The 115,343-nt window shown below is 65.8% G+C and carries 101 protein-coding genes and 2 tRNA genes (2 of these 103 only partly in view); 42 read left to right on the top strand and 61 right to left on the bottom strand.

What is annotated here, in order from left to right:
- Together A0W70_RS05640 and gabT are read left to right on the top strand one after the other, a co-directional pair.
- Positions 1-485, top strand: the 3' portion of a protein-coding gene (locus tag A0W70_RS05640) for a helix-turn-helix domain-containing protein (RefSeq protein ID WP_067561307.1). It extends 94 nt beyond the left edge of the window; only the last 485 of its 579 coding nucleotides appear in the window; its start codon lies off the left edge, out of view; the stop codon is at positions 483-485.
- 147 nt (positions 486-632) lie between these two features.
- A complete protein-coding gene (gabT, locus tag A0W70_RS05635; RefSeq protein ID WP_067561304.1) occupies positions 633-1,931 on the top strand; it encodes a 4-aminobutyrate--2-oxoglutarate transaminase in 1,299 nt (432 codons plus the stop codon).
- Positions 1,932-2,067: 136 nt separating this feature from the next.
- Here the strand turns inward: gabT and A0W70_RS05630 are convergent, their stop codons facing one another.
- The 3 genes from A0W70_RS05630 to A0W70_RS05620 form a co-directional block, all read right to left on the bottom strand.
- Positions 2,068-3,273, bottom strand: coding sequence for a cation:proton antiporter (locus A0W70_RS05630; RefSeq protein WP_067561302.1), 1,206 nt, complete (start codon positions 3,271-3,273; stop codon positions 2,068-2,070).
- 132 nt (positions 3,274-3,405) lie between these two features.
- The gene (locus A0W70_RS05625; RefSeq protein ID WP_067561300.1) at positions 3,406-3,882 is read right to left on the bottom strand and encodes a pyridoxamine 5'-phosphate oxidase family protein; all 477 of its coding nucleotides are present in this window, start codon (positions 3,880-3,882) and stop codon (positions 3,406-3,408) included.
- Positions 3,872-4,798 carry an aminotransferase class IV gene (locus tag A0W70_RS05620; protein ID WP_067561298.1) on the bottom strand — a complete coding sequence of 309 codons (927 nt, stop codon included), beginning with the start codon at positions 4,796-4,798 and terminating at the stop codon, positions 3,872-3,874. The genes A0W70_RS05625 and A0W70_RS05620 overlap by 11 nt, the downstream gene beginning before the upstream one ends.
- A gap of 216 nt (positions 4,799-5,014) precedes the next feature.
- Between A0W70_RS05620 and A0W70_RS05615 the strand changes: the two genes are divergently transcribed.
- Entirely contained in the window at positions 5,015-5,299 is a 285-nt protein-coding gene (locus A0W70_RS05615; RefSeq protein ID WP_067561297.1) for a hypothetical protein, read from the top strand.
- A 54-nt stretch (positions 5,300-5,353) separates the two neighbouring features.
- Here the strand turns inward: A0W70_RS05615 and A0W70_RS05610 are convergent, their stop codons facing one another.
- Positions 5,354-6,793 (bottom strand): asparagine synthase-related protein, encoded by a 1,440-nt coding sequence (locus A0W70_RS05610; protein WP_067561296.1) that lies wholly within the window; start codon positions 6,791-6,793, stop codon positions 5,354-5,356.
- 270 nt (positions 6,794-7,063) lie between these two features.
- On the opposite strand from A0W70_RS05610, the gene A0W70_RS05605 reads away from it, so the two are divergent.
- The 3 genes from A0W70_RS05605 (at position 7,064) to gloA (ending at position 9,008) form a co-directional block, all read left to right on the top strand.
- Entirely contained in the window at positions 7,064-7,492 is a 429-nt protein-coding gene (locus A0W70_RS05605) for a copper chaperone PCu(A)C (protein ID WP_067561295.1), read from the top strand.
- Positions 7,493-7,852: 360 nt separating this feature from the next.
- On the top strand, positions 7,853-8,410 hold the full coding sequence (locus A0W70_RS05600; RefSeq protein WP_067561291.1) for an acyloxyacyl hydrolase: 558 nt from the start codon (positions 7,853-7,855) through the stop codon (positions 8,408-8,410).
- A 52-nt stretch (positions 8,411-8,462) separates the two neighbouring features.
- Positions 8,463-9,008 carry a lactoylglutathione lyase gene (gene gloA / locus A0W70_RS05595; protein WP_067561289.1) on the top strand — a complete coding sequence of 182 codons (546 nt, stop codon included), beginning with the start codon at positions 8,463-8,465 and terminating at the stop codon, positions 9,006-9,008.
- 27 nt (positions 9,009-9,035) lie between these two features.
- Here the strand turns inward: gloA and A0W70_RS05590 are convergent, their stop codons facing one another.
- The 6 genes from A0W70_RS05590 to A0W70_RS05565 form a co-directional block, all read right to left on the bottom strand.
- The gene (locus A0W70_RS05590) at positions 9,036-10,004 is read right to left on the bottom strand and encodes a threonine/serine dehydratase family protein (RefSeq protein WP_067561287.1); all 969 of its coding nucleotides are present in this window, start codon (positions 10,002-10,004) and stop codon (positions 9,036-9,038) included.
- Between the two features lie 21 nt (positions 10,005-10,025).
- Positions 10,026-11,255 (bottom strand): aminotransferase class V-fold PLP-dependent enzyme, encoded by a 1,230-nt coding sequence (locus tag A0W70_RS05585; RefSeq protein ID WP_067561285.1) that lies wholly within the window; start codon positions 11,253-11,255, stop codon positions 10,026-10,028.
- A 33-nt stretch (positions 11,256-11,288) separates the two neighbouring features.
- Entirely contained in the window at positions 11,289-14,027 is a 2,739-nt protein-coding gene (locus A0W70_RS05580) for a cation-translocating P-type ATPase (protein ID WP_067561283.1), read from the bottom strand.
- A 67-nt stretch (positions 14,028-14,094) separates the two neighbouring features.
- On the bottom strand, positions 14,095-15,633 hold the full coding sequence (locus A0W70_RS05575; protein WP_067561281.1) for a BCCT family transporter: 1,539 nt from the start codon (positions 15,631-15,633) through the stop codon (positions 14,095-14,097).
- A gap of 36 nt (positions 15,634-15,669) precedes the next feature.
- Entirely contained in the window at positions 15,670-16,134 is a 465-nt protein-coding gene (locus A0W70_RS05570) for a YbhB/YbcL family Raf kinase inhibitor-like protein (protein ID WP_067561279.1), read from the bottom strand.
- Between the two features lie 152 nt (positions 16,135-16,286).
- Positions 16,287-17,663 carry a GGDEF domain-containing protein gene (locus tag A0W70_RS05565; protein ID WP_217495394.1) on the bottom strand — a complete coding sequence of 459 codons (1,377 nt, stop codon included), beginning with the start codon at positions 17,661-17,663 and terminating at the stop codon, positions 16,287-16,289.
- Between the two features lie 244 nt (positions 17,664-17,907).
- Between A0W70_RS05565 and A0W70_RS05560 the strand changes: the two genes are divergently transcribed.
- On the top strand, positions 17,908-18,189 hold the full coding sequence (locus A0W70_RS05560; RefSeq protein ID WP_067561274.1) for a hypothetical protein: 282 nt from the start codon (positions 17,908-17,910) through the stop codon (positions 18,187-18,189).
- 133 nt (positions 18,190-18,322) lie between these two features.
- Positions 18,323-19,321, top strand: coding sequence for a C-terminal binding protein (locus tag A0W70_RS05555; RefSeq protein ID WP_217495393.1), 999 nt, complete (start codon positions 18,323-18,325; stop codon positions 19,319-19,321).
- A gap of 91 nt (positions 19,322-19,412) precedes the next feature.
- Here the strand turns inward: A0W70_RS05555 and katG are convergent, their stop codons facing one another.
- The 3 genes from katG to A0W70_RS05540 all read right to left on the bottom strand — a co-directional run bounded on the left by katG (position 19,413) and on the right by A0W70_RS05540 (position 26,238).
- The gene (gene katG / locus A0W70_RS05550) at positions 19,413-21,599 is read right to left on the bottom strand and encodes a catalase/peroxidase HPI (RefSeq protein ID WP_067561272.1); all 2,187 of its coding nucleotides are present in this window, start codon (positions 21,597-21,599) and stop codon (positions 19,413-19,415) included.
- A 415-nt stretch (positions 21,600-22,014) separates the two neighbouring features.
- Positions 22,015-24,531 carry a CoA transferase gene (locus tag A0W70_RS05545; RefSeq protein WP_067561650.1) on the bottom strand — a complete coding sequence of 839 codons (2,517 nt, stop codon included), beginning with the start codon at positions 24,529-24,531 and terminating at the stop codon, positions 22,015-22,017.
- Between the two features lie 48 nt (positions 24,532-24,579).
- Positions 24,580-26,238, bottom strand: a complete 1,659-nt coding sequence (locus A0W70_RS05540; protein ID WP_067561270.1) for a GMC family oxidoreductase — start codon at positions 26,236-26,238, stop codon at positions 24,580-24,582.
- Positions 26,239-26,505: 267 nt separating this feature from the next.
- Between A0W70_RS05540 and A0W70_RS05535 the strand changes: the two genes are divergently transcribed.
- Complete coding sequence (locus A0W70_RS05535) at positions 26,506-27,444, top strand: LysR family transcriptional regulator (RefSeq protein WP_067561268.1); 939 nt, start codon at positions 26,506-26,508, stop codon at positions 27,442-27,444.
- A gap of 282 nt (positions 27,445-27,726) precedes the next feature.
- Here A0W70_RS05535 and A0W70_RS05530 read toward each other — a convergent pair whose 3' ends face one another.
- Positions 27,727-28,224, bottom strand: coding sequence for a hypothetical protein (locus A0W70_RS05530; protein WP_139150737.1), 498 nt, complete (start codon positions 28,222-28,224; stop codon positions 27,727-27,729).
- Between the two features lie 319 nt (positions 28,225-28,543).
- Between A0W70_RS05530 and A0W70_RS05525 the strand changes: the two genes are divergently transcribed.
- The 3 genes from A0W70_RS05525 (at position 28,544) to A0W70_RS05515 (ending at position 34,536) form a co-directional block, all read left to right on the top strand.
- Complete coding sequence (locus A0W70_RS05525; RefSeq protein ID WP_067561263.1) at positions 28,544-30,832, top strand: thiamine pyrophosphate-dependent enzyme; 2,289 nt, start codon at positions 28,544-28,546, stop codon at positions 30,830-30,832.
- A 427-nt stretch (positions 30,833-31,259) separates the two neighbouring features.
- On the top strand, positions 31,260-33,206 hold the full coding sequence (locus A0W70_RS05520; RefSeq protein WP_217495392.1) for a TonB-dependent siderophore receptor: 1,947 nt from the start codon (positions 31,260-31,262) through the stop codon (positions 33,204-33,206).
- A gap of 196 nt (positions 33,207-33,402) precedes the next feature.
- Positions 33,403-34,536, top strand: a complete 1,134-nt coding sequence (locus A0W70_RS05515) for a helix-turn-helix transcriptional regulator (protein ID WP_067561259.1) — start codon at positions 33,403-33,405, stop codon at positions 34,534-34,536.
- Between the two features lie 19 nt (positions 34,537-34,555).
- Here A0W70_RS05515 and A0W70_RS05510 read toward each other — a convergent pair whose 3' ends face one another.
- The 3 genes from A0W70_RS05510 to A0W70_RS05500 all read right to left on the bottom strand — a co-directional run bounded on the left by A0W70_RS05510 (position 34,556) and on the right by A0W70_RS05500 (position 36,200).
- Complete coding sequence (locus A0W70_RS05510; RefSeq protein ID WP_067561257.1) at positions 34,556-35,191, bottom strand: FMN-binding negative transcriptional regulator; 636 nt, start codon at positions 35,189-35,191, stop codon at positions 34,556-34,558.
- Between the two features lie 79 nt (positions 35,192-35,270).
- Positions 35,271-35,828 carry a tetratricopeptide repeat protein gene (locus A0W70_RS05505; RefSeq protein WP_175443068.1) on the bottom strand — a complete coding sequence of 186 codons (558 nt, stop codon included), beginning with the start codon at positions 35,826-35,828 and terminating at the stop codon, positions 35,271-35,273.
- Positions 35,829-35,891: 63 nt separating this feature from the next.
- The gene (locus tag A0W70_RS05500; protein WP_067561254.1) at positions 35,892-36,200 is read right to left on the bottom strand and encodes a hypothetical protein; all 309 of its coding nucleotides are present in this window, start codon (positions 36,198-36,200) and stop codon (positions 35,892-35,894) included.
- 343 nt (positions 36,201-36,543) lie between these two features.
- Here A0W70_RS05500 and A0W70_RS05495 point away from each other — a divergent pair, with 343 nt between their 5' ends.
- Positions 36,544-37,185, top strand: a complete 642-nt coding sequence (locus tag A0W70_RS05495) for a MarC family protein (RefSeq protein ID WP_067561252.1) — start codon at positions 36,544-36,546, stop codon at positions 37,183-37,185.
- A gap of 49 nt (positions 37,186-37,234) precedes the next feature.
- Here A0W70_RS05495 and A0W70_RS05490 read toward each other — a convergent pair whose 3' ends face one another.
- The 4 genes from A0W70_RS05490 to A0W70_RS05475 form a co-directional block, all read right to left on the bottom strand.
- Positions 37,235-38,173 carry a hypothetical protein gene (locus A0W70_RS05490; protein WP_217495391.1) on the bottom strand — a complete coding sequence of 313 codons (939 nt, stop codon included), beginning with the start codon at positions 38,171-38,173 and terminating at the stop codon, positions 37,235-37,237.
- A gap of 175 nt (positions 38,174-38,348) precedes the next feature.
- Positions 38,349-38,816 carry a PAS domain-containing protein gene (locus A0W70_RS05485; protein ID WP_067561248.1) on the bottom strand — a complete coding sequence of 156 codons (468 nt, stop codon included), beginning with the start codon at positions 38,814-38,816 and terminating at the stop codon, positions 38,349-38,351.
- Positions 38,817-38,838: 22 nt separating this feature from the next.
- Complete coding sequence (locus A0W70_RS05480; protein ID WP_245675814.1) at positions 38,839-39,309, bottom strand: SRPBCC family protein; 471 nt, start codon at positions 39,307-39,309, stop codon at positions 38,839-38,841.
- Positions 39,310-39,437: 128 nt separating this feature from the next.
- Positions 39,438-40,622 (bottom strand): helix-turn-helix transcriptional regulator, encoded by a 1,185-nt coding sequence (locus tag A0W70_RS05475; RefSeq protein WP_067561246.1) that lies wholly within the window; start codon positions 40,620-40,622, stop codon positions 39,438-39,440.
- Between the two features lie 325 nt (positions 40,623-40,947).
- Between A0W70_RS05475 and A0W70_RS05470 the strand changes: the two genes are divergently transcribed.
- Complete coding sequence (locus tag A0W70_RS05470) at positions 40,948-41,442, top strand: glutathione peroxidase (RefSeq protein ID WP_067561244.1); 495 nt, start codon at positions 40,948-40,950, stop codon at positions 41,440-41,442.
- Between the two features lie 54 nt (positions 41,443-41,496).
- Here A0W70_RS05470 and A0W70_RS05465 read toward each other — a convergent pair whose 3' ends face one another.
- The gene (locus A0W70_RS05465; RefSeq protein WP_067561242.1) at positions 41,497-42,039 is read right to left on the bottom strand and encodes a YIP1 family protein; all 543 of its coding nucleotides are present in this window, start codon (positions 42,037-42,039) and stop codon (positions 41,497-41,499) included.
- 249 nt (positions 42,040-42,288) lie between these two features.
- On the opposite strand from A0W70_RS05465, the gene A0W70_RS05460 reads away from it, so the two are divergent.
- Together A0W70_RS05460 and A0W70_RS05455 are read left to right on the top strand one after the other, a co-directional pair.
- Positions 42,289-43,122: an aldo/keto reductase gene (locus A0W70_RS05460; protein ID WP_067561240.1), complete on the top strand. Its 834-nt coding sequence runs from the start codon at positions 42,289-42,291 to the stop codon at positions 43,120-43,122.
- 159 nt (positions 43,123-43,281) lie between these two features.
- Positions 43,282-43,707 carry a TOBE domain-containing protein gene (locus A0W70_RS05455; RefSeq protein ID WP_067561238.1) on the top strand — a complete coding sequence of 142 codons (426 nt, stop codon included), beginning with the start codon at positions 43,282-43,284 and terminating at the stop codon, positions 43,705-43,707.
- Between the two features lie 66 nt (positions 43,708-43,773).
- Here A0W70_RS05455 and A0W70_RS05450 read toward each other — a convergent pair whose 3' ends face one another.
- The 8 genes from A0W70_RS05450 to A0W70_RS05410 form a co-directional block, all read right to left on the bottom strand.
- Positions 43,774-44,469, bottom strand: coding sequence for a hypothetical protein (locus A0W70_RS05450; protein WP_067561236.1), 696 nt, complete (start codon positions 44,467-44,469; stop codon positions 43,774-43,776).
- Between the two features lie 112 nt (positions 44,470-44,581).
- Positions 44,582-44,974 (bottom strand): hypothetical protein, encoded by a 393-nt coding sequence (locus tag A0W70_RS05445; protein WP_067561234.1) that lies wholly within the window; start codon positions 44,972-44,974, stop codon positions 44,582-44,584.
- 436 nt (positions 44,975-45,410) lie between these two features.
- Positions 45,411-47,666 (bottom strand): DUF748 domain-containing protein, encoded by a 2,256-nt coding sequence (locus A0W70_RS05440; RefSeq protein ID WP_070988411.1) that lies wholly within the window; start codon positions 47,664-47,666, stop codon positions 45,411-45,413.
- Between the two features lie 695 nt (positions 47,667-48,361).
- Entirely contained in the window at positions 48,362-48,880 is a 519-nt protein-coding gene (locus A0W70_RS05430; protein WP_217495390.1) for a hypothetical protein, read from the bottom strand.
- Positions 48,877-49,404: a DUF5343 domain-containing protein gene (locus A0W70_RS17310; protein ID WP_070988375.1), complete on the bottom strand. Its 528-nt coding sequence runs from the start codon at positions 49,402-49,404 to the stop codon at positions 48,877-48,879. Before A0W70_RS17310 ends, A0W70_RS05430 begins: the two co-directional genes overlap by 4 nt.
- Positions 49,405-49,611: 207 nt before the next feature.
- On the bottom strand, positions 49,612-50,154 hold the full coding sequence (locus A0W70_RS05420) for a hypothetical protein (RefSeq protein WP_070988374.1): 543 nt from the start codon (positions 50,152-50,154) through the stop codon (positions 49,612-49,614).
- A 312-nt stretch (positions 50,155-50,466) separates the two neighbouring features.
- Positions 50,467-53,973, bottom strand: coding sequence for a pyridine nucleotide-disulfide oxidoreductase (locus tag A0W70_RS05415; protein ID WP_425402594.1), 3,507 nt, complete (start codon positions 53,971-53,973; stop codon positions 50,467-50,469).
- Between the two features lie 1,022 nt (positions 53,974-54,995).
- Positions 54,996-55,889, bottom strand: a complete 894-nt coding sequence (locus tag A0W70_RS05410) for an NAD(P)-dependent oxidoreductase (protein ID WP_067561228.1) — start codon at positions 55,887-55,889, stop codon at positions 54,996-54,998.
- A 284-nt stretch (positions 55,890-56,173) separates the two neighbouring features.
- On the opposite strand from A0W70_RS05410, the gene A0W70_RS05405 reads away from it, so the two are divergent.
- The 3 genes from A0W70_RS05405 to A0W70_RS05395 all read left to right on the top strand — a co-directional run bounded on the left by A0W70_RS05405 (position 56,174) and on the right by A0W70_RS05395 (position 59,585).
- Positions 56,174-57,754 (top strand): IS1182 family transposase, encoded by a 1,581-nt coding sequence (locus tag A0W70_RS05405; protein ID WP_067561226.1) that lies wholly within the window; start codon positions 56,174-56,176, stop codon positions 57,752-57,754.
- Between the two features lie 154 nt (positions 57,755-57,908).
- A complete protein-coding gene (locus A0W70_RS05400; RefSeq protein WP_067561637.1) occupies positions 57,909-58,850 on the top strand; it encodes a hydrogen peroxide-inducible genes activator in 942 nt (313 codons plus the stop codon).
- Between the two features lie 105 nt (positions 58,851-58,955).
- On the top strand, positions 58,956-59,585 hold the full coding sequence (locus tag A0W70_RS05395; RefSeq protein ID WP_070988373.1) for an NUDIX hydrolase: 630 nt from the start codon (positions 58,956-58,958) through the stop codon (positions 59,583-59,585).
- Between the two features lie 208 nt (positions 59,586-59,793).
- On the opposite strand, the gene cobS is transcribed toward A0W70_RS05395, so the two are convergent.
- The 3 genes from cobS to A0W70_RS05380 are packed head-to-tail and all read right to left on the bottom strand — an operon-like array spanning position 59,794 to position 62,255.
- A complete protein-coding gene (gene cobS, locus A0W70_RS05390) occupies positions 59,794-60,555 on the bottom strand; it encodes an adenosylcobinamide-GDP ribazoletransferase (protein WP_067561224.1) in 762 nt (253 codons plus the stop codon).
- A complete protein-coding gene (gene sbcB, locus A0W70_RS05385) occupies positions 60,548-62,005 on the bottom strand; it encodes an exodeoxyribonuclease I (RefSeq protein ID WP_067561222.1) in 1,458 nt (485 codons plus the stop codon). The genes cobS and sbcB overlap by 8 nt, the downstream gene beginning before the upstream one ends.
- A 19-nt stretch (positions 62,006-62,024) precedes the next feature.
- Complete coding sequence (locus tag A0W70_RS05380) at positions 62,025-62,255, bottom strand: hypothetical protein (RefSeq protein WP_139150733.1); 231 nt, start codon at positions 62,253-62,255, stop codon at positions 62,025-62,027.
- Between the two features lie 206 nt (positions 62,256-62,461).
- Between A0W70_RS05380 and rnd the strand changes: the two genes are divergently transcribed.
- From rnd to A0W70_RS05350, 6 genes are all read left to right on the top strand, one after another.
- On the top strand, positions 62,462-63,613 hold the full coding sequence (gene rnd / locus A0W70_RS05375) for a ribonuclease D (protein WP_067561218.1): 1,152 nt from the start codon (positions 62,462-62,464) through the stop codon (positions 63,611-63,613).
- A 407-nt stretch (positions 63,614-64,020) separates the two neighbouring features.
- Positions 64,021-65,130 carry an S-(hydroxymethyl)glutathione dehydrogenase/class III alcohol dehydrogenase gene (locus tag A0W70_RS05370; protein WP_067561216.1) on the top strand — a complete coding sequence of 370 codons (1,110 nt, stop codon included), beginning with the start codon at positions 64,021-64,023 and terminating at the stop codon, positions 65,128-65,130.
- A gap of 10 nt (positions 65,131-65,140) precedes the next feature.
- Complete coding sequence (gene fghA / locus A0W70_RS05365) at positions 65,141-65,992, top strand: S-formylglutathione hydrolase (RefSeq protein WP_067561214.1); 852 nt, start codon at positions 65,141-65,143, stop codon at positions 65,990-65,992.
- Between the two features lie 563 nt (positions 65,993-66,555).
- Positions 66,556-66,894 (top strand): P-II family nitrogen regulator, encoded by a 339-nt coding sequence (locus A0W70_RS05360; RefSeq protein ID WP_067561212.1) that lies wholly within the window; start codon positions 66,556-66,558, stop codon positions 66,892-66,894.
- A gap of 12 nt (positions 66,895-66,906) precedes the next feature.
- A complete protein-coding gene (locus tag A0W70_RS05355) occupies positions 66,907-68,181 on the top strand; it encodes an ammonium transporter (protein ID WP_067561210.1) in 1,275 nt (424 codons plus the stop codon).
- A 74-nt stretch (positions 68,182-68,255) separates the two neighbouring features.
- Entirely contained in the window at positions 68,256-69,158 is a 903-nt protein-coding gene (locus A0W70_RS05350; RefSeq protein WP_245675813.1) for an SDR family oxidoreductase, read from the top strand.
- A 344-nt stretch (positions 69,159-69,502) separates the two neighbouring features.
- Here A0W70_RS05350 and A0W70_RS05345 read toward each other — a convergent pair whose 3' ends face one another.
- The 3 genes from A0W70_RS05345 to A0W70_RS05335 all read right to left on the bottom strand — a co-directional run bounded on the left by A0W70_RS05345 (position 69,503) and on the right by A0W70_RS05335 (position 75,029).
- Entirely contained in the window at positions 69,503-71,914 is a 2,412-nt protein-coding gene (locus A0W70_RS05345; RefSeq protein WP_067561206.1) for a mechanosensitive ion channel family protein, read from the bottom strand.
- A 54-nt stretch (positions 71,915-71,968) separates the two neighbouring features.
- Entirely contained in the window at positions 71,969-73,093 is a 1,125-nt protein-coding gene (locus tag A0W70_RS05340) for a MalY/PatB family protein (RefSeq protein WP_067561204.1), read from the bottom strand.
- A gap of 121 nt (positions 73,094-73,214) precedes the next feature.
- The gene (locus tag A0W70_RS05335; protein ID WP_067561202.1) at positions 73,215-75,029 is read right to left on the bottom strand and encodes a monovalent cation:proton antiporter-2 (CPA2) family protein; all 1,815 of its coding nucleotides are present in this window, start codon (positions 75,027-75,029) and stop codon (positions 73,215-73,217) included.
- Positions 75,030-75,574: 545 nt separating this feature from the next.
- Here A0W70_RS05335 and A0W70_RS05330 point away from each other — a divergent pair.
- From A0W70_RS05330 to A0W70_RS05320, 3 genes are all read left to right on the top strand, one after another.
- Positions 75,575-76,309: a response regulator gene (locus tag A0W70_RS05330; protein ID WP_067561200.1), complete on the top strand. Its 735-nt coding sequence runs from the start codon at positions 75,575-75,577 to the stop codon at positions 76,307-76,309.
- A gap of 193 nt (positions 76,310-76,502) precedes the next feature.
- A complete protein-coding gene (locus A0W70_RS05325) occupies positions 76,503-76,727 on the top strand; it encodes a hypothetical protein (protein WP_067561198.1) in 225 nt (74 codons plus the stop codon).
- Between the two features lie 272 nt (positions 76,728-76,999).
- Complete coding sequence (locus tag A0W70_RS05320; protein ID WP_139150730.1) at positions 77,000-77,524, top strand: hypothetical protein; 525 nt, start codon at positions 77,000-77,002, stop codon at positions 77,522-77,524.
- A gap of 15 nt (positions 77,525-77,539) precedes the next feature.
- On the opposite strand, the gene A0W70_RS05315 is transcribed toward A0W70_RS05320, so the two are convergent.
- Both A0W70_RS05315 and A0W70_RS05310 read right to left on the bottom strand, forming a co-directional pair.
- On the bottom strand, positions 77,540-77,893 hold the full coding sequence (locus tag A0W70_RS05315; protein WP_083330791.1) for a PGPGW domain-containing protein: 354 nt from the start codon (positions 77,891-77,893) through the stop codon (positions 77,540-77,542).
- 29 nt (positions 77,894-77,922) lie between these two features.
- Positions 77,923-79,143, bottom strand: a complete 1,221-nt coding sequence (locus A0W70_RS05310; protein WP_067561194.1) for an argininosuccinate synthase — start codon at positions 79,141-79,143, stop codon at positions 77,923-77,925.
- Positions 79,144-79,417: 274 nt separating this feature from the next.
- Here A0W70_RS05310 and aceE point away from each other — a divergent pair, with 274 nt between their 5' ends.
- The 5 genes from aceE to A0W70_RS05285 all read left to right on the top strand — a co-directional run bounded on the left by aceE (position 79,418) and on the right by A0W70_RS05285 (position 87,443).
- Positions 79,418-82,084, top strand: coding sequence for a pyruvate dehydrogenase (acetyl-transferring), homodimeric type (gene aceE / locus A0W70_RS05305; protein ID WP_067561192.1), 2,667 nt, complete (start codon positions 79,418-79,420; stop codon positions 82,082-82,084).
- Between the two features lie 230 nt (positions 82,085-82,314).
- Positions 82,315-83,709, top strand: a complete 1,395-nt coding sequence (locus A0W70_RS05300; RefSeq protein ID WP_067561190.1) for a dihydrolipoyllysine-residue acetyltransferase — start codon at positions 82,315-82,317, stop codon at positions 83,707-83,709.
- Between the two features lie 230 nt (positions 83,710-83,939).
- Positions 83,940-85,742, top strand: coding sequence for a dihydrolipoyl dehydrogenase (lpdA, locus tag A0W70_RS05295; RefSeq protein WP_067561188.1), 1,803 nt, complete (start codon positions 83,940-83,942; stop codon positions 85,740-85,742).
- A gap of 252 nt (positions 85,743-85,994) precedes the next feature.
- On the top strand, positions 85,995-86,306 hold the full coding sequence (gene hspQ / locus A0W70_RS05290; RefSeq protein ID WP_067561631.1) for a heat shock protein HspQ: 312 nt from the start codon (positions 85,995-85,997) through the stop codon (positions 86,304-86,306).
- A 252-nt stretch (positions 86,307-86,558) separates the two neighbouring features.
- Positions 86,559-87,443 (top strand): protein NO VEIN domain-containing protein, encoded by an 885-nt coding sequence (locus A0W70_RS05285; RefSeq protein WP_067561186.1) that lies wholly within the window; start codon positions 86,559-86,561, stop codon positions 87,441-87,443.
- 124 nt (positions 87,444-87,567) lie between these two features.
- On the opposite strand, the gene A0W70_RS05280 is transcribed toward A0W70_RS05285, so the two are convergent.
- The 9 genes from A0W70_RS05280 to A0W70_RS05240 form a co-directional block, all read right to left on the bottom strand.
- Positions 87,568-87,644 (bottom strand) — tRNA-Met (locus tag A0W70_RS05280).
- 232 nt (positions 87,645-87,876) lie between these two features.
- Positions 87,877-88,968 (bottom strand): redox-regulated ATPase YchF, encoded by a 1,092-nt coding sequence (gene ychF, locus A0W70_RS05275; protein ID WP_067561184.1) that lies wholly within the window; start codon positions 88,966-88,968, stop codon positions 87,877-87,879.
- Positions 88,969-88,990: 22 nt separating this feature from the next.
- The gene (pth, locus tag A0W70_RS05270; protein WP_067561183.1) at positions 88,991-89,584 is read right to left on the bottom strand and encodes an aminoacyl-tRNA hydrolase; all 594 of its coding nucleotides are present in this window, start codon (positions 89,582-89,584) and stop codon (positions 88,991-88,993) included.
- 36 nt (positions 89,585-89,620) lie between these two features.
- Positions 89,621-90,364 (bottom strand): 50S ribosomal protein L25/general stress protein Ctc, encoded by a 744-nt coding sequence (locus tag A0W70_RS05265; RefSeq protein ID WP_070988372.1) that lies wholly within the window; start codon positions 90,362-90,364, stop codon positions 89,621-89,623.
- Positions 90,365-90,554: 190 nt separating this feature from the next.
- Positions 90,555-91,493, bottom strand: coding sequence for a ribose-phosphate diphosphokinase (locus A0W70_RS05260; RefSeq protein ID WP_067561181.1), 939 nt, complete (start codon positions 91,491-91,493; stop codon positions 90,555-90,557).
- A 182-nt stretch (positions 91,494-91,675) separates the two neighbouring features.
- Positions 91,676-91,750: transfer RNA gene (locus A0W70_RS05255), tRNA-Gln, on the bottom strand.
- Between the two features lie 13 nt (positions 91,751-91,763).
- Positions 91,764-92,657 (bottom strand): 4-(cytidine 5'-diphospho)-2-C-methyl-D-erythritol kinase, encoded by an 894-nt coding sequence (ispE, locus tag A0W70_RS05250; protein WP_067561178.1) that lies wholly within the window; start codon positions 92,655-92,657, stop codon positions 91,764-91,766.
- Between the two features lie 3 nt (positions 92,658-92,660).
- The gene (gene lolB, locus A0W70_RS05245) at positions 92,661-93,323 is read right to left on the bottom strand and encodes a lipoprotein insertase outer membrane protein LolB (RefSeq protein ID WP_067561176.1); all 663 of its coding nucleotides are present in this window, start codon (positions 93,321-93,323) and stop codon (positions 92,661-92,663) included.
- Positions 93,320-95,128 (bottom strand): tetratricopeptide repeat protein, encoded by a 1,809-nt coding sequence (locus A0W70_RS05240; protein WP_067561174.1) that lies wholly within the window; start codon positions 95,126-95,128, stop codon positions 93,320-93,322. Before A0W70_RS05240 ends, lolB begins: the two co-directional genes overlap by 4 nt.
- A gap of 82 nt (positions 95,129-95,210) precedes the next feature.
- On the opposite strand from A0W70_RS05240, the gene hemA reads away from it, so the two are divergent.
- Genes hemA through prmC form a run of 3 tightly spaced genes read left to right on the top strand, consistent with a single transcriptional unit; the run spans position 95,211 to position 98,427 of the window.
- Positions 95,211-96,500, top strand: coding sequence for a glutamyl-tRNA reductase (gene hemA / locus A0W70_RS05235; RefSeq protein ID WP_342670073.1), 1,290 nt, complete (start codon positions 95,211-95,213; stop codon positions 96,498-96,500).
- On the top strand, positions 96,497-97,585 hold the full coding sequence (prfA, locus tag A0W70_RS05230) for a peptide chain release factor 1 (RefSeq protein WP_067561170.1): 1,089 nt from the start codon (positions 96,497-96,499) through the stop codon (positions 97,583-97,585). Before hemA ends, prfA begins: the two co-directional genes overlap by 4 nt.
- A complete protein-coding gene (prmC, locus tag A0W70_RS05225) occupies positions 97,582-98,427 on the top strand; it encodes a peptide chain release factor N(5)-glutamine methyltransferase (protein WP_067561168.1) in 846 nt (281 codons plus the stop codon). The genes prfA and prmC overlap by 4 nt, the downstream gene beginning before the upstream one ends.
- A gap of 664 nt (positions 98,428-99,091) precedes the next feature.
- On the opposite strand, the gene A0W70_RS05220 is transcribed toward prmC, so the two are convergent.
- From A0W70_RS05220 to A0W70_RS05175, 10 genes are all read right to left on the bottom strand, one after another.
- On the bottom strand, positions 99,092-99,541 hold the full coding sequence (locus A0W70_RS05220; RefSeq protein ID WP_067561166.1) for a hypothetical protein: 450 nt from the start codon (positions 99,539-99,541) through the stop codon (positions 99,092-99,094).
- Positions 99,542-99,867: 326 nt separating this feature from the next.
- The gene (gene gatB, locus A0W70_RS05215; protein ID WP_067561164.1) at positions 99,868-101,304 is read right to left on the bottom strand and encodes an Asp-tRNA(Asn)/Glu-tRNA(Gln) amidotransferase subunit GatB; all 1,437 of its coding nucleotides are present in this window, start codon (positions 101,302-101,304) and stop codon (positions 99,868-99,870) included.
- Between the two features lie 17 nt (positions 101,305-101,321).
- A complete protein-coding gene (gene gatA / locus A0W70_RS05210) occupies positions 101,322-102,782 on the bottom strand; it encodes an Asp-tRNA(Asn)/Glu-tRNA(Gln) amidotransferase subunit GatA (RefSeq protein ID WP_067561162.1) in 1,461 nt (486 codons plus the stop codon).
- 84 nt (positions 102,783-102,866) lie between these two features.
- Positions 102,867-103,154, bottom strand: a complete 288-nt coding sequence (gene gatC, locus A0W70_RS05205; RefSeq protein WP_067561625.1) for an Asp-tRNA(Asn)/Glu-tRNA(Gln) amidotransferase subunit GatC — start codon at positions 103,152-103,154, stop codon at positions 102,867-102,869.
- A 111-nt stretch (positions 103,155-103,265) separates the two neighbouring features.
- The gene (locus A0W70_RS05200; RefSeq protein ID WP_139150727.1) at positions 103,266-103,811 is read right to left on the bottom strand and encodes a hypothetical protein; all 546 of its coding nucleotides are present in this window, start codon (positions 103,809-103,811) and stop codon (positions 103,266-103,268) included.
- Positions 103,812-104,004: 193 nt separating this feature from the next.
- Positions 104,005-104,994 carry a DUF4382 domain-containing protein gene (locus A0W70_RS05195; protein ID WP_067561158.1) on the bottom strand — a complete coding sequence of 330 codons (990 nt, stop codon included), beginning with the start codon at positions 104,992-104,994 and terminating at the stop codon, positions 104,005-104,007.
- Positions 104,995-105,254: 260 nt separating this feature from the next.
- Positions 105,255-106,589 carry a tetratricopeptide repeat protein gene (locus tag A0W70_RS05190; RefSeq protein WP_067561156.1) on the bottom strand — a complete coding sequence of 445 codons (1,335 nt, stop codon included), beginning with the start codon at positions 106,587-106,589 and terminating at the stop codon, positions 105,255-105,257.
- A gap of 155 nt (positions 106,590-106,744) precedes the next feature.
- Positions 106,745-107,119: a hypothetical protein gene (locus A0W70_RS05185; protein WP_067561154.1), complete on the bottom strand. Its 375-nt coding sequence runs from the start codon at positions 107,117-107,119 to the stop codon at positions 106,745-106,747.
- 32 nt (positions 107,120-107,151) lie between these two features.
- Positions 107,152-107,775 (bottom strand): anti-sigma factor family protein, encoded by a 624-nt coding sequence (locus A0W70_RS05180; RefSeq protein WP_067561152.1) that lies wholly within the window; start codon positions 107,773-107,775, stop codon positions 107,152-107,154.
- Positions 107,776-107,854: 79 nt separating this feature from the next.
- Positions 107,855-108,376: an RNA polymerase sigma factor gene (locus A0W70_RS05175; protein WP_067561150.1), complete on the bottom strand. Its 522-nt coding sequence runs from the start codon at positions 108,374-108,376 to the stop codon at positions 107,855-107,857.
- Positions 108,377-108,724: 348 nt separating this feature from the next.
- Between A0W70_RS05175 and A0W70_RS05170 the strand changes: the two genes are divergently transcribed.
- From A0W70_RS05170 to A0W70_RS05150, 5 genes are read left to right on the top strand one after another with little or no spacing between them, the layout of a single operon-like run.
- Entirely contained in the window at positions 108,725-109,768 is a 1,044-nt protein-coding gene (locus A0W70_RS05170) for a rod shape-determining protein (RefSeq protein WP_067561148.1), read from the top strand.
- Positions 109,769-109,813: 45 nt separating this feature from the next.
- Positions 109,814-110,737, top strand: a complete 924-nt coding sequence (gene mreC, locus A0W70_RS05165) for a rod shape-determining protein MreC (protein WP_067561146.1) — start codon at positions 109,814-109,816, stop codon at positions 110,735-110,737.
- Positions 110,734-111,213: a rod shape-determining protein MreD gene (gene mreD / locus A0W70_RS05160; RefSeq protein WP_067561144.1), complete on the top strand. Its 480-nt coding sequence runs from the start codon at positions 110,734-110,736 to the stop codon at positions 111,211-111,213. The genes mreC and mreD overlap by 4 nt, the downstream gene beginning before the upstream one ends.
- Before the next feature lie 4 nt (positions 111,214-111,217).
- Entirely contained in the window at positions 111,218-112,186 is a 969-nt protein-coding gene (locus A0W70_RS05155) for a 2-hydroxyacid dehydrogenase (protein WP_067561142.1), read from the top strand.
- A complete protein-coding gene (locus A0W70_RS05150; RefSeq protein WP_067561140.1) occupies positions 112,183-112,362 on the top strand; it encodes a SlyX family protein in 180 nt (59 codons plus the stop codon). The genes A0W70_RS05155 and A0W70_RS05150 overlap by 4 nt, the downstream gene beginning before the upstream one ends.
- 114 nt (positions 112,363-112,476) lie before the next feature.
- On the opposite strand, the gene A0W70_RS05145 is transcribed toward A0W70_RS05150, so the two are convergent.
- Entirely contained in the window at positions 112,477-112,983 is a 507-nt protein-coding gene (locus tag A0W70_RS05145; protein WP_067561138.1) for a Rieske (2Fe-2S) protein, read from the bottom strand.
- Here A0W70_RS05145 and A0W70_RS05140 point away from each other — a divergent pair.
- Positions 112,982-113,794: a class I SAM-dependent methyltransferase gene (locus A0W70_RS05140; RefSeq protein ID WP_245675812.1), complete on the top strand. Its 813-nt coding sequence runs from the start codon at positions 112,982-112,984 to the stop codon at positions 113,792-113,794. The two genes, A0W70_RS05145 and A0W70_RS05140, sit on opposite strands and share 2 nt — an antisense overlap.
- A 19-nt stretch (positions 113,795-113,813) precedes the next feature.
- Here the strand turns inward: A0W70_RS05140 and A0W70_RS05135 are convergent, their stop codons facing one another.
- The 3 genes from A0W70_RS05135 to A0W70_RS05125 all read right to left on the bottom strand — a co-directional run.
- Entirely contained in the window at positions 113,814-114,296 is a 483-nt protein-coding gene (locus tag A0W70_RS05135) for a universal stress protein (protein WP_067561134.1), read from the bottom strand.
- 120 nt (positions 114,297-114,416) lie between these two features.
- Complete coding sequence (locus A0W70_RS05130; RefSeq protein WP_067561131.1) at positions 114,417-114,914, bottom strand: YchJ family protein; 498 nt, start codon at positions 114,912-114,914, stop codon at positions 114,417-114,419.
- Between the two features lie 233 nt (positions 114,915-115,147).
- On the bottom strand, positions 115,148-115,343 hold the 3' portion of the coding sequence (locus tag A0W70_RS05125; protein WP_067561129.1) for a DUF3301 domain-containing protein. The gene runs 140 nt beyond the window's last position; only the last 196 of its 336 coding nucleotides appear in the window; the start codon falls outside the window, past its right edge — the gene reads right to left on this strand; the stop codon is at positions 115,148-115,150.

Below are 115,343 nucleotides of genomic sequence, written 5' to 3'. Positions count from 1 at the left end.
TGGCCGCGGCCACGGGGCGCTCGGTCGGGTTCCTCAGTCAGGTGGAACGCGGGCTGTCGGAGATCTCGGTCGCCGATCTGCAGCAGGTCACCCGCGCGCTCGATGTCCCGCTGAGCTGGTTCTTCATCAATGACCCGGCCCCGCCGGAAGAGCGCGGGTACGTGGTCCGGAGCAACGCCCGGCGACAGGTCGGGGCCCGTGAGGGCGGCCTGGTGGAGGAACTGCTTTCACCGGACCTCGGCGGCAGTTTCGAGGTGTTTCGCAGCGTGTTCGAGCCCGGCGCCGAGATGGCCGTCGCCGAGCGCCGCAACACCGAGGAGGCCGGTTATCTCGTCAGCGGTCGGCTGCGGCTGTTCCTCGATGACCGGACTTTCGACCTCGAGACGGGCGACAGTTTCCGCTTCAGCGGTGAACGCTACCGATGGCAGAACCCGGGGGATGAGACCACGATCGTAATCTGGGTGATTTCGCCGCCGGTCTACTGAACGAAGCCGGCAGACCCGCCCGTGGGCGCATCCGTGGGGATTCCCGAAATGCCCCCGATAGGATCGACGGCCCACGAGGGTCTACAATGGCGCTGTAATGCACGAGCGTACGTGCCAGCAAGCGGTGGTCACCGCGGGAGCAGCGTAATGAACAATGCGGAACTGAATGAACTGAAGAAACGCTACGTCGCCGCCGGCGCCGCCAGCGGCGCGACGGCGTTCGCCGATCACGCGGAGAATGCCGAGGTCTGGGACGCGGACGGCAATCGCTTCATCGACTTCGGCGGCGGGATCGGCGTCCTGAACCTGGGGCATCGCCACCCGAAGGTGGTCGAGGCCGCCAAGGGCCAGCTCGACAAGGTCATGCACACCTGCCAGACGGTGATGCCTTACGCGCCCTACGTGGAGCTTTGCCAGCGCCTGTGCGAAGTCACCCCCGCGCGCGGCGAGCGCAAGGCCATGCTGGTCAATTCCGGCGCCGAGGCGCTGGAAAACGCCGTCAAGGTCGCGCGGGCCGCCACCGGCCGCAGCGGCATCATCGGCTTCGACGGCGGTTTCCACGGCCGCACCATGATGACCCTGGCGATGACCGGCAAGGTGCTGCCGTACAAGAACGATTTCGGGCCGATGCCCGGCGATGTCTTCCGGGCGCCGTTCCCGATGCCCTATTACGGCATCAGCGAAGAAGACTCGCTGCACGCGCTGAAGACCCTGTTCAAGACGGATATCGCACCGCATCGCACCGCGGCGATCGTGATCGAACCCGTGCAGGGCGAAGGCGGCTTCCACATTGCATCGAAGTCCTTCCTGGAGTCCCTGCGCGCCATCTGTGACGAACACGGCATCATGCTGATCGCCGACGAGGTCCAGTGCGGCTTTGCACGGACCGGCAAACTGTTCGCGATCGAGCACAGCGGGGTACAGCCCGATATCGTCACCATGGCGAAGAGCCTTGCCGATGGTATGCCGTTGTCGGCAGTCGTCGGCACCGCGGAGGTCATGGACGCGTCCGGGCCCAATTCGCTCGGTGGCACCTACGCCGGCAATCCGGTCTCATGCGCCGCAGCGCTGGCGGTTCTCGACGTCATCGAGGAGGAGAACATCCTCGAGCGCAGCCGCAAGCTGGGTGAGCAGTTGGTCAAGCGTTACGGCGAATGGCGTGAGCGCTTCGAGTGCGTAGAGCATGTACGCAATCTCGGTGGCATGACCGCATTCGACCTGGTCACCGACAAGAAGTCGAATACGCCCGATGCGCAACTCACGCAGGCGGTCGTGGCCAAAGCGCGCGAGCGCGGTCTGATCCTGCTGTCGTGCGGCTTCTACGGCAATACGATCCGCAATCTCGTGCCGGTCACGGTCGACGAGAATGTCCTCGAGGAAGGCCTCGGCATCATCGAACAGGCCATTGAGGAATTGACCAGCAGCAAGGCGCAGGCGACTGGTTGAAGGATACGCTCCGGGGAGCCGTCACCGCGGCGGCTTCCCGGGTTTCCGCTTGAGAACGCAAGCGGACTCTGGATCGCCGCGAGCGGGTGCCAGGGTCCACGGCAACATCATGCCCCCCATCCAGTGACGCTTCGGCTCAGGACCTGCTGTCACCGTCTGAACCGTCATACGCCTTTGCCGTCTCACCGCTGCGCTGCAACGCCATGCGCGTGGCCGCCGGCCCCAGCAGTTCGAATACAACGGTCGAGGCGATGACCAGAGGGAGCAGCGTTTCCCCCAGTTCGGGGAAACGCTGGTCGGCGAGCAGCGCCAGCCCGAGCGCGACGCCAGCCTGTGGCAGCAGCGCGAGCCCGGTCCAGTCGCGGATAGCGCGCTGCGCACCGGCCATCCTCGCCCCGACCCCGGCACCAACGACCTTGCCGATCACCCGCAGCGCGACATAGATGAGCCCGAGGGCACCGATCCCCACCAGTGCCTCTATGTGCAGCGATGCCCCCGCCAGCACGAAGAACAACAGCATGAACGGCCACTCGAGATGCTCGATCTCATGGAATGCGCTGTCGTGGTGGCGGGCGACATTGGTCATGACCGCCCCGAGCACGATCGCGGTCAGCACGAATGAGAGGTCGAACAGCGTGGCCAGACCGGCGGTCAGCAATACGATCGCCGCCGCCTCGAGCAAAGTGGGTTCACCGGGGGCGATACGCTGCGTCAGCAGTCCGGCGGCAAGACCAAGAATCACGCCGAGCAGGATACCGCCACCGATCTCGCGCACGGCCTCGACGATGAATACGCCACCGCCCCCCTCTCCCCCGAGCGTCGCCGCGGCAGCCGCCGCCAGACTGAAGATCACGAGGCACCAGGCGTCATCGACACCAACGACACCGAGCAGGGTTTCGGTAAACGGCCCTTCGGCCCCGCTTTCATGGACGACGTCATAGGTTGAAGCCGGCGCGGTCGCGGGCGCTATACCGCCGAGCAGCAGCGCGACCGGCAGCGACACGCCGAACATGAGCATCCCGAGCGTCACCAGCAGCGCCGTGCCCAGTGCCTCGATCACCGAGATCGTCAACACGGCCCGCCCGCGGACACGCAGGCGATCGATCGAGAAACGCTCCCCGACCAGGAAACCGACCATCACCAGCGCGAGCGTCGTGACCGGTTCGAACCAGCGTTCGGAGGCACCGGTTGGCAGCAGATCAAGGACCTCCGGCCCGATCAGCACACCAAACAGGATCAACAGCGTGACCCGGGGCAGTGGCAGATGGCGCCCGGCCCACTCGACCGCAAGGCCACCCAGCAGCAACGCGCCCAGGGTCGTGAATATGATCGGGGTCTCCATGGAACGATCCCAATGGTTTCGGGGCACCCGACATCAAAAGACCGCGCCCCGGGGAGGGTTCGGGCCCGCCAGCCCCTCCCGGTTCAACAACGCCGCGTGAACCCTCGCGGCTCTGGGGCCGCGGGGGTGCGATCAGGCGGTCGGCCTGCCCGCCCCGAGTGCTTCCGCGCTGCACCAGCCGATATCGTCGATACCGCCAGCGACCTGATACCACTCGACGACCAGCCGCATGAGCACGCAATCCGCGTCGTGAACAAACCCTTCGAGATCGGGATGCCTCGAGACAAGGGTTTCGCGTGCGGGCTCAATCTCCCGCTCGGGGATCGCATACGCACTGCCGATCGCGGTCAAGGCGAGGCGCCGGCCCGCTCGCAGCCACGCCGTTTCGCGATGATCGATCAGAAGCGCGACGCGCGGATTGACTTCAAGATTGCGGTGCTTGCGCGTGCTTCGATAGGTCGCGAACACCAGTTCCCGGCCACCGTCGATCACGCCAAAGGCCATGAGACTGGCATGGGGCTGTCCGCCGGATTCCGTCGCCAGCACGGCATAACGACTGTCTTCGAGCGTTGCCTGAACGATCTGCTCTGTCGATGCCTCAGTCGCCATGGCGGACTCCCGCAGCACGTTCATAGCTTACCGCCTGCGTGTACCATGGCTCCTCGTGCAGCCGCCAGTACGCATCGCGCAGGGCCCGGGTAACCGGCCCCGGTTTTCCGTCGCCGATCAACGCGCCATCGACGCGCGTGACCGGCATCACCCCGCCAGCGGTGCTCGTGATGAACACCTCGTCGGCACCACGCACCGTGTCGGCACGGACGGATTGCGCCTGCACGCCGCGGCCGTGCGCATCTCCAAGTTCGATCACGGTACGGCGCGTCACCCCCGGCAGGACACCGGTCGCCGGAGTCGCGAGATCACCGCCCTGCACTACGAAGAGGTTGAAACCGGGGCCTTCCACGACGTTGTCTTCCGCATCCACGGTAATGGCGGTCTCGGCGCCGCGATCATAGGCCTCGAACAGTGCCTGCACCATATCCAGCCAGTGGTAATTCTTGACCGTCGGATCCACCGAGGCCGGCGGAATGCGCTGCATGCGGCTGATCGTGAGATGCAGCCCGGTTTCCTGTTTCGCCGGGTCGGCGATCCATACGAACGGGACCGCGAATGCAAGAAAGCGGTTCGTGCAGGTGCGCGGATCCCGTGACCCCGCTCGCGGCTGGCCCCGGGTGCAGATCATCTCGACATAGGCATCGCGCAGACCCGAAGCCGCAACCAGGTCGTGCAAGCGGTTACTTACCGCCTCGCGGTCGTGCGGGATGTACATGCGCAGCGCGTCCATTCCCGCGAAAAAGCGGTCGAGGTGCTCTTCCAGGCGGAAGAAACGCCCCTGCCATACATGCGCGACATCATAAGTCGCATCGGAATGCAGAAAGCCCCAGTCGAGGATCGGCAGCCGTGCTTCCGCCACCGGCACGATTTCGTCTTCGATCAGCGCGACGCCCGCCCCCGGATCCGCATTCATAAGCGCTTACCCTGTAGAAATATTTCCGCGTGGTTTCTCAGACTGGAATGGAGCCGCAACTCGTGAGCCATGCGATCCCTTGCGTTTTCCGCACGCATAATCTACACGTTCGGAAAGCCCTTTTGGGGGATCGGTCTGTTTTCCCGTAGACGCAAAAACGGAAATCAACCCGGGGATTCCGGCGGATCAAGTGATGGGAACGCGGCCCAATCGACGATGTCCGTGATCGACAAGGACACGATTCTGCGGAAAAGCCCTCGCGGCCGTGAAGAAATCCAGACCCGTGAGCACGATCTGACTCCACTGGCTCGACGGTTGCTGATCATGGCGGATGGTCAGCATACGGTCAGCGATCTCGCACGCGAACTCGCATGCACGCCGGCGGATTCCGGGTTGCTGGAGACACTGCAGCAACTCGTCGATGGTCGCTATCTGCACATCAGCGACGAATACGATCGACGCCGGACGCCTCCCAAGGGCGGGAAACAGGCGAGCGCGTGAGGCCCATGCGCGGCCGGGACGCCCGACTGCCGCAACAATCGGGCCCCATGGGGTTCAGGCAGCGTGATCAATGGTGCGCCCACTGCGCCAATGGTCCGTCAAACCCATGACGGCATCGGTATGGATATCCGAGTCGCGCAGCAACTGCCGGTACAGGGCCTCTTCCACAGACTCATCCGGCCCCACCGATTCAATCTCACCGGCCTCGAACGCCCGATCGGCATGATCGGCGAGGTACTCGGAGAAGCCGCTGCCTTCGTCGAACTGGAGCTTTCCACGCCAGACGATCTCCGGCGGCAGGAGGTCTTCGCATGCCTTGCGCAGGATCCACTTCTCGCCGTCGCACCCCTGCTCCGGCCGCTGCTTGAGTGCGGCCGGCAGACTCATCGCGAGATCGATCATCTCCCGATCGAGAAACGGGACACGCGCTTCCAGTGAATGCCCCATGGTCATGCGATCGACGCGCTGCAGGTTGATGGAATGCATCGCCGTCAGCGAGCGATGCAGTTCCTCCTGCAGCGCTTCATCGTCCGTGTAATCGGCATGATAGGCATAGCCGGCGAACAGCTCGTCGGCCCCCTCTCCGGTCAACACCACCTTCATGTGCCGAGCCGCTTCACGGGCCACGAACCAGGTCGGCACGGCACTGCGAACGAGGTCGCGATCGTAACTCTCGAGATGGCGGATCACCCCTGGCAAGGCGGCGGTGATCTCCTCGGGACCGATGACATATTCATGGTGGATCGTGCCGAGGTGCTCAGCGACCCGACGCGCCGCCGCCAGGTCGCTTGAACCGAGCAGGCCGACCGCATACGTGTGCAGATTGCCCAGGTGGCGCTGCGCGATCGCGGCAATCACCGACGAGTCGAGTCCACCCGAGAGAAACGCACCCAAGGGGACGTCGGAACGCAGACGCCGGGCAATGGCGCGTTCCAGCCCGACACGTACGCTCGCCAGCGCGTCGCACTCACCGTAGCCGCCATCGCTTGGCTGTGGCACTGCGTAATACTGGCGCATTCCGTCGCGGCTGTCCCAGACGCAACCGGCCGGGAATATTTCGATATCGTCGGCGAGGCCATCGAGCGCCTTGATCTCCGAGGCGAACACGATCGCCGTGCCGATACGCCCCCAGAACAGGGGCTTCTTGCCGAGCGGATCGCGGGCGGCGACGCAGCGCCCGTCGCGATCAACCAGGACGAAGGCGAACATGCCGTCGATGTGGTCCACGACCGCCGTGCCCCAGGCCAGATACCCCTGCAGGATGCTCTCGCTGTCGGTCTCGGTGCTGAAACGGTCCGGCCCGATGCGCGCACGCAACAGCCGATCGTTGTAGATCATCCCGTTGCACACGAGCGCGGTGCCGTCGGCGGTGAGCGGTTGGCGGCCGCCGCCCGGATCGATCACGGAGAGTCGGGTATGACCGAGCGTGGCGCCGGCGCGGTGGTCATGGACGGCTCGATCGTCCGGGCCGCGGTGCTGGATGGTATCGAGCATACTATGGACAGTTGCTGGATCGGTCTCGCCCTGGAGGGCAACGATTCCACACATTGTGAGATTGGGGCTCCATTGCCTGAATGAGTTCACGGACATCATGCGGGAGTGCATGGGCACGAGACCGACTCGACTCGACGACTCTTATCGCATGTGCGACGTTTTCGCGTCGCTTTCAGGATACAGAACCATCTGCGGGTTTTGCGGCACCGTCCACGGGCGCGATCATCGGCATTGGAAAGCGAGGCCGTTGCGCAAGAGCCCGGAGAACCCATGCGTATACTGTTGCTGGTCGCACTGCTGGCCGTTCAGCCCGCCGTGGCGAGGACACCACCGGTGCAGGTCGAAGACGCAACCATCGCCTGGGTGCCGGGTCTTGTCATGCCGCACGCGGCGTTCGTGCGTCTCACGAACACGGGCGAACGCTCGTTGCGGCTCACGGGCGCGCGCAGTGACGATTTCGCACGCATCGAGTTCCAGCGGCCGAGCCAGAGCGCGTTTACCATGTGGGATCCGCTGTCCCTGCCCCGGCTGATCGAGCCGGACCGTACGCTCACGTTCGGTCCCGACGGCCCCCGGATGATGCTCTTCGTGCAGAGCGGTCGCCTGGAACCGGGCGACACGGCCGATATCCAGTTGGAGTTCCAGGGCTTCGATCCCCTCCCCGTTACCTTCACGGTGCGCAAGGTCTCGCCCTACTGATCCGTCGCGGCGGTACCGGTACCGATCTGCCCCGTGGCCGGCGACAGGATTCATCGATCCGCTCACGCCCCACGCTCCGGCGACATGACCGAACCGGCTCACCCGAATCGGGATAGGCAAGGGCACCGCTAAAACGACTGGTGCGGTTTGCGCTCGGCCGATTGGCGGTCAGAGGGGGCAACCGATCGCGGGCCACTTACCTGGCGAGGGAGAAAATTATTACAATCCCCCTCTGCCAGAGACCGGCCAGCTTGCCCGTCAGACGTCCAGCGGTACACGGCAAAGGCAATCACCACGATCATCTGCGTGCACCGCCGTAGGAATCACGGCGACCGCTACCAGCACCCTGAAGCAACCGCTATGCACACGGCAATCAAGTTCACGCTGGCGACGCTGCTCATGCTGCTCGTGTTTTCGTCGCTCACCCCCCGACCCGCTCATGCAGACGGCGCAGGTGGTGCCAACGAGCGTGAGATCGGGATCCGCACCGCCGCGGGCGACGGCGTGAACACCGCGGAATTCTATGCCCGCTGGGAAGCCCGGTTCATCCAGGAGCACGTGCTGGATCCCTGGCTCCCGGAAGGTGGCACCGCGCGCTGGGAAACCGCGTTGAGCTACTGGCAGGGCGGCGGCGACCATGCGATCGTATTCGCGGTCGGTCCCACGCTCGAGTATCCGCTGCGCGCGGACGGCTGGCGTCTCGCACTCGGTATCCAGCCGACGCTGTTCTCGGATTACGAAAGCGATAACCGCAATCTGGGAGGCCCGTTCGAGTTCACCAGTCACATCGGTCTGCGCTGGTACCCCAAAGTGGACTGGGTTGTCGGCGCCCGCGTGCAGCACACATCGAATGCCGGGATCTATGACGCCAACCCCGGGGTTGATCTGATTGCCGTGGAAATCGGCAGCCGGTTCTGAGAATCGCCGGTCATTCTGCCCGCAGATTACAGCGACTCGGAGGATAGAAAACATGCCCCGCCATTTCGATCATGCCCCCGGCCTCTGCGAGCGGCCGGACACGGAAACCGATCAGTACCGGCTCAATCACACCATGGTCCGGATCAAGGACCCCGAGCGCAGCCTGGATTTCTACACCCGTGGTCTCGGGATGCGCCTGATCCGGCGTCTCGATTTCGAGGACATGCAGTTCAGTCTGTATTTCCTTGGCTATCTCGGCGAGGCGGAGGCCGCCAGCGTTCCCGGCGACGACGCCAAACGCACGACGTTCAATTTCGGGCGTGAGGCACTACTGGAACTGACCCATAACTGGGGCGACGAAGAGAAACCTGACCTCCAGTTCCACAGCGGCAACGAGGAACCGAAGGGCTACGGTCACATCGGCATCACCGTACCCGACGTGTATTCGACTGCAGAACGGCTGGAAAGACTCGGCACGGAATTCGTGAAGCGCCCCGACGACGGCAACATGAAGGGGCTGGCGTTCGTGAAGGATCCGGACGGCTACTGGATCGAGATCCTGCAGGCCGACACGCTCGAGCGCCTGGGCAGGGCCTGAGGGTAGCGCGACAGCTGAAACGGCGGGTTACCCGACGATCGCCGCGTAATCCGCCGTCCCGATATTGCTGCCACAGACGATAAGCCCGACCCGCTGACCGGCAAGGCGTTCCCGGAGCGGGCCGATCAGCGCCGCCGTGGCGGCCGCGCCGGCGGGTTCGACGGCGAGCTTCATGCCGGTAAACAACCGCACCATCGCGTCACGCAGTTCGTTATCGCTCACGGTCACGATGTCGTCCACGAATCGGCGGCAGACACCGAAGCTGTAGGGCATTGCGTACGGCGCCCCGAGTGAATCGGCGATCGTGGTCACCGCGTCGATGCCGACCGGTTCACCGCGCGCGAAACTGCGGCTCATGGTATCGGCCCCTTCGGGCTCGACCCCGTAGACCCGGACATCGGGATCGAGCTGCTTCAATGCCGCCGACACCCCCGCACAGAGGCCGCCGCCACCGATCGGCACGATCACCGCATCCGGGCCCGCCTGGCGATGGAACTCGCGGCCGAGCGTCCCGGTCCCCAATGCCACGCCCTCGCCCTCGAACGGGTGCAGCAGGGTCCGGCCCTCATCGCGCTCGATCGACTTGACCATTTCGAAGGCGGTGTGGACATCATCCGCCAGCACCACCTCGGCCCCATACGCCTCGCATTTGGCGCGGCGGATCCGGCTGGCGCCCGAGAGCATCACCACCTTCGCGGATGCGCCAACCACCGAGGCCGCGTAGGCCGCCGCGATCGCGTGGTTGCCGGCGGACACCGCGGTGATGCCGCGGCGTCGCTGGTCCGCATCCAGGCGCAGCGCGTTGACGATCGCCCCGCGCGCCTTGAACGTGCCGGTGCGCTGAAACAGTTCCAGCTTCAGATGCACCTCGGTCCCGGCATCGAGGGCGTCGTTGATCTCCGACGTGTCCCAGCGGAACACGGGGGTCTCGACCACCGCGTGCCTGATCGCGTCGTCCGCGCGCCTGATGTCCGCGATCGCCGGATACTCGTTCATGCCTGCATCGCTCCGCTCCCGCTACCGCAGCACGGCATCCAGCGCCGCGATCACCCGATCGATCTCGTCCGGATGGGTATAGTGGACGAAACTCAGCCGCAGCACGCCATGATCCGGATCGATACCGAGCGCCTGGAGCAGACGCACGGCATAGAAATCGCCACCGCCAGCCATGATGCCGTGGCGGGCGAGATCCGCGGCCACCTCCACGCCGGGGCGGTCCAGATGCAATGCGACCGTCGGCACCCGCTCCGCCGGCCGATCCGGGCCGATCAAACGCAGATCATCCCGTTCGCGCAGGTAGTCCAGCAGAGGTTCCAGTAACCGCCGTTCGTGTTCGACCTGCAACCCGCGCACCGCGGCCGCCCGTCCGGCCGGTGTGGCCTCTTGCCCATGGTGATGCGCATACAGCGCGTCAACGTAATCCGCGATCCCTGCGCTCGCGGCGATCTGCGCATGATCGGGGCCGGCCGGAGAGAAGCGTTTGGTCGGACTGTCGCCGTTGAACCAATGGCCCTGATTCGGTAGCCATTGGTTCGTTTCCGGGGTCATCACCATGATGCCCTGATGCGGCCCGTACGTCTTGTAACTCGAGAAGAGATAAATATCGGTACCGAGCGCGCGCACGTCGGGAAAACCGTGCGGTACGAACGACACCGCATCGACACAGGTCAGCGCACCGACCGCGTGCGCCATGCGACACAACTCGGCGACCGGATTTTCCTGACCGACGATATTCGAACAGTGCGGGAAGCAGACCAGCGCGACATCGTCATCCAGCAACGCTTGCAGTCCCGCGGGATCGAGCCGCCCACTGTTCGGGTCGACCCGCCATTCACGGATTTCGACGCCCCGGCTGGCGAGTCGGCGCCACACGCCGGAATTGGCCTCGTGATCCTGGTCGGTTACGACCACCACGTCGCCCGCCTGCAGCCGTTCGCCGAACGCACAGGCAAGCACGTAGGTGTTCTGACTGGTTGACGGGCCGAAGTGCAGCTCGTCCGCATGCACGTTCAGCAATGCGGCCAGGCGCTCACGCGCCTCGTCCATCTCGGCGCCGGCCGCCGCGGAGGCCGCATAAGGGGCGTATGGCTGGACCTTGCGCGCCCGATAGTACCGGTCAAGGCGGTCGATGACCTGACCGCACGCGTAGGAACCGCCGGCGTTCTCGAAAAACGCCTGCCCCTGCAGTGAGGGCTCACTGAACGCGGGGAACTGGTTGCGGACGAAGTCGATATCGAGCGTACTCATGCGGTCTCCAGGCTCAACGGCAATCGATTCTGATCAGGCCTCTCCGGCTCGAGGGGCCCAGTGGCGTCGTACGGCCTTCTCCAGCTCCAGGATCGCGAACAGCACGATCCCGATCGCCAGAATCTCGACGCCATGCACGAACTCCACCGGTCGCGTATCGAAGAAATGCGACATGAACGGTGCGTACGTGAACATAAGCTGCAGCACGACGACCGCCGCGAGCGCGATCAGCACCGCCCGGGTACCAAGGATGCCGCGCAGCGTCAGCGAGCGACCGGCCAGATAACGCACATTGAACAGATAGAAGATCTCCATGACCACCAGCGTGTTGACCGCATAGGTTCGTGCCTGTTCAAGATCGGCACCCTGGCTTCGGGTCCACGCAAAGATCCCGAAAATACCGAGTGCGAACAATGCCGATACGAAGGCCACGCGCCAGACCACGAGCAGCGAAAGGATCGGCTCGTCCCGACGGCGCGGTGGGCGCCGCATGGCATCCGGTTCCGTGGGCTCGAAGGCGAGCGCCATCGCCAATGCGACCGAACTCACCATATTCACCCACAGGATCTGTAAAGGCGTAATCGGCAACGTCAGCCCCGCGAGCACCGCGAGCAGGATGCTGATCGCTTCGCCACCATTCACCGGCAACAGGAACAGAATCGCCTTTTTCAGATTGTCGTAGACCGTTCGCCCCTCGCGCACCGCTGCGGCGATCGACGCGAAATTGTCATCGGCCAGCACCATCTCGGCCGACTCCCGTGCCGCTTCCGTACCGCCGCGCCCCATTGCCACGCCGACGTCCGCGCGCTTGAGCGCCGGTGCATCGTTGACGCCGTCTCCGGTCATGGCGACCACATCGCCCCGATACTGCAGCGCTTCCACCAGACGCAGTTTGTGTGCCGGGCTGGTGCGGGCGAACACGTCCACCGCGGGCGCCCTCTCACGCAGCGCTGCATCGTCGAGTGCATCGAGATCCGGCCCGGTGACGACGTCATCCGGGTTTTCCAGCCCGAGCTGCCGCGCGATGGCGCCCGCGGTCGTCCCATGATCACCGGTGATCATCTTTACCCGGATCCCGGCGGCGCGGCAATCTTGCACCGCGGCGATCGCCTCATCACGCGGCGGATCGATCAGACCGAAAAGTCCCAGCAGTTCCAGCTCGCCTTCGACATCGCTGAAATGAAGTCGATCCGGCTCATCGGCGGGATGGAACGTCGCCGCTGCCAGCACCCGCTGGCCGCGCCCGGCGAGTTCCTGGATGCGCGCCCGCCAGGGCGCGATGTCCAGCGCCACGGTTTCGCCGTCACGCCGCTGAAACGTACACATCTCCAGCACCCGCTCCGGAGCCCCCTTCAAGAACACGGGCGCGCCCCCCGCGTGATCATGGTGCAGCGTCGCCATGAAACGGTGCTCCGAGTCGAACGGGATCACGTCTACCCGATGCAGGCGTTCACCCTCGGTCACCGGATCGAGCCCCGCTTTCATCGCGGCAACCAGTAATGCGCCTTCCATCGGGTCCCCGTTCACGGACCAGATATCTTCGCGATGCTGCAGGGCCGCGTCGTTGCAAAGGCAACCGGCACGGAGCAGTTCCATCAGCGCGGGCTCCGTATCGGGATCGACGGGCCGCTCATCGCGCCGGAAATCGCCGTGCGGGTCGTAGCCGTTCCCGGTCACCGAGAAGATGTCATCCGCGGTCGCCACGGAAGCGACCATCATCTCGTTGCGCGTCAGCGTGCCCGTCTTGTCGGAACAGATGATGGAGAGCGCGCCCAGCGTCTCGACCGCCGGGAGCCGGCGTATGATCGCGTTGCGCCCGGCCATGCGCTGCACGCCGATTGCAAGCGTTACGGTCAGGATCGTCGGGAGGCCTTCCGGGATCGTCGCCACGGCAAGGCCGACCACGATCATGAACATCTCGGCGCCGGGCTGTCCCTGCAGGCCCCATCCGTACAGGAATACGGCCGCTACGACGACACCGATCACCGCAGTCAGTCGTCGGGCGAACACCGACATCTGCTGCAGCAGCGGTGTCGTGAGCTCCTGCACACCGGCGAGCATGCCGCTGATGCGACCGATCTCGGTCGCGGGCCCGGTGGTCACGACAACGCCCTCGCCCTGTCCCGATACGACCAGCGTCCCCGAATGCGCGATCGAACCCCGGTCGCCGAGAGCCGCATCCTCAGGGACCACTTCAGCGGACTTCTCTACGGCGACCGATTCCCCCGTCAGTACGGCCTCATGCGTGTGCAACCCCCGGCCCTGCAGCACCCGCACATCCGCCGGCACCCGATCGCCGGGCTCGAGCAGGACGATATCGCCCGGCACGAGATCCTCCGCCGGGATCTGCACGCGCTTGCCATCGCGCTTCACGGACGCCTTTGGCGCGAGCATGCCCCGGATCGCGTTCAAGGCTTCCTCGGCTCGCCCTTCCTGAACGAATCCGATCACCGCATTGACCAGGACCACCCCCAGAATCACCACCGCGTCGACCCAGTGATCCATGAGCGCGGACAGCGTCGCCGCCACGAGGAGCACGACAATCAGGAGATTATTGAACTGACTCAGGAGCCGTTTGACCGGGCTGCGCCCACGGCTCTCCGGCAGACGATTGGGGCCCACTTCGGCCCGCCGCCGTGCAGCCTCCTCCGAGGAAAGCCCCGCCCGGGTCGACCGCAGCCGATCCAGGACGGTATCGGCTGTGAGGGCGTGCCAGGTCACCGAATCCGTGGATCCACCCGACGCCCCGCTTTCCTGGTCTCTTCGGCTCATGCCCTCTCCCGTCGCGCTGCGGATCGATGCCCGGTGGCGCCACTCGACGCTCCCGTGATCACCCCGTTCAATTCGAGGCTGGACCAACCCCTGCGACCTGATACTCCCGTCGCAATGCACGCGTAAGGTTGGCGCAGGCGAACACGAGGATCACGGCCACCGGCAGGCCGGCGGTCACTGAGGCGGTCTGGAGACTGTCAAGTGCCTGCTCGCCGCCAATGACGAGTAGTGTTGCGGCCACGCCACCCTCGGTGATGCCCCAGATCACGCGCTGGCGCTTGAGCGAGTGTTCGCTGCCGCGCGACATCAATGCATCGACGACGTGCGTGCCGGAATCCGAGGACGTAATGAAATACACGGCGATGAGCAGCGTCATTACCGTCGATGCGATCGTCGCCAGGGGTAGCTGCTCGAGCATGAGATACAGCGCTACGGTATTGTCCTCAGCGACGGCGGCGGCGATTCCCGCGTCCCCGAACAGTTCCAGCTCCAGGGCCGTGCCACCGAAGACGGCCAGCCAGGCGAATACGAACAGGCACGGCAACGCCAGCACGCCCAGGATAAACGTACGGATCGTCCGCCCGCGCGAGACGCGCGCGATAAACATGCCGACGAACGGCGACCAGGCGATCCACCATGCCCAGTAGAACATCGTCCAGTCCTTCTGCCATGCGGACCCGGAGATCGCATCGGCAGTAAGACTGAGCCCGATCAACTGCTGAAAGTAACTACCGGTGGAATCGATAAAAAAACGGATGATGAACAGAGTCGGTCCAGCGATCAGCACGAACACGAGCATGATCAGTGCGAGCACAAGGTTGAAGACGCTGAGCCATTTCAGGCCACGATCGAGGCCCGATATGACCGACAGCACCGCCACCGTGGTGATCGTCGCGATCACACCCACTTGCCACCCAGGCGAGACGGGCAGGCCGACCAGCCGGTTCAAGCCGGTATTGAGCTGCATCGCACCGAAGCCGAGCGAGGTCGCGAGCCCGAACAGGGTGCCGAACACAGCCAGTATATCGATCACATGCCCGATCGGGCCGTAGATCCGATCGCCTAGCAGCGGATAGAAGATTGAGCGGATCGTCAGGGGGAGGCCATGCCGGAAACTGAAATACGCAATTGACAGACCGAGCACGACATACACGGCCCACGCGTGCAGCCCCCAGTGGAAGAACGTATACACCATCGCCTGACGCGCCGCCTCCGCCGTTCCGCCTTCAGCATACGGCGGCCGCTGGTAGTGCAGCATCGGCTCCGCCACGCTCCAGAAGACGAGACCGATACCCATCCCGGCACTGAACAGCATCGCGAACCATGCGAAGAAGCCGAACTCGGGCCGGTCCCCGGGCTCACCGAGACGGATGCCTCCGTAACGGCTGAAGCCGAGCCAGACGAGGAACCCGACGAAGAAGGTGGCGACGATCAGGTACATCCAGCCGAGATATTCAGTAATCCAGGCATGGATGTCTGCGAACACGGCGCTCGCGGTCACGGGAAAACCGGTCCCGAAGCCGACGAACGTGACCACAATCAGCGCAGACGCGGTAAATACCGTCGGGTTCACCGTCGCGAAGAAGGCCCGGAACCGCCCCGTCATGAAGAACCCGCTCCGGTCATGCCACCAGGTGTCGCCTCACTCACCGGGCGTGTCTCCGGGCTCCGGCTGCTCGACGATCGCGGTCAACCTCGCGCGCTCAAGCACATGCCCCCGCAGCGCCGGGTCAAGTTGAACGCGCGAAGCCCCGGTCGGCAGATCGAGCGCGGTGTCCAGGGCGAGAATTTCCCACCGATAATGGCGGCGCCCGGTGGGCGGCGGAGGACCCATCTCTCCAGTCCCGCCATACGTATCGAGGCCAACCGTTGCACCATCGGGAAGGTCGGCGGGATCGAGGTAACGGGTTTCCGGCGGGATATTCCACACGAGCCAGTGTGTCACCGTCCCCAGGGGCGATTCGGGGTCCTCGAGGATCACGACCAGTGAGGCCGCGCATGGCGGAACACCCTCTATCTCGAGCCGTGGCAAGGTATCGCTAGCGGGCGCGCACCAGTGCGCGGGGATGATTTCACCGTCCTCAAAAGCCGGGCTGATCACGCGCATGAACCGGACTCGCGCTACGGATCGACAGGGAAACCGCCCGCAGCGGCGTTACGACCACCGAACAGTGCGATTACCCTACCATTCCACGGCACGTACAACTTGATCCGGGTCAAAGACACGCCCGTAAAATCCACCCCCGGAGCGCGTGGATACTACAGAGTCCAACCGGGCCCGGTTCCCGTCTGCGATCGTTTCGCCCTGTACATCGTGGTGTCGGCATGCCCGATCAGTTCATCGGCATTCAGTCCGTCTTCAGGATATACGGCGATTCCAATACTGCTCGATACCTGCACCGTACCGGCCGCGAGGCCAAAAGGTGCTGCAAAAGCCGCGGCGATCTTTTTCGCGATGGTTGCACCATCCGTGACCCGTTCGATGCCCTCCAGCAATACGACGAACTCATCACCACCGAGGCGGCCGACGGTGTCCGCACCACGAATACAATCGGTCAAGCGATGAGCGACTTCTTTCAGCAGTTGATCGCCCGCCGCATGGCCGAAAGTATCGTTTACGTGCTTGAACTCATCGAGATCGAGGTATAGCACCGCAAGATGCGCCTGCTTTCGGGCCGTCGCTGTTACGGCGGTCGCGAGACGATCGAGGAAAAGCGCCCGGTTCGGGAGTCCCGTCAATTGATCGTACCGCGCCATGCGCTCAAGACGGAGGTGCAACACCCGGCGTTCGATCGCCGCCGCGATCTGGACCGAGATAAGCTGGAGCCGGTTCCGATCCTCATCGCTGAAACGTACCGAGCCGAGATCAGCGCGGGCGACCAGCGAACCGACGACACCGTTTCCCGACTCGAGCGGGACCGCGATGTGATTAAGTGCATCGGGCGGGGTGTCGAACGGCTGTTTCGTCGCGTCGACGGAATCCGGCGTCAACAACAGGGCTTCGCCGTCCTCCGCCACGACAGACCCGAGCTGCCGCATCAGCTCGCGCTCCGGATCGCCGCCCGGGTCATCCGGTTCGATGGGCCAGGGGCATCCAGCCTCTCCCGTGTCGGCGTCGACAAGCGTGACGACCAGATCATCGATCGGGAGCAGATCGCGGAGCGTTGCGTCGATGCCCTGGAACAGCGTCAGCAGGCCCTCATCCCGATTGGCCGCCTCCGAGATGGCGTAAATGGCCCTCTGGAGGGATTCCGCCCGTTTGCGCTCGGTGATGTCGCGGGCGACGGCGATCCGGACCTGGTCGCGCGCCGACCAGCGCGCGGACCACATGATATGTGCCGTCTTGCCATCCTTGCGCAGGTAGCGATTCTCGAAGTGCGGTTTCTGCTCACCGTCGAGAATTTCGCGAATCGCGCTCCGGGTCCGTTCCCGGTCCTCGGGATGAACGAAGTCGAGCACCGGGCGCCCGATCATCTCGTCGGGCGGATATCCGAATATCCGCTCGCCGGCCGCACTGATAAACAGGAACCGGCTCTCGCGATCGACCACGCAGACCGCATCGAGCAGCAGGTCCATGAAATATTGCGGGGGCTCGTGGAGCGCATGGGACATCCGCCGAATATACGCAACTTCCATGGAGGATTGTCACCTCCGGTGGCACTCGGCAGGGCATCACGATCACCCGGAGTGCTGCGCGCGCCCGAACCACACGTACCCGGGTCAATGAGTCCAGTGCTCGCGGGTTTCGGGCACGCTACGGACGAAAAGTTGGCCCGGACATTGCTTTACGACTCATAACGTCAATTTTTACGCGCCATCACGCGCACAAACGGCCACCAAGTGTCCGTTTTCCGTCAACGGCGGATCAGGAGGGATACAGATGGACATCAACGCGATCCTGCTCAAAACCCCGCGCGGCCGCGAGGAAATCCGCACCCGCTCGCACCGGCTGTCGCCGATGGCGCGCCGTCTTCTCATCATTGCCGACGGTCAGCACACCGTCACCGAACTGGCGGCCGATCTCGCCTGCGGGAAACGCGACCGCGAGCTGCATGAGACGCTCGAGGGCCTCGTCGAGGGGCAGTTCCTGCACATCCGGGACGATTTCGACGGCCGCACGCGCGGGACGCCACAGGGCCCCGGGTGGCACGCGATCCGCTGAAGTCCGCCCCGAGTCCTCAGTAGCGACGCTCAAGAGAGTTGGGGATCCCCTCCGTGCCACGGGTGTGGCCTTGGCGACCACCGGGCCAGTAGTCTGTGCGCCGGTGTCCATCGACAACGCAGGGGAGATCACAGTGACCGAGCAGCAGCCGGACACGATCCGTATCGTCCATCTCGATCCCGACGGCTTCGGCGATGTGAGTATGGAGCGGGCGGTCTTCGAAGCGGCTTGCGGGAATATCGTCTTCGATGCCATCTGGCCCGCTGAACGCGGGAACCTCGCGGAGATCGGGCCCGCCCATGTACTGCTGACCCACTACACGGAGATCGACGATGCCGCCATGGCGGCCATCGGTCCCGAGGTGATCGTGCGCTACGCGACCGGCGTCGACGGAGTCGATCTGGAGGCGGCCACCCGGCGCGGGATCCGCGTCACGCGGATCCCCGAATACTGCGATGCGGAGGTCGGTGAGCACGTCTTCGCCATGGCGCTCGCCCTCTGGCGCCGGCTTCCGCAATACGATACCCACGTCGACACCGGTGGCTGGGATTTCCACCACGCCGCGCCCGGTGGATCGGTCACCGATGCCACGTTCGCTTTTCTGAGGTACGGCCGCAAGGCGCGTTCCGCCGCGAAACTGGCCCGGCCACTGGGCTGCCCCATCATCGCGCATGACCCGCATATTCCCGGCGACGCGATCGCCGCCGCCGGGGCCGAGCCGGTTGCCTTCGATGAACTGTTCGCCCGTGCCGACGTCCTCTCGCTCCACAGTCCGCTGACGTCGGAAACGGAGGGCATGGTGAACGAGCGCACGCTGGGGCTGATGCGGCCCGGCGCCGTTCTGGTGAACACCGCGCGCGGACGTATCATCGACGAGGGCGCCCTCGTGGCCGCACTCGACGCCGGCCAGCTGAGCGGCGCCGGGCTGGATGTCCTGTCCGCGGAACCGCCGCCGGCGGATCACCCGCTATTGGGGCGCGAAGACGTCATCGTCACGCCGCACGCGGCCTGGTACTCACGCGAGGCCGAACGGCGCTGCCGGGAACTGGGCTCACACTACGCCATCGAGGCGCTCGAAGGCCGGACGTCGGAAGGATTGGTCAATCCGGAGGTGCTGAAAGAAAAAGAATGATCGCACCGGCTGGCGCCGGTGCGATTCACATCTTCTGGGCCCCGGGCGCGACCGCGGGGACGCGGTCGCGCCCGGATTCTCCCGGCGGGGATCAGGCGAGGTCGAAGCGGTCCGCGTTCATGACCTTATTCCACGCCTTGACGAAGTCGTGCACGAACTTCTCCTGGTTGTCGTCCTGCGCATAGACCTCGGCGTAGGAACGCAGAATGGAGTTCGAGCCGAATACCAGGTCGACCCGCGTGGCGGTCCACTTCACTTCATCGGTCTTGCGGTCACGGATCTCGTAGAGATTGCTGTCCGTCGGGTGCCAGCTGTTGGCCATGTCCGTCAGGTTGACAAAGAAGTCGTTGGTCAACTGGCCCGCACGATCGGTGAACACGCCGTGGCTGGTGCCGCCATGGTTGGTACCGAGGACGCGCATACCGCCGACCAGCACCGTCATCTCGGGTGCGGTCAGACCCATGAGCTGGGTGCGGTCGAGCATCAGGTCTTCCGCCTGGACGCTGTAGTCCTTCTTCAGGAAGTTGCGATAGGCGTCCGAAAGCGGCTCGAGCCACTGGAAGGAGTCCACGTCGGTCATTTCCTCGGTGGCGTCGCCACGACCGGGCCGGAACGGTACGCCGATATCATGGCCCGCCGCTTTTGCGGCCTTCTCGATACCCACGTTACCGGCCAGGACGATCACGTCCGCCACGCTGGCGCCGTTCTTTTCGGCGATCGGCTCGAGCACCTTGAGCACACGCTGCAGACGCTCCGGCTCATTGGCGGCCCAGTCCTTCTGCGGCGCCAGACGGATGCGGGCGCCGTTGGCACCACCGCGCTTGTCGGACTGACGGAACGTGCGGGCACTGTCCCAGGCGGTGGACACCATGTCACTGATGCTGAGACCGCTCTCGGCGATCTGCTTCTTCACCGCCTCGACGTTGTAGTCCGAGCTTCCCTCCGGGACCGGATCCTGCCAGAGGAGGTCCTCGGTCGGCGCTTCCGGACCGATGTAGCGGTCTTTCGGGCCCAGATCGCGGTGGATCAGCTTGAACCAGGCGCGGGCGAAGGCATCATCCAGCTGGTCCGGGTTCTGGCGGAACTTCTCGGCGATCTTGCGGAAGTCCGGATCCACCTTCAGCGCCATATCGGCGTCGGTCATCATCGGCTTGCGGCGGATCGATGGATCCTCCACATCGACCGGCATGTCCTCTTCCTTGATGTCCACCGGCTCCCACTGGTTGGCGCCCGCGGGGCTCTGGGTGACCTGCCACTCGTGGTCGAGCAGCATCTCCAGATAGCCATGGTCCCACTGGGTCGGGTGAGTGGTCCAGGCACCTTCGAGGCCGCTGGTGACCGCATCGCGGCCGATGCCACGGCTGACGTGGTTGTTCCACCCAAGGCCCTGTTCCTCGACATCCGCTGCTTCGGGCTCGGGGCCATTGTTGGCGGCATCGCCATTGCCATGGCACTTGCCGACCGTATGACCACCGATGGTCAGGGCGACGGTTTCCTCGTCGTTCATGGCCATGCGCTGGAAGGTGACGCGGACGTCCGCCGCCGTCTGCATCGGATCCGGTTTGCCATCCGGGCCTTCCGGGTTCACATAGATCAGGCCCATCATCACCGCCGCCAGCGGGTTTTCGAGGGAGTTCGCGTTCCGATCCTCGTCGTAGCGGCTGTGCTCATTGTCACTGGTGGCGAGCCATTCTTTCTCGCTGCCCCAGTAGGTCTCCTTCTCGGGGTGCCAGATGTCCTCGCGGCCAAAGGAGAAGCCGAAGGTCTTGAAGCCCATGGATTCATAGGCAACGTTACCGGCCAGGGCGAGCAGGTCCGCCCAGCTCAGGCGGTTGCCGTACTTCTTCTTGATCGGCCAGAGCAGCCGCCGCGCCTTGTCGAGGTTGCCGTTGTCCGGCCAGCTGTTGATGGGCGCGAAGCGCTGGTTGCCGGTTCCGGCACCGCCACGACCATCGAATACGCGGTAGCTGCCCGCGGCATGCCAGGTCATACGGATCATCAGGCCGCCATAATGGCCCCAGTCGGCGGGCCACCAGGTCTGGCTGTCGGTCATGAGATCCATGACGTCCTGCTTGAGCGCATCGAAGTCGAGTTTGCGGACTTCTTCGCGATAATCGAATCCCTCCCCCATGGGATCGGTCTTGCGATCGTGCTGATGGAGGATGTCGAGATTCAGGCTGTTCGGCCACCACTCCATCACCGAGCTGCCGGCTTCGGTGTTGGCGCCGTGCACGACCGGGCATTTGCCCGCCTGAACGTCTTTTGGATTTGCCGCCATGTCTATCTCCGATTTGCGGTTGTCTGGATCGAAAGCGATCCCTAATCGTTCGCGGCAGCCGCGTCTCGGGGCGAGCCAAACTCATCGCCCGCGCGCCACTCGCGAGTTGATCTCGTGGGTCCCGCCAGCCCTGTCTGCCTGATAGGCGCGGCGCACCGCCCCGCTGATCGGCGCTTTCAGCCCAGCGCGGCAAAAAGTGCTGGCTACAAGCGAAACGGCGCCGTCCGATGCCGACGCACCGCTTCGCGGAACGTGAGGATAACGCTGACTGGTCGATCAATCCAATTGAATCTCCCGGGCCATACGATAGCCTTTACCTATGGATCTATCGGCACCCGGGATTCACCATATTCGCCGGCGATGCACACGCCGACGGGGCCTTGCCTGCGGGTTGCTCGCAGGGCGCAAGGATGCTTCAGGTCGGCAGGTAGTCGCGGCTCCAGCTCTCCGAAACGACGCCCGCGTCGATCAGTTCATCGATCTCCGCATCGTCGTATCCCATACCGCGCAGGACATTGCGTGTAGAGGCGCCGTATTTCTCGGCCGGCGTAAGTGGATGGATTCTGCTGCGGCTGGGGCGCACCGCGTACGGGTCGAGCTGGGTCACGGTGTGGCCACTGGGGTGATCCTCATAGACCGAAAACGAGTAGCTGCCGTTTTCGATACCGGTCCTGCCATCAGCCGGCCGGCTGTTGTACGCCCGGATGGTTTCGAGATTCTCGCACACGGCGGCCCCAATGCCAGCGGCCTGAAGGCGTTCTACCCAGTCGCTCGCCCGGGCCTTCAGAAACGCATGAGAGAAATACGCCGCCAGTTCATCACGCGGCGTCTCCGGCGCCTCTTCCAGTCCGGGCACGGTCGCGAATTTCGACAGATCCGTATCATAAGCGCTGAGCAGAAGAATCCCGTCCGCGGTGAAGTAGAAACGTGTCAGTTCGTCATAACCGTTGGCGTAACGCCCCGACGGTTCGTCGAACAGCCCGCGTCGTTCGTAGTCGTAGAAGAACGGCATCTGGGCGAGGCCACTCAGTGCCGTGAGCGAGGTTTTGACGCGGCCGATCTCCCCCGTGCGGTACTTTCGGTATAGCGCCGTGGCGATCCCCATGGATGCGGCGAACCCGCACATGACGTCGATCGTGCCGACATGTGCGTGCTCTTCCGGCGTATCCATACTGCCGCCGAAGCGCAGCATGATGCCGGTGGTGGCCTGAACCAGGTCATCGTAACCGAGGTAGTTGCTGCGCGGCCCGGTATTGACGCCGCTGAAACAGTCGAGCTGACAGAATATGACCTCGGGGTTGATCGCCCGCAACGCGTCTTCCGACAGGCCCATGGTCTCCACCTGGCGATCGGTGGCGTTCCACACGACCACGTCGACCGAGCGGATCAGCTCTTCCAGGATCTGTCTTCCCCGTGGCTGGGTAATGTCCGTCAACAACGAACGCTTCGAACGCATGTGGGACATACCGTAGATTACGGTGTTCCAGGCATCATAGAACGGCTGGGTCGGATCGAGCTTGATCACCTCCGCCCCGAAGCGGGCCAGGTACGTGGCCGAGTGCGGACCGGCGATCACATTGCACAGATCGAGGACACGCACGCCCTCCAGCCAGCCGGAACCGTCGTCGTTTGCCTCACCGACCGAAGCAGTACGGCTGTCGCCCACCGCCACCAGTGCCGCCATGGCGTCGTCGAACCCGACCTGCCGCCGCGCCCGCGGGGCCAGCATTTCCTCGGCGCTGTCCCGCAGCCAGAGGATGGGTCCGGGCTGCATCATCAGCCCGTATTCGGGATCTTCGACCTCGACCACCAGGTTGGTCGTTTCCGCGTGGTCGTCATGCATCCATTCCTGGAGCCAGCGCTGGGGCGAACCGGGGCAACGGGCGCGGCCGAAGCGCTTTTCCCATTCCTTTGCGGTTCGCGTGATGAATACCTCCTTCATGCGCTGCGCGATGTGATCGGCCCAGTGTTTCGGCAGGGGGTAGACCCCCATCGCGGCATCCGCTTTCCACTCGCTGCTCGGCTGGTAGGTATCCTCTTCCTCGGGCAGGCCCGCGGCCACGAGTTCGTCGTACAGGCCGAGGGTCTTCAGGCAGCGTTGCACATGGCCCTTGTGGCTGGGACAGACGACATAGAACATGCGCCCGTCCTTGCATTTGTAATTGCGGAAGAACGGATCGAGCAGCTCCTGCAGTTCGTCATAGCTGATGTTCATCGGCAGGCCCTCTTCCCGCCGACGCTCGATTTCCTTTTCGCGCTGGGTCTTGTAGCGCTCGGGTATGCCCTCGACCTCGATGGAGTTGTAACAGAGCCCTTCCATCAGCGAACAGGCCAGTGGGACCTCGATATGATCGCCGACGCCGCTGCGCTCACGCGCCTGCAGGGCAAGCACGGCCGCCGACCCGGCCAGCACCGTCCCGTAGGCCGATGCGAGGGGCAATGGCGAGAACGATGGATTGACCCCCATCAGCACACGGTTGAGGCCCATATCGGTGAACACGCCGGAACTGGCGGCAACCACGCTTTCAAACGCACGCCATTCACGCCGCAGCTCGTCATTGGACGCGAAACTCGGAATGGACAGCGTGATCAACTCGGGCCGCTGCGCGCGCAGCGCCTGGAAATCGATCCCGAGCCGCTGCATGACCCCATGGCGAAAACTCTCGATGACGATGTCGGCCTCGTCGATCAACGCCAGCGCCTGCTCCAGTCCGTCGCTGGATTTGAGATCCAGACGCAGGCAAAGCTTGTTTCGATTCAGTGTCGCGTTGGCGGGCGTATCCCACAGTGGCCCGCCGGGCGGATCGACATGGACGACCGTCGCGCCCAGATCGGCGAGGATCATCGCCACGGCGGGCCCGGCCATGTACTGACCGAAGTCGATGACCCGCACGCCGCGCAGCGGCAGCCGGGAATCCGTCGCTTCTGACATCGAAATGCTCTTCGGTGTTTCGTTGCCCGATTCCAAGGGGGACACGGCTCAATCCCGATTCCGGTCCGCGAGCATCCAGCCAGCGGCCCGCTCGGCCACCATCAATGTGGGGGAGTTCGTGTTGCCGCTGGTTATCGTCGGCATGATGCCGGCATCGGCCACGCGCAGACCGGCCACGCCGCGCACGCGCAGGCGGCTGTCGACCACTGCCATGGGATCGTCCGTGGAGCCCATGCGGGTCGTTCCCACCGGATGGAAAATCGTCGTGCCGATATCACCCGCCAGCTGCACGAGGTCCTCGTCACTCTGATACTCCATGCCCGGTTTGACCTCCTCCGGTGCATACCGTGCCAACGCCGGCTGGCTCGCGATCCGGCGCGTAACCCGCAGCGAATCGGCGGCCACTTTCCGATCGCGTTCGGTACTCAGATACCCCGTCCTGATCTTCGGGGCGTCACGCGGATCCGGACCATCGATACGGACCGAGCCCCGGCTGGTCGGATTCAGGTTGCAGACGCTGGCCGTGATCCCGGGGAAGTCATGCAGGGGCTGGCCGAAGGCCTCCAGACTCAGCGGCTGGACGTGATACTCGATATTCGGCGCGGGCTCGTCCGCCGAACTCCGGGTGAACGCCCCGACCTGCGAGGGCGCCATGCTCATCGGGCCCGAGCGCCGCAACAGGTACTCGAGTGCGATCCGCGCCTTGCCGGACACGGTCTTCATCATCGTATTCAGCGTCTTCGCTCCGGTCACCCGATACACCGAGCGGATCTGCAAATGATCCTGCAGATTCTCTCCGACCCCGGGAAGATCATGGTTCACGGCGACCCCTTTTGCATGCAGATGATCCGCCGGGCCGATGCCGGAGACCTGGAGCAACTGCGGCGAGCCGACCGAGCCGGCGGCGAGGACCACTTCCCTGCGGGCCCGGATACGGTGTTCGTCACCGCCGTCGGCGACCCGGACACCCGTGCAGGACAGCGCGCCCTCGTCGTTACGGGCCAGCTCGAGCCCCAGTACCTGCGTGGAATGGCGGAGAACCAGGTTATCCCGCCGCAGATGGTCGCGCAGGAACGCCTTCGACGTGTTCCACCGCCAACCGCGAGACTGATTCACCTCGAAATAGTCGACGCCCTCGTTACAGCCGCGGTTGAAGTCGCGCGTACGCGGAATGCCGGCCTGCTCCGCGGCCTTGATGAAATCATCGAGCACCGTCCATTTCAGCCGCTGGTGCTCGATCCGCCACTCGCCGCCATGGCCGTGAAACCGTCGATGGTCCGGGTCCGCATCGCCATCGTCATCGAGCCGGTAGTGGTTCTCATGGCGCATGAATTCGGGCAGGCAGCGTTCCCAGGACCACTCGGGATCGCCGGTAAGACGGGCCCAGGCGTCGTAGTCACGCGCCTGCCCGCGCATGTAGATCATGCCGTTGATACTGGAACAGCCGCCCAGCGTCTTGCCGCGGGGATAGATCAGTGACCGGCCATTGAGACCTTCGTCGGGTTCCGTGCGGTAGCGCCAGTCCGTGCGCGGGTTATCGATGCAATACAGATACCCGACCGGGATATGGATCCAGTGATAATTGTCGCGGCCACCGGCCTCGATCAGCAGGACACGGTTGGCCGGATCGGCACTCAGGCGATTCGCCAACAGGCAGCCGGCGGTGCCAGCGCCGACTACGATGTAGTCGAATTCATCATCCGCCATGACCGCGTCCACTTACGGGATATGAGCAGGTGTCGCAAGCCGGTGACATTTACCCATCGATATAACAATCAACCACCCCGGCGCCATCAGGCACCCCGCGGGGAATTGTCACTCTGATGGTCCATGCCTCCCTGGATGAAGCCCGGACCCCGATACAGCCGGGCGTTCTGCATCGGAAAGGTTACCGTAATGGTCGTGCGTATCAATTGAGAAATCCGGAACTGGGATATAACCTTAGCTTATATCAATGCCCGGAGTGCCCCAACCATGCAGGACATCCACATCCTCCGTGCGTTTGTCGCCGTCGCCCGCGAAGGGAGCGTCTCGCGTGCCGCGCAACGGCTTCATCTGACGCAGCCGGCGGTCAGCCTCAAGCTCAAGCAGCTGCAGCAGACGCTGGAACTCACGCTGTTCCGCCGTCACCCGCAGGGCCTGACGCTGACGCCGGACGGGCAGACCCTGCTGCCGGTAGCGGAGAAAGCGCTCGCGGCCATGTCCGCTTTCAACGAGAGCGCCCTCGCACTGCACAGCACGCTTCGGGGTCGCCTGCGGATCGGCACCATCGTCGACCCCGAATTTATCCGCCTCGGGGCGTTTCTCCAGCGGCTGGTCGAACGGGCCCCGCAGATCGAGACCGAGCTCAGTCACGGGATGAGCGGCAACGTGTTGACTCGGGTACGCAATGGCGAGCTCGACGTCGGCTTCTATCTGGCCGCGCCGGGGAGCGGCCCCCCGGCCGGCACGCCGGCGGTGAGCTACCGCGAACTGACTCACTTCCACTACCACGTGGTCGCACCGCCAGGCTGGGGCGATCGCCTGCAACGCGCCGGCTGGGAGGATCTCGCGGCGCTGCCTTGGATCGTCACGCCTTCGGACTCGGTCCATAGCCGTTTGCTGGGGGGGATACTCGACCCGCTAGGCCTCACGCCCAACGGCGTCGCCCAGGTCGATCAGGAGGCCTGCATGCTGGATCTCGTCCGCGCCGGCATCGGACTCAGCCTGGCGCGCGATGCCCTGGCGATGGCCGAGCGGCAGGAACGTGGACTCGTGATCGCGGAGGGCGTGCGAGTGCCCTGCGCGCTCAGTTTCATCTGGCCCGCGGACCGGGCCGCAGAGCCGGTAATCAGCGCCGCGCTCGACACGCTCGACAGCGTCTGGGACGCCATCGAGCTAGTGGGCCATGCGGGCCGTTCGGTTACTCTCTGAGCCGACATGGCGGTTCAGCACAAGGCGCGCCGATCTTGCGTAGCGCCTCTTACGTAAGTGAGGCGCAACGCCGTGGTGGGCCGCCATGTCCGCTCCCGAAGGGCGGTGCTGTGCGGCACCTGTCGCGGCGTTGCTCGGTCGCTTGTGTAGCGACGCTACACGCGCTCCTCGCGCCTTGCGACAGGCACGCACAGCGCCGCAGAGAATAACCGAACGGCCCGCATGGCCCACTAGCCGCATGAACGCGCGCGATGGGGCCGTCAACCGACCCCGAATCGGTACTTATCCATTCTGCTCCATACCGGCCAGCATCAGCGTACCGTCGATCGTGCGTGCGAGTTCATTCACCCAGGCGAGGTAATTCCGATGTACCGCCTCGACGGCCTCTTCGCTCTGCCGCACAGGGCTGAAATGCATTTCACCGGAGTCGCCCCTTGAGCCGGTCGGCGGGGCCGTCAACCAACCGTGATCGAGGTTATCGCTTTCCCGATACTCGAACGATATGGAGCGATCACCGATCCGGACGCGCACGCGCCCTACATGCGCGCGCACGGGCAGCTCGGCATCGATGTAGCCGGCATCCCGGTTGATCTCGGTCATGCGCCAGCCACGGATCACGAGGGCCTCGATCACGGCACGCGTCACCCGATCCCCGCCCAGTTCCGCAGGAAGAGTCACGGGCTCCGGGTTGAACGGCACAATGGCACTCCCGGCCAACGCGCTGAATGGCGAGGCAATGAGACAACATATCAGCAGGATCCGGCGTACATATCGCAACATCGTGGACTCCAGAGATTATTTTGCGTGTAGATACGCGCTCGCCCTTGGCGGCGAGTCGCGCTGCGGCGCCCGGGACGAATTCGGAGGATGCGCGGGAATGAGTCATGAAACGGAATCCGTTCCGATCGACAAGGCGCCGGCTTCCTGCCGCGAACGTTCGTGAGCGGGCGCCGACAATAGCGCAGTCACGGCACCGGGAGAAGTGGTGGCCGGACCCCCCCGCCCTTCACGCCTGAAAACCGCTGATACAATCGCCGCAGTCGCTTCGCCCGGGGAAATAATCTCCGCGGTCACATCGGCACTGGAGGCCGCGGCCGACATGACGCGTACCCGCTCCGGCAACACCAGCGGCAGCGCTGGCCCCACCAGCCGCGTCGAGATCGTCGACGGCAATTTCCGCGCATTCGTCGAGAGCCGGCAGGCGTCGCCCGCCCGGCAGGATCCGGATGCCGCACTGCCCGGATGCCCGGACCTCAGCGGCCACGGATTCCTCGAGCTGTTCGAGTCCCAGATGCTTTCGCGTCACCTGGACTTCGAGGCGCGCGCGATGCGGGCCCGGGAGGAGGGCTTCTACACGATCGGCAGCGCCGGCCACGAGGGCAACGCCGCGGTTGCCCAGGCCAGCCGGCATACCGACCCGGCCTTCCTGCACTATCGCTCCGGCGCGTTCATGCTGGAACGGGCCCGTGCACTGCCACACGTCGATGCCGTGTACGACACGGCCCTGTCGCTGGCCGCCAGCGCCGAGGACCCGATTTCCGGCGGTCGCCACAAAGTCTGGGGGTCGGTCGCGCTGAACGTGCCGCCGCAGACCTCGACCATCGCCTCGCACCTGCCCAAGGCAGTGGGCACGGCCATCGCGCACGGGATCGCCGGGCGCTGCGGGACACCACGCCCGGTGCCCGACGATGCCCTGGTCGTCTGCTCGTTCGGTGACGCCGCTATCAATCACGCCACCGCCCTGTCGGGCTTCAACGCCGCGGCCTGGACCGCATACCAGCACCTGCCCTGCCCGATCCTGTTCGTCTGCGAGGACAACGGCATCGGCGTCTCCGTACAGACCCCGAAGGGGTGGGTCGCGGCGTCATTCCGCGACCGCCCCGGTATCCGGTATTTCCACGCCGACGGCTGTGACGTCGCAGCGGCCCACGCCGTCGCGCGCGAGGCCGTCGACTACGTGCGGCGGGCACGGCGCCCGGCCTGCCTGCACCTGACGCTCGTGCGCCTGCTCGCGCACGCGGGCAGCGACGTCGAGAGCCGCTATCGCCCGATGGCGGACATCGAGCGCGACGAGGCGAACGACCCGCTGCTGCGCAGCGCGGCCATCGCGCTCGACCACGGGCTGGTCACACCGGACGAGTTGATGGCTCGCTACGAGGCTGCGCGGGAGCGGGTGCACGAGGCCGCGGTGCGCGCCGCGCGGCGCCCCCGCCTGCAGCGTCGCGCGGAGATCATGGCGCCGCTGGCCCCAGACACGCCCAGCCGCGTGCGGGCGGAGGCCGAGCGTAACGATTACGGGGCCGCGCGCGAAACCGCCTTCGGCGGCCACGACCAACTGCCGGAAAAGCTGCCGCCACGGCACCTCGCGATCCAGATCGGGCGCGCGCTGCATGACCTGCTCGCCAAATACAAAGGCGCGATCGCGTTCGGCGAGGACATCGCGGCGAAGGGTGGCGTCTATACCGTCACCAGCGGGCTGTCAGAGAGCTACCCGCCGCACCGGGTATTCAACACCCTGCTGGACGAGACCACGATCCTCGGCCTGGCCCAGGGTGCCGGCCTGATGGGGCTGCTGCCCATCCCCGAGATCCAGTATCTGGCCTACGTCCACAATGCCGCCGACCAGCTCCGCGGCGAGGCCTGCTCGCTGCAGTTCTTCTCCAGCGGCCAGTACGCCAACCCGATGCTGGTACGGATCGCGGGACTGGCGTACCAGAAGGGCTTCGGCGGGCATTTCCACAACGACAACGCGTTCGCGGCCCTGCGCGATATCCCCGGACTGGTGATCGCCTGCCCGTCGCGCGGCGACGATGCCGCGTCGATGCTGCGCACCTGTGCAGCGCTGTGTCAGGTCGACGGCCGTGTGGTGACATTCATCGAACCGATCGCGCTGTACATGACCAAAGACCTGCATGAAGCGGGTGATGGTGAATGGCTGTTCCCGTATCCCGCGTCGGGCGCGGCGGCCCCGTTCGGGGAACCGCGCGTTTACGCGCCCGAGGCGCATGAGCTGCTGATCGTCACGTTCGGTAATGGCGTACCGATGAGCCTGCGTGCCGCCCGCCGGATCGAAGCGGACACGGGCAGCCGCCCGCGGATCCTCGACCTGCGCTGGCTAAAACCGCTGAATCGCGAATCCATCGCCCGTCATGCGCGGGAATGCGGTCGCGTGCTGGTCGTCGACGAAGAGCGCGAGACCGGTGGCATTGCCGAACAGATCATCACCAGCCTGATGGAAGACTGTGGGCCCTCGGTGCAGATGGCCCGCGTCGCCGGTGCCGACAGCTATGTCCCCCTCGGCGAGGCCGCGAACCGCGTGCTGGTATCGGAGACGGAGATCGTCGCCGCGGGTCGACGCCTGCTCGGGGCCCACCACGGGAACCTCTGATTGCAGGGAGCCCTGTAGGTCGGGCTTACAGCCCGACACCCGTAACCCTCTGATCTGTCGGGCTATAAGCCCGACCTACATCGTTCCCCCAACGCGCTGCCTGGTTTTGCTCAGAGCTTTCCTGGGAGTTGCCGTTGCGTATCGGTTCAGGCGGAAGGCGGAAGGCGGCTTCGCGAGTGAGATTGATTTGCATTAACACTTCGTAATCTGCAGGATTCACGCTTCGCGATTCATAACAACTACACCGCCGTTTCGCTCAAGTCTCGTCACCAGTCGCCATTCACAACCGCCGAGGTGATCCGGAATGTCCCGTGAGCCAATGCCTGCTTGTCGTGTGATACGCGCCACACTCCACGCGCTGCCTGCCATCCTCCTGACTGCATCACCCGCCACCATCGCAGCGGCCGCCGAGAATGAAACCGGGGAGATGGAAGCCGTGGTGGTCACCGAGACCGCGCTGAAGGTCGACGTGCCGCTGGTGGAGACGCCGCGCCCGGCGTCCGTGGTCGAGCGCGAGGAGCTCGATGAACGCAACGTGCAGTCGCTGGACGAGACGTTCCGGTACCGCGCTGGCGTTCTCTCCGGACACTTCGGCGACGACAATGACACGGACTGGTTCAAGATCCGCGGCTACGACCAGTCCACTTATCAGGACGGGCTGCGGGTGTACCGCGATGGCTTCTACCAGTGGCTGCCCGAGCCGTTCGGCCTGTCGCGGGTGGAACTGCTCAAGGGACCGGCCTCGATCCTGTATGGGGAGACACCGCCCGGCGGCGTGATCAACGCGATCAGCAAGCGGCCGACCGAAGAATCGCGTGGGCTGGTCGAGGTCCAGGCCGGAAACTATGAGCATCGGCAGGTCGGCATCGATGTCTCCGGCCCGGCCGCGGGAACCGACGATGTCCGCTACCGTATGGTCGGCCTGTTCCGCTCCGGCGAAGGCGACATCGACTTCACCGAGAACGAGCGCTACTACCTCGCCCCGAGCCTGGAATGGGACGTCACCGAGGATACGGAACTGACACTGCTCTCCAGTTTCCAGAAGGATGACGCGGTTCCCTACAACGGCTTCAAGCTGCCGTACGGCACGGTCCAGGACACGCCCTTCGGCAAAGTCGACCCCTCGACCAGCTACAGCGAGCCCAGCTACGACACCAATGAGCGCGAGCAGAGCCGGATCGGCTATGAACTCGACCACCGCATCGACGACACCTGGCGCGTCGAACAACGCATGCGTTACAGCGAGGTCGATCTGCTGCTGCGGAGCAGCTATATCGCATTCCAGACCGGTCCTCGCACCGGCGCCCAGGGGCTGACGTATCGCGACGGCCGGATCGACTCGTGGACACTCGACAACCGGGTCGTCGGCAAATGGTTTACCGATCGTACCGAGAACACGCTCCTGCTCGGCCTCGACTACCAGGATCTCGAAAAACAGGGCGAGCAGGCCAACCTGTTCGGCACCTTCGGCACGATCGACCTGTTCGATCCGCAGTACGGCAACTTCACGCCGCCGAGCGGCGCACAGATCATGGACCAGCACATCAACAAGGAGCAGATCGGGCTTTACGCCCAGAACCAGCTGCGCATCGACGACCGCTGGGTGCTGCTCGCCGGGGCGCGCCACGACCAGGCCGATGTGAGCGACAGGGTCAGCGGCCAGGAGGCCGATGTCGACGAGACCTCGCTGTCGGCCGGGCTGATGTACATCGCCGATAACGGCCTCAATCCGTACCTCAGCTACACCGAGTCGTTCGAGCCGATCGCCGGCACCGACCAGAATGGCGACCTGTACGACCCCATTCAGGGGCGTCAGCTCGAGGCGGGCGTCAAATATGCGCCGCGCCACCTCGACGGCTACGTGACGGCTGCGGCCTACCGGATCGAGGAAGAGAACACGCTGGCGACCACCGGCGGCGGCGCCCAGGCCCAGGTCGGCGAGCGCAATACCGACGGCTTCGAGATCGAAAGTGTCGCCTACTTCACGGAGCAGCTGCAGGCGACCCTGGCCTACACGTATAACGACTCGGTCACCCGCAACACCGCTACCAGCGGCAGCGAGGCTCGTGCACCGCTGATCCCTCGAAACATGGCGTCGGTGTGGCTCGACTACGCCTTTGATAACGCGGCCCCGGGGCTGAAGATAGGCGGTGGCGTGCGCTACAACGGCGAAAGCGAGGACAAGTTCCGTGACGTCACGGTCCCCTCCTACACCGTGCTCGATCTGATGGCCCGCTACGACTTCGGCGCCAACTGGAGTGCACAGGTCAACGTGAACAACGCGACCGACGAGGAATACGTCGCCAGTTGCGACTACTGGTGCTACTACGGTGCGCAGCGCCGCTACCAGGCCAGCGTCAGCTACCGCTGGTAAGCCCGCCGGTGATCACCGGATCGAAGCCGGAATGCCAAACGGGATTCCGGCTTCTTTGCGGTCAACGGAGTCCGCGAATGCCGCCTGAGACACCCGAACGTCTCCACAAAAGGCGCAGGCACCCCCACTTGGCCGGCCGACTCGAATTCCCGGACGATCCGTGCTCCAATCAGGCGGAGTATCGGGGGAACCTAGAGTGGCGGAAAATGACCGTGGGGGTGTGGCTGCACTGCTGGATGACCTCTATAACGCGGCCGTCGAGCCGAGCGGCTGGGAGGCATTTCTCCACCGGTTGTCCGCGCTGTTCCAGACCGGTACCGCGACCGTGCGCGTCACGGACCTGTCCACCCCCCTTGTCTATACCTACTACACGGTCGGTTTCGAGGAACGGATCAACCGCATGTATGCCGAGGACGGGGTCGATATCGACCTCTTCCGCGACACCCTCGCGGCCGCCCCACTTGGCGTGATCCAGGCGAGCCACCGGATCGTCCCCGATCGCGAATTCGAGCGTAGCCCCCACTACGAGCGCGTCTTCCGTCCGAACGGCAACTTCTACGCGATGGGCGCGCATTTCGAACGGTGGGATGACAGCGCGATGCATATCGGCGTCCACCGCCCGCGCCGCCATGGCCCCTTCACGCATGCGGAACGCGAGACGCTGCAGCACTTCTCACCCCACCTGCGGCGTGTGGCGCGCATCACCCGACGTCTGGGTGAATACGAGTGCGCGTTGAGTGCAGCACGCCGTGCCCTGGACGACCTGCCCTACGGCATCTGGATCCTCGACCGTCGATTCCACTGCCGCTGGGCCAACGCACCCGCCGAAGAGGCGATGCGTGCCGGCGCGCTGGGTCTCGGGCTGTCGGGAGAACGACTGGCCCTGAAGGACCGGGCACTCGACGGCGGTCTCTGCACCGCGATGGACGCACTCAACGCCGGCAATGGACCGGTACAGACGGTAACGCTCGGGCTCGATGGCGCCGCCCTCGTGCTGGTAGACCGCGGGCCACGCGCTACATCCCTTGGCCTGCCGAGTGAAGGCTCGGATACCGTGCTCGCCTTCCTTGTCGATCCGGCGCGCCCGACACCGCTCGACAGTGAGCGGATGATCAAACTCTACGCAATCACGCCCGCGGAGATCCGTCTGCTCGGCGAGTTCATGCGCGGGCTCGACCTGCATGAATCGGCCGCGCGTCTCGGCATTTCGATCCACACCGCCCGCGCCCAGATGAAATCGGCCATGCAGAAAACGGGTGTCAACCGCCAGCCGGAGCTCATGCGCAAGCTGTTGATCAGCGCCACCCGCATCGGGGCGGACAACGACTGAACGGGTGTTACATCAGTACTTACTTATCGGGCCCCGCGTTGATCATGGCCTCGGCGATCGACTGTTCACCGCGTTGCCGGAGTTCGTCTGCCGCGCTCGCACGATCCCGCTCCTCCTTGTTCTGGCTGAGCTTCCACTTGCCGACCATTTTCGTGACCTCGATTTCGATGCCGACGATGTTCGCCAGCATCTGATCGATGAACTCGGGCGCGGAGTCTGTCATCTTCCAGGGTCTCGGCGATTCCGCCCGCTGCTCATGCGTGCGGGTCAGCCGGGCGACGACACCGCGCACGAACCGCTCGTCGTCACGGACATGCAGCCGTCCATGGACGTGGACGACCCGATAGTTCCAGGTAGGCACCTGTTGATGGGACTCGTGCTTGCTCGGGTACCAGTTGGGCGACAGGTACGCGTCACCCGCGCGAAAGATCACGAGCGCCTCCTGACCATCCGTCGCCTGTTCCCATAACGAGTTGGCTCGTGCCACATGCGCGAGGAGTTTCCTGCCACCGCTGGCCTCGTCGACCAGGAACGGCAGATGATTCGCGTCGAGTCCGCCCGGTCCATTCACGACCAGCGCGCCGAACGGCCACGCCGCGATCGTCTGCAGCAATTCCTCTGTCCGCGCTTCCTCGAAATGCTCTGGCAGGTACACGTCACGCTCTCAACGACTAAGGCTGTGATCGTACCACTCCCCCCCGCGCAGGACGCTACAGCGAAACGGCCGGAACAAATCATGTCGCCGTGCCCGGGCGGGCGCGCAGGCGCAGCAGTTCGATGTAGACGCGATCCATGTGCGGGTTGATCTCGAGCGCGCGCTCGAACGCATCGATCGCTTCAGCGGTACGACCAAGCGCCTTCAGGCAAAGCCCGCGCCCGGCAATTGCACCGAAGTGCCGGGGCTCGAGTTCGAGCACCCGATCGATGTCCTCGAGCGAATCGCGGTAACGATCGACCAGATAATAGGTGGTGGCGCGCCGATTCCACGCCTCGGCATATTCCGGGTCCCGCTCGACCGCGCGCGTAAACGCTTCGATCGCGGCCTTATGACGGGAACTGGCCAGCGCGTCCAGCCCGGTGCCCATGATCCGGGTTACCGCCGGGTCCTCATGCTCGAACCAGATCTGCCAGATCTCCGCCTGCAACATCCGCGCGCGGTCATCGCGCCGCTTGTCCAACGCCTGCAGCTCGGCGAACAGGTCATCCAGCCGCGGATCGTCCTGCGCCCCCGGCAGCGCCGGCGCAAGGCTCAACCCGATGCACACGATCAGCCCGGCCATCCACGCTCGCATATGCCGCCTCCCGGCCGCTCCGGGCATCGCCACGCTTTGCGGCGACCACGTCCGCGACTCGACTCAATACATCATGTGCAGACGACCACCGGAGCGAACCACGCAGGTGCGCCGCTCGCGCAGGAACCGCTCCGTGATCACCCAGTCATCGCGCTCGTTCTGCCAGACCTGCACTTTCACCCGCCCGTCACGCGGTCCGCGCGTACCACCGGAGACCACGACCCGATAACCATGCATGCCGAGGGTGCGCTCGATCCCCTTCCCGCGCTCGCAGGTACGCCCGTCGCCGGGCACGTAATCCGATGCGGCGGGCGCCGCGGCCCAGGGAAACATGATCAGTACACCGAGCAGGATTCTGCGGAATCTCGCCATGACGCCCGTACCCCGTCGTCGGGATTGATACGCGGTGCGCGCGGTTCCCGCTGTCGGCGCGCCCATCGATACCAACACTGAGACCACGCCCCGGAACCCATTTATAGAAGCCAGATTCCGGGCGGACAACGACCAGGACCGGAGCACTGGACCGACCGATACCTGCACCAGCGGGTGCGGGTAACACGCTGCTTCGCGCCGGCGGACGTACCCGAGGCCTACTACCGCTACTGAGTTTTATAGCCGAGGCCGCGGCCCGGCGCCGCCAGAACACGAGCGCCGCGCAGGGACCGCGCGCCACACGGGGCTCGGTGCCGACACATGCCGCTGATAGAGTGTGCGCATGCTTGAGACCGCCCTGATCGCCTTTACCACATTCTTTGCGACCGTCGGGCCGCCGGACGTGGCGGCGGTATTCGCCGCCTTGACCACCCATGCGACCGCCGCGCGCCGCCGCTGGCTGGCGATGCGCGCGACCCTGATCGCCATAGCCATCCTGCTGCCGTTCGCCCTGTTCGGGAGCAGCGTGCTGGAGGCCTTCGGGATTTCCCTGGCGGCGCTACAGACCGCCGGCGGGCTGCTGCTGTTCCTGATCGCCGTCGATCTGGTGTTCGCGCGGGATTCGGGGGGCGTGGCGACGACCGCCGAGGAAGAGGCCGAAGCACGACAGCGCGAAGACATCTCGGTTTTCCCGATCGCGACGCCGCTGATCGCCGGCCCGGGTACGATCGGGGCGACGATCGTACTGATCGCCGACAGCGCGAGTACCGGTTCGGCATTCCTGGTGGTGGCGATGCTGTTATGCGTGCTGGCCGTGACCCTGCTGCTGATGCTGGTCGCCCCCGCCGTTCAGCGCGTGCTCGGTGTAACCGGCCTGCACGTGATCTCGCGGGTGATGGGCCTGCTGCTGGCCGCGCTCGCGGTCCAGTTCATATTCGACGGAATCACGGGCGGTCTGATCGAGGTCGCGCGCGAGGCCGGCTGATCCCGGAGTCTCCCGGACCGCGCGGCCGAGCGCGGAATCGCCGCACGCGTCACCCGCGGCGTCCGAGAATCCAGCCCTCGATGCGACGCCCCTCGCGATCGCCCGGCCCGCCCTCCGGCTGCAGTCCCAGCGCGACGGCCAGCATCCCCAGCAGTCCGACCCACGCATCGAATGGATCCTCGCCGGCCGCGCTCGATCCGAATCCATCTTCCACCGTACCCCGTACCGCGGAGAGGTCGATCGGCTTGTCCGCTGCCCACTGCAGCAATCGGCGGACCTGTTCACGACGGTCCGAGGCGTCGCGCTTACTCCAGCCTCGCCCCGGCGTGCGCAACCCCAGTTGCACGCAGGCATCGGCCGGATATGTCTCCGCGACCACGCAGGCTCGCGTTGCCAGCAGCGCCTGGAGATCCCCCTCGAACGGCCATAACCCGAGTGCGGTGCCCATCCGTTCACTCGCCGGCACCAGCACATGGCGCCAGCCGGCAATCGCCGCCCGGCCGACCTGGTTGCCGCCCAGCGTCCAGAACAGCGAACACGCGCGCCGGCGATCGCCCCCGCCGCGCTCGCACTCGCGCAGGAGGTCGTCCATCGACGCCACACCCAGCCCGTCGACCAGATGCGCCTGGCGGGTCCCGCCCGGCCGCGCGGGATAGAAAGGCCGCTCGAGGGCGATCTCCTCCGGTCGCTCGGCCAGTTCGTAGAACCGATGCCACGGCCCCGTCCCGAACGCCGGCAGCGTGCCGCGGAAATCCGCGATCCTCGCCCGCCGGGCATACGCACGCGGCAGGCCGATGGGGAAATCGAAACCGATAAGCGCGCCACCGCCGAGCGCTTCTCGGCGGCAGGACTCAAGCAGGGTCCCGGGCGCCCGGACAGGTTCCGGCGGTGCCACCCGGTACACGCCGTCCCGCAGCCAGGCCGTCGCCATCCAGCGCTTGTTCGGCGCCGTGCTCCAGTCGGCATGTATTACGATCGCGGGCAGCACTGCCATCCCCGGGGCCTTGTCAGTTGATCTCGGCAGTCGCCTCCGAGTCGGACATCCGCCCGAACAGCACGTCCATCATGTGCATCACGCGATCTTCGCCACTACCTTACTTGTTCCCGTTCAGGGAGTTGGGTGCGCGAAAATCGACGGAGTCCCGGCTGTAAACAGGGCGCCCTCATGAGTCTTTATCCGCTACCTGTTGGTCCGCCAACAGCCGCCTGAGGCGTTCCACCTCGTCCTGTGCTTCGATCTCGGTGGTGACATCGTATTGCACGCCCAGGAAGTAAATCAGTTGTCCGTTCCGGTCGGTCAGCGGTTGCAGAGTGAACCGGTTCCAGAAGAGCTCGCCGTTCCGCCGATAGTTGCGCAGCGTGACGGTCGTCTCACTGCGCGTGGCGATGGCGTGCCGGATCTCATCCAGGGCCGGCTGATCCCGATCCTCTCCGTGCAGGAACCGGCAGTTGCGCCCGAGGATCTCCGCGCGTGGGTAACCGGTTACCCGTTCGAAGGCGGCATTCGCGAACACGATCGGATTATCCTCCTGATCCGGATCGGATAGTGTGATGCCGGTGACACAGGCGTCGAGGATCTGTGTCAGCACGTATGGAATCGGACCCTCGTCCTTCTCGACGGTGAACTCCATGCTCGCCTCCTGACCAGTCCGGTCAGTGTTCGCGCTCGATCAAGCCTTTGATGTTGCGCACGGTTGTGTCGGTGCCGTCCTGGATCGCATGCCGGATCAGTTTCTCGAACGGACGCATGAACAGGTCGAGCTGCTTGAGCTCGAATTCCAGATACAGCGTGGTGGACTCCGGGCCATTCGGCTCGAAGCGATAGCGGATGGCGAAACGCGCCTGGCGATCGCCATCGAAATCGACGGCCCGCTCGGACTCGAGTCGGGTGACCTCGAAGGTCGTCTCGCTGCGCCGCCCATGGTCGACGCGCACCTGACGGCCACGGGTGCCGAGGCGCACGGGCCCATCGTTCATGGCCCGCAGCTCGCGCACCTCGGGGGACCAGCGCGGGTAATTCTCGAAGAAACGCACTACGACGAAGTCATAGACCGTCGCCACGGGGCGCGCGATGTCGATGCGGGAACGACCATGGATCAATGCGTGCACCTCCTGGCGTTCCATTCGCCTCGCGTGCAGTGCCGGTTGCACGAACATAGCCGCAAAAGCGGGGGGTTGCCTCGCCGGTTCCCGAATGTGCTTTCCGATTCCACGGTGGACCGGCTGCCGTGCCGGCGAGGCGCGGGTCCGGGTTATGCCGGTGCGGCCACTTTCCAGGGGGCGCCGGCGAGAAGCCGAACGAGCTCGACCTGGCGGTTGACGCCGGTTTTTGCAAAGACGGCCTTGAGCTGGCTGCGCAGCGTTTCGTTCGAGACGTTCCAGTCCGCGCTCAGTCTGGAGAGTTCGCGTCCCCGCCCCACCGCGACCGCGAGACGCGCCTCGGCCGGCGTCAGGTCATAGATCGCGCACAGGACCTCCGGGCGCAGCACACCGGTATCGTCGAGATCACCGACGTACAGCGCCACGCGGGCCGCCGGCCACTCCTCCCCCATGGTCGACACCGCTTGCGCGATGGGCATCCCCACCACGAGCAGGTTTGCCGCAGCGGACTCAGCGGCGGGGACGAGCACACTGCGGGATGCGAGGCATTCCCGCCCCGCCGGGGCGTTCTCCGCCTGGGCCGTCAGCTCGGCGATCATGGTCATGACACGGGAATCGTCCGACACGACCCGTCCATCCCGAACCCGCAAACCGCACCCCAGGCGCACGAGCCGCTCGCCCGTCTCGTTGGCATGCACCATACGGCCCTGTCGATCGAGAAGCAGGCACGCCACCGCCATCGTATCGAGCGCGCGCTCGGCCGAATCGGCGCGGTTGCGATGGTGACCCAGAACGCGCTGCAGGTGCATCGCCTGTTTCACGTGGGGGGCGAGCCACTGAATCACACGGAGCTCCGACCGCGAGAACTGCTCGCTGCCCGAATGCCGATGAAAACCGATGATCGAATGGCGCCCGTCGTCTGCGCGTTCGAGGAAGCCGCCGACAATGAAGTGATTGTCCAGTGGCCTCATGTACTCCTGGTAGAACTCCGTATCCCGCATTCGATCGAGATCGATGAGCCCGTCGTTGGTAACCATTTGCCCCACGGGCAACCGCTTGAGTGCCTCCAGATAGGGATCGTTCATCACGAGCCCACCGCAATACTCGGTCTGCAGATCGGTATCGAGGTTGTAATGGTGGCTGGACAGGACGGCGCGTCGCTCGCGCAGATCCAGCATGCGCACGAGGCCGGATTTCGCGTGGAGGGCGGCAGCGATCCGCGCAAGCACGGAGGGCCACTGATCGGGCGCCTCAACCGTTGAATAGATCGCGCCCGTCAGCTCGTTCAGGTCGCGATCGCTGATGCGTTTCGCCCCCTGTCGACGTCGCACACCCATCGCTCCCCCTCCATCGCCATGCCTGAGCGACCGATCCGATCCCTGCTGCGGGATGCACGAAAAATGCCACCGAATAGACCATGGCCACCCCGGTAACTACCGCCGACGGTCACCTGCTATCGTGCCTCCCCGAAAGGGCGTGCGCCAGCGCGACCGCGGAAAACGGCCCTGCAGAGTCCTGACCCGATCGTCGCCGACGGCGTTCAGGATCGCCGCCCGCGCGATCCGGGTCCGCCCCATATACGGAGGCCCGGATCCAGCGCCTCTTGAACGGATGCCCGTTCAGCGCGACCCTGCCACGGGACCCAACGCGTCAAGGCTGCCGATGCATCTCCATGACCATGAATTCCCCGCGATCAACGGCGGCACGATTCGCCTGCGGGATCATGCCGACGGTCCGATTCTGGTCGTCAACACCGCGTCCGAGTGCGGCACGACACCGCAGTATGCGGGCCTCCAGGCGCTGCACGAACAGTACGCCGACCAGGGACTGACGGTGATCGGCGTACCGTCCAACGATTTCGGTGAGCAGGAGCCTGGCGACGAGGAGGAGATCCGCGCGTTCTGCAGACGCGAGTACGGGGTCTCGTTTCCCCTGACGGCGAAGCAGCATGTGATACCGCCGGACGAACACCCCTTCTATCGCGACATCGCGTCCGAACTGGGCGACGTCGCCCGCCCGCAATGGAACTTCCACAAATACCTCGTCGGCACCGACGGCGATCTGGCGGGCCTCTGGGACAGTCAGACCGAGCCGCGCTCCGCGGATGTCATCGAAACGATCGAAACCGCTCTGGCGGGCGGAGAAGCCGCGGAGTAACCACCGTTGGTACGGGTCAGTCGGATTCCGGAGGCCGGAGCGCCACCATGGGTCTCACGCGCTCGCCGGCGTCCCGGGGGCACCGACCATCGCGAACACCGCGCCCTGCACCACGATCAGCACGACCCACCCGATCACGCAGACGCCCAGCGCCCGCCAGGTACTCTTGTAGTCTAGGGCCTGGCGAACACCGACGACCATGGCGGCAAGCATCCACAGATCACAGGCGAGCACGAGCAGCCCGCCGATGCCCGGGAGCACACCCAGGAAACGCAGCATGCCCGGCGCGGAGGCGAAGCCGACGGTGCGCAGCAACTGCCCCATGTCGGCCTCGGTCTCCGCTTCCGGCAGCAGCTTCGTCCCGATCAGCCAGGTCAGAAACGCCCAGACGAGCCAACCCACCAGCGCGGCGATGCTGCCTACGACCAGGGCGGTTCCCAGATCCATGTAGAGCGCGCTGCCGATGCCGGCGGCGACACTGGACAGCAACACGACAGCGATGGCCTGGCCCATGGCGCCTTTGTCGTGCTCGACCTCTTCGTAGATGCGGGATTCGAGTTTGGCCGCGCCGATCACGCGTTCGGTAAAGCTGCTCATCGCTTGTTGCTCCAGTGCGGGGGGTAACGGGATCGCGGGGAAGACGAACGGGCCATGCCCCGTGTACGGCCCGCTCGGGACCGGCGTATCCCGTGAAATGGTACGCCATACCGGGTGCAAGGCACGACCGTATGCACGTAGCCATGGAGTAAGCACTCTGAAGATCGACCTCCGATATCCCGATCGTCCCGGGTCAACCGGTACAATCGGAGTAGGCCATTGCGCGTCCGCTGAGCATCAGGAGTCCCGATGAAAAACGTTGCGCTGCCCAGCGGTGAATACGTTCCCACGCTCGGCCAGGGTACCTGGCACATGGGCGACAGGCGCCGGGAACGCGAGCGTGAGGTCGCGGCCGTGCGCGCCGGCATCGACGCCGGTCTGACGCTGATCGACACGGCGGAGATGTACGGCGACGGTGAGGCCGAGCGCATCGTCGGCGAGGCCATGGGGAACCGGCGCGAGGCGCTCTTCCTCCTCAGCAAGGTCTACCCACACAACGCCTCACGCGCCGGGGTCCGAGCGGCCTGCGAGGCGAGCCTTGAACGCCTCGGCACGGACCGGATCGATCTCTACCTGCTGCACTGGCGCGGCGGCGCCGATCTCGCCGAAGCGGTCGCCGGGTTCGAGGATCTGCAGCGCGATGGACTGATCCGCCACTGGGGCGTGAGTAATTTCGACGCGGCTGATCTGGCCGATCTGTGGCAGGTGCCCGGCGGCGACGCCTGCAGCGCCAACCAGCTCCTGTACCACCTCGGCGAACGGGCCATCGAGCGCGATCCGCTGCCCTGGATGCGCGCGCACGGGATCCCCGCGATGGCCTACTGCCCGCTCGGCCAGGGTCGCCTGCTGAGACAGCGCGCCCTGCGCGATTTCGCCGAGCGCAACGGCATCACGCCCGCCCAGGCCGCACTCGCCTGGCTGCAGGCGCAGGACGACGTCATCGCCATCCCGAAGACGAGCAACCCCGACCGGCAGGCCGAGAACCGCGCCGCGGCCGAGGTGACGCTCGACCGGGAACAGCTTGCCGAGCTGGATCGGCTGTTTCCGCCGCCCGCGGCCAGCGGTCCATTGCCGATCGCCTGAAGCCATCCCCATCCGGGCTATTGGGGCCGCGGGCTCTTCGCCTGGCAATAACATTGCTGATGTTCTTTGATCGGGCGCTCAGCGTCAGAGTCACAACGCCCGACAGCGCGTATCCGCGGTGTTACTCTGTCCTCAGACTACCTGCAAAGAGGTGTAACCATGCAGACCAGTGCCCGCAATCGTTTCGATGGCCGTATCGCCGGCCTGCAGCAGGGTGCGGTTAACACGCTTGTCACCGTAGATATCGGCGAATCCGGGGCGATCGTGGCGAACATCACGAATGACAGTGCCGAGCGCCTCGGTCTGACGGAAGGTGGCGCGGTCACGGCGCTGATCAAGGCCACAAGCGTGCTCGTGACGACCGAAACCGAGAACCGTACAAGTGCGCGCAACTTCCTCTCTGGCAAAGTCAGCGAGGTCGCAACCGGTGCAGTCAACAGCGTCGTAACCATCGACCTCCCCGGTGATGGCGCCCTTACGGCGACCGTCACGAAGGACAGCGTCGAGCGCCTGGGCCTCGCGGCCGGGACGTCCGCCGCGGGTCTCTTCAAGGCGTCGGCCGTGATCCTGATGGTGGGCGACTGAGACCACGCCGGTCGTCGACGGCGGCGCAACAGCGCGGACACAAGAGCGGTGCCCCGTGATGACCGCTCAATCGGTCAGCTGCGACACGTCGACGGTATCGGGTGTACCGGCTGGCACGGAGGCAAGCATCGTCGAGTTGATCACACGGGATTCCGACGCATCCGGCGCCGGAACCGTCGCACCGTGGAGAACGCCCTGCCAGGCCGGTCGCGAATCCGAATACGCGGCACACGAGTTGTTGATACACACGATCCGGTAATCCCGAGGCGAGAAGCATGGCACGCGGGTTGTGTAAGGACGCAGGACGTCGTCTGCGTGCCCGAACATCGGGTTGTATTCGGACATGAACTGCTCCGGGGACAATCCCAGATCGAACGCACATTTCGCGTAGTCCGCGAATGCCATTTCGGAATCAACCCGGGACGGCTCATAACCGAGCATCAACAGACACTCATCCGGCCCGCCGTCGAGATGCAGCCGGGTCGTTTCCTGCTGATCGAACCGCCCCGCCGACAGGTACGCCAGCGTCTTCCCGCTCGCAGCCTCGTGGATCCCCGCCATCTCCCGCTTGAGATCCGCCATGAGTTGCCGGAAGCCGACCGGATTGATGTCCCGCCCAACGTTAATGACACAGAAACCGGGCGCGTCGAAATCGACCCGGCATGTGCGCGGGGCGACCTCCGCCGCGATCGACTCCGCGTCCAGTTCCCGGGGACGCAGACAGATCGATTCGTGGGACCAGTTCCGTGTCTCAGCATTCATACGAACTCCAGCGGATTGACCAGAGGGCCGAGTGACATCACTGCTCGAAGACCGCCCACCACCACGTAAGACGGAGGCCTCATGCCACCCTTCCCCGTGCCCTGTCACCACGTCACTTTGAGTCTTTGCGCCGATCGCCCTGCCGCCGGTCGGGAGTGATGGCTTCCGCACGCGTCCGTTCGCGACGGTCCAGCCCTCGCCGGCGCTCGTGCTGGCGTCGATCGAGGTAACCCTGACGATCGGTATCCCTCTCAGCGGGCATGGTCTCGATCCTGCACTTCGCGCCCGTTGCCTCGATGGCGAGCTTATAGCGGAGGGCGGTATCCGGATCGAGGTTGCTCTTGACGACCACGGGCGGGCCCGCAAACAAGCGCGCGAGCGCCTCCGCACCAAGATTGAACCGCTTCGCCATCGCGTCGCGGACCTCCTCAGCAGCCACATCGTCCCCGATTTCACTGAGGAACACGACACGCGAAAGGTCACTCTCCCCCAGTCCATCACTCATGGTCACTCCGTCACCGTAAACAACCGGGCATGGAGGTTCATTATATATCCGGAGCCGGAACCGTACGCACCCACGTAAACCTCGACGACGTCCCCATAGATGATCGCGCCGATTGCATAGTGTCGACTACGCCACGACTGCAAGCACTGCGGTTGCCGGGATCCATATTTCGAGACAGTGCCCGGGGGCTTGCGCCGACCTGCTCGATCGGAAGGTAGACCACGAGCATCTCAATATCTCGACGGCACCGAGCGCGGATGAATACGCCGTAACCGCGTCACAAGGCCCCGTTCACCTGGAATATGGATAATGCGCAGCATCGAACACAGCCGAAAGCGTGGTTCGATGAATGGCAATCAGGGAATCCCCTCCCCCCCTTCGAGCCGCATACCCTGCGGCTCTTTTTTTTGGACTTCCATCCCCCGGGAGTTCGGGCTCATTGGGCGTCAAGACCGATCTCCAGGACGACCGAGTCATCGGCCTCCACTTCTGCCGGTGCCAGCCAGCGGACCCGACCAGGTTCGACCGACGGGTCACCCTCGCCCAGGATGTAGCTGCGGACGGCGTCGGCGCGGGCCTGCGCCAGCGCGGCGAGATCCTCTTCGGTGACCTCCTCGGCGGCGCTTACCTCAGCGGCGAGGTGCTCGCGGTACTCGGCGGCATCGAACTCCGGCTCCTCGTCACTTTCCGCCGTGGTGAAGCGTTCACGGACCTCGGCAAGCGACCGCCGCGGATACCGATCGGCAAACATCGCTTCCAGCGTGTTGCGGGTATCCGCGGCACTCAGGCTGGGGTTGGCGACCTCGACGCCCGCCTCGTCGAGCCGCTCGACCAGGGCCGCCCGGGCACGCTGGCGCTGGAGCGCCGGGCGATCCAACTCCGGTGCATACGGCCCCGGGAGCTCGATCGCGAGTTCCGGCCGTTTCTCGAGCGCGCTGCGCAGCTGGTCAAGGCGTTCACGCTGCGGCGGCGGAATCTCGCTGGAACCGGGAGCGAAGGCCACCTTTGCGAGTTCATCGGGGTCGCCGCCCACAATGCTGGCCAACAGGTTGAACGGTGAACTGACAATGTCTTTCAGAATATCCGTGAGCGCCTGCCGGATCGCCGGTCCGAACGAGAACTCGGGATCGTTGACGTTCCCCTGGACCGGTATATCAACACTGATCACGCCGTCGCTGTCCTTGAGTAGCGCGATCGCCAGACCCAGCGGCAGATTCGTCGCATTCGGGTGTTCGAAGCGTTCCCCCAGCTGCAGATCCCGCAGAACAATACTGTTGCGCGCGTCGAGACGGCCGTCATCCAGCACGTAGCCGAGATCGAGGTCCATACGGCCCGCGGCGATGCGGCGACCTGCGAACTGGACCGCGTAGGGCGTCAACTCCGGGATATCCAGGTTCTCGAGAACCAGATCGACCCGGGTGCTGCTGAGCGGATTCCACGGGTTCAACTCCCCGTCGATCCGGGCCTGACCGTAATCCGCGACCTGACCTTGCAGGTCAACCCGCGCCGGCTCCTCCTGCCCGGGCGCGAGCCGTGAAATGCCGCCGCTGAGTTGCTGCACGCGTGTTGCGAACGGCAGCGGCAGAGAACGGTCCGTAAAGGCGAGTACACCGCCATCGAGGCGGAGGCCGCCGATCACGATATCGAACGGCTCGGTCTCCTGCTCCTGTGCCGGCTCCGCCGCCGCGGGCTGATCCACCAGCAGTTCCCCCAGATTCGTGCTGCGGTCCTCGGCGATGAATACCCGGGCGGATGGCCCCTCGAGTCGGATAACCGACAGTTCCAGAGACCGTGTGCCGAGACCGAAATCGATCTCATCGATCGTGAGCGCCTGCCAGCCCACGACATCCTCGCCACCCTCGCGTTCGCCGATATCCAGGGCATCAATCCGGGCGCTCCCCGCATAGGTCAGCGGATCGTCTGGGCCGCTGCGCAGTTCGCCTTCCGTGCTGAGGCTGCCACTGTCGACCCGAATGTTCGCGATACGCTGGGCGAAGGGCTCCGCCAGCGCTAAAGCCACGTCATCAACATCGAGCGTCCCGGCGAGATCGAGCGCCGGCAGCAGCTGCACGCTGCCATCAAAAGCGAACGCCCCGCCGAGGTCGAAGCGACCGCTGACCTGAAAAGGTGCGACCGCACCGTCGGCGAGAATGAAGTCCTCGAGCGAGAAATCGATGTCGTGCAGCGCGACCGGCGCGGCCCCATCGGTCCGTATGGGCCGGATGATGGCCTCGTCCGGACCGGCGCGCGGCAGCGGTCGGCGCTGGAACTCGCCCAGCAGACGGGTGAAACGGGTTCCCCCCGAATCAAATTGTTCCTCGTGCACGCGGGCGCCTTCCAGCTGCGCCGCGGGTATAACGGTCGTCCACTCCCACAGGCTCGACCAGGCGACATCGACGAACAGGCGCTCGAAGCCGACGAGTTCGTGGCCATCGAAGTCGTCCAGCGCGAGATCCTCGATCTCCAGGGTGAGCGTGAACGGATTCGTACGGACCGTTTCGATGCGCAGATCGCGGCCGAGATCGTCCTCCGCCACATTCACCGCATACGCGGTCGCCAACCAGGGCAGGACCAGGAAGCCGAGAACCGTGTACAGGATCGCGACGGCCGCGACCCAGAAGCGGATTCGGCGCGGACTAAGCCAGTACTCGCGCAGCCAGGACCACGCGGAGCGGGCGGTACTTTTCTTCATAAACTCAATTCTTGCACGCCAGGTGCCCAGTTTACGGGGGAAATCCAGCGTCGTCTCCAGCATATTGTTATAACTAGCACGCCTCCGCCGGAAAGAGCTGGTTCAGGAAATCCGCACATCGCCTAATGTGGCCGACGCAGTGAGGCACCAACATAGAGCTTCCATGAGCCGCGCTGTTCCGCAGCTTCGGAAACGTATCCACAAACGTCTGGGTGTAAGAGGTCCCGCAGGCACTCTCGCAATCCCGAAATCCGGAATCACTAATAACCCCTCTGTCTAGCGCCTTTTGGAGCAGCGCCTTAAGATTCGTCTGTTCGTCGTCTCCGTAATACCGACGGACTCCCATCTCCATTACAGCGTACGTTTTCATATGGACTTCTGGGGCTAATGAGTACAAGTAGTAGGTATAAACGGCCATGTTCCGCGCCACATTGTATTGACCGTGTATATCTTCCGGGACGCCGCTGGTTAGAATCTCGTTCGATACCACGTTGTGCAATTTCTCGATATCGAGTAACTGTCCGGTGACGCGCGCAAGCAATTCGTGCCGTTCATCGATTTCTGTTAGCCGGTCGAATTTCCTTAGTTCTTCCATTGCTGAATCACTTTTGCGCGTGGTCGCGTACGCGGTTGGTTATAACGGATTTAATCCGCCGCCGACGGAGTCTTTGGGCTGAATTAACTAGTTAGAGGCACTACTTGAGACCACCGATGTAGAGCAACTCCTCGGTAACGTCTCGAAGTTCAACTCGGACTTTGTCGAGATCCGAGCGTCGTGCCGTGTATCTTCTGCTGTGGGCCGACTTGTCTCCAATATCTTTTAGTCTTGGCAGAGCGCGTTTCGTGTTACGCCCAACGTTCCACGTGGTTTCTCCCAAAAAGAGACCGACCAGATCTCGCAAGTGGTAGAAATCGCCATTGCTGTTCTTTATTTTCGCAGCGATATTGTGCTTCTCAAAGCATTCGATTATTAGCGTTTCAAGGAGACGACGCGCCATCACAGCGGCTGCGTCGAACCATCCCTTCTCATAGCAGCCGTTGACCTGATTAGCGACCTTTTCGATATAACCGCGCGTATTTTTGTATAGCGACTTTGGAAGTACCTGATGGCTGTATGAGGGCAATCCTTCGTCCGGGACGCTCCCAGCGAGCGTCGTCGCGTCAAACTGCGCAGCCCGGCTTGCCTCAAGTGTCGCTTTTACCAAGTCCTTCATTGCTTGTAGAGGTGCTTCGACATGCTCTCGAAGATTTGATCGATTTGATCAGCGGATGCCTCCGGAGATATGTGAACCTGTATATCCACGTGCAGAGAAGGCCCGGACGTACTAGGCGCTGACGTGTTCGCCGACCCGGCGGCTACCGTGCCCGCGCCCGTGTCCGACTCGTTACTGGTACTTGTGGACGCGGGCTCGTCGGACCCGAGAGCCGTAAAATCTGCCTCCGCGCATAGTGTGTGGAACGTGCGGACTGCCTTCGTGACCGCCTGGCGCCCTGCCGATGTGTTTGTGCTGACAACGTGCTCGATTTCGCTAGCGGTCCGATCGTTGGCGTCTGGGTAGACGTCGAATAGATCCCGATAGCCCTCGCGTATCGCATTCGCGAGAACCTGCTTGTGATTACCACCCCGATAGTCTCTCCATCGCGATGTGGGTACGCTCGAATCATCGACGAAATCGATAAATTTTAGAACGGACAGGAGAGTACGATCGTTGCTGGATTTAAAGCCTATCGACTCCAACCAGCGCTAGTTGACCTTGGAAGGTACGCCCACCTCGCGAATTTTGGCCAGTAACTTACTCATCTTCCCGGGAACGGTAGTGTATGTGTATTCGGCCATGTCGCTCTCCAAGGTAACGGTATTAATTGTGTGTTCCCATCTAACGCCTCAGTTGAGCGGCCGCTGAAAGCGCGGTGAAGCCGCGATTTCAGCGGTCCGCTTGAAAGACTAGTTAGGCATCACAGTACCCTTTCCTGATTCCAAATCGACAAACACGAAATATTCTTTCGCCAGGTACTTTGGAGCGTAGTCTTGCGGTACTGCGTCTGAATTGGCCAAGATAATCATATAGTCTGCGCGCACGCTGCTGGTGCGGAGCTTTTTCCGCATGGCGTTCTTTTTTCCCTGAAAGAACGATGGGGCGACATTGAACGCTTCGGCGATAAGTCGTTGGCCACTTTTCTCGGCCGATATATCGTGATCGTTCGCGTCCTCATTCCCGTACTCGACGATGTATTCGTCGAAAGGTAATGCGTTTGAATGGAGAAGAAAACGCACTCCTTTCAGGATCACAAGGTCGGTCATAATCCGGTTTGCCGCTTCGAATAACGTGACGTGCGGATAGGGTCCGACCCCAATCGGCCTACGTTTCAATGATTGAAATAAGGAGACGCCCCGAAGATCCGAGATCGTTTCGCCGATCTCTTCGATTGAGGCCTCGTATTTGCTGATTGCGGCCTCAACGTTATTTCGATTGAGCGAACGTTCCATACGCCTCCCTTGCCTAACAGGTCATGGACGGAAGAATTCCGTGATGAAACACGGCAAGTTTCCGCCTATCGCGCACGGCCGGGCGAACCCGCGATGTGGGCTCTCGGCTGGTTAATCGAGGAGAGTCCCGGCCATACCAGGCATTTGAGAAGCGCCGAACCCGAACCATCCTGGATCCCTCCACGTCGGCTGGCTGTCGAAAGACGGCGTTGCGCCGCCTATCCCGCGCCTGCGAGCAAAAGCTAGCAGGCGTGCCTGGGAGTGTACAGCGGGAATTGGTCGACTTTCCCTGCCGGGCAGGCACTGAGTGGGTTACCCGGCCCGCGCGCCCTCCGGCGATTGCCCTTCCCGCTCCAGCACATAATCCAGCCACATCGACGTGAGCCGATCCGGCAGCCGGTTCTGCTGCTGTCTCGCCTGCAGGTTATCGAGGTCGATCCACGCCAGCGGCTGATCCTGTTCGGCGCAGGAGAAGACGGGTCGGGTGCGTTCGCCGGTTTCGGGGTCTTTCTGCCATTGCAGGCACTGGGCGCAGACGCCCTTGAGCATGCACTGCATGGGGCTGCCGGCAGTGCCCATGGCCTGGATGTCGGGGCGGAAGTGGTTTGTCAGTGCGCCTTCGGTGAGTGCGCCCTGGAAGCCTCTCAGCAATCCCGTGCCGCCCATGACGAGGATGCGGTCGACCTGTTGCAGGTCGATGGTGTGGTCGTCGGCGACTTTGCCGTCGCCGTATTGTTGTACGAGATCGACCATGTCGGTGGCGATGACGCTGCGGTCCTGTTCGCGTCGGGCCTCGATGGTCGGTTCATTGGCGGTGGCCCAGACGATCTGGTCGGCACCGTTTTCGAGTTCGCTCTGGAGATCGACGTCGCGGGCGTTGCCGAAGGCGGCGATGTAGAGGACGCGGTTGCCGCCTTCGCGCAGGGCGTGGCCGATGTCGAGCATGGCGGCGGCACCCCAGCGGCCGGCGATGACCATGACGGTCTCGTTCTCCGGGATCTCGGTGGGTTTGCCGGTCGGGCCCATGAGCACGATCGGGTCGCCGGGTTTGAGACGGCCGACGAGGCGTGGGCCGGCGCCGAACTGCAGGACCATGAGGCGGATCATGTCGTCCTTCACGCCGGTGCCGGAGACGGTCAGCAGCGGCACCTGCAGGCGCGTGCCTTCGACGACCGGTGACAGCGACTCGAAGGTCTGCAGGCGGTAGAACTGGCCGGGGCGGAAGTTGCGCGCGGCCATGGGGGCGCGTACCCAGACCTCGGCCATGGCGGTGTCGCTGGTGTTGACCGAGAGGACCGTCGCCTGGAACCGGTCGGCGACTTCCTCGAGGAACGCTTCGCTGTCGCGTTGATCGTCGCTGGCGCGGGGCGCGCTGCCGAGCGCGTCCAGGATCTCGGGGTACGTGCGCATGGATGAGGCGATCGCCTTGACCACGCTGCCGTGGAAGGCGGGGTGCGTGTCGCCGATGAAGCTGACCTTGTGGCCGCCCTGGTTGTACGAGGTGAACGGGCCGAACTCCTGTGATTTCGCGTGCTCGGCCTGGGCGACCGGCTGCAGGCGGTCGTGGTGTTCGACGTGTGACTCGAAGAAGTCGCCATTGAGCGCGAAGGTACCGGGGTATTCGCGCTCGTAGATGGTATTGGGCACGGTGCCGGCGGCGACGAACACGGCCTTGGCCGGCAGGTGGACCTCCTCGCGGCCGGCCAGCCAGCGCCCGCCCTGGTTGTGCATGCGCCGGCAGATGAGCGTACGCACATGGCCGTAGTCGTCGAGTTCGCAGTGCAGCGGATCGAGGCCCTCGGCGTAGCGGATGCCCTCCTCCGTCGCCTTGGCCACTTCCTCGTGGTTGCGCGTGTACGCCGGCGAATCGTTCAGGCCCTTGCGGTAGGCGATGGTCACCCCGCCCCAGGCCTGTAGCAGCGGCGTGAAGTCGGGCGTCTCGCCGACGGCGGCGGCGCGGGCGCGCTCATCGCGCACGGCGCGGCCGTGTTCGAGGAATTCCGCGAGGATCTCGCGGTCCTCGTCGCCGAGGGCGCTGAGCACGGCATCCTCGCCGCGCTCGGCGACCAGCGTTTCGTAGCGCCAGAGCGTCTTCTCGACCTGCTTGATGTAGTACGCCTGCACCTCGGTGGCGGTATCCACGCCGGTGAGGCCGCCGCCGACGACCACCGCGGGCAGGCGCACCTGCAGGTTGGCGATGCTCGATTCCTTGCCGGCGCCGGTGAGCTGCAGCGCCATGAGGAAGTCGCTCGCCTGGCGCATACCGCGCGCGAGGCTGTTGCCGATGGAGACGACGCGCGGCAGCCCGGTGCCGGTGGCGACGCTGACGTGGTCGAAACCGAGCTGCCAGGCGTCCTCGATGGTGACCGTGCCGCCCAGACGCACGCCGCCGCGCACGGCAAAGCTGTGGCGGCGCGCGAGCGTGAGGTAGATCAGCTTCAGGAAGTTCTTGTCCCAGCGCACGGTGATGCCGTACTCGGCGACGCCGCCGAACCCGAGCAGGATGCGTTCATCCAGCGGCTCTTCCAGCGCGTCCCAGTCGCGTACCGGCGCGTTGAGCAACTCTTCCGGCAGCGGCTCGATCTTGAGGCCGTCGATACCAAGCACGGCGCAGCCGGCCATGGTCAGGTGGTGCGCCATGGTGAAGCCGGACGGGCCCATGCCCGCGACCATGACGCGTCGGCCGTTGTCCGGCTGCTGGACGTACTGCTCGGGCCGCAGCGGGTTCCAGCGCGCCAGCAGGTGGTAGACCTCCACACCCCAGGGCAGGCGCAGCACATCGGTGAGCGTGCCCGTCTCGATCTGCGGGATGTCGACCGGATCCTGCTTCTGGTAGATGCAGGCCTTCATGCAGTCGTTGCAGATGCGGTGTCCGGTCGCCGGGATCATCGGGTTGTCGATCATGGCCATCGCCAGCGCGGCGACGGGCATGGCGTCGCGCCGGCAGACGTGCATCTCGGAGATCTTCTCCTCGAGCGGGCAACCGGTCAGCTTGTTGCCGAGCGGGTCGACCTTGAGGCCGAGCTCGGGCTGCTTCTTCTTCTCCGGGAAACCCTTGGAGCAGAAGTCGCCGTTGTGCTCGTGGCAGTAGATGCAGTAGTTGACCTCGCCCTGGATGTGGCGGGTGTCCATGCGGCGGTCGGTGAGCTGGAAGCCGTCGCGGCGGCGCAGGCGCTCGGGACTGGCGTTGAGGACATCGGCCTCGCCTTCGTGGGCGGCGACCAGTGGCACCAAGGCCGTGTGATCGACCTTCTGCGGCAGCTTGAAGGCGGTCCAGCCGTTGACGGCACGCGCGCCGGCCTCCGTGCGCTGCGCGAGCGCGCACCACTCGGCGATGCGGTTGATCGTTTCTTCGTTGCGCTCGGGGTCGATGAGCAGGCCGTTGGCGAAGGCGGCGACGGCCGCCTCGCGGTCGCTGTAATCGGCGTCGAGCTGCTGCTCCAGCCAGGCGTCGATGCGGTCGAAGTCTTCATCCGGCAGCTCGCGGATCTTGCGGGTGCGGCGCAGGACGTACTCATTCTTGAAGCGCAGGACCGGATCGTGACGGGTCAACTCTGCGCGCAGGGCCTCGACGCTCGCTTCGATGCCGAAGAGCCCGGTGACGAAACGCTCCAGGTGCGGCGCGAGTTCGAGCAGCAGCGCGGAATGATCGCGCGGCCCGAGTGGCTCGCCACCCCGCAGAGCGTCGAGGCGCTCGGCCAGCGCCCCGTCGGCCGCGGCCACGCGTTCGCGGAAGCACGCGTCGAGCCGCGCCAGGCCGGCGGGGGTCTGCAGTTCGTCGAAGCTGAAGCCGTTGAATGCGATCACGGATGGGCTCACTGACAGAATCGGTTCGCGGCCGGCCGGCCGAAGCCGGGCATTATCGCCGAGCGCGCGCCGGGCGTCGACGGCGGCCACTGTAACGGTTGGCGCCAAGTGCCCGTGGCCAAAGGAGAAAGCGGTTTATCCCCAGAACCTGTGGATAACAATGTGGATAATGTGGGGGGACACGTCGCTACACGGCCTCTTGCTGCGCTCCCGGTGCCTTTGGTCATTTTTTGTTCATGTGATTTTTTACCGGGAAAACAAATGGTTACGCAGACAGGCATGTTATCGCTCGCAGACGAGTCAACATCCGGCAAGACGGCCAATGCATTGTGCATAACTTGAGTCAAGACCTTGACAGGCAATCCGCACGAGAAATATTTCGGGCCTCGATTTCCACTGGAACCGAAAACACGGTTTGCGGGGGTGGCCGGCATCCCCCAGTGGCTATGACAGCGGCGCTAACTTGTTGTTACAACGGCACTTACGCCGGTTATCCCCAGAACCTGTGGATAAGTCTGTGAATAATCTGGGGGAGATGGCCGCAGCCCGGCCTCCAGCGGCCACCCAGTGGGGGCTGGCCAAACTCTGAACAGTTGTTTAAGACCCCAACAATCAAATACTTACAAAACCGCGCGCCAAGTGTGGCAGCGCCCCTGACCGACCCGTACCCACTGTTCAATCATGTTGATAAATCGGATTTTCGGGTTGACAGAGACCCTTTTTATCAGCGCTGAAGTACTCTTCACGTCGGCAGAGAGAGCACGATCCCAGCCCCTGGCCTACGGAAAATACGTAAGTGCCTGGCACGACGCGGGTATCGCCGGTTATCCCCAGAACCTGTGGATAAACATGTGGAAAGTCTGGGCGTTGTTGCCCTGTCCCGGCATCTCGCGGCGCCCTTGTGGGCTCTGGTCAGATTTTATCCATTCAGTTACACCCCCGGAAAACAGTGACTTATGAAACGGCGCGCAAACGGTTGCACCCTGCGCTTGATCCGGTGCCCCCGGCACGCGCCGTGTGCATAAGTCAACAGCTCAGGGCTGCGAAAGGAGCCGAATCAGGCTCGATGTGTCGTTGCGGCCGCCACCGCGTGCCTGCACCTGGCCATAGAACTGATCCACCAGCGCCGTGACCGGCAACGTCGCGCCGTTGCGGCGGGCCTCGGCCATGCAGATCTCCAGATCCTTGCGCATCCAGTCGACGGCGAAGCCGAAATCGAACTCCCCTTCGGCCATGGTCCGGGCGCGGTTGTCCATCTGCCAGGACTGCGCGGCGCCGCCGCCGATGGCCTCCAGCACGCGCTCGATATCGAGCCCGGCGCGGCCGGCGAAATCGACGCCCTCGGACAGGGCCTGCACGAGCCCGGCGATACAGATCTGGTTGACCATCTTGGTGAGCTGTCCGGCGCCGGCCTCGCCGATGTGGACGACGCGGGCCGAGTAGACCTGAATCACGGGTTCGGCGGCCGCGAAATCGGCCTCGCTGCCCCCCGCCATGACGGCCAGACGCCCATTCTCTGCCCCGGCCTGACCGCCCGATACGGGGGCATCGACAAACCCCGCCCCGCGTGACCGGGCCGCGTCCGCCAGTTCGCGCGCGATCTCGGCGGAGACGGTCGTATGATCCACGAACACCGCACCCGACCCGAGGGTCTCGAAGGCACCGTCGGCCTCCAGCGTCACGGCCCGCAGGTCCTCGTCTCGCCCGACGCAGGCAAACACCAGTTCGGCGTCGCGCGCGGCCTCGGCCGGTGTGTCGGCCAAACGGCCACCATGTGTGTCACACCAGGCCTGGGCGGTCGCGCGCGTGCGGTTGTAGACCGTCACGTCATGGCCGGCGGCTGCGAGGTGCCCGGCCATCGGGCCGCCCATCACGCCGAGACCAATGAAGGCAACGCGCCGGGGGGTGGGTTCGCTGGATGTCGTCATCGGGGTCTCCCTGGGTTATCCGAAAATCGGCGACGAGTGTACCTGGGTGGTGGGTGGCGGGACGAATGGATGCCGACCCGCGGGACTCGTGGCAGCGCACTTCGTGCAGGTCGGGTTGACGAAGGGAACCCGATGCGGCGGGCCAAGCGTCGGTGATCGGGCCGGAGCGTGTCCAGACGCGCCGCCTCGACCCGTTGGGTATCGCTGCCGAGACTGTAAAAGTATTCGCGTTTTTCCGGTACCGGTAAAATCGCGCGCGTTGTGACCAGCGGAGCGATCGTTTCATGACGCGGCGATACAAGGCGGGCGTGGAACGCGGGCAGGGCCAGCTGCTGCCGATGCGGGTGGAGGACTACGTATCCGAAGACAACCCGGTGCGGGCGCTGGACACGTATGTGGAGAGCCTGGATCTGCGCGCGCTGGGCGTGACGAACACGGCGGACGGCGTGAGCGCGGGGCAGCCGGCGTATCCGCCGGCGGCGCTTTTGAAGCTCTACCTCTATGGCTATCTGATGCGCGTGCGCAGCAGCCGCCGCCTGGAAGCGGAGTGTTACCGCAACCTGGAGGTGATGTGGCTGCTGCGGGGGCTGAAGCCGTGCCACAAGACGATCGCGGATTTCCGCCGCGACAACGCCGAAGCGCTGCAGGCGGTGCACCGGGATTTCGTGCAGCTGTGCCGCGAGCTGGATCTGTACGGGCGCGAGCTGGTGGCGATCGACGGCTCGTTTTTCGCCGGTGATGCCGGCGCCAGGGGGATCCACACGCGCGATCAGCTGAACAGGCGCGTGCAGCGCATCGAGGCGGACATCGAACGCTATCTGCAGGCGCTGGACGAGGTGGACCGCTCGGAAGCGGAAGCGGCGGCGCCGGGCGGCGATGACGACGCCGACGCCCTGCGGGAGAAGCTCGAGCGCCTGCGCGAGCGCCAGGCGCGCGAGGCCGACCGCCTGGCGCGCCTGCAGGCGAGCGGCGGGACGCAGCTCAGCGAGGTCGATCCGGATGCGCGGCGTCTGAGCAAGAACGGGCGCGTGGTGTGCGGCTACAACGTGCAGCTGGCGATCGACGGGCGCCTGCGCCTGATCATCGACGGGGTGGCCACCGGCGACGGCAATGACCGCCATCAGCTGCAGCCGATGGCCGGGCGCGCCGCCGACGCGCTGGGGATGGGGCGGTTCACGGTGGTCGCCGATGGCGACTACTTCAACCCCGCACAGATGCGGGCCTGCGAGGGCGCGGGCATCACCCCTTATGTGCCCGAGCCGCGTCCCCGCGGCCCCTCGGCGGCGACGGGGCGCGTGGCGCGCGCGGCGTTCACCTTCGACGCCGGGGCCGACGGCTATCGCTGTCCGCGGGGCGCGTTCCTCGCGCGCCAGCGCGTGATCACCCGCTCGGGGCAGCGCCAGATCCACTACGCCAGCCACCGCGCGGACTGCGCGTGCTGCCCGATCCGCGAAGCCTGCCTGTCCGCGCGCACGCCTTATCGCGAGATCTACCGCAGCGAGCACGAGGAGTGGCTGGAGGGCGAGCATCGCCCGCGCATGGAAGAAGGCGGGCGCGAGGCCATGCGCCGGCGTGCGGAGATGTCCGAACACCCGTTCGCCACCGGCAAGCGCTGGCTCGGCTGGGATCACTTCCTGGTGCGCGGACTCGAACGGGTCAACGGCGAACTCGGGCTGGTGATGCTCGCCTACAACTTCCGGCGCGTGCTCAACGTGCTCGGCCCGCGGGCGCTGCGCGCGGCGATCGCCGCGCGGGCCCGGCACCGCTCCGCGCGTTCCCGCTCCGGTGCCGCCATCACGCGCCTGTTCCGGGCGATGCGCGCGTGGACCGAGCATCAGTCCATCGGCGCGCCCGCGGCCGCCTGACAGACTTCACCGGCCGGCAACGGCGGTGCCCGGCCTTCCGGTGCGGAATACTTTCACGGTCTCTGCCGCTCAACCCAACCTGCGGTCCACGGTCGATCGTGTTCGACCGGCGGGGCGCGGACGGGTGCGGGGCATCATTGCTATGCTCGGGCGCATGACGCTGACCGAGTTCCGTTACATCGTGGCCGTCGCGCGTGAGCGGCATTTCGGCCGCGCCGCGGCCGCCTGCAACGTGAGTCAGCCGACGCTGTCGGTGGCGGTGCGCAAGCTGGAGGACGAGCTCGGGGTCACGCTGTTCGAGCGCGGCCGCAGCGAGATCGGGATTACGCCGATCGGCCGGCAGATCGTCGAGCAGGCACGGCGCGTGCTGGCGGAGACCGCCTCGCTGCGCCAGCTCGCCGAGCAGTCGCAGGACCCCCTGAGCGGGCCACTGCGCGTCGGTGCGATCCATACGATCGGCCCGTATCTGTTCCCGCATCTGATCCCGCTGCTGCGCGAGTCCGCACCGCGGATGCCGCTGGTGGTCGAGGAGAACTTCACGGCAACGCTGGCGGAGCGTCTGCGCCAGGGCGAGCTCGACGCCATCATCGTGGCGCTGCCGTTCGAGCAGCCGTCGATCGAGACGCGGCCGCTGTATGACGAGCCGTTCCGGGTGGTGTTGCCGGCGAACCATCCGTGGACCGCATTCGATCGGATACCGGCGGCCGATCTGTCGCGCGAGCAGGTCCTGCTGCTCGGCGCCGGCCACTGCTTCCGCGACCAGGTACTGGCGGCCTGCCCGGACTGCGGGGGGCACGTCGACTCGCCGGGCGGCGACCGCCAGCTCGAGGGCTCGTCGCTGGAGACGATCCGCCACATGGTGGCGAGCGGCATGGGCGTGACCGTGCTGCCCTGCACCGCCGCGCGCGAAGACTACGAGCGCGGGCTGCTGGCGGTGCGCCCGTTCGACGATCCGGTGCCGCGCCGCCGCGTGGCGCTGGCCTGGCGCCGCAGCTTCCCGCGACCGGATGCACTCGCGGCACTCGAGGCGGCGATCCGCGCCTGCGAGCTTGGTTGCGTCGAGCCGGTCGGCGGGGCAGTCAACGCCTGCGGATGAGCGCAAAGCCCGCCGCGAAGCGACCGGCCCGGGTATAATGGGGGGTCACCCGACCGTACCCTGGTCGCGGTCTATCGAGCCCGATCAACCGGAGGATTTCCATCGATGGCGTTCACGCCCGCCCACCGTTTCTGTCCCGGCTGCGGCTCGGCCCGCCTCGCCTGGCGGGTCCCCGATGACGACGACCGCGAACGCCAGATCTGTGACGACTGCGGTTCGATCCACTATCACAACCCGCGCAACGTGGCCGGCTGCATCTGCGAGCACGAGGGGCGGATTCTGCTGTGCCGCCGGGCCATCGAACCGCGCCACGGTTTCTGGACGGTACCCGCCGGCTTCATGGAAAACGGCGAGAGCCTCGCCACCGCCGCCGCGCGTGAGACCCGGGAGGAAGCCAACGCGGTCGCCGAGGGCATTCAGCTCTACGCCGTGTTCAACCTGCCGCACATCAATCAGGTATATGTGCTCTTCCGCGGCGGTGTGGCCGGCGGACATGCCAACGCCGGCCCGGAGAGCCTCGAGACCGCCTGGTTCGAGCCGCACGAACTGCCCTGGGACGAGCTTGCGTTCCCTGTGATCCACGAGGGGCTGCGGCTGTATCTCGCCGATCGGGATGCCGGGCACTTCCCGGTGCACATGGGCGATATCGAGCGGGCCGAGAGCGGTGTGCTCGTGGTGCGCCACCACGACGGTACCGAACGACCGGCAGAGCTGGATTGGCGGCGTAGCGGTTGAGGTGAGTTTCGGGCCGGACGCGGGGATGCGCGATTCCGGTCTCGCCCGGGGGCAGGAGGCTCCGGTGTCTTCCGGCCGCTGTATCGCCGATGCGTTGTGCGGGCACGATCGCGAGCAAGCTCGCTCCTACAAAAAAACTGATGCGTGGAATACGGGCACGCTGATCGTAGGTGCGTTTTCGCCGAAGGCGAACGCGCACGGTTTTGGGTCAGCCCAGGGCGGCGAGCAGGGCCAGGTAGACGGCGAGTTCGGCGATCTGGTTGGCGGCGCCGAGGGTGTCGCCGGTGATGCCGTCGAGGCGGGCGCGGCTCCAGGCGACGATTAACCCGGCACCGACGGCGCCGGCGATCCAGGTGACGACTGCGACGTTACCGAACAGTACGACGGTGAGCAGCGCGGTAGCGGCCAGCGCGGCGATGAGCCCATTGAGCGTGATGCCACCGGCGAAGGGCTTGCCGGTGCCGCCCTCTCTGCGGGCGTAATTCAGCCAGCGGATGGGCGGCAGGCTGGAGCAGCGGGCGAGCGAGTGCGCGCCGATCAGTGCGGCCGGGGCGGCGCCGCCCAGCGCGGTGAGTGCTGCGACGCGGCCGGCGAGCACCAAGACCAACGCGGTGACCCCGTACGTCCCTACCCGGCTGTCTTTCATGATATCGAGGGCGCGCTCGCGATCCGGGCTGCCGCCGAGGCCGTCGAAGGTATCGGCCAGGCCGTCTTCGTGGAACGCGCCGGTCGCGAGCGCTGTGACGGCAACCGCGACGATCGCCGCGATGACCGGTGGCCAGACCAGCGCCGCCAGCCACCAGGCGAGCGCGCCGATGCCGCCCACGAGCACGCCCACGGCCGGGAACCAGGGCGTGCAGCGGTGAATGCGGTCGGCCACGTCGGGCACCGTCCACGGCACCGGCAGCCGCGTCAGAAAGATGACGGCGGTGGCGGCGTCGTGGGCCCACGCGGGAAGGCGTTCAGACATCGGCGGCATCGTTACAGGCCGGGAGGTCGGCGAGTAACCGTTTGCGCCAGGCGCGCAGTTCCGCGTGCATGGCTTCATCGAGGAGCCCGCTGGCGTGATCGGCCGCGAGCGCGGCGTCGAACTCGGCCAGGCTCCGCGGGCTGCCGGCCTCTCCGCGGCACAGACGCCACCAGCGCAGCTCCTGCCAGCGCGCCTGCTCGTCCGCGTCCAGCGTATCCGGCCAGTTGCGCGCGCGGTAGCGGAAGTACATCTCGCGCAGGCGCGGGTCGCTGAAGCCGGGGTCGAACCCGGCCAGGCTTTCGGGGTCCCGGCGGTGGACGCCGTCCATCCGGGCCCGGTCGTCGTCGCCGACAAAACCGTCGTAGAGCGCGGTATCGGGGTCGCCCGGCTCGCTCGCGCCGCGGTCGAAGGCCGCCCGCAGGCGCCAGGCCAGGCCGGCATCGCCTCGAAGGCGCGTGAGGGTGGCGCGGGCGGCGTCGAGGTCGATCCCGAGGCGGCTGGCGGCCTCCGGCGCGAGCGTGCCCGACGGCGCGAGAACCGGCGCGGCGTTCAGTTTGACGGTCTTCACGGGCACTGGCGGTTCGCCGTCGGTGCGCTCGCTGGCCGGTCGGAACAGGCGCTCCGCGAGTGCGTCGGCGTCGAGTTCCAGCAGCGGCGTAGGGTCGCTGGCGAGGTCGACCACCAGCACCTGGTTGCCGATCCAGGGGTGCGGCGCGAGCGCGGCGACCGGGGCGATGGCACCGCGCGCGGCCGGGTATTTGTCGGAGACGTGCAGAACCGGCTCGGTCGCATCCAGCCGGAGCAGATCACCAGCACTCCGTTTGTCGCGGTGGCTGAAGGCGTAGTCGAACAGCTTCGGCTGGGCGGCGCGCAGGCGCCGGGTGAGTTCGAGCGTGGCGTAGACGTCGGCGAGCGCGTCATGGGCGTCGTGCTCGATGTTGTTCGCGGCGGCGAGATCCTCGAGCCGGAAGCTCGGGATACCGGGCTCGCGCTCGGGCCACTCCAGGCCATCCGGGCGCAGCGCGTGGGCGAGGCGGAAGATGTCGATCACGTCCCAGCGCGAGTTGCCGTTGCGCCATTCACGCCCGTACGGGTCATACAGGTTGCGCCACAGCAGGTGCCGGGTGACCTCGTCATCGAACCGCAGGGTGTTGTAGCCGAGCGCGCAGGTGCCGGCGCGGCCTAGCTCCTCGAGGACCGCGGCGGCGAACTCGGCCTCGTTCACGCCGCGCTCGGCGGCGGTGACCGGACCGATCCCGGTGATTGCGCAGGCCGCGGGCGCGGGCAGCACATCGGCCGGCGGCCGGCAGTACAGCACGGTCGGTTCCTCGATCGGGCGCAGGTCCATATCGGTGCGCAGGCCGGCGAACTGCAGCGGCCGGTCGCGGCGCGCGTCGACGCCGGTCGTTTCGAAGTCGAACCAGTAGAAGGTGGGCGTGCGCGCGCTCATGTTCCAGGGCTCCGCCGGTTCAATCGAATCCCTTGCGCCGCAGCACGACCAGCGGTACGAACCACAGCCGCACGGCCTCCAGCACGACGATCACGAGCGCTGCCAGCACGACCAGCGACCACGAGAAGCCGATCAGCAGGCGGATCACGATGAGCGTGACCAGCAGCGCCTCGACGGTGCGCCACAGGCTCGACAGGCGGCTGCTGACATACACACTCGCCCGGCACGATGGACAGGTGGTCGGCGTCAACGACGTCGCCCCCCACTTGCGGCGCGGGCTGATTGTGGGTTCGTCGCAACTGGGACAACGGAACGGCTGCATGCGTGGGACCCCTGCCTTGTGAGGTGCACAGTCTAGTGGGCCATGGAGTCGGCGTACACGACCGGCACCGCGGACACGAGCGGCGGCATGATCGTCCCGTGCGGCATTGCGGTCGATGGTATGCTCCGCGCCCCATGGATACCCCTCAGCTGATCGACGACCCCGCGACCCTCGAAGAGGCCCTCAACCGACTGGCGCAGACCGACTGGTTCGCCATCGATACGGAATTCATCCGTGAAGAGACCTACTGGCCGCGGTTGTGCCTTGTGCAGGTGGCGACGCCCGATTTCCTGGCCTGCATCGATCCGCTCGCGCTGGACGATCTCGGCGGCCTGTTCGACCTCATGCAGGATCCCGGGATCACCAAGGTGTTCCACGCGGCCGGCCAGGATCTGGAGATCTTCCACCACCTGACCGGCAAGGTGCCGGCGCCGATCTTCGACACCCAGGTGGCCGCGCCGCTGCTGGGCCATCCGGAACAGGCCGGCTTCGCCAGACTGGTATCCGGGCTGCTGGGCATCGATCTGGAGAAAGGCCACGCCCGCACCGACTGGTCGCGGCGGCCGCTTCCAGCGGATGCCCTCGCCTACGCGGCGGACGACGTGCGTTACCTCGTACCGCTGTACCAGCGGATCCACGCCGAGCTCGCGGAACGCGGTCGACTCGAATGGCTGGAGCCGGAGTTCGCGCGGCTGACGGATCCGGCGCGCTACGATCCGCCGGCCGAGAATGCGTGGCAACGCGTGAAGGGCGGCGACCGCCTGCCCGACCGCGGGCGGGCCACGCTGCAGGTGCTGGCCGAGTGGCGCGAGAACACCGCGCGCGAGCAGGACGTGCCGCGCGGACGGATCGCGCGCGACGACGTGCTGGTCGATATCGCGCGTTCGCAGCCGAAGTCCCGGGACCAGCTCGGGCGGATGCGTTCGGTCCGCGGGCCCCTGATCGACCGGCACGGGGAACGGCTGCTGGAACTGGTCGCGGAATCGCGGCAGACGAAGCCGCCGCTGCCGGCCCAACGCGGTCGCCAGGTAACCCTCGACGCAGCGGGCGAGGCGCTCGCCGATGCCCTCTCCGCCGTGATCCGCCTGCGCGCGGAGGAAGTCGATCTCAATCCGGCGAGCCTGGCATCACGCAAGGATCTCGCACGCATCGCCTCGGGCGAGTCGGCGCACGATGTGCTTGCCGGGTGGCGGGCCGGGCTGGTGGCCGATCAGCTGGATGCGCTGGCGCGTGGTCGTTCAACGCTGCGGGTGGAACAGGGGCGTCTGAACGTTTTCGACGATTGAGCGAGGCTGGATTCGGGCGCTTCGGGCGGGCTGCGCGCATTCGACCGGTGCGGTGGCCCGGTCGAAGACGCGCCTACGGCGTGCGCGGCCCCGGCCATCCCGGCAGGTCGTAGGCGCGGTTTCGCCGCAGGCGAACGCGCGCGATCCGCGGTTCAGCGCAATCCAGCGCTTCGGGGGCACCGCGCGCACTCGACCGGTGCGGTATCCCGGTCCAAAAACGCGACTGTGGCATTCGTTGCGGAGACGGGGCTTGCGGGCATGATCGCGAGCAGGCTCGCTCCTGCGATGACTTCGTGAACCCGGATTGGCGGGGCTGAGCGGTGTCCGTTGTTGCATCGCGGGTTACAGGCGCAGTACCTTCGCTGGACTGACCACTCCACTTTGGTCCAGACAACGGAGAAACGCCGATGAAGACACGCGCCGCGGTGGCCTGGGAACCGAACAAGCCACTCGAAATCGAAGAGATCGACCTTGAGGGACCGAAGCAGGGCGAAGTCCTGATCCGTAACGTCGCGACCGGTGTGTGCCACACCGATGCCTACACCCTCTCGGGCATCGATCCGTCCGGCGTGTTCCCATCGGTTCTGGGGCACGAGGGCGGCGCCATCGTCGAGGAAGTCGGGCCCGGCGTGAAGACGCTGAAGCCGGGTGACCATGTCATTCCGCTGTATATCGCCGACTGCGGCGAGTGCAAGCTGTGCCAGTCCGGCAAGACCAACCTGTGCATGGCGCCGCGCGCCACGCAGCCGAAGGGCCTGATGATGGACGGCACGAGCCGCTTCTCGAAGAACGGCACGAAGATCCATCACTACATGGGCACCTCGACCTTCTCCGAGTACGGCGTCGTCAACGAGATCTCGCTGGCGAAGGTCAATCCGGAGGCGCCGCTCGACAAGGTCTGCCTGCTGGGCTGCGGCATCACCACGGGCATCGGTGCCGTGCGCAATACGGCCAAGGTCGAGGAAGGCGCGACCGTCGCCGTGTTCGGCCTCGGCGCGATCGGCCTGTCCGTGATCCAGGGGGCGTATCTCGCGAACGCCAGCCGCATCATCGCGATCGACATCAACCCCGACAAGTTCAAGTTCGCCGAGCAGCTCGGTGCGACCGAGTTCGTGAACCCGAAGGATTATGACGACCCGATCCAGGACGTCATCATCGAGATGACCGACGGCGGCGTCGACTACTCCTTCGAGTGCGTCGGCAACGTCGAACTGATGAAGTCGGCGCTCGAGTGCTGCCATATCGGCTGGGGTGAATCGACGATCATCGGCGTGGCCGGTGCGGGCGAAGAGATCCACACACGCCCGTTCCAGCTGGTCACGGGCCGGGTCTGGCGCGGGAGCGCCTTCGGTGGCGTGAAGGGCCGGCGCGAACTGCCGGGCTACGTCGATGGCTATATGAATGGCCAGATCAACATCGACGACTTCATCACGCACACGATGGGTCTCGAGGACATCAACCACGCGTTCGAGCTGATGCACGAAGGCAAGAGCATCCGCTCGGTCATTCATTACTGAGGTTGATTGCATGACGGCAACGATCGAACCCGTCGCCCGGGTCAAGACGTTCGACGGCTGGCAGTACACGATCGAGCACGCATCGGAGGCCTGTGGCTGCCCGATGCGATTCGCGATCTATATGCCGCCGCAGGCGGAACACCATGAAGTGCCGGTGCTCTACTGGCTCTCGGGTCTCACCTGCACCGAAGACAACTTCATGACGAAGGCCGGTGCCCAGCGCTATGCCGCCGAGTGCGGCATCGCGCTGGTGGCGCCGGACACCAGCCCGAGGGGTCTGGGCCTGCCCGGCGAAGACGACAGCTACGACTTCGGCACGGGGGCCGGCTTCTACGTCAACGCGACGAAGGAACCCTGGTCGAAGCATTACCACATGTACGACTACGTCGTGCATGAGCTTCCGGCCTTCGTCGAGGAGCACTTCCCGGTCATCGCCGGCAAGCGCTCGATCAGCGGGCATTCGATGGGCGGTCACGGCGCCCTGGTGGCGGCACTGAACGAGAAGGGCCGTTACGCCTCCGTATCGGCGTTCTCGCCGATCGTCGCCCCCACGCAGGTACCCTGGGGCGAGAAAGCCTTCTCCGGCTATCTCGGCGAGGACCGCGAGGCGTGGAAGGCCTACGACGCCTGCGAACTCGTGGCCAAAGGCGACAACCCCATCCCGCTGCTGGTCGACCAGGGCCTGGACGACGTCTTCCTCAAAGAACAGCTTCAGCCAGAGCGCCTCGAAGAGGTCTGCAACGCCCAGGGCCACTCACTGCAGCTGCGCCGCCACGAGGGCTACGACCACAGCTACTACTTCATCGCCACGTTCATGGGCGACCACGTCTACTACCACGCGGAAAAACTCCGCTCGACGTAATCCTTCCGGGCACGGGCGGTCACACGCCCGTGCCGTTCTTTCACTCCCCTTTTAGAACCACGAATGAACACGAATGGACACGAATGCTGCCGCAGGGCCTATTAGGCTCGCAGGAGCTTCGCTGAGACATCTGCGGCGAATGGTGTCTCTTTCTGAACCACAGATAGACACAGATGAACACAGATAAGGTCAAAAACAGCAGCGCAGTGACATCATGCGCTCTCGGTGTGCCATAGACCCCCTTTGACTTTCATCAGTGTCCATCTGTGTTCATCTGTGGTTCTCATCCCCAACATCAGGGCCACCACGCTTTCAGCAACGCTCCTCCAGGCTCGATAAGCCATGCGGCAGCATTCGTGTCCATTCGTGTTCATTCGTGGTTCCTTTCCCTGCTCCTTCGTAGTGCATAGACATTCCGGTCTGCGCCAGTGCGGTGCAGTGGCGGACATGGTCTGTTCGTAAATCACTGATATTACAGTCATTCCTTGAATGGCACGGCTCCTGCTCCCGGGTTCGGCGGTTGTCTGTTTCAACCGCGGAAAGCGCGCAAGGAGATCCGTCCCATGAAACTCGTATCCGCAATCATCAAGCCCTACAAACTCGACGAGGTGCGTGAAGCGCTCGGCGAGATCGGGGTGCAGGGCATCACCGTGAGCGAGGTGAAGGGGTTTGGCCGTCAGCGCGGTCATACCGAGCTGTATCGCGGCGCCGAATACGTCGTCGACTTCCTGCCCAAGGTCCGCCTCGACGTCGCACTCGAGGACGACCGCGTCGATGCCGCCATCGAGACGATCTGCAACGCCGCCCGGACCGGGAAGATCGGCGACGGCAAGATCTTCGTTCAGCCACTCGAACAGACCGTACGTATCCGCACCGGTGAAGCCGGCGCGGAAGCGCTTTAAAGGGGAGCGGACATGGATACAGCCAACATGACAATTGAACTGAGCTACGCGCTCGACACGTTCTACTTCCTGGTTTGTGGCGCACTGGTGATGTGGATGGCGGCCGGTTTCGCCATGCTCGAATCCGGCCTCGTGCGCTCCAAGAACACCGCGGAGATCCTGACCAAGAACGTCGCGCTGTACTCGATCGCCTGCGTGATGTACCTGCTGCTCGGCTACCAGGTCATGTACGGGGGCGACGGTATCAACGGCGTCATTCCTTCGCTGGGCGCCCTGCTGCCGGGCGAGAACACCACGGAGGCCGTGCTCGCCGGGGGCGAAGGTGCACCCTATTACTCCGGCGCTTCGGACTTCTTCTTCCAGGTGGTATTCGTCGCGGCGACCATGTCGATCATCTCGGGCGCGGTGGCCGAGCGCATGAAGCTGTGGTCGTTCCTGACCTTCGCGGTGTTCATGACCGCCATCATCTACCCGGTGCAGGCCTACTGGTCCTGGGGCGGTGGTTTCCTGTCGGCCGCGGGTTATTCCGATTTCGCCGGCTCGGGCATCGTGCATCTGTGCGGCGGCGTTGGCGCCCTCATCGGCGCGATCATGGTCGGACCGCGCAAGGGCAAATACGACGCCGAGGGGCGGCCGCGGGCGATCCCCGGCGCCAACATGCCGCTGGCGGCGCTCGGCATGTTCGCCCTGTGGCTCGGCTGGTTCGGCTTCAACGGCGGCTCACAGCTGGTGCTGTCCAGCGTCGCCGACGCCAATGCCGTGGCAAAGATCTTCGTTAATACCAACACCGCCGCTGCCGGTGGCCTGCTGGCCGCGCTGATCACGGCTCGGATCAAATGGGGCAAGGCGGATCTCACGATGGCAGTGAACGGCGCCCTCGCCGGTCTGGTGGCGATCACGGCCGAGCCCCTGGCGCCGAGCCCGCTGGCGGCCACGCTGATCGGCGCGGTCGGCGGCATCATCGTCGTATTCTCGGTGCTGGCGCTGGACCGGCTGCGCGTGGACGACCCGGTCGGCGCGATCTCGGTCCACGGCACCGCCGGCATCTGGGGCGTGCTGATCGTGCCGGCCTCGAATACCGGTGCCTCGATCGGGCCGCAGCTGCTCGGGCTCGCGGCAATCATCGGCTGGACGGCAGCCGCGAGCGCCGTGGTATTCGCCCTCGTGAAGCTCGGGATGGGCCTCCGGGTCACCGAGGAAGAGGAATATGAGGGCGTGGATATCGCCGAGTGCGGCCTCGAGGCCTACCCCGAGTTCGTCGGGGCTCGCGGCGGCACCGCCGGGTGATTTCCACATCCACCCTCGCCCAGGGACGCGGCTGAGTGGCAGAATCCCGGGCACGGTTTACAGGAGCAGGCTCCGTGCCCGGGATTCCCTCCACACCATTGATCGCGGGATGCGGCTATGTCGGCCGCCGTCTCGCCCGCCTTTTGATCGCCCGTGGCGAGCGCCCGGTCGCGCTCGTGCGCACCCAGCGCTCGGCCGATGAACTCGGACGGACGGGGATTGCCCCGGTCGCCAGCGACCTCGATCGGCCGATCGACGAGCCGCCTGCGGCGGCGGCCGACGGGACGGTGTTTTACCTGGTCCCGCCACCCGGTGATGCTGAGGACGACGATCCGCGACTGCGCCACTTCCTCCGCGCGTGTGAAGAGGCGGTACCTCGCCGGCTGGTCTATCTGAGTACGTCCGGGGTTTACGGGGACTGCCACGGTGAGTGGGTCGATGAAAGCCGCCCGCCCGCACCGATCTCCGATCGTGCCCGCCGGCGCCTCGCGGCCGAGGAGCTCGCCCGCGCCTGGTGCGAGGAACGCGGTATCGACGTGGTCATCCTGCGCGTGGGCGGCATCTATGGCCCGGGCCGGTTGCCGATCGATCGGCTGTCGAAAACCACGCTGATACGGGCCGAAGAGGCGCCCTGGAGCAACCGCATCCACGTGGACGATCTCGTGACCACGCTGCGGGCCGCTGCGCGCCATGGCCGGGCGGGTGCGGTGTACAACGTGGCCGACGGCCACCCGACCACCATGACGGACTATTTCAACCGCGTCGCCGATGCCACGGGCCGGCCCCGCCCGGCCACCGTGCCGCTGGAGCAGGCCCCGCAGGCCCTGTCGCCGGCGATGCTGTCGTTCGTGCGCGAGTCGCGTCGGCTCGACATCGGCCGCATGCAGCGCGAACTGGGCGTAACGCTGAAGTACCCCTCGCTGGACAGCGGCCTTGCCGACGCCCTTAAGACGAATCCCGATCGCGCCGTGGTCTGACGGCGGTCGTTCACGCTCCAGCATTCGGTGGCAACGCGCTTACCGGTACGGCGTCCCCAGGCGTGCTCGTTGCCGTAGCCTGCTGCGGGAACGATCGCGAGCAAGCTCGCTCCTACAGGCCAAACAGTCGCAGCGGTCTGCCGAAACCTGTAGGAGCGAGCTTGCTCGCGATCGGTGTCATTTGCCGGTTGCCTTCACGCCCTCACAAATTCATTTGCCACCGATGCGCGCACTCGCACGCGCCTGCGCTTGAAGGGGCCTATGAGAGGCGCGTTTGCGCGAAGCGCACGCGCGCTTCGGCGGTTCGCCCGGCCTTGGCGTCCGGGACTTGGCGGGACACCGATTCACGCGTCGGGTGAGCCGCCGTCGCCCATCTCGCCGGTGCCACCCCCCTTGCCGCTGCGGACCAGGCGGGTCGAGCCGGCGTCGCGTTCGAGACGCGGTTCGTCCTCGCCTGCGCGATGCAGGCGGATGTCCTGGCGCGGATACGGGATCTCGATGCCGTTTTCGCGGAACACGCGCTCGACCTCGAAATTGAGGTCGCTTACGACCGAGAGGAAATATTCGATATCGCGAATGAAGGCGCGGATCTCGAACTCCATCGCGAATTCCCCGAGGCGGCGGAACAGCACGATCGGCGTGGGCGCAAGCAACGCATCGTTGATCACCTGGGGATGCCGCTCGGCGATCCCGAGCAACAGATCGCGTACCTGCTGCGGATCGGTGCCATAGGCGGCGCGCACGGGCACGATGACGCGCCCGAAGGGATCGCGCAGCATCCAGTTCGTGACCTGCCCCTGGATGAGTTCGGAGTTCGGCACGATCACGTCGGCGCGATCGAAGGTCTCGATCTGGGTCGAGCGGATACTGATCCGCTTGATATAGCCCTCGGTGGGGCCGACCACGACCCAGTCGTTCGTCTTGACCGGCCGCTCGAACAGCAGGATCAGGCCGGAGACGAAGTTGTTGAAGATGTTCTGCAGGCCGAACCCGATGCCGACCGAGAGCGCGCCCGCGATGATCGCCAGGTTGGTGAACTTCACGCCGGCCACCGCGAGCCCGACGAGCAGCGCGAGCGCCACGCCGAGGTAACCCGTGACCGTAACGATGGCCTCGTGCGCGCCGCGCTCCATGCGCGAGCGGCTGAGCCAGCGCTGGTCCAGGCGCTGCTTGAACCAGCCGGTCACCCCGATGCCCACGATCAGGACAATCAACCCCCAGAGCAGGCGAATCGGCACCAGTTCGAACTCGCCGAGCGCGATGCCCTCGTTGAGCATGCGCATGATGAACGCGAGACCGGTATCGGAGAGCCCCCACATCAGCAGGGCGAGCAGCAGGGCACCGCTCCACAGGACGATCGCCAGCAGGAAGCGCAGCCAGGTCAGGCCGGGCATATACTGATCGGCGCGCACGCCCAGTGAACGGCGCACGGCCCGATGCCAGCCCCGGCGGCCTTCGTCGAGCCCATCGAACAGCTCGCCGAACAGGTGCCAGATGAACCAGCTGCCCCAGAACACGACGATGGTCCCGGCGATACCGGTAACGATGTACTCGGAGAGCTCCAGGTACCCGAGCCACTCGGCACCGAGCGCGGCCAGCATGCCGGCGGTGATGATGAGGCGCGGCAGCCGCGTGTCGTGCCAGCGCAGCAGGTCCCCCGCCAGCCAGAAGATCCGCATCAGATTGATGATCAGGACCGTCGAGACCAGCAGCCGCAGGAGATCACGCACCGGCTCGGGGAAGCTCTCGACGACCAGGGTCGCCGAGAACAGCGAGACCGTCAGGATCACGATGCCGAGGACACGCAGTCGGCGTGTGAGCGAGCGCAGGACCGGCGCCGGGGCCGGCAGATAGGGTTTCGCCGGCGGGCTCGGCGCCAGGAACACGCGTACGGTCAGTATGAACAGGAAGTAGCCCGCCAGACCGTACGACAGCAGCGTGATGAAGGCCCAGCCCTGTTCGCGCACACCGACCACGGTGAGGTACAGCGCCACCGCCACGGACGTGACCAGTGCCGGCAGTATGCTCGCGGCACAGGCGAGCAGCGCGCGCAGGAAGCCCGCGGCGATGGTTCCGGTCTCGGGCACGCGTTCGGCCGTGGCGAACATCGGCGCGCGCGCGTAGAGCGAGCCGCCGATGCCGACCAGCGCGAGCCCGAGCAGGCCGATGAACTCGATCCAGTTCAGTGTATCGAGACCGCTCTCGCGGAGCAGGAACAGTCGCGCGGTGTTCCACAGCTGCGCGGGCTCGCTCAGGTTTTCGCCGATCACTTCCCAGGCGGGCTGCTCGCGCGCGGCCAGCCGGGCCGTCAGGATGGCCTGCTGCAGGCGGGTCACGCGGTCCTGCAGCTGGTCCGAGCGCAACTGGATCACCCGGCAGAGCTGGAGCTGATTCTCCACGTCGCGCTTCTGCAGTTGAAACGCGGCCCGTTGCTGCTGGACGCCCGCCGCCTCGTGTGGTCCGGATTTCCCGAGTGTGGCGAGGCTCTCCTCGAGATTGGCGAGGCGGCTCTCATTGCGCTCGATACACTCGTTGGCGACCTCGCGGGCGGCCGGAATCTCACCGAGGTACGCGCGCAGGACATCGCGCTCCGGGGTCTCCTCGGCTTCAAGCGCCTGCTTGATCGCGTTCAGCCGCGCGTCCGCCGCCTTGACCTCTTCTTCGGGCATGGCGGCGGCATGGGCCGTTACCGCCGCGAGCGGCAACAGGACGGCCAGCAGCAGGGTGGCGAACACACGCGACGGGAGACAGAGCATGGCGATCAAGCGACAGGGCCGAAGCGACAGTCTAACGGCACGGCCGGGCGGGGCCTATAACCGGGCGAGACGGCGCAGGCCCTCTTCGAGCGTCGAGCGGGGGCAGCCGAAATTGAGCCGCAGGAATCCCTTGAGACCGAAGTCGGCCCCATCGGAGAGACCGACTCCGACCGCTTCCGCCGCGGCCGCCGGGTCATCCACTCCGAGTTCGCGCGCATCCAGCCAGGCGAGGTAGGTCGCCTCCGGCGTGGCCATGCGCAGGCGCGGGTGGTCCGCGATGGCCGCCGCCACTCGATCGCGATTGCCGCGCAGATAGTCGATCAGCGCGCCGTGCCAGTCGTCGCAGTCCCGCCAGGCGGCCAGCGCGGCAGTGAACCCGAGCGCGTTCACGCCCGGCACGAATCCGGCACGCGCGGACTGGAAGCGCCGCCGCAGTTTCGGGTCCGGGATGATCGCGAGCGAGCAGCCGAGCCCCGCGATGTTGTAGGTCTTGCTCGGCGCCATCAGGGTGATCGTGCGGCGCGCGATATCCGGGCCCAGGGTAGCCATCGGGATATGGCGGCGCTCCGGGTCCAGGATCAGGGCACAGTGGATTTCGTCGCTGCAGATGATGAGATCACGGCGTTCGCAGAAGGCCGCCAGCGCTTCCAGCTCGTCGCGGCGGTAGACGCGGCCGGTGGGGTTCTGCGGATTGCAGAGCAGCAGCAGGCGCGTGCGCTCGGTGACGGCCGCTTCGAGCCGGTCGAAGTCGATGGTGCCGTCGGCGGACGCCAGCGGCACTTCGATCCGCTCGCGCCCGGCCCGCGCCGGCGCCGCTCGGAACGGCGGATACACGGGCGTGAAGGTCGCCACCGCATCGTCGCGTTCGCCGACCGCGGCCGCCGTGAGATGAATGCCCGGCACAAGCCCCGGCAACCAGACCAGCCACTCCGGCTCGACCTGCCAGCCGTAACTCTCACGCAACATCGACACCGTGACATCGACCAGCTCATCGGGCGCGCTGGTGTAGCCGAACACGCCATGATCGACGCGCTCATGCAGGGCATCGAGCACCGCCGGCGGTGCGCGGAAGTCCATATCCGCGACCCACATGGGCAGCACGTCGCGCTCGCGGAAACGGTCCCACTTGTCGCTCGCGGTCCCTCGGCGATCGATCAGCTCATCGAAGTCGTAATGCATGCACTCGGTCCGGTTGCGGGCGCGGGACGGCCCCAGGAGCCTGTCGGGGAAACCCGGACAGGCTTCCGGCCGTCAACCGCGCCGATGGTAGGCAATGCGGCACCGGCCTGCCAGCCGGCGATTACGGTCCACTCTGGGGCGATGCGTCCGGGTCACTCGGCGTCGTGTCCCCGGCGTCGTCGCGCTCGAACAGCCCTTCCAGTTCGTCCGCCGCCTGCGAGGTCGACAGCTGCAGGGCATCGCGCTCGCGGTGGACCGCGTACTGGCGCTCGAGGATCGCCTCGTCGTGCTCGCGGAAGCCGGCCGCTGCCTGACGCGCTTCCTCCTCGTCGCCGGTCGCCCACGCGAGCACGCCCTCGCCCAGCTCCAGACTCGCCGGGAAGGTCTCGCGGACGACGATCCGCGCCCCGAGATCGCGTAGCCGGAACGCATGCTGGCGGTTTCGGGCACGCGCGAAGATCGGCAGGTTCGGGAAATGCCGGCGCACGGCCTCGGCCGTGCGCACCGATGCCTCGACATCATCGATGGCCAGGACGAACGCGCGCGCGTCGCCGGCATCCGCGGAGCGCAGGAGGTCGATCCGCGAGGCGTCGCCATAATAGAGCCGATTACCGTAGCGGCGCACGAAGTCGACCTGCACCGGATTGATCTCGAGGGCGGTGAACGGGACGTTGGCGCTGTGCAGCACGCGCCCGACGATCTGCCCGAAGCGGCCGAAGCCGGCGATGATCACCCCGGGCGCGGGCGTGTCGATCGTGTCGTACATGCGCTCATCCGAGCGGTCCAGGCGGGGCGCCAGCACGCGCTCGTTGAACAGGACGGTCAGCGGCGTGGCGACCATCGACAGGGTCACCGCGGCGATCAGGTAATCGACCTGGGTACCGGTGAGCACCCCTTCCTGGGCGGCGGAGGAGAACACGACGAAGGCCAGTTCCCCGCCCTGCGGGAGCACCGCCGCGAGTGAGCGCGCCTGGCCGTCGCCGAGCCCCCATGCGCGGCCGATCGCATAGATGAGCGTGAGCTTGATGGCGATCAGCCCGCCGGCCAGACCGAACACCACGGCCGGCTGCTCCACCACCAGGCCCAGATCGGCCGACATGCCCACGGCGATGAAGAACAACCCGAGCAACAGGCCCTTGAACGGCTCGATGTCGGCTTCGATCTCGTGGCGGAATTCCGAGTCAGCGAGCAACACGCCCGCCACCAGCGCGCCCACGCCCATCGAAAGGCCGGTGGCATCGACCGCCAGCGCGGAGCCGATCACCACCAGCAGCGCCGTGGCCGCGAACGTCTCATGGGTCCCGGAGGCCGCTACCAGCCGGAAGACCGGGCGCAACGCGACATGCCCGCCCGCCACGATCGCCGCGATGACGGCGAGGCTGATCACGGTATCGATCGCGAGCACGCGCGGATCGAGGCCATCGGCGCCACTGCCAAGGATGGGCAGCACCGCCAGCAATGGCAGCAGCGCGATGTACTTGAACAACAGAATGGCGAACGCGGCGCGGCCGTGGCGCGTGGTCAGCGCTTCACGTTCGGCCAGCGACTGCAGCACCAGCGCCGTGGACGAGAACGCGAGGCCCACGCCGACCACCAGCGCCGCCCCGGGCGACAGTCCAAGCATCCACGCGGCGGTCCCGAGCGCGCCGGAGCAGGCCAGCAGCTGCAGCGAGCCGAGGCCGAAGACATTGCGGCGCAGTACCCACAAGCGCGCCGGCTGCAGTTCAAGCCCGATGATGAACAGCAACAGCACCACACCGATTTTCGAGAACTTGAGGATGTCCTCGACATCGGTGATGAGCCCGAAGCCATGCGGCCCGATCGCGAGGCCGGCGGCCAGATATCCCAGCACGGAACCGAACCCGATCCGGCGAAACAGCGGCACCGCGACGACCGCGGCGGCAAGGAAGATGGCGGCCTCATACAACAGGGTCATGGCGGCGGCCCCCCATGGGCACGACTCGTCGATCGGTGCTGCGGTGCGCTCCCGACAAGCGGGCGCACCACCGCCCTGCTGCCGCGATCAACCGGGCCGGGCACGCGGCGGGACGCGGACGCTACCCCCTGACGCGCCAATCGGCAACCCCGAAGTGATCTCGATTCATGGTTTCTCGCCCGACTCGCGGCGGCGGGTGTCCGTCTCGTCCAACTGGAACCGTTCCGCGAGTTCCGCGGCGGCCTTGTGGAAACATTCCATGCAATCCTTCGGTACCGGTTTTGCAGGAATGCTAAACGCCGGGCCAGGCCTCGTACCGGAGCAGAAGACTATCACCCCATGAACCGAGGACCTTGCGGGACATCCGTTTGCAAGTAGACATGTAAATGGTTATAAATCGCTCCTACTGGGATATAACCAGCGGATCGCTCTCCCTTTTCCGCGATTGAGACATCCGCCGACACGCCTCGTCATCCCGTCCAGCGCTGGTGCACTTGCCTGGGATGGTGCTACTCCGCTGCGGCCACATCGGCCAGGGAGCATGCATGATCAGTGAAGACCGAGCTACGATCCTTGTCGTCGACGACCAGCCGGCATTACGCGCCACGCTGGGCACATATCTGGAGCACAGCGGTTTCAGGGTACTGACTGCGGCAGACGGAAGTCAGGCTCGGTTGGCAACAATACAGAATGAGATCGATCTGATCCTTCTGGACATCGTCATGCCGGACGAAGACGGGATGTCACTGTGCCGGGCGCTGCGGGGCATGTGCACGACACCGGTGATTTTCCTGTCGGCGCGGGACCAGGATAACGATCGGATCGCGGGACTGGAGGTCGGGGCCGACGACTATATCGTCAAACCATTCAATCCGCGGGAACTGATCGCAAGGATCAAGGCGATCCTACGACGACGGCATGCCGCACCCCCAGAGGCGATTCCGACCGATTCCGGTTCCATCCGTTTCGACCACTGGTACCTGCAGCGCCGCAAGAAACGTCTGATCTCATTATGCGGTGAGCACGAACACGAACTCACCTCCGCCGAATACGAGCTGCTGATGGTGTTCCTGCGCCACCCGCGGCGGGTGCTGGCGCGGGATGAACTGCTTGAGATGACCTGCGGCCGCAAGGGACGTCCTTTCGATCGGACGATCGACAATCAGGTACGTCGGTTGCGCAAGAAAGTCGAGGCGGAGCCGTCGCGTCCGAACGTCATCCGCACGGTCTGGGGTCGGGGTTACTGCCTGGATGTCGAAGTCGACCGTCAAACCCGCTGATCAAGTCGGCTCTGGGCAGTCCGCGTGGTGCTGACTTTTCCGTTCAGTACGCGCCCGGCGTGACATGCTTCACATTCCGATGCGCGCCGGCGGTTTGCCTGTTGATCCATTGCCCTTAAACAGGGATTGTTGCAGTACCCCTTGGCATCGCGGTGATTCGAGGCGCGCGCTTCACCCTCTCGGAGATTTGACGATGCATCCGTACGGCCCCCGAAAAACCCTTCTGGCAGTCGGTACTCTTCTAGCGTTCATGGTGCTCGTCGGTTGCAGTGAAGAAAAAGGCTCTGCCGAGAAAACTGGAGAGGAGATCGACGAAGCGGCCGAGAAACTCCAGGACGACGCGGGCGAGGCCGCAGAAGCCGCCGGGGATGCTATCGAGGAGGCCGGCGATTCGGTAGAAGACGCCACCGACGAGTAACCGCAGCGTCTGACATGCGAGCGTAGCCATTGGGGCCTGCACTGCGGCCTACGGTGACCGTCTCACGACACCCTGCCGTACGGACGCACCATCCCGATGGGCATGCTCGTCCCCACTGGCATGGCATCTGCACCGGAATCCGATGAACGCGATTTCGCCGCGCGGCACCGTGCGATCCGATGACGCGTTTCGTCACAAACCGCCACACGGTGTCGATATTGTCCGTGATCGGCACCGCATGCGACCGGCACCGCCGGAGGGAGGTATGCCCGATGTCTCTTCCCATGATGCTCGCCGCCGGAGCGGTCCTGCTGATCCTCATCGCCCTGCTGATGCTGCAGCGCCGGAGGAACGCCGCTTCCCGGCCGGAGGAGGACGGTACGACCGCGTCCGCCGGGGAAACGCCGTCGGTGGATACGGCATCGCGTCACGGGCTGGCCACGGACCAGTGGCAGCCGCTGGGCTCGGGCGGCCGCCTCAAGGCGATTATGCGGGGCGGGCGTCACGGTCTCCGGCTGGTGCGCGCCCCCGATGTGGCCATCTACCGTGCAGTCGACGGCGACGCGATCCGTGTCGTGCGGGGACATGACGGTGTCTACGGGGGCCGCCCGAACTGGGCGCATATCGCTGAACTCACGCGTGCGATGGGCAAGGCGGAGCGCTGTTGGCCCGGCGCCGAACTCGCCGGCGTCCTGAGCTATACCGACCGCGCCGTGGCCGTGGAATACTCGCCGCGCCTGGTCGCCGACCTCGAGGACGAGACCGCGCCCGACCCCGAAGGCGCAACCGTGGCCTGACCGCGCGGCCCCGGATTACCGGGGCCAAAGCCACCGGCGCCAGTAGCCGCGATCGCCACGCCGGTACGCCCTTGCGGCCTGGCGGGCACGCACCCGGAAAAGGCGCAGCAGGCGCCGCGCCCAGACGAACTCGAGCGCCAGGATGGCGAGCCCGAGCGGGATCACCACCACGGCCGGCCCCGGCGTGAAGAACATCACGGCGCCGACGAGCACGACCGTAGTGCCGACGGTCGCGATTACCAGCCGCCGGGCAATCCGATAGCTCCCGCGTGCGAGGCGCAGGAACAGGGATGGTGCGCCAGCCGGGACCACGGGATCGAGGGCCCGTTTTAGCGGCTTCGATCGCTCATCGTCCGAGTCAGGAACCATCCTGCCATCCGGCGGCCGGCGTACCGCGATCAGGAGCGTCCGAGACGGCTGCGCGCGGCGGTCCGCAGACGCAGTGCATTGAGCCGTATAAAGCCCTCGGCATCCTTCTGATCGTACGCCCCACGGTCATCCTCGAAACTGGCGACAGCGGCGTCGAACAGGCTGTCGCTGACCGACTGGCGCCCGACCACACTGACCGCGCCCTTGTAGAGCTTGAGACGCACGCGGCCATTGACGTGCCATTGCGAGCGGTCGATCAGCGCCTGCAGCATCTCGCGCTCCGGCGCCCACCAGTAGCCGTTGTAGACCAATTCGGCGTAGCGGGGCATCAATTCGTCCTTCAGATGCGCCGCCTCGCGGTCGAGGGTAATGGACTCGATCGCGCGATGCGCCTTGAGCAGGATCGTCCCGCCAGGCGTTTCGTAGCAGCCGCGCGACTTCATGCCCACGTAGCGGTTCTCGACGATGTCGAGGCGGCCGATGCCGTGCGCGCCGCCGACTCGGTTGAGTTCGGAGAGAACGCCAGCGGGAGACAGACGTTCGCCGTCGATCGCAACCGCATCGCCGCCCTCAAAATCGATCTCGACATACTGCGGCTGGTCAGGCGCCATCTCGGGCGAGACTGACCATAACCACATCTCTTCCTCGGGTTCGGCCGCGGGATCCTCCAGAATGCCGCCCTCATAGGAGATATGCAGCAGATTCGCGTCCATGGAGTACGGCGAGCCGCCGTCCTTCTTTTTCTCAATGGGGATGCCATGGGATTCGGCGTAGGCTAGCAGGCGCTCGCGCGAGTTCAGATCCCACTCGCGCCATGGGGCGATCACGTGGACGTCCGGTGACAGGGCGTAGGCACCCAGTTCAAAGCGCACCTGGTCATTGCCCTTGCCGGTGGCGCCGTGGGAAATCGCGTCGGCCCCGGTCTCACGCGCGATCTCTACCAGACGCTTCGCGATCAGCGGCCGCGCGATCGAGGTCCCGAGCAGGTATTCCCCTTCATAGATCGCGTTGGCCCGGAACATCGGGAACACGAAATCCGCGGCGAACTCCTCGCGCAGATCCTCGATATAGATCTTTTTCACGCCCAGGGCCTCGGCCTTGGCGCGCGCGGGTTCGACCTCTTCTCCCTGCCCCAGGTCGGCGGTGAACGTGATGACCTCGCAGCCGTATTCTTCCTCCAGCCACTTGAGGATCACCGAGGTATCCAGCCCCCCGGAGTAGGCCAGCACGGCCTTTCGAATCTGCCCCATCTTGTCTTGCTCCCGCTGTCCGCGACCCAAAAGCCGGCATTCTACTACAGACCGCCGGCCTGCCGATCCCCACCCCTGCGCGCCGCGCGCCGCCACCCGTGCCGTTCACGGTGGCCGGATACCGTGCAGGGACGGCAAGGCGTCAAGTAGCCACCCCGCGGGGGCGCGTGGCACAATCCATTCCGTTGCGCGTTGCACGGCCGGGAGCCGCCCGCGCGCCGGCTGGCGGATCGACGCATCCCCGGCCCCGAGCCTGCCGCTTACGAGGTACATCATGGCCGAAGAAAACGACATCGATCCGCAGGAAACCCGCGAATGGCTCGACTCGCTCGATACGCTGATCGAGGCCGATGGCGGCGAGCGCGCTCACTTCCTGCTGGAGCGCCTGATCGATGAATCGCGGCGCGCGGGGATCAACATCCCGTTCTCCCCGCGGACCGGCTACGTCAACACGATCCCGCAGCACCGCGAAGAGCGCAGCCCCGGCGACCACGATCTCGAATGGAAACTGCGCTCCTACATCCGCTGGAACGCCACGGCGATGGTGGTGCGCGCGAACAAGAAGAGCGAGGGCATCGGCGGCCACATCGCGAGCTTCGCGTCCGCGGCCACGCTATACGACGTCGGGTTCAACCATTTCTTCCGGGCGCCGAGTCACTCGCACGGCGGCGATCTGGTCATGATTCAGGGCCATTCCGCCCCCGGCATCTACGCGCGCGCATACCTCGAAGGCCGGCTCAACACCGACCAGCTCGATGAGTTCCGGCACGAAGTCGACGGCAAAGGGCTGTCGTCGTATCCCCACCCGTGGCTGATGCCCGATTTCTGGCAGTTCCCGACCGTGTCGATGGGCCTGTCACCGATGATGGGCATCTACCAGGCGCGGTTCATGAAATACATGAACGACCGCGAACTGTCCGCCGCCCAGGACCGCAAGGTCTGGGTATTCATGGGCGACGGCGAGGTCGACGAACCCGAATCGCTGGGCGCGATCTCGCTCGCCGGGCGCGAAAAGCTCGACAACCTCGTCTACGTGGTGAACTGCAACCTGCAGCGCCTCGACGGCCCCGTGCGCGGCAACGGCAAGATCATTCAGGAGCTGGAGGCGATCTTCCGGGGCGCGGGCTGGAACGTGATCAAGGTCGTCTGGGGCTCCTACTGGGACCCGCTGCTGGCCAAGGACAGCGACGGGCTGCTGCGCCAGCGCATGGACGAGGCCGTCGACGGCGAGTACCAGACCTTCAAGTCGAAGGACGGCGCGTACGTACGCGAGAACTTCTTCGGCAAGTACGAAAAACTCAAGGAGATGGTGTCGAACATGTCCGACGAGGACGTGTGGCGCCTCAACCGTGGCGGCCACGATCCGCATAAGGTCTATGCCGCCTACGCCGCTGCTACCAAACACACCGGCCAGCCGACGGTCATCCTCGCCAAGACCGTGAAGGGCTACGGCATGGGCGAGGCCGGCGAAGGCCAGATGACCGCCCACCAGCAGAAGAAGATGGACGCCGATGAGCTGGTAAAACTGCGTGACCGGTTCCGTATCCCGATCAGTGAGGAAGCGGCGCGCAACGCCGAGTACTTCCACCCGGGCGACGATAGCGAGGAAATCCAGTACATGCAGGAGCGCCGCAAGGCGCTCGGCGGCTACCTGCCGCAACGCAAGACGCTGGCGGCTCCGCTCAAGGTACCGACGCTAGACACCTTCAAGCCCCTGCTGGAATCCAGCGGCGACCGCGACATGTCGACCACGATGGGCTTCGTGCGCGGGCTTACGCTGCTCACGCGCGACAAGAAGATCGGCCCCAACATCGTTCCGATCGTGCCCGACGAGGCGCGCACCTTCGGCATGGACGGCATGTTCCGCCAGCTCGGCATCTATTCGCCGGTCGGGCAGCTGTACACGCCGGAGGACGCCGGCTCGATCATGTATTACCGCGAGGACAAGAAGGGCCAGATCCTCGAGGAAGGCATCAACGAGGCGGGTGCCCTGTGCGACTGGCTCGCCGCGGCGACGGCGTACTCCACGCACGGGACCAACATGATCCCGTTCTATATCTATTACTCGATGTTCGGGTACCAGCGCGTCGGCGACTTCATGTGGGCCGCCGGCGATCAGCAGGCACGCGGCTTCCTGCTCGGCGGCACCGCCGGGCGCACGACGCTCAACGGCGAAGGCCTGCAGCACGAGGACGGGCAGAGCCAGCTCACGATGACGGTGATCCCGAACTGCGTGAGCTACGACCCGACCTTCAACTACGAACTCGCCGTGATTATCCAGGACGGCCTGCGCCGGATGTACCAGGAGCAGGAGAGCGTTTTCTACTACATCACGGTGATGAACGAGAACTACCATCACCCGGCCATGCCCGAAGGCGTCGAGGAGGGTATCCGCAAGGGTCTGTACCAGTTCGACTCGGTGAAGCCGAAGGGGAACAAAAAGCACCCCGAGGTGCAGCTGACGGGCAGCGGCACCATTTTCCGCGAGGTCATCGAGGCCGCCGAGCTGCTGCGCGATGACTGGGGCGTGGCCAGCACCCTGTGGTCCGCGACCAGCTTCAGCGAACTGCGCCGCGACGGCCTCGACTGCGACCGCTGGAACATGCTGCACCCGGGGCGCAAACAGCGCACGAGCTGGGTCCAGCAGTGTCTCGGCGCCTCCGATGCCCCGGTGGTCGCATCGACCGACTATATGAAAGCGGTACCGGATCAGATCCGCCCGTTCATCAACAACCGCTTCCGGGTTCTCGGCACCGACGGCTATGGCCGCAGCGACACGCGCGAGGCGTTGCGCAGCTTCTTCGAAGTCGATCGCTACTGGGTCACGGTCGCCGCGCTGAAGGCACTGGCCGACGAAGGCACGGTCGAGGCCAAACGCGTCACCGAGGCCATCAAGAAGTACGGCATCGACCCGGAAAAACCGAATCCGTTGACCGTGTAGGCTCCACCGGGGATCTGGAACCACGAATGAACACGAATGAACACGAATATTTCGTGGACCGCTTTCAACGCCGTGGCGCTACGCGGATAGGCGCGCACGATAATGCAAAGCATGGCAGCGAAGCTCCATCGCGCGTTCGAGTGACACGGGAACCGTTCGTGTTCATTCGTGGTTCCCGAAGTTGACCTTCGTGACGGCGGCCCCGGGCGCCTGAAGATCGGATACAGACTATGAGCCAGACCAAGGACATTCCCGTACCGGACATCGGCGATTTCGACGAGGTCGAGATCATCGAGGTGCTCGTCTCGCCGGGTGACACCATCGAGGCCGAGGACTCCATGATCACGCTGGAATCCGACAAGGCCTCGATGGAGATCCCCTCGCCCGAGGGCGGCACCGTCAAGGAAGTGAAGGTGGAGGTCGGTCAAAAGGTCAAGGAAGGCGACACCATCCTGACGCTCGAGCCCAGTGACGAAGGCGGGGCCGACGATCAGGCAGAGGAGTCGGATTCCGGCGACGAGAAACAGGCCGCCGAGGATGAAGCCGAGGGGGGAAAGGCTGACGAGGCGACCGGCGCATCCACGGCCGACAAGGAGAAGTCCGGCCAGAAGGAAGAAGGGGCATCCAGAGACACGGCCCCGGCCGGGGAAGAGCCGACCGAGCCGCCCAAACCCGGCGGCCGCGAGCGGAGTTCACCGACCGCTCACATCGAGCAGGAAAAACACTTGAAGGCCCACGCCTCCCCCGGGGTCCGCCGGTTCGCACGCGAACTCGGCGTGGACCTCACGCAGGTGACCGGGTCGGGCCGCAAGGGGCGCGTTCTCAAAGAGGACGTAAAGGCTCACGTGAAACAGGCGATGGAGGCACCAGCCGCCGCCGGTGGCGGGCTCGGCGTGCCACCGATGCCGGAGATCGATTTCAGCGAGTTCGGCGAGATCGAGACGAAACCGCTGACGAAGATCAACAAACTCACCGGCCAGAACCTGCACCGCAACTGGGTCACGGTTCCTCACGTTACGCAGTTCGACAAAGCGGACATCACCGATCTCGAGGCCTTCCGCAAGGAGCTCAACGCCGAGAACAAGGACAGCGGCGTAAAGATCACGCTGGTCTCGTTCCTGATCAAGGCCATGGTATCGGCCCTGCGCGAGTTCCCGCGCTTCAACAGTTCGCTCGACCCGGCCGGCGAGAACCTCATTTTCAAGAAATACTTCCACGTCGGTATCGCCGTCGATACCCCCGACGGACTGGTCGTGCCGGTACTGCGCGACGTCGACCGCAAGAGCCTGAACGACCTCGCCCGCGAACTGATGGACATCAGCCAGAAGGCGCGTGACAAGAAGCTGAGCCCGAAACAGATGAAGGGCGGCTGCATTTCCATCTCGAGTCTCGGCGGCGTCGGCGGCACGGCGTTCACGCCGATCGTCAACGCCCCGGAGGTCGCGATCCTCGGTGCGTCGAAGGCGACCACGGAGCCGGTCTGGAACGGCAAGGAATTCGTCCCGCGCCTGATGCTGCCGCTATCGCTGTCCTACGACCATCGCGTCATCGACGGCGCAGAGGCCGCCCGCTTCACCACCTACGTCGGCCGCCTCCTCTCGGACACGCGGCGGATGTTGCTGTAAAACCCTGGAACCACGAATGAACACGAATGGACACGAATGGTTCCGGGGCACCGCTCAGCGCCTTGGCGCTTCGCGGACGTGCCGGGACAGCCTTTGGACGCACAGCAGCGCAGCTCCACCACGCGCTCGGCTGCCACTGACCCCATTCGTGTCCATTCGTGTTCATTCGTGGTTCTCGCCTTTGACCTTCCCCCGGGCGGCAGAAAACGCCTGAAGATCGGATACAGACCATGAGCCAGACCAAGGATATTCCCGTACCGGACATCGGCGATTTCGATGAGGTCGAGATCATCGAGGTGCTTGTCTCGCCCGGCGATTCGATCGCCGCCGAGGACTCGATGATCACGCTCGAGTCGGACAAGGCCTCCATGGAGATCCCCGCGCCGGAAGGCGGGACGGTCAAAGAGGTCAAGGTATCGGTCGGACAGAAGGTGAAAGAAGGCGACGTCATCCTCACGCTCGAGGCCGAGGAAGGCGAGAAAACGTCGGACGCGGGTGAGTCCGGATCGGACGCACAGGAGGCCTCGGAGCCCGCGGAGAAAGACGAAAGCGGGAAGACACAGGAGAAGGAAGCGTCCGCGAAGAAAGAAGCGCCAGCCCCGAAGGCGGCTCCATCGGACACGGACATCCAGTGCCAGGTGCTGGTGCTCGGCTCCGGGCCGGGTGGCTATACCGCGGCCTTCCGCACGGCCGATCTGGGCCTGGAGGTGGTGCTGGTCGAGCGCTACGACGCGCTTGGCGGCGTCTGTCTGAACGTCGGCTGCATCCCGTCCAAGGCCTACCTGCACACTGCCGAGGTCATCACCGGCGCCGAACGCGCCGCCGAACACGGTGTCGAGTTCGGCAAGCCGAAGATCGACACCAAGAAACTATCGGGCTGGAAGGACAAGGTCGTTGGCAAGCTCACCGGTGGCCTCAAGTCCATGGCAAAGCAGCGCGGCGTGACCGTCGTGCACGGCGATGGCAGTTTCACCTCGCCGAACAGCGTTGCCGTCGAAACGAAGGACGGCACGAAGACGGTCGGGTTCGAGCGCGCGATCATCGCCGCGGGATCGCAGTCGGTGAAGATCCCGTCCCTGCCCTGGGATGACGAGCGCGTGATGACCTCGACCGGCGCGCTGGAACTCGACGAGATTCCGAAACGCCTGCTGGTGATCGGTGGCGGCATCATCGGTCTGGAAATGGCCTGCGTCTACGATGCGCTCGGCTCGAAGGTCACGGTGTGCGAGATGGCGGACGGCCTGATGCCCGGCACGGACCGCGACCTCGTGAAGGTCCTCGAGAAACGGATCAAGTCGCGGTACGAGAACATCTACACGAAATCGAAGGTCGCCAAGGCCGATGCCCAAAAACAGGGCATCAAGGTGCACTTCGAGGGTGATAAGGCGCCGGAGACGGACGTGTTCGATCGCGTACTCGTCTCGGTTGGCCGCACACCGAACGGCCACAACATCGGCGCCGACAACGCCGGCGTCACGGTCGATGAGCGTGGATTCATCGCGGTCGACGAACGCCAGCGCACCAACGTCGATCACATCCACGCCATTGGCGACATCGTCGGCCAGCCGATGCTCGCCCACAAGGCGACGCACGAGGGCAAGGTCGCCGCCGAGGTCTGCGCCGGTCACAAGTCCGGCTTCGACGCCCGCACCATCCCGTCGGTCGCCTACACCGATCCGGAAGTCGCATGGATGGGGCTGACCGAGACCGAGGCGAAAGAGAAAGGCATCCAGTATGAGAAGGCCAGCTTCCCGTGGGCGGCCTCCGGCCGCGCGCTGGGCATGGGCCGCGAGGACGGCGTGACCAAGCTGCTCTACGACCCGGACACGCAACGCATCCTCGGCGCCGGCATCGCCGGCCCGCATGCGGGCGACCTGATCGCCGAGGCGACGCTGGCGCTCGAGATGGGCGCGGACATCGAGGATGTCTCGCTGACGATCCATCCGCATCCGACACTCTCGGAGACCGTCGCCTTCGCGGCCGAGATCGGCGAAGGCACGATCACGGATCTGTACCTGCCGAAGAAGAAATGACCCGGAGGCCTCCGCTGCGCTCAGGGGCCTGCCGGATCCGTGATTGATCCCGCAAAGCTCCCCTGAGCGGCGGAGCGCATGCGCGGCCCTGATTCGTCGGGTATCGCTGGCGCTCAACCCAACCTGTGATCCAGCGACACGCAGATGAGGTTGAGCGCCAGCGATACCGGACACGCGAGAGGCCACCGCCGACGACCACCCCCTCGCATTGCTACACTCGGACCGCACACGCAGCGAAGCACTCCCGGAGGCATCGTGGCGACACCGAAATTCGGTATCGGTCAGATCATCCATCACCGTAAGTTCGACTATCGCGGCGTCATCGTCGACGTGGACGCGGAGTACAGCGGTTCCGAGGAGTGGTACGAGCTGATGGCCCGAAGCCGCCCTCCCAAGGATGCGCCCTGGTATCACGTACTGGTCGATGGCGGCATGCATTCAACCTACGTGGCCGAGCGACACCTGGAAACGGATCCGACTGGCAAACAGGTCGAGCATCCCGCCCTCGGAGAATTCTTCGACCGCTTCGAGGACGGGCGCTACATCATGCGCCGCAGGCACTGATCGCAGTCGGCGCCGTCACCTGGCGGCACGCCTGGATTCAGTGCAGCAGTCCAATCGAACGCCATAAAGGAAGGCGTGCATTTCCCGTCTCGTGGACCATTGCAGTAGGATGGGCCAGCCGATCGCGGCCGCAGAGCCCATCACGGCCCTGGCACGAGCGGGAAACATCGGGCGGAATCGAGCGGGCACCGCACCTGCTCGGGCCATGCGGGGCCGGCCGCGGAGATCGGCGATTCAAGGGGGAGATAACCGATGGCCTCGGTTCGAGACCGTCTCACGGTGCCAACCGGCGCCACGGACACCATGGCACGAAGCGATAATGAGATCCGCGCGCGCGTGCGGGCGTATTTCTCCATGCTCGAGGGCGAGTTGCGCGGACGTAACCATCGCCACCGGGTATTCGCGCGCGACAATGGAAGCGGCGATAACGGCGACACGGAAACCGCCTTCCGGCAAATCGCGGCGGTGCTGGTCGAACAGGGGTTGCCCTTCCACAGTGCATACCGACCGGTGCCGCACTTCCCGGCGCCTATGCGCGATGCGGTCGCCTCCTATCTCCGCAATCACCCGGAACTGCTGCGCCTGATGGAAGCGGACGTCGACGAGCCTGCCGGCATGGTGCCTGATCTCGGTGGCCGCGGGCTTGAAGAAATCGCCAGCCGAGCACCGGAGCCTGGCGATATCCCGGAGATCGGCGCCGACAGTGCGACCGGCACCGCGATCTCCGGCATCGACTTCCTCGCCCGCGAGCAGCGCAATCACTCGCTCGCCTGGGCCGGCGAGCTGTTCGTGGTTCAGTATGAGGTCGCGCGCCTGCACGAGGCCGGTGCCGGTGTCTATGCCGACGCGATTGAGCATGTATCGGCGGAACAGGGTGCGGGCGGCGGTTTCGACATTCATTCGTACGATGCCGACGGCCGCGATCGATACATCAAGGTCAAGACCACGCGCTATCGGCGCGAGACCCCGTTTTTCGTGACCGCCAACGAGATCGCGATGGCGGCGACGCACCGCGAGCACTTCTGGCTCTACCGCGTATTCGGCTTCCGTGAGTTTCCGCGGCTTTACGGCGTCAATGGCTCACTGCACGACCGTTTCCGCCTGGAGGCCACCGCATACCGGGCCACGCCGCGCTGAGCAGCGGGTGCCCGCCGCGCTGCGGCCACATGCCATGAATGGGCCGGGCAAACGGCGCACGGCAGCGACAGCCTTCACGGCAGATGGGATACGCGAATGCGGAGAAAAGCGGGCAGGGAGTAAGTGGTGGCGATGGCTGGACTTGAACCAGCGACACCAGCATTATGAATGCTGTGCTCTAACCGACTGAGCTACATCGCCACGACAGGCGCGAGATTCTGGCGTCAGGTCGCCGGACTGTCAAGACTCCGGCCGGGCATTCCCGGTCTCCCGCCGTCGTAGGCCGTCTTTCGCCGAAGGCGACCGCCGGCGGTCCGCAGTGCCGCGTACCCATGCTTCGGGCGTGACGCCGGCTGGCTCCCTTCGGTCGCAAGCCGGCCTACCTTCAAGGCACCTCGCCCCGAGAAACTTCTTCGGGGTTGGCCGTATTGCCTCAGACGTTGAAACGGAAGTGGCAGACGTCACCCTCGTGCATGACGTACTGCTTACCCTCAAGACGCCAGCGGCCGGCGTCCTTCGCCCCCTGCTCGCCGCCGTGGGTGACGAAGTCGTCGAACGCGGTCACTTCGGCGCGGATAAAGCCGCGCTGCATATCGGAGTGGATTTCGCCGGCGGCCTGCGGTGCAGTCGCGCCTTTCGCCACCGTCCACGCCTTGACCTCCTTGGGTCCGCAGGTGAAAAAGGTCTGCAGACCGAGCAGATCGTAGCCACCGCGGATCACGCGGTTGAGGCCGGGTTCATCCAGGCCCAGCTCGCCGAGGAATTCCGCCTGCTCTTCGGGCTCGAGCTGCGCCAGTTCGGCCTCGATCTTCGCGCACACCGGGACGACGATCGCGCCCTCGTTCGCGGCCGTCGCACGGACCGCTTCCAGCTTCGGGTTGTCCTCGAAACCGCCCTCGTCGACGTTGGCGATATACATCACCGGCTTGGCGGTGATCAGGTGCAGTTCCCGGAAGTTGCCCCGCTGGTCGTCCGGCACCTCGAACGTCCGCGCGGGTTCGCCGGCGTCGACGTGGGCCTTGAGATCCTCCAGGAACCGATGCCGCGCGATGGCCGACTTGTCCTGCGAGCGCGCGGCCTTCGCGGCGCGCTCCACCGCGCGCGCCAGGGTGTCCATATCGGCGAGGAGCAGCTCCGTGGCGATGGTCTCGATATCGCTCACCGGATCCACCCGCCCGCTGACGTGGATCACGTCATCGTCCTCGAAGCAGCGCACGACCTGGACCACGGCGTCGGTCTCGCGGATGTTCGCGAGGAACTGATTGCCGAGCCCCTCGCCCTTCGAGGCCCCCGCGACGAGGCCGGCGATGTCGACGAATTCGATCGTCGTCGGGATGACCTCCTGCGGCTTCGCGATCGCCGCGAGCTGATCGAGGCGTGGGTCGGGCACCGCGACGATGCCGACGTTCGGATCGATCGTGCAGAAGGGATAGTTCTCGGCGGCGATACCGTTCGCCGTGAGCGCATTGAACAGCGTCGACTTGCCGACGTTCGGCAGGCCGACGATGCCGCACTTGAAACCCATGTGGTTACTCCGTCAGGGAGGATCAGCCGCGCACGTGGAGCGCGTTCATGGCCGCTTCGACGTCGCCATCGACGAACAGGCGATCGGTCTCATCCACCACGCGCTCGATGGCATCCTCGATGGCACGCCGTTCGTCCGGCGATGGCCGCGTCAGCACGTAGTCGATGACACCGCCGCGGTCGCCGGGGTGCCCCACGCCGATCCGCAGCCGCCAGTAATCACGCGAGCCCAGATGCCCGTCGATATCGCGCAGGCCGTTGTGGCCACCATGGCCACCACCGTACTTCAGGCGCACCGTGCCGGCGGGCAGATCCATGTCGTCGTGGGCGACCAGTACATCGGCCGCCGCGAGTTTGTGGAACCGGGCCACTGCAGCGACCGAGCGGCCGCTGTGGTTCATCAGGGTCGAGGGTTTGAGCAGACGCAGATCACGACCGCCGACAGCGGCTTTCGCGAGTTCGCCCTGGGCCTTGCGGTCGGACCGGAAGGCCGCCCTCAGTCGATCCGCCAGGGCATCCGCATACCAGAACCCGGCGTTGTGCCGGGTCCCGGCGTAGCGTGCGCCGACGTTGCCGAGCCCGGCCACGAGCCGGAACGTCGCACGCGCGCCTGCCACGGTAAGCGTCCCGGGTCCGGCCGGACCGGCCCCGGATCAGCCCTCTTCCGATTCGGAGTCGCCCGACTTCTTGCCGGATTCCTCGCCGGACTCGTCGCCGGAGGCTTCTTCGCCCTCGCCCGCTTCTTCGCCGGCCTCGGCCGCTTCCTCGCCTTCCGGCTCCTCGACCTCGAGGTCTTCCTCGGTGGTCACGCGCGGCATATGGCAGGAGACGATGCCCCGGTCATATTCCTCGCCATGGTCGAGATCGACCAGGCGCACGCCCTCGGGCAGCTGGATATCCGACATGTGCAGGGTATCGCCCACGTCCAGATTGGCGAGATCGACCTCGATGTACTCGGGCAGATGCTTCGGCAGACAGCCCACCAGCACCTCGGATTCGAGATGGCTGATCTCGCCGCCGTTCATGCGGACACCGACGGACTCTTCCTCGTTCATGTAGTGCAGCGGGACGCGGACCTGCAGTTCCTGGTCGGCGACGATGCGCTGGAAGTCCATATGGCCGATCAGCGGCTTGAACGGATGCCGCTGGAGATCACGCACGATGGCCTGCTGCTTCTGCTTGCCGTCGATCTCGAGCGTGATGATGTGGGAGAAGAACGCTTCGAACTGGAGCTTGCGCCAGACCTCGTTGTGATTGAGCGTCAGGGACTGCGCGTCCTTGCCGCCACCATAAACCACAGCCGGGACTTTTTTCTCGCGACGCAGGCGGCGGCTCGCACCTTTCCCCACGTCCTCGCGAGACTGCGCCTCCAGCGTGAACTCGATGTCACCACTCATGGCAGTACTCTCTCTACGTTACGTGAAAAACCGCGCCCTTCCCCCATGGAAGAGCCGGTCGCCGCCACCGCGACCAGTGACGACTGTTGGAAAATCCTGTTTCAACCGTTCGGGGCCGGCTGCCGGCTGGCTCCCTTCGGTCGCAAGCCGGCCTACGGACGTCGGCAAACCAGCCCGTCCGCTGTTTACGTCAGTCGACGTACAGCGAGGACACCGACTCCTCGCGATGTACGCGGCGGAGGGTCTCCGCGAGCAGCTCGGCCACGCCGAGCTGCCGGATTCTCGGGCTCGCGGCCGCTGCTTCGCTCAGCGGGATCGTATCGGTAACGACCAGCTCGTCGATCGTCGAGTTGTCGATGCGCTCGACCGCCGGCCCCGACAGGACCGGATGGGTCGCGTACGCGACGACGGCGCGCGCACCGTGCTCCTTGAGCGCTTTCGCGGCCTGACACAGCGTGCCGGCGGTATCGACCAGGTCATCGATAATGATGCAGGTGCGATCGCGCACGTCACCGATGATGTGCATGACCTCGGACTCGTTCGCGCGCGGCCGCCGTTTGTCGATGATCGCCAGATCCGAATCGTCGAGGCGCTTGGCCACCGCCCGCGCCCGGACCACGCCGCCGACGTCCGGTGAGACGACCACGATGTTCGGGTGCTTCTGGCGCCAGATATCGCCCAGCAGCAGTGGCGACGCGTAGACGTTGTCCACCGGGATATCGAAAAACCCCTGGATCTGGTCCGCGTGCAGATCGACGGTCAGCAACCGATCGATGCCGGCCGTGCAGAGTATGTTCGCGACCACCTTCGCACTGACCGGCACCCGCTGGTGCCGGATGCGCCGGTCCTGGCGGGAGTAACCGAAATACGGCACCACCGCCGTGATCCGCTCGACCGAGGCGCGCCGCAGCGCATCGCACAGGAGCAGAATCTCCATCATGTTGTCGTTGGTCGGCTGGCAGGTGGACTGGACGATGAATGCGTCCTTCCCCCGTACGTTTTCCAGCACCTCGACGGTTGTCTCACCGTCGCTGAAACTCCCGACATTGGCCTTGCCCAGCGGGAGGTTCAGATGCTCACAGACAGACTGGGCGAGATCCGGGTTCGCGTTCCCGGCAAACACCATCATGGACGATTCGGACACGGGCGGGCCTTCCGGCTTGCGAAGAATCTGGTCTTGGCAGCCGCGCTCCGGTTGAACCGGATCTCACGCGACCGTCGTCGTGCGACTGTCTGTTACGGGCCGCGCCGACCCCGTCGGCGCGGCCCTCGAATCTGGCTGGGCCGGCAGGATGGCGCGGCCCCTAAATTTGGCTGGGCCGGCAGGATTCGAACCTGCGCATCACGGGATCAAAACCCGTTGCCTTACCGCTTGGCTACGGCCCAGTTGTCCGGTTGTTCAGCGTTCCTGTTCGGCCAGCGCGGTCATCCGGGTCGCCAGCCTCGATCTGTTGCTGCCGCGGGCGGCGAAACCATACCAGCCCGCCGGCAGGCGCTCGCGGGCGCGGCGGGCCTCCGACTCGCTGCCCCAGGCGCCGAAGACGCTGGCGCCGGTCCCCGTCAACCGCGGCGTGACGCCCTGCGCCGACAGCCAGTCGAACGCTTCGGCCACCTCAGGGTACCGACTCCGCACCGGCAACTCGAACACATTCGAGCCGCCGCGCGCGAGAAAGTCGCGCATTGTCATCGGAGGACAATCGCGTGTCAATTCGGGCGCCCCGAACAGGGCACCGGTCGACACCTCCACGGGCGGCACGATCACCAGATACCAGGGCTCGCGCGGCTCGGCCGGTTCCAGTTCCTCGCCGATCCCTTCCGCCCAGGCGGCCCGGCCGTGGACGAAGACCGGCACGTCGGCGCCGAGGCCGAGACCGATATCAGCCAGCTCCATCGGCGACAACCCGGCCCCCCAGAGCCGATTGAGCGCCACCAGCGTCGTTGCGGCGTCGGAACTTCCGCCGCCCAGACCACTACCCGCCGGGATCTGCTTGGTGATCCAGATGTCCGCGCCCGTCGCGATCCCCGCGACCGCCTGCAGGGCCAGTGCGGCACGGACGGCCAGATCGCCCTCCGGCGCGACCGCGTCCAGCCCGCTCAACCGCTGCACGGCGCCGTCGGCGCGCGCGCGGAAGGCGAGCGAATCGCCATGATCGAGGAACTGGAACAGCGTCTGCAGCTCGTGATAGCCGCCGCTGCGCTGCCCGGTGATATGGAGGAACAGATTCAGCTTCGCGGGCGCGGGCCAACCGCAGCTCCAGCGCCCCCGCTCCCATCGCGTATCGGCCTGCGACATGCCTCAGTCACCCATCAGCGGTACGGTCGAACCGGCCTCCGACGGGGATTCGTTACCGGCCTCCGGCACCCACTGATCGATCGCGACCCGGATTTCGGTACCGGCCTCGGCCCGGGAGGCGACCAGGGTCGCGGGCAGATCCAGCTCGCCGACCTGGCGGTACCGGCGGTATTCGATACGCCAGCCGCGCCAGTCCAGGGCGGTGATGCGGCCGAAACGGTCCAGGTCGTAATCGGCATCGGCGCCGGGAAGTCCGACCAGCCACTGGCGCAGACCGGCCACGGGGATATCCCAGCCATAGAGTTCGTCCAGCAGGCGGCCGGCGTCGGATCCTGCGTAGCGCTGACCGTCCCCGGTGGTCAAAACCGCCCCAGCGCCATCCACCATCAGACGCCCTCCCCCCTGACCAAGCGGGCCCTCCAGGCGGAGACGGAACCGGTCCTCGCCCTCTTCGATCCAGACGAAGTTCGCATTGCCGGCATCATCCCGGGTCTGCACCGCAAGGCGTCCTTCGGCACGCCAGCCGGACAGCGCCTCCAGTCGCTCCCGGTGGTCGGCCCACGCGGCTTCGCGATCCCCGGGGACGGAGCGTGGCCCGGTCGCGCAGGCGGTGATCAGCGCGGCGCCCAAAAACAGTACGCCGATCCTGCAGGCGCAGCGCGTCATGGGTCGAGGCGCTCAACGGTCTCCTTGAGCACATCGCTGCCATTATCCAGTCCACGGCCCTCGTCCCAGACGGCGCGCGCCTCTTCGCGGGCACCGGTGGCCCAGAGGACCTCGCCCAGATGGGCCGCGATCTCGGCGTCGCGACTTCGATCCCATGCCGAGCGCAGGTATTGGAGCGCCTCGCGCGGCTGTCCCAGGCGGTAGAGCACCCAGCCCATACTGTCGAGCGTCGCGGCGTCCTCGGGGTTCTGCTCCAGCGCCCGCTCGATCATGGTGCGGGCCTCCTGCAGCTGCATATCGCGATCGGCCAGCATGTACCCGAGCGCATTCAAGGCGCGGGCATTGTCCGGTTCCAGGTCCAGGATATGGCGCAGATCCGAACGGGCCAGCTCGAACCGGTCCATCTCCGCGGCCATCAACGCGCGGTTGTAGCGCAGCTCGATCGAATCCGGGCGGCCCTCGACGGCATTGCCCATGATGTTCAGGGCCTGATCGGGATTGCCCGCGATCCGTTCGACGCGCGCCCGGGTCAGGGTAATCCGCGTGCTCGGCTGGTCGTCGCGGTAGCGCGACGCGAGCCGCTCCAGATGGAGCCTCGCCTCATCGACCCGATCGACCTCGGCCATGCAGACGGCCGCCCGCAACTCGGCATCGAAGCGATGATCGCCCCGGCCGACCTTGATGTAGTGGCGCAGCGCGCCGGTGCAGTCCCCATCCTGCTCTGCGATCCGGCCGAGGTAGTAATGCGCGGAGGCGGTGCGGGCGTCCATGGCCACCAGACGCTGCAGATAGATTTTCGCGTCGTCCCACGCCTGGACCTGCATGGCCAGCAGCCCGAGTGAGTACACGGCCGAGGCATGATCACCGAAGCGCTCGAAGGTTCGCTGCATGGCGCGGATCGCCGCCTCATTGCGTTCCGCTTCCACGAGCAGGCGCACATAGCCGAGGGCGAGCTCGCGATCGCCGGGCGCATCTTCGACCGCCGCCTCAAGGCCGGTGAACGCCTCCTCGGTGCGGTCGCGCTCGATCAGAATCCGGGCGCGCAGGATCAGCGCCCGGGTACGGGCGGGGTCGAGGTCAAGCGCGCGCTCCACGGCGGCCAGCGCGCGGGCCCCCTCACCGGCGCGATGCGCGAGATCGGCGACCATCTCGTAGGCGATCGCACGGTCGGGGTACTCGTCGGCGAGCATGGAGGCGGCCGGCAGCGCGGCGCCGGGGCGCTCGGTGCCGTCGAACAGGGCCGCGACCTCGCGCAGACCGGCGTCGGCGCCGCCTTCGGTCAGCGCGATCACCCGCCGCAGATGGACAAGGGCCTCATCGGCATTGCCCTCGCGCAGATGCAGCCTGGCGAGCATCGCATGCGCCTCGCGGCTGTCCGGTGCGAGTTCGGCCCAGCGGCGGCCGGCTTCGAGTGCCGCGTCCATGCGCCCCGCGTACACGGCCAACCGCGCGGCCCGTTCGGCGATGCGGGGATCGCTCTCGGCACGCGCGGCCTCCAGATAACCCTGAAGGGCGAGATTGACGTCGCCGCGCCGCCCGGCGAAATCGGCCACGAGCAGGCGATACAGGCTGTCTCCGTGCAGGCCGCGCGGGCGCGATTCACTGCGCGCCTCGTCCTCGGCAGCCGCCGTCTCGGCCGTATCCTCGTCCGGCACTTGTTCGTCGCGCTCCGGCGCAGTCGTCGACTGCTCCTCCGGCTGCGCCTCCTCCACGGCTGTGCCCCCATCCGGCGCGGTCGCACAGGCCGCGAGCAACAGGAACGGGAGCAGCGATACCGCTTTCAGGCTGGACAGGATTCGCACCATGGAAGTCATCCGATGTCATTGCCACGCCGCGAAATGCGACGTCTGGTTGTCACTGCGTGGCCAATGGACGAGAATCGCGTGTTTGTCGCGTTCCCCATACTCGATGCCCCTTCTTGTCATTGGCCTGAATCATACGACCGCGCCGGTCGAGATCCGCGAGCACGTCGTGTTCGAGCCTAGCGGGCTGGAGCAGGCGCTGGGCGGCCTCATGGCGCTTGGCGGTGTCGAAGAGGCGGCAATCGTCTCGACCTGCAATCGTACAGAACTCTATTGTGCGCTGGACAGCCCGGACGCCGACAGCCAACCGATTATCGACTGGTTCCATGGCTGGCATGGCGCCGATCCGGGGGCCGTGACACCGTGCCTCTATGAGCGCCGCGGTGGCGATGCCGTCCGCCATATCCTGCGGGTCGCCTCCGGTCTCGATTCGATGATCCTCGGCGAACCCCAGATCGCGGGCCAGCTGAAGGACGCCTGGCGGGCCGCCGCGACCCACGACACCATCGGCACCGAACTCGGCAAACTGTTCCAGCACGCGTTCGCCGTCGCCAAGGAGGTTCGCACGGAGACGGCGATCGGAGCCAGTCCGGTGTCGGTCGCTTTCGCGGCGACGACCCTCGCCCGCCAGATCTTCGGTGACCTCTCGTCGCTGCGGGCGCTGCTGATCGGGGCGGGAGATACCATCGATCTGGCGGGCCGCCATCTCCACAGCGCGGGCCTGAAGCGCCTGACCGTGGCCAACCGCGACGCCCAGCGCGCGATTCAGCTGGCCGAGTCGTTCGGCGGCGAGGGCATCGGGCTGGCACAGATCCCCGATGTCCTGCATGAGGCCGACATCGTGATCTCCTCCACCGCGAGTACGCTGCCGATCCTCGGCAAGGGCGCGGTGGAACAGGCGCTCAAACGCCGGCGCCACCGCCCGATCTTCATGGTCGATATCGCCGTTCCCCGCGACATCGAGCCCGAGATCGGCCGTCTCAGCGACGTATTCCTGTATACCGTCGACGACCTCCGCGGGGTGATCGAGGAAAACATGGCGGCGCGCCGGGCCGCGGCCTCCGAGGCCGAAGACATCATCAAACGCAAGGTTGAGACCTTTCTCGCGTGGCAACGTTCACTGGATGCCGTGGGGACCATCCGCAACTACCGCGAGCAGGCCGACCAGGTCCGCGAACGCACGCTCGCGCAGGCCCGGCGGATGCTGGAGCGCGGGGACGATCCCGAAGAGGCGCTGGCGTTTCTGGCGCGCACCCTGACCCGTCGCCTGATCCATGACCCGACGGTCGGTCTGCGGCGCGCCGGCCGCGAGGAACGCACCGAGGTGATCGACGCGGCGCGCGAACTGCTCGGCCTGGACGGAGATTCGTCATGAGGGAATCGATCCGCAATCGCCTGCAGCAGGTGTGTGAGCGGCATGAGGAGATCGAACGCCTGCTCGCCGACCCGTCGGTGATCGAGGACAATGCCCGCTTCCGCGAACTGTCGCAGGAATACGCGTGGACCGCTGACCTGGTCACGCAGTTCGCTGCCTGGCGCTCGGCCCACGAGCAGCTCGAGTCCGCCCGGGAGATGCTCGCCGCCGAGAGTGACGATGACATGCGCGCGATGGCCTCCGAGGAGATCGAGACGGCCGAGCAGCGCATCGAGGAACTGGAAAACGCCCTTCAGCGGCTGCTCGTGCCGAAGGACCCGCGCGATCAGGCCGATGTCTATCTCGAGATCCGCGCCGGCACCGGCGGCGACGAGGCCGCGCTGTTCGCCGGGGATCTGTACCGGATGTACCTGCGCTACGCCGAGCGCAAGGGCTGGACGGTCGAGATCCTGTCGGCCCACGAGGGCGAGCACGGCGGTTACAAGGAACTGATCGCGAAACTCTCCGGGCGCGCCGTTTTCTCGCATCTCAAGTTCGAATCCGGCGCCCACCGCGTGCAGCGCGTCCCCGAGACCGAGTCACAGGGACGCATCCATACCTCGGCGGCGACGGTCGCCGTACTGCCGGTCCCGGAGGCGGTCGAGGAGGTCGAGATCGATCCGAAGGATCTGCGCGTCGACACCTTCCGCGCCGCCGGCGCCGGCGGCCAGCACGTCAACAAGACGGACTCCGCGGTGCGCATGACCCATCTGCCGACCGGTATCGTCGTCGAATGCCAGGACGAACGTTCGCAGCACAAGAACCGGGCCAAGGCACTCGCCTTTCTGCAGGCACGCCTGACGGCCGACAAGGAAGCCCAACAGGCCGCTGAACAGGAGACCGAGCGCCGGCTGCAGGTCGGCTCCGGCGACCGTTCCGAGCGCATCCGCACCTACAATTTTCCGCAGGGCCGGATCACCGATCACCGGGTAAACCTGACGCTCTACCGGATCGAGGACGTGCTCGCCGGCGATCTGGACCTCGTCATCGAGCCGCTGTGGGGCGAACACCAGGCGGATCAGCTCGCGAGCATGGGCGACTCATGACCCGGGTAGACGAAGCACTGGCCGCGGCCCGCGACCGCCTTGCCGCTTTCCCCAGCGCGCGGCTCGATGCGGAACTGCTCCTGGCGGACACCCTCGGCCGGCCGCGCACGTGGCTGCACGCCTGGCCGGAAGTGGAACTCCAGCCGAGCGTGACCGAGGGTTTCGATCAGCGCATCGCGCGGCGCGCCGCGGGTGAGCCGATCGCGTACCTGCTGGGCGAACGCGAATTCTGGTCGCTGACGTTCACGGTCTCACCGGACGTGCTGATCCCGCGCCCGGAGACCGAGCATCTGGTCCGTGCGGCACTCGATCATCTGCGCACCAGCGCGAACCCTGAACCCAACGTGCTCGACCTCGGCACCGGCAGTGGCTGCGTGGCCGTGGCGCTGGCGCACGAGCGCCCGGATGCCCGGGTGACCGCCGTGGACGCCGCCGGCCCCGCGCTGGCGCTGGCCCGGGACAACGCCGCCCGCCACGGCGTCGTCAATGTCGAATTCCTTGAAGGCGACTGGTTCGCGCCCCTGGGTGACCGTCGTTTCGACGTGATCGTGTCCAATCCGCCGTATATCGCCACCGGCGATCCGCATCTCGCTGAAGGCGATATCCGGTTCGAACCGGTCGCCTCACTTGATGGCGGACCCGATGGCCTGGACGCCCTGCGCGAGATCGCCACCGGGGCGCCGCACCACCTTGCTCCGGGCGGACTCGTAGCCGTGGAGCATGGTATGCACCAAGGCGACGCGGTCACGGCGCTATTCGCCAATGAGGGGCTGACGGCTATCGAGACGCAAAGCGACAGCGCCGGTCTGGCGCGGGTTACCCTGGCCAGGGCGCCGCGATAGGAACGGGTTTGCACCGCCTGACGGCCAGTTTTGACCCGACGACCCGCCGTTTCCCCATCCGTAGGTCGGGTTTTAACCCGACACTCCCAGTCTTGCCCCATCTGTAGGTCGGGTTTTAACCCGACACTCCCGGTCTTGCCCCATCCGTAGGTCGGGTTTTAACCCGACATGCTGCGTGTCGGGGCGTTACACCGATCCTTTCAGCCCGCGTGGCACGGCTTGGGTGTGTTCCCATTCGGATACGTGGTTCGGGTTTCGCCCGCTTATCGCGGGCGAGTTCCTTTCTCTTGCACGAAAAGAGAGAAACCAAAGAAAGCGTGCCCGAACGAGATCGCCCCACCCCCGTGCTCGGCGACCTCGAAGGGGAGAGGAAGTCAGAACACCCCTGGCCCCACGGTGCGCACGCAAAATTCACCGGCGGGCACAGGGCCAGCGATCGCGAGCAAGCTCGCTCCTACATGAATCCTGCCACCGCCGGGCCAATACGACTGTAGGAGCGAGCTTGCTCGCGATGAAGAATGCACGGCATATACCGACCCGATGCGCATCATGAAGCCCAACGCGGAGCGGCCTTGGTCGAGAACCGTTATCGGCCTTTCTTTGCATTCCCTTGGCGCCGTGGCGGGAACCCACCGGACGGGCGTCGGATGAGTCCCGCGAATAATCAGCTGTTGCGCAGCGTCAACCGCTCAATCCCGTTGGCATGAAACTCGCCGGCATATTTCTCTTCCAGCGGCGCGACGAGGCGTTCGTACTCATCCTGCGACATGGACGAGACATCGCCCTTGCCCGGCATCGCGGCGACATCGCGTTCCGCCATGCGCACGATCAGCTCCTCCCAGAACGCCCGATCGTCGTACTCATCGAGCAGCTTCCAGGCGCCGGTTTCGTCCTCGAGCTTGCGCGTCGGCCGGTACTGGTTCTGCTTGCTGTCGATCTCGACCAGGTCTCCCAGATCAAAATCGGGCGCCACCGAGAGGACCTTCTGGATCACCATGCGGTAGGGCTCGCCTTCCGCCGTCTCTTCGGGGCGGTGCCCATGGATCACCCAGTCGGCCGCGAGCAGCAGGTCGAGCAGAAGCCGGTATTCGCGCTGTGTGAGGCTGACGTTCATCGGGAGCGGAAGACCCTCCGGGAGTTTGGCAAAGGGGGAAATGCGGTCGGGCCAAGACCGGACCGGGTGACAGAATCTGCGCGGGTCGCTGTCGTGTCAACGCCCATGTCTTTCTGCAACGCGTGCGACGCGGATCATGAGCGACCGGCCTGCGTCCGCGGCTGCGGGTTGTTGAGGTCTTTTGGGTATCGCTGCGCTCAACCCAACCTACGGTCGCGTGTCCAGCTCAATATCGTAGGTTGGGTTGACGAAGGAAACCCAACGAGGCCCTTGCACGGAGTCCAGGCCACGCCCGCAGACTGCCCCGCAAGCCTGAAGCTCGGGGATCAGGAGTCGAGCTTCTGCCGCAGCAGCTGGTTGACCTGCTCCGGGTTGGCCTTGCCGCGCGAGGCCTTCATGACCTGACCGACGAACCAGCCGAGCACCTTGTCCTTACCGGCCCGATACTGTTCGACCTGGCCGGGATTGGCATCGACGACTTCGTCGATCATGCGCTCGATCTCGCCGCTGTCGGTGATCTGTTTCAGCCCTTTGGCCTCGATGACCGTATCGGCATTGCCCTCACCGGCGACCATCGCCTCGAACACCTGTTTGGCGATCTTGCCGGAGATGGTCTGGTCCTGGATGCGCTGGATCAGTCCGCCGAGCGCTTCAGCTGACACCGGGCTCTCGGTGATATCGATGCCCTGTGCATTCAGCACCCCGCCAAGCTCGGACATGACCCAGTTGGCCGCGACCTTCGGCGCGCCGCCGGCCGCCGTGACCGTCGCCTCGTAGTAGTCGGCCAGTTCGCGCGAAGCGGTCAGGACGTTGGCATCGTACGCCGGCAGACCATATTCGCGGATGAAGCGATCGCGCTTTTCATCCGGCAGTTCAGGCAGCTCGGCGCGCACCCGCTCGATGAAGGCCTGATCGACCTCCAGTGGCAACAGATCCGGGTCCGGGAAGTAGCGGTAGTCGTTCGCCTCTTCCTTGGTGCGCATCGAGCGCGTTTCGTCGGCGTTGGCATCGTAGAGGCGTGTTTCCTGATCGACCTTGCCGCCTTCCTCGAGGATCTCGCGCTGGCGCTCGAACTCGAAGTTCAGCGCCTTCTCCAGGAAGCGGAACGAGTTGACGTTCTTGATCTCGGCGCGCGTGCCGTACTCGTCCGATCCCGCCGGGCGGATGGAAATATTCGCGTCCACGCGCAGCGAGCCCTCCTGCATGTTGCCGTCACAGATACCGAGATAGCGCACCAGCGTGCGGATCTTCTTGGCGTACGCGACCGCCTCGGCCGGTGAGCGCATGTCGGGCTCGGAGACGATTTCCAGCAGCGGCGTGCCCGCGCGGTTGAGGTCGATCCCGGTCATGCCGTGGAAGTCCTCGTGCAGGGACTTGCCAGCGTCCTCTTCGAGATGCGCGCGGGTAACGCCGATGGTCTTGACGGTGCCGTCGTCGAGCGCGATCTCCAGTTGCCCGGTACCGACCACGGGGATCTCGTACTGCGAGATCTGGTAGCCCTTGGGCAGATCCGGATAGAAGTAGTTCTTGCGCGCGAACACCGAGCGGCCGGCGATATCGGCCCCGATACCGAGCCCGAGGCGCACGGCCATCGCCACGGCCCCTTCGTTGAGCACCGGCAGGACGCCGGGCAGGCCGAGGTCGACCGGGCAGGCCTGGCGGTTCGGCTCGTTGCCGAACTGCGTCGAGGCGCCCGAGAAGATCTTGCTGTTGGTCGCGAGCTGGGCATGGATCTCCAGCCCGATGACGGTTTCCCACTGCATGATTGCCCTCGCCCCGTTCAGTCGTTCACGCCCGCCGGTACCTGGCGGTGGTGATCGGTGGCCTGCTGATACTGGTGAGCGACCCCGAGCAGGCGGCCCTCGTCGAAGTGGTTGCCGATGAGCTGGACGCCGACCGGAAGCCCATCGGCGAAGCCCGCGGGCATCGACAGGGCCGGGAGGCCGGCCAGGTTGACGGCGATCGTATAGACGTCCGACAGGTACATGGCGACCGGGTCGTCGCTGCGCTCGCCGATCGGGAAGGCGGTCGTCGGCGAGGTCGGCCCCAGGATCACGTCGACCTGTTCGAAGGCCTTGCGGAAGTCGTCGCTGATGAGCTGACGGATCTTCTGCGCCTTGAGGTAATAGGCATCGAAGTAGCCGGCCGAGAGCGCATAGGTACCGACCATGATGCGGCGCTTGACCTCGGCGCCGAAGCCCTCGCCACGCGAGCGCTCGTAGAGATCGATGATGTTCTTCGGTTCGTCGCAGCGATAGCCGTAGCGCACCCCGTCGAAACGCGAGAGGTTCGACGATGCCTCGGCGGGCGCGACCACGTAATACGCCGGCACCGACAGCTCGGTATGCGCCAGCGAGATCTCGACCGGCTCCGCCCCAAGCTCGCGCAGGCGCTCGGCGGCGCCCTCGACCGCGCCGCGCACGCCCTCGCTCATGCCCTCGCCGAAGTATTCCTTCGGCAGGCCCACCTTCAGACCCTGGAGGCTGACGCCGTCGAGGGCGGCGGCATAGTCGTCGACCGGGCGATCGATGCTGGTGGAATCGTTCGGGTCGAAACCCGCCATCGCGCCCAGCATCAGCGCGCAGTCCTCGGCGGTCCGGGCCAGCGGACCGCCCTGGTCCAGACTGGAGGCGAACGCCACCATGCCGAAGCGCGACACGCGCCCGTAGGTCGGCTTGAGCCCGGTCAGACTGCACATGGCCGCCGGCTGGCGGATCGAGCCGCCGGTATCCGTGCCGGTCGCGCCCGGTGCCAGGCGTGCGGCGACGGCCGCCGCGGAGCCGCCGGAGGAACCGCCCGGAACACGCGTGGGATCCCAGGGGTTCTTCACGGGACCGTAATACGAGGTCTCGTTGGACGAGCCCATGGCGAACTCGTCCATGTTCGTCTTGCCGAGCATGACCAGTCCGGCGTCGCGCATGTTGCGCACGACCGTGGCGTCGTAAGGCGCCTCGAAATTGTCGAGCATGCGCGAGCCGCAACTCGTACGGACACCGTCGGTACAGAAGATGTCCTTGTGCGCGATCGGCACGCCGGTCAGCGGCCCACCGCGGCCGGCCGCGCGGGCCTCGTCGGCGGCCTCGGCCTCGGCCAACGCCTGCTCGCGGGTGACGGTGATGAAGCTGTTGCAGTCGGGGTCGCGGGCCTCGATCCGATCGAGGAAGCCGCGGGTCAGTTCGACGCTGGAGACCTCGCCGTCGGCAAGGGCCCGCGCCAGTTCGGCGATGGTGCGGTCATGCATCACGGGGATTCGATCCATCGTTGGTCGGCCCGGTGCGGCCGGAAATCATGGCTGGCGGTGGTCATCTCACCGCCACGTATCGCTTTACTCGACCACGCGCGGGACGAGGTAGAGGCCGCGCTCGACGGCCGGCGCGAGGCGCTGGTAGCGCTCGCGCTGATCGGGCTCGGTCACCATGTCCGGGCGCAGGCGCTGCGTGGCGTTCTGCGGGTGCGCCATCGGCGTGACCCCGCTGGTGTCGACCGCGTTCATGCGGTCAACCAGGTCGAGGATATTCGAGAGATCATTCGCGTTCGCCGCGACCTCGTCATCGGACACGGAGAGCCGGGCGAGATGGGCGATTCGGCGGACTTCGTCGGGCGACAGGGACACGTCGCATACCTCCGGGCCGGGACTTTTCAGGCGCGCGAAGGTATCACATTTGGGCATCCCGGGGTACGCACGCTGGCGTACGCACCCCGGGGCAGGCACACCGGGGCAGCTTCAGTCCTCGTATTCCTCTTCCTCGCGTTCCCTCTCTTCGTCCTCGCGCTCGCGCTCCTCTTCGGCCCGTTCGGCTTCACGCTCACGTTCTTCTTCCGCGCGCTCGCGTTCCTCCTCGGCCCGCTCGGCTTCACGCTCACGTTCCTCTTCCGCGTGCTCGCGCTGATCCTCGGCCCGATCCTGTTCTTCCTCGACCCGATCGCGCTCCCGTTCATCCCGACCACGCTCGGACTCGCGCTCGCCTCGGGCAGAATCCTTGTTGCCTTTATTCCCCTTGTTGCCTTTATTCCCCTTGTTGCCTTTGTTGCCCTTGTTGCCGGTGGCGCTTTCGTTCGCCTGCGGATCAGCACCCGCGTCCCGGGCCTTGTCGAGGCCCTGTTGTCGGCGATCGCCGCCCTTGTCCCCGGCGCGCTCAGAGGCGTTGTTTCCGGCGTTTCCAGAGCGATCGGCCATGGCGGCTGCGGGGATGCCGCCAAGCACAACGAGGATGGCCGCGATCGCGATCACACCGTTCCGGGATCTGCTGTCATTTCGATCGTTCGTCATTTATTGCTCCATGCAGGATTCACACACCACGCCGCGCGCGGCCCCCACCGTAACGCCGGTCGCGTTCGATGGGGCGTAAAAAAACCCCGGCTACACAATCGTGGCCGGGGTCAACCGTTCTGCCTTTATCGATGGGCGACGGCCGGCGCTCGTGCTGCCTGTTATGCAATCGAGTGCAGGCCCGCCTCGTCACTTACTCCGGCAGGTTGTACTCCGCCGTCTCGCCGGCCTCGACTTCGACCGCGTCGTCGATATCGAGGAAGGTCAGACCACCGTTATCGTCCTCGTCGGCGGACGGATCATCGTCTTCCGCATCGCAGACGTAGGTGACGGTATAAGTACCCGGCTCAAGAAACCCTGCTGTACCCGTGAATTTCCCGTCCGAATCGTCGCTGTCGAGCACAGTGGTGATCGGGTCCGGCTCGTTGCCATCGACATCGTCGGGCACGACATCCCCCTCGAAGACGTAGACGGCATTTTTGCCGGGCTCCGAGCCGCACTGGTTGTTGGAGACATAGGTCTCGCTCGCATTCACCGCGATTTCCCCGGTCTCCTCGGTTCTTACGAGGCGCAGGGCGGGTTTGAGGATGTACTCACCATTACCGGTCTCCACGACCGACTTCCGCAGGTCGAAGTCGATGGTGAGGTCCAGCGTCCCCCCGTTCGCTACGGTGAATGGCGTAACCAGCTTGAGACCGGTTTGCGCGCCGCTCGGGATCCGCAGATCATTTTCGCCACCATCGATGACGATCACCGAGTCACCCTGACCAAGATCGACCCCGAGCCGGATCCAATCATAGTCGCCGGCCGGCACGGGCTCGTCCTCGATGAGCAGCGCGCTGTTGCCGTGCTGCTGATCGAGCAGATCGATACGCCGGGGCTCGTCAAACGTGATCGTCTCGAACGGCGGCCCGTCGCCGTTATTGCCATTGTCGTTGACGTTGTCGTCGTCCCCGTCCTCGTCGTCGTCGACACCGCTGGGTTTCAGGGTGATCGACGAGAACTGGACATAAACATGCTCGGCGTCATCCACCGGCGCGTCGGTCACGCCAACAGTGAGCGAACCGCTGCCGGAACCGTCGCTGGAGCCGCCACCGCAGGCGCTGAGAAGGGCAACGCCTGCCGCGATCGCGATCGCGCCGGCCGCACGGTGAATGTCGTGCCTGGAATACTGCTGGCCCATGATGAATTCCCTTGCTGTCGTGTGGGTTCGGGGCTCGGTCCGTCCCGGGACGGATCCGCAGCCTCAACCCGGGACACGGTTCGCCCGACGGAAACGTTCCATCGGGGTCGCCGGGATCGTGGCCAGAAGTTCGAACCTGTGATGTAGATCACATCATGTAGGCGCAGTCCGGGCCCCGATTGCGCTCGATCCCACCATCGGGGCCACAGTCGTTCTGGCGGAGCGTGGCGCTGGCGGGCAACGGCCACATTCCTCCGCACTCAGAAAATGCGTTCGAGCCGCACCCGCACTACCTCGCGGTCATAATCGAACTCGTTCAGCGTCGAGTCGCGCTCCTCCAGGCGAAGGCTGGCGCGAGCGCTCCAGTTGCGGCCCAGCTGCCGGTCGAGAGCGGCCCCGACACCGATCAGGTCGTCCTCGCGTGTCCCCCGAGGCTGGCCATTGCGGACTTCCTGACCGTCGAAGTCACGGCGATGCCAGTCCCCCGAGATCGTGAGGTGGTGCCTGGCGTCGAGGCGGAGCGTGTAGTCCACGGCGAGGCGGAGTTCGTCCCAGGAGAAGCTGAAGAAATCGTCGGCGGTTTGGCGATCATCGCGGTCGGAGACGCCGATCCCGGCGGACAGGTCCCAGCCGGTCCGCCCGCGCTCGCCCAGCGCCACCTCGAACTCGTTCTCAATGCCGTCCAGAAACCCGAAACCGCTCGCGCCACGCGCCAGTTCGATTCGATAATCGAGTTCGAGCAACCACTCGGCATTCAGGGGGCGTTGGAGCCGACCGCCCGCGAGCGCCGAATTCTCGAAGGCATCGCCCCCGAAACGCTGGTGACGGCCATCGATCCAGGCATCCCAGCGCCAGTCTTCACCCAGCAGACCGACCCGGCCGACGCCGCCGCGGAGTGTCGTCAGATCGAAATCCTCCGCGTCGAGGAATCGCTGCACGTAGGCGCTGCCGCGCAGGTACGTCCGGTCGCTTACCGGCCAGCGCCCCACCAGGACGGCATCCAGGAACTGGTCGGATTCTTCGCTGCCCCGACTTGCATCGCTCGGTGTCAGGGCGATATTCGAGTCGTGGCCGCCACCGAGCCCCACATAGACATAGTCCGGTGCCGAGACGGACGGATCGAGCGCCGCCAGGGCATCGCGCGCACGCCGGCGCAGGCGGTCTGTTCTGGCTTCCCGCGCGGCGCTTCGGAAAAGGGCCCGGGCCCGCTTCCGGTCACCCCGCTCACGGGCGATGCGCCCGAGCTGATAATACGCCGGCGCCACCATGGAACCGCTGTCCACGGCGCGCTGGAAGGCCGCCTCGGCAGCCTCGAACTCGCCCACGCGGTAATGGGCTACGGCGAGGTTGTAGTGCAGCGCCCCGGTATCGAGCCCGGCCCGGCGGGCCGCCTCGAAATGCTCGATCGCCTGGCGGTAATCATCCCGCTGCGCCGCTTCGACACCCCGCTGGAACGCATCGCGTCCGTCCGCGGCGGTCACGGCGCCGGGCGCCATCAGCAGCAGGACAAACGCCACGACCATCGTCATGCGTGGGGCGAGCATCTTCCTGCAGCCGTCGCTGGTGGCGGGCACCGGCTCAATCGCCTGGGTCATCTCGAATCCAATCGCCGTGGTCGTTCCGTCGCACTTACCATAAAAACAGATCGGGGACGGGGGTAAGTACCCCGTCCCCGGTAAGGGCGCTGACGCCCATGACCCGCTTCGATCCACGCGCGGCCGCGGTGGATCGATCACTGTCCGTTGATCGTTTACTGACCCACCTCGACCGGACGCTTCTCCGCCGGGTTGGCGCCGGCGCCATCACGGGCATTGGCCGCGTTACCGGCATCGCGCCCCTGTTCACGGGCCTCGCGGGAGACCGACTCTCCGAACGCGCGGCCATCTTCGCTCGCCTTCGTCCGGGCCTCATTGGCCGTATCAATCCCGAAGGCGGCGTTGTCGCGGGCGGTATCCGACGCACGTTCGGGCAACTCGATCTCGTCGACATACTCGGCCTCATCGGCCTCCGGGTCACTCACCACTTCCATCGTGACATCACCGCCCGGTTCCTCGTCGCCCCAGACCGGCGCCGCGATCAGACCCAGCAGCAGAATGCTGGTGGCATAAGCGATCGTCGTCTTCATCACAACTGACTCCACGTTACTGAAACGGTCTTTCAGACCGATGCACGTTCAACTTGCAGTGCGGCGGAACCATCGGTCAGCGGGACCACGAGCCGGCGTTCGCCGCCGGGATGGCGGACCCGGGCCACCAGATCCCCGCCCCGCGCTTCATTCAGGACGCGCAAAGGCAAGCGCAGGCGGCTGCGCCCCTCCGCAAGGCGGCCCGTCCAGCGCACCTGGCGCTGTCCCGGGAAACCCTCCAGTTCAACGCCTTCGGGCAGCTCCACGACGAACTCGACCTCGTCGTACGCGCGCGGACTGTCGATCGCGATCGCGATCCGCTGCTCACCCGCGGACGCCAGATCGACCGGTTTGGCCTCGAGGGTTGTCCCCGGCTCGTCGCGCTGGGCCAGCACCAGCCCCAGCGCAATCCCGATCACCAGCGTGGCCGCCAGCGCGGCCCAGCGCGGGGCGCCCGCGGGCAAGCGCCGCCGCCGTCCGGCGGGCTCGCCCGGCAGCGGCAGCGTGGAGAGACCGCCGAGCAGCGACCGCATCTCGCGGTCGTAGCGGGCACAGTCCGGGCAGGTATCCCGATGCCGGGCCATGGCGATCTCGTCGACCCCGCCGTGGCCGTCGTGCCAATCACTCCAGTAACTCCGGAACTCTTCACAGTTCATCGCCGCGTCTCCGCCTGCTGTTTCCTTTCACGAACGGGCCCCGCCAAAGGTTCCATCGTGCCGTGCACACGATGGGGGTTCACTCGCCCGCAAGATCGGCGCGCAGGGCCGTTCGGGCCCGATGCAATCGCGATTTCAGGGTCCCCGTGGGCGTTTCGGTGATTTCAGCGACCTCGACCAGGGTATAGCCTTCAACGTCGTGCATCAGCACCAGTTCGCGCTGGAAGGCCGGCAGCCGGTCGAGCGCGTTCTGCAGCCGTACCCTGGTCAGGCCCTGCTCGAATGCATCCTCAGGCAGGGCATCGCTGCCGGCGCCGTCGTCGGGCTCGGCGGTGGTATCGATGTCCGGCGCACTGCGCCGACGCCGCCATTCATCCACGAACAGGCGATACAGCACGCGCGACAGCCAGGGGCGCGGGCGCTCAAGCGCCGCCACCTCGTCCATGCGCGGATGCAGGCGCACCATCAGGTCCTGAAGCAGATCTTCGGCGTCGTCGGCATTTCCGGTGAGACGAACCGCCAGGCGACGCAGATGATCCATGCAGCGGGCGATCACTCGCTCGAAACGCTTCGCCTGCAGGGAACGGACCGGGTTTCGCATCCTCCATGACTCCTGCTGGACCAAAAGAACCGAAGAAGTACCCGCCCGCCCACGGGGGTACCCGAGACATCATCGCTCCGCACATGCAGCGGGGACCGTGCGCGCCGCGTAAGAACCGCGGTTACGGGACACGAAATCATCATCCAGATGGTTCCCTGACTGTCTCCCTGACGCCACGGTCGCCGCCAACACGTCACTCCGGCTATGCCACTTTCCACCGGAATCGTGAACTCGAACACACACCCGATCCGTTTCCGGCGCGTCCATTGCTTGTACAGCACGAACCCCATTGCTACAGTAGCGGCTTCGTTTTGTCCCCTGCCACCCGCGCACGAGACCAATCCCAGCATGTTCAGCGCTTTACGTGGACTTTTCTCCACCGATCTTTCGATCGACCTTGGCACAGCCAATACCCTTATCTATGTCCGCGGCAAGGGCATCGTGCTCAACGAGCCGTCCGTGGTCGCGCTGCGGCAGGAACGCGGCAGCGGCGCCAAGGCCATCGAGGCGTATGGCGAAGAGGCCAAGCGCATGGTCGGCCGCACGCCGCAGTCGATCACGGCGATCCGCCCGATGCGCGATGGCGTGATCGCGGATTTCAACATCACGGAGAAGATGCTCCAGCACTTCATCAAGAAGGTGCACGAGTCCCGCTTCTTCCGTCCCAGCCCTCGGGTACTGGTCTGCGTGCCCTGTGGCGCGACCCAGGTGGAGCGCCGCGCGATCCGCGAATCGGCCGCCGGCGCCGGCGCCCGCACGGTCTACCTGGTCGAGGAGCCTATGGCGGCCGCGATCGGTGCCGGCATGCCGGTCTCCGAGCCGCAGGGCTCGATGGTGCTGGACGTGGGCGGCGGTACCTCCGAGGTCGCCGTGATGTCGCTCAACGGCATCGTCTACTCGGCCTCGGTGCGGATCGGCGGCGACAAGTTCGACGAGGCGATCGTCAATTACGTCCGCCGCAACTACGGCGCCCTGATCGGCGAGGCGACCGCGGAGCGCATCAAGCACGAGATCGGCTCGGCCTACCCCGGCAAGGAACTGCTCGAGATCGAGGTCAAGGGCCGCAATCTGTCCGAGGGCGTGCCGCGCGCGCTGACGCTGAACAGCAACGAGATTCTCGAGGCCCTGCAGGAACCCCTTTACGGCATCGTCAGTGCGGTGAAGACGGCGCTGGAGCAGACACCGCCCGAACTCGGCGCCGACGTCGCCGAACGCGGTATCGTGCTGACCGGTGGCGGCGCGCTGCTCGGTGACCTCGACCGCCTGCTGATGGAAGAGACCGGCCTCCCCGTGGTCGTGGCCGAGGATCCGCTGACCTGCGTGTGCCGGGGCGGTGGCCGTATCCTCGAGCTGATCGATGAGCACGGCACCGGTTTCGTTTCCGTCGAGTAATCTCACGGGCGCAAGACGCCGCCCCGTCCAGCGGGGGATGGCCTGATGCAGCCGCTGTTCCAGCAGGGAACCGGTCCGCTGGCGCGGACCCTGTTCTTCGTGTTGCTCTCGGCGACGCTGATGGTGGCCGATCACCGCTTCAATCAGCTTGAACAGGTGCGCGGATTCCTCTCCGGCGCGATCGCGCCGCTGCGCTATGCGGTCGATCTGCCGGCGCGCTTTCTGGGCTGGGGCTCCGATCAGGTGCGATCGCACGGAGAGCTGGTCGAGCGCATCAACGCGCTCGAGCGGGAAAACCTCCGCCTCCGGGCACGTCAGCTCAAATTCGAAACGCTCCGCAGCGAGAATGAGCGCCTCCGGACGCTGCTCGATTCCTCCGCCGAACGCGATGACCGCGTGCTCGTGGCCGAGCTGCTGTCGGTCGCGCTGGACCCCTATCGCCAGCAGGTCGTGGTCAATCAGGGGGAACGCGACGGCGTCTACGCCGGTCAGCCCCTGATCGACGCCTATGGCGTGATGGGGCAGATCATCAACACCGGGCCCTTCACGGCAACCGCCCTGTTGATCTCCGATCCGAACCACGCGCTGCCCGTACAGATCAATCGCAACGGCCTGCGCACGATCGCCGAGGGCACAGGCGAGCCGGACCGGCTGGAATTGCGCTACATCCCCAATAACGCCGATGTCCGCGTCGGTGACCTGGTGGTGAGTTCCGGCCTCGGGGGGCGCTTCCCGCCCAACTACCCCGTCGCCAGCGTGGTCGAGGTCGAGCGCCGACCGGGGCAACCCTTCGCGCGCGTGGTCGCCGCACCACGGGCGCAGCTCGACCGCTCGCGCGAGGTATTGCTCGTATGGCCGGACGATGCCGGCGACGGAGCGGTTACGGGGAACGGCGATCTCGCGGCCGAGGAGCCGGCGCCCGCGCAGGATACGGACGACACCGACGCATCGACGCGGGGTGAGGGATGAATCCGCGCTGGTGGCTGATCCCGCTCACGCTGGCCGTGGCCCTGATGCTGATGATGGTGCCACTGCCGGAGTCCGTGGCGCCCGCCCGGCCGGACTGGGTCACGCTGGTGGCGCTCTACTGGGCGATGGCACTGCCCCAGCGCTTCGGCCTGACGTTCGCCTGGATCGCGGGCATCCTGCTGGATGTCTCACAGGGCGCGCTGCTGGGGCAGAACGCGCTCGGGGCCGTGATCGTCGTAGCCTTCGCGCTGCAGTACCACCAGCGCCTGCGGGTCGCACCCATCGCGCAGCAGGCCCTGATCGTGACTCTCCTGCTCCTGTTCAAGCAGGCACTGGTTATCTGGACCAGCGGGCTCGCGGGCCGCGCGCCCGAGGCCCCATGGCTGTATTTCGCGGCGCCGCTGACGGCGCTGATCTTCTGGCCGCTGCTGTTCGTCGTCCTGCGCGACCTGCGGCGGCGCTATCAGGTAGCGTAAACGTATGCACGGTGTAATCCTCGACGCGGACTCCCTCGGACCCGGCCTTGATCTGGCGCGCCTGCGCGGGCAGCTGGACAGCTGGGACTGGCATGGCCATACCGCCCCCAAGGACACCGCCACCCGGATCCGCGATGCGGATGTCGTCATCACGAACAAGGTCGTGCTCGACGCCGAGGCCTTCGCCGGCGCCAGCCGCCTGCAACTGGTATGCGTGGCGGCCACCGGGGTCAACAACGTCGATCTCGACGCGGCCCGCGGGCACGGCGTGACGGTCTGCAACGCGACCGGCTACGGCACCCCTTCGGTGGTTCAGCACACCTTCGCACTGATACTCGCGCTGGCGACCCGGTTGCCGGAATACCAGGCGGCAGTGCGCGCCGGTGAATGGTCGCGCTCGCCGTTTTTCTGCCTCCTCGACTTCCCCATCACCGAGCTGGCCGGCAAAACCCTGGGTGTCATTGGCTACGGGACGCTCGGGCAGGGGGTGGCCGCCATCGCCCGGGCCTTCGACATGGATGTGCAGGTCGCCGCCCGGCCCGGGGCGACCGAGATTCCGGTGGACCGGGTTGCGGTCGGCGATCTGCTCGAGCGGGCCGACGTGCTCACCCTCCACTGCCCGCTCACCGAGGCGACGCGGGGGCTCATCGGCCGCGCGGAACTCGAGCGCATGAAGCCGGATGCACTGCTGGTGAACACAGCCCGCGGTGGCATCGTCGATGAGGCCGCACTGGCCGACGCGCTACGCGCCGGGGCCATCGGCGGTGCCGGCATGGATGTGCTGACGCAGGAGCCGCCGCGCGACGGCAACCCGCTGCTTGCCGACGACATCCCCAACCTGATCGTCACGCCGCACTCCGCCTGGGGCTCGCAGGCCGCCCGCCAGCGCCTGGTCGAACAGGTGGCGGATCACATCGCCGACTACCTGGCCGGCAGACCGGGTAACGTGGTCGCCGGCCCGGAGGGCTCATGAACGCCGACGAACGCCTCGATGCGATCGAGGAGCGCCTGATGCGCCTGCAGCACGATCTCGAACAGCTCGACGCCACCGTGCAGGGACAGGCCGCGGCCCATGATCGCCTGGCACAGCGCTGCGAGCGGCTGGAGCAACGCCTTGCGAAGCTCGAGCCAGAGGGCGATTCAGACTAAGGGCCCCTGATCGTCGGGAATCCTGTAGGTCGGATTTCCAACCCGACGCTCGTACGCCCCTGATCTGGCGCGCTGGAAGCCCGACCTACATCGTTACCCAACGGGCTGGCCGGTTTAATTGAAAGCCCCCTGACCCGAAGCGTCCGCACCCAGCAGCAGTTGCCCGTCGCCGATGAAACGGTGGGGCGGGACATTCAGCGGGGCCGCATCCGTGCCGGCTTGTGGCACTCCAGAGGCATCCCAGGTGGCCTGACCGCAGCTTTCGCGGAAGCGCCGGGCCGCCGACTCCCAGACCACGCTGCAGCCGCGTGCGGTGCCATTGGCAAAGGCGACGAACCAGCCCGGACTCGGGTCATCGCCGAGCCGGGCGCCGAGGCGCTCCACGGTCTCCGGGCCGCGCCGCAGCACGATCACCGGGCGGTTCCGCCAGCCCACGGTACGGGTCGTATCGGGCGCCATATCGGATACGTCGATGCGCAACCGGTCGGGCGCCCCGCTGTTGCCGCTCCCCGCCAGATAGCGGACGCCGATCACCACCACGGCCATGGCGGCCAATGCCATCATCAGTTTCAGCGTCACCCGCAGCCGCAGACGGCGCGGCGAATCCGGGAGATCGGTCATGGGCAGTCCATCGGAGAAACGGAGGTCAACGGACGCACTCTACCCGCATCGGGCGATGATCGTCTGCGCCGCGGGCGGCCGGCGGACCGAGGCCGACGCGCTCGCGCAGGGCCTCGGCGTGCCCCTTGTGGGGGAACTACCCGATGAGCCCGGCTCGCTGGCACTGGTCCTGACGGACGAACGCCTGCAGGTGCAACTCACCGGCCCCGGCGCCCCGGGTCCCGTCTATGCGGAGTTCGTCACCGGGGCGACGGCCCGCCGCGGACGCGAGGCGGCCCGGGCGGATGAGGGATTGCTGCGGGCGGCCGGCGCGCGGCACGGCCAGACGCCGGACGTGATCGACGCCACGGGTGGGCTCGGCCGCGACGCATGGCTGCTGGCCGCCCTTGGTTGCCGGGTGACGCTGGTCGAGCGCCATCCCGCGGTCGCCGCCCTGCTGGCGGATGGGCTGAAACGGGCAAGGGACGATGAGACCGCGGCGGAGATCGCCGCCCGCATCGAACTCATCGAGGCCGAAGCGGTCGCCGTACTGGGCGAGCGGACCGCCGATACCGTGATCGTCGATCCGATGCACCCGCCGCGGCGAAAATCCGCGGCGGTGCGCAAGGAAATGCAGGTATTCCGGGCGTTGGTCGGTGCGGACGGCGACAGTGACAGATTGCTGCCCGCCGCCATTGCCGCGGCGCGCCGACGGGTCGCCGTCAAACGCCCGCGCGGCGCCAGACCACTGCCGGGGCCCGCGCCGAGCGGCTCGATCGATGGCCGCTCGACGCGTTTTGACATCTACGCCGGCGGGGCGCGCGAGGCCTGAGCACGACCCGCCAGCGGCGTCATTTGACGCTGATGACAGTGCCCTCGAACAGGTGCTGGACCTTGTGCGAGACGCTGCCGACCACGAGCCCTTTCAGGTCGCTCAGCCCCCGCGATCCCATCACGATGGCGTCGGCCTCGACCTCTTTCGCCTGCTCCAGGATGCCGTTGGACGCCGAACCACCCCGCCAGCTGGTGGAGACATTCGATGCGCCGTGCTCTTCAGCGGTTTTCTTCGCACGCTCAAGCAGTTTATCGGCGATATCTTCCAGCACTTCATGCGGCAGGGACGCCTCCACGTAGCCCGCGCCGACCGCCATGGCCGGTTGCTCGCCGCCCGGCTTGTCGGACAGGTTGCGGATCGAGTCCGGCACATGGCCGTAGAGCAGCACGTTGATCAGGTGCAGCCGGGCATCATATTTCGACGCGATATCCGCGCCGAGCGCGACTGCCTTGTCGGAGCTTTCGGAGCCGTCAACCGGCACCAGGATAGACTTGAACATGCGGTTTTCTCCTCGGAATCGGAAACACCGTATGCATCATGACGCGTCGCTCGCGCCCGGATATTGATCCTCGTCAAACCTGGACCAATCGGTCCAACCGAGCATTGCGGGCTGCCCCTGTCAGGCGGGCGCGCCGCAGCACTTCTTGTACTTGCGACCACTCCCGCAGGGGCAGGGATCATTGCGTCCCACGCGCGGGCCGTCATGCCGGATGGTCTCCTGTTCCGGCGCCTCGCCGTCGACGTAGACCCAGTTGCCCTGCTCGTCACGCTTGAAGCGCGCGAGTTCATGATGCCGCCGTCGCTCTTCACGCTCGCGGAAGTGGGCGACGAACTCGACGGCGCCGACGTTGTCCTCCTCACCGCCGGCCTCGACCGCGCGGATCTCCAGGCCCAGCCACTCGGAGCGCCTCGCCCAGCGATCGGTCGCCTCGCGGTCGATGTCCTCGCGCGTGGCCGCGTCGTGGGTCGCCTGGATGTAATCGATATCGGCGCGCGTATGGGCCGTGTAGCGCGCCCGCATCAGGGCCTCGGCGGTCGGCGGCTGCGCCTCGCCGGCGAGGTACGGCCCGCAGCAACTGTCGAAATCGCGGCCTGAACCGCAGGGACAATCGGACATCGTTTTTCCACTCCCGTCAGTGAGGCAGCCGGCACGCTACCGGGCACCATGCCCGGCGGCAAGACCCGTTTATCCAGGGCAGCTTAAAAAAAAACGTTCTCTCGCAGAGGCGCGGAGTTCGCCAGGAACGCAGAGAAAAAGGAAAGATAAAGAAAAAGCCATCTCCGCGCCCTTGGCGAGCTCCGCGCCTTCGCGGGAAAAACCGGACGTGCCTCCAGGAAAGGCAGAAACACTCACTGGAGTCGATTGCGGGCCGGCGGGTCGTCTTCGCTTACGGCTTCGAGGTGGGCGTCCATGAGACGGCCGCCGAGCAGGGCCACGTGGCCGCGGTAGCGTTCGCCACCGGTCTGGCTGAACTCGAAGCGATACAGCCGCCACAGATGCATCCGGCCGTCGCGGCCACGGGCCAGGCGCAGCCGACGCAGGGCA

Source organism: Halofilum ochraceum, assembly GCF_001614315.2.
In the GTDB taxonomy this organism is placed as follows: Bacteria; Pseudomonadota; Gammaproteobacteria; order XJ16; family Halofilaceae; genus Halofilum; species Halofilum ochraceum.
The sequence above is the reverse complement of the archived record's forward strand: the minus strand, read 5'-3'. Positions and strand labels throughout refer to the sequence as shown.

Coding starts and splice junctions, on each gene's coding strand:
- gabT (WP_067561304.1), top strand. CDS start 633: ATGAACAATGCGGAACTGAATGAACTGAAGAAACGCTACGTCGCCGCC.
- A0W70_RS05630 (WP_067561302.1), bottom strand. CDS start 3,273: ATGGAGACCCCGATCATATTCACGACCCTGGGCGCGTTGCTGCTGGGT.
- A0W70_RS05625 (WP_067561300.1), bottom strand. CDS start 3,882: ATGGCGACTGAGGCATCGACAGAGCAGATCGTTCAGGCAACGCTCGAA.
- A0W70_RS05620 (WP_067561298.1), bottom strand. CDS start 4,798: ATGAATGCGGATCCGGGGGCGGGCGTCGCGCTGATCGAAGACGAAATC.
- A0W70_RS05615 (WP_067561297.1), top strand. CDS start 5,015: ATGTCCGTGATCGACAAGGACACGATTCTGCGGAAAAGCCCTCGCGGC.
- A0W70_RS05610 (WP_067561296.1), bottom strand. CDS start 6,793: ATGCTCGATACCATCCAGCACCGCGGCCCGGACGATCGAGCCGTCCAT.
- A0W70_RS05605 (WP_067561295.1), top strand. CDS start 7,064: ATGCGTATACTGTTGCTGGTCGCACTGCTGGCCGTTCAGCCCGCCGTG.
- A0W70_RS05600 (WP_067561291.1), top strand. CDS start 7,853: ATGCACACGGCAATCAAGTTCACGCTGGCGACGCTGCTCATGCTGCTC.
- gloA (WP_067561289.1), top strand. CDS start 8,463: ATGCCCCGCCATTTCGATCATGCCCCCGGCCTCTGCGAGCGGCCGGAC.
- A0W70_RS05590 (WP_067561287.1), bottom strand. CDS start 10,004: ATGAACGAGTATCCGGCGATCGCGGACATCAGGCGCGCGGACGACGCG.
- A0W70_RS05585 (WP_067561285.1), bottom strand. CDS start 11,255: ATGAGTACGCTCGATATCGACTTCGTCCGCAACCAGTTCCCCGCGTTC.
- A0W70_RS05580 (WP_067561283.1), bottom strand. CDS start 14,027: ATGAGCCGAAGAGACCAGGAAAGCGGGGCGTCGGGTGGATCCACGGAT.
- A0W70_RS05575 (WP_067561281.1), bottom strand. CDS start 15,633: ATGACGGGGCGGTTCCGGGCCTTCTTCGCGACGGTGAACCCGACGGTA.
- A0W70_RS05570 (WP_067561279.1), bottom strand. CDS start 16,134: ATGCGCGTGATCAGCCCGGCTTTTGAGGACGGTGAAATCATCCCCGCG.
- A0W70_RS05565 (WP_217495394.1), bottom strand. CDS start 17,663: ATGGAAGTTGCGTATATTCGGCGGATGTCCCATGCGCTCCACGAGCCC.
- A0W70_RS05560 (WP_067561274.1), top strand. CDS start 17,908: ATGGACATCAACGCGATCCTGCTCAAAACCCCGCGCGGCCGCGAGGAA.
- katG (WP_067561272.1), bottom strand. CDS start 21,599: ATGGCGGCAAATCCAAAAGACGTTCAGGCGGGCAAATGCCCGGTCGTG.
- A0W70_RS05545 (WP_067561650.1), bottom strand. CDS start 24,531: ATGTCAGAAGCGACGGATTCCCGGCTGCCGCTGCGCGGCGTGCGGGTC.
- A0W70_RS05540 (WP_067561270.1), bottom strand. CDS start 26,238: ATGGCGGATGATGAATTCGACTACATCGTAGTCGGCGCTGGCACCGCC.
- A0W70_RS05535 (WP_067561268.1), top strand. CDS start 26,506: ATGCAGGACATCCACATCCTCCGTGCGTTTGTCGCCGTCGCCCGCGAA.
- A0W70_RS05530 (WP_139150737.1), bottom strand. CDS start 28,224: ATGTTGCGATATGTACGCCGGATCCTGCTGATATGTTGTCTCATTGCC.
- A0W70_RS05525 (WP_067561263.1), top strand. CDS start 28,544: ATGACGCGTACCCGCTCCGGCAACACCAGCGGCAGCGCTGGCCCCACC.
- A0W70_RS05520 (WP_217495392.1), top strand. CDS start 31,260: ATGGAAGCCGTGGTGGTCACCGAGACCGCGCTGAAGGTCGACGTGCCG.
- A0W70_RS05505 (WP_175443068.1), bottom strand. CDS start 35,828: ATGCGAGCGTGGATGGCCGGGCTGATCGTGTGCATCGGGTTGAGCCTT.
- A0W70_RS05500 (WP_067561254.1), bottom strand. CDS start 36,200: ATGGCGAGATTCCGCAGAATCCTGCTCGGTGTACTGATCATGTTTCCC.
- A0W70_RS05495 (WP_067561252.1), top strand. CDS start 36,544: ATGCTTGAGACCGCCCTGATCGCCTTTACCACATTCTTTGCGACCGTC.
- A0W70_RS05485 (WP_067561248.1), bottom strand. CDS start 38,816: ATGGAGTTCACCGTCGAGAAGGACGAGGGTCCGATTCCATACGTGCTG.
- A0W70_RS05480 (WP_245675814.1), bottom strand. CDS start 39,309: ATGGAACGCCAGGAGGTGCACGCATTGATCCATGGTCGTTCCCGCATC.
- A0W70_RS05475 (WP_067561246.1), bottom strand. CDS start 40,622: ATGGGTGTGCGACGTCGACAGGGGGCGAAACGCATCAGCGATCGCGAC.
- A0W70_RS05470 (WP_067561244.1), top strand. CDS start 40,948: ATGCATCTCCATGACCATGAATTCCCCGCGATCAACGGCGGCACGATT.
- A0W70_RS05465 (WP_067561242.1), bottom strand. CDS start 42,039: ATGAGCAGCTTTACCGAACGCGTGATCGGCGCGGCCAAACTCGAATCC.
- A0W70_RS05460 (WP_067561240.1), top strand. CDS start 42,289: ATGAAAAACGTTGCGCTGCCCAGCGGTGAATACGTTCCCACGCTCGGC.
- A0W70_RS05455 (WP_067561238.1), top strand. CDS start 43,282: ATGCAGACCAGTGCCCGCAATCGTTTCGATGGCCGTATCGCCGGCCTG.
- A0W70_RS05450 (WP_067561236.1), bottom strand. CDS start 44,469: ATGAATGCTGAGACACGGAACTGGTCCCACGAATCGATCTGTCTGCGT.
- A0W70_RS05445 (WP_067561234.1), bottom strand. CDS start 44,974: ATGAGTGATGGACTGGGGGAGAGTGACCTTTCGCGTGTCGTGTTCCTC.
- A0W70_RS05440 (WP_070988411.1), bottom strand. CDS start 47,666: ATGAAGAAAAGTACCGCCCGCTCCGCGTGGTCCTGGCTGCGCGAGTAC.
- A0W70_RS05430 (WP_217495390.1), bottom strand. CDS start 48,880: ATGAAGGACTTGGTAAAAGCGACACTTGAGGCAAGCCGGGCTGCGCAG.
- A0W70_RS05420 (WP_070988374.1), bottom strand. CDS start 50,154: ATGGAACGTTCGCTCAATCGAAATAACGTTGAGGCCGCAATCAGCAAA.
- A0W70_RS05410 (WP_067561228.1), bottom strand. CDS start 55,889: ATGACGACATCCAGCGAACCCACCCCCCGGCGCGTTGCCTTCATTGGT.
- A0W70_RS05405 (WP_067561226.1), top strand. CDS start 56,174: ATGACGCGGCGATACAAGGCGGGCGTGGAACGCGGGCAGGGCCAGCTG.
- A0W70_RS05400 (WP_067561637.1), top strand. CDS start 57,909: ATGACGCTGACCGAGTTCCGTTACATCGTGGCCGTCGCGCGTGAGCGG.
- A0W70_RS05395 (WP_070988373.1), top strand. CDS start 58,956: ATGGCGTTCACGCCCGCCCACCGTTTCTGTCCCGGCTGCGGCTCGGCC.
- cobS (WP_067561224.1), bottom strand. CDS start 60,555: ATGTCTGAACGCCTTCCCGCGTGGGCCCACGACGCCGCCACCGCCGTC.
- sbcB (WP_067561222.1), bottom strand. CDS start 62,005: ATGAGCGCGCGCACGCCCACCTTCTACTGGTTCGACTTCGAAACGACC.
- rnd (WP_067561218.1), top strand. CDS start 62,462: ATGGATACCCCTCAGCTGATCGACGACCCCGCGACCCTCGAAGAGGCC.
- A0W70_RS05370 (WP_067561216.1), top strand. CDS start 64,021: ATGAAGACACGCGCCGCGGTGGCCTGGGAACCGAACAAGCCACTCGAA.
- fghA (WP_067561214.1), top strand. CDS start 65,141: ATGACGGCAACGATCGAACCCGTCGCCCGGGTCAAGACGTTCGACGGC.
- A0W70_RS05360 (WP_067561212.1), top strand. CDS start 66,556: ATGAAACTCGTATCCGCAATCATCAAGCCCTACAAACTCGACGAGGTG.
- A0W70_RS05355 (WP_067561210.1), top strand. CDS start 66,907: ATGGATACAGCCAACATGACAATTGAACTGAGCTACGCGCTCGACACG.
- A0W70_RS05345 (WP_067561206.1), bottom strand. CDS start 71,914: ATGCTCTGTCTCCCGTCGCGTGTGTTCGCCACCCTGCTGCTGGCCGTC.
- A0W70_RS05340 (WP_067561204.1), bottom strand. CDS start 73,093: ATGCATTACGACTTCGATGAGCTGATCGATCGCCGAGGGACCGCGAGC.
- A0W70_RS05335 (WP_067561202.1), bottom strand. CDS start 75,029: ATGACCCTGTTGTATGAGGCCGCCATCTTCCTTGCCGCCGCGGTCGTC.
- A0W70_RS05330 (WP_067561200.1), top strand. CDS start 75,575: ATGATCAGTGAAGACCGAGCTACGATCCTTGTCGTCGACGACCAGCCG.
- A0W70_RS05325 (WP_067561198.1), top strand. CDS start 76,503: ATGCATCCGTACGGCCCCCGAAAAACCCTTCTGGCAGTCGGTACTCTT.
- A0W70_RS05320 (WP_139150730.1), top strand. CDS start 77,000: ATGTCTCTTCCCATGATGCTCGCCGCCGGAGCGGTCCTGCTGATCCTC.
- A0W70_RS05315 (WP_083330791.1), bottom strand. CDS start 77,893: ATGGTTCCTGACTCGGACGATGAGCGATCGAAGCCGCTAAAACGGGCC.
- A0W70_RS05310 (WP_067561194.1), bottom strand. CDS start 79,143: ATGGGGCAGATTCGAAAGGCCGTGCTGGCCTACTCCGGGGGGCTGGAT.
- aceE (WP_067561192.1), top strand. CDS start 79,418: ATGGCCGAAGAAAACGACATCGATCCGCAGGAAACCCGCGAATGGCTC.
- A0W70_RS05300 (WP_067561190.1), top strand. CDS start 82,315: ATGAGCCAGACCAAGGACATTCCCGTACCGGACATCGGCGATTTCGAC.
- lpdA (WP_067561188.1), top strand. CDS start 83,940: ATGAGCCAGACCAAGGATATTCCCGTACCGGACATCGGCGATTTCGAT.
- A0W70_RS05285 (WP_067561186.1), top strand. CDS start 86,559: ATGGCCTCGGTTCGAGACCGTCTCACGGTGCCAACCGGCGCCACGGAC.
- ychF (WP_067561184.1), bottom strand. CDS start 88,968: ATGGGTTTCAAGTGCGGCATCGTCGGCCTGCCGAACGTCGGCAAGTCG.
- A0W70_RS05265 (WP_070988372.1), bottom strand. CDS start 90,364: ATGAGTGGTGACATCGAGTTCACGCTGGAGGCGCAGTCTCGCGAGGAC.
- A0W70_RS05260 (WP_067561181.1), bottom strand. CDS start 91,493: ATGATGGTGTTTGCCGGGAACGCGAACCCGGATCTCGCCCAGTCTGTC.
- ispE (WP_067561178.1), bottom strand. CDS start 92,657: ATGTCGCAGGCCGATACGCGATGGGAGCGGGGGCGCTGGAGCTGCGGT.
- lolB (WP_067561176.1), bottom strand. CDS start 93,323: ATGACGCGCTGCGCCTGCAGGATCGGCGTACTGTTTTTGGGCGCCGCG.
- A0W70_RS05240 (WP_067561174.1), bottom strand. CDS start 95,128: ATGGTGCGAATCCTGTCCAGCCTGAAAGCGGTATCGCTGCTCCCGTTC.
- prfA (WP_067561170.1), top strand. CDS start 96,497: ATGAGGGAATCGATCCGCAATCGCCTGCAGCAGGTGTGTGAGCGGCAT.
- prmC (WP_067561168.1), top strand. CDS start 97,582: ATGACCCGGGTAGACGAAGCACTGGCCGCGGCCCGCGACCGCCTTGCC.
- A0W70_RS05220 (WP_067561166.1), bottom strand. CDS start 99,541: ATGAACGTCAGCCTCACACAGCGCGAATACCGGCTTCTGCTCGACCTG.
- gatB (WP_067561164.1), bottom strand. CDS start 101,304: ATGCAGTGGGAAACCGTCATCGGGCTGGAGATCCATGCCCAGCTCGCG.
- gatA (WP_067561162.1), bottom strand. CDS start 102,782: ATGCATGACCGCACCATCGCCGAACTGGCGCGGGCCCTTGCCGACGGC.
- A0W70_RS05200 (WP_139150727.1), bottom strand. CDS start 103,811: ATGACGAACGATCGAAATGACAGCAGATCCCGGAACGGTGTGATCGCG.
- A0W70_RS05195 (WP_067561158.1), bottom strand. CDS start 104,994: ATGGGCCAGCAGTATTCCAGGCACGACATTCACCGTGCGGCCGGCGCG.
- A0W70_RS05190 (WP_067561156.1), bottom strand. CDS start 106,589: ATGACCCAGGCGATTGAGCCGGTGCCCGCCACCAGCGACGGCTGCAGG.
- A0W70_RS05185 (WP_067561154.1), bottom strand. CDS start 107,119: ATGAAGACGACGATCGCTTATGCCACCAGCATTCTGCTGCTGGGTCTG.
- A0W70_RS05180 (WP_067561152.1), bottom strand. CDS start 107,775: ATGAACTGTGAAGAGTTCCGGAGTTACTGGAGTGATTGGCACGACGGC.
- A0W70_RS05175 (WP_067561150.1), bottom strand. CDS start 108,376: ATGCGAAACCCGGTCCGTTCCCTGCAGGCGAAGCGTTTCGAGCGAGTG.
- A0W70_RS05170 (WP_067561148.1), top strand. CDS start 108,725: ATGTTCAGCGCTTTACGTGGACTTTTCTCCACCGATCTTTCGATCGAC.
- mreC (WP_067561146.1), top strand. CDS start 109,814: ATGCAGCCGCTGTTCCAGCAGGGAACCGGTCCGCTGGCGCGGACCCTG.
- mreD (WP_067561144.1), top strand. CDS start 110,734: ATGAATCCGCGCTGGTGGCTGATCCCGCTCACGCTGGCCGTGGCCCTG.
- A0W70_RS05155 (WP_067561142.1), top strand. CDS start 111,218: ATGCACGGTGTAATCCTCGACGCGGACTCCCTCGGACCCGGCCTTGAT.
- A0W70_RS05150 (WP_067561140.1), top strand. CDS start 112,183: ATGAACGCCGACGAACGCCTCGATGCGATCGAGGAGCGCCTGATGCGC.
- A0W70_RS05140 (WP_245675812.1), top strand. CDS start 112,982: ATGGGCAGTCCATCGGAGAAACGGAGGTCAACGGACGCACTCTACCCG.
- A0W70_RS05145 (WP_067561138.1), bottom strand. CDS start 112,983: ATGACCGATCTCCCGGATTCGCCGCGCCGTCTGCGGCTGCGGGTGACG.
- A0W70_RS05135 (WP_067561134.1), bottom strand. CDS start 114,296: ATGTTCAAGTCTATCCTGGTGCCGGTTGACGGCTCCGAAAGCTCCGAC.
- A0W70_RS05130 (WP_067561131.1), bottom strand. CDS start 114,914: ATGTCCGATTGTCCCTGCGGTTCAGGCCGCGATTTCGACAGTTGCTGC.